General features: G+C 71.6%; 96 protein-coding genes and 6 pseudogenes (2 of these 102 cut by a window edge). 38 read left to right on the top strand and 64 right to left on the bottom strand.

The genetic code is table 11. The features are described 5' to 3' along the window. From ASC56_RS27120 to ASC56_RS27080, 9 genes are all read right to left on the bottom strand, one after another. A protein-coding gene (locus tag ASC56_RS27120; RefSeq protein ID WP_055494185.1) for a helix-turn-helix domain-containing protein crosses the window boundary here: on the bottom strand, positions 1-465 show its 5' portion. Its footprint begins 108 nt before the window's first position; the window shows 465 of its 573 coding nt (coding positions 1-465); it begins with the start codon at positions 463-465; its stop codon lies beyond the left edge, outside the window. Positions 466-557: 92 nt separating this feature from the next. Then, positions 558-1,463, bottom strand: coding sequence for a LysR family transcriptional regulator (locus tag ASC56_RS27115; RefSeq protein ID WP_055494184.1), 906 nt, complete (start codon positions 1,461-1,463; stop codon positions 558-560). 30 nt (positions 1,464-1,493) lie between these two features. Further along, positions 1,494-2,687: a glycine C-acetyltransferase gene (locus tag ASC56_RS27110; protein WP_055494183.1), complete on the bottom strand. Its 1,194-nt coding sequence runs from the start codon at positions 2,685-2,687 to the stop codon at positions 1,494-1,496. 73 nt (positions 2,688-2,760) lie between these two features. Beyond that, entirely contained in the window at positions 2,761-3,789 is a 1,029-nt protein-coding gene (gene tdh / locus ASC56_RS27105; RefSeq protein ID WP_055494182.1) for an L-threonine 3-dehydrogenase, read from the bottom strand. Positions 3,790-3,932: 143 nt separating this feature from the next. After that, entirely contained in the window at positions 3,933-4,496 is a 564-nt protein-coding gene (locus tag ASC56_RS27100; protein WP_055494181.1) for a GAF domain-containing protein, read from the bottom strand. Further along, positions 4,493-5,092, bottom strand: coding sequence for an ATP/GTP-binding protein (locus ASC56_RS27095; protein ID WP_055494180.1), 600 nt, complete (start codon positions 5,090-5,092; stop codon positions 4,493-4,495). Before ASC56_RS27095 ends, ASC56_RS27100 begins: the two co-directional genes overlap by 4 nt. After that, positions 5,070-5,447, bottom strand: a complete 378-nt coding sequence (locus ASC56_RS27090) for a DUF742 domain-containing protein (protein ID WP_055494179.1) — start codon at positions 5,445-5,447, stop codon at positions 5,070-5,072. The genes ASC56_RS27095 and ASC56_RS27090 overlap by 23 nt, the downstream gene beginning before the upstream one ends. A 2-nt stretch (positions 5,448-5,449) precedes the next feature. Further along, complete coding sequence (locus ASC56_RS27085; protein ID WP_055494178.1) at positions 5,450-5,884, bottom strand: roadblock/LC7 domain-containing protein; 435 nt, start codon at positions 5,882-5,884, stop codon at positions 5,450-5,452. A 70-nt stretch (positions 5,885-5,954) separates the two neighbouring features. Then, positions 5,955-7,979 carry an ATP-binding protein gene (locus ASC56_RS27080; RefSeq protein WP_055494177.1) on the bottom strand — a complete coding sequence of 675 codons (2,025 nt, stop codon included), beginning with the start codon at positions 7,977-7,979 and terminating at the stop codon, positions 5,955-5,957. 518 nt (positions 7,980-8,497) lie between these two features. Here ASC56_RS27080 and ASC56_RS39990 point away from each other — a divergent pair. Continuing rightward, a pseudogene (locus ASC56_RS39990) lies at positions 8,498-8,650 on the top strand (alcohol dehydrogenase); the annotation flags it as partial. Positions 8,651-8,734: 84 nt separating this feature from the next. Here the strand turns inward: ASC56_RS39990 and ASC56_RS27075 are convergent. Beyond that, complete coding sequence (locus ASC56_RS27075; RefSeq protein WP_055494176.1) at positions 8,735-9,928, bottom strand: MBL fold metallo-hydrolase; 1,194 nt, start codon at positions 9,926-9,928, stop codon at positions 8,735-8,737. A gap of 212 nt (positions 9,929-10,140) precedes the next feature. Between ASC56_RS27075 and ASC56_RS27070 the strand changes: the two are divergent. Together ASC56_RS27070 and ASC56_RS27065 are read left to right on the top strand one after the other, a co-directional pair. After that, a pseudogene (locus tag ASC56_RS27070) lies at positions 10,141-10,650 on the top strand (glutamate dehydrogenase); the annotation flags it as partial. A gap of 14 nt (positions 10,651-10,664) precedes the next feature. Next, positions 10,665-11,285: a TetR/AcrR family transcriptional regulator gene (locus ASC56_RS27065; protein WP_199836077.1), complete on the top strand. Its 621-nt coding sequence runs from the start codon at positions 10,665-10,667 to the stop codon at positions 11,283-11,285. Positions 11,286-11,366: 81 nt separating this feature from the next. Here the strand turns inward: ASC56_RS27065 and ASC56_RS27060 are convergent, their stop codons facing one another. Next, positions 11,367-12,152, bottom strand: coding sequence for an SGNH/GDSL hydrolase family protein (locus tag ASC56_RS27060; protein ID WP_055494174.1), 786 nt, complete (start codon positions 12,150-12,152; stop codon positions 11,367-11,369). Between the two features lie 250 nt (positions 12,153-12,402). Beyond that, on the bottom strand, positions 12,403-14,520 hold the full coding sequence (locus ASC56_RS27055; RefSeq protein ID WP_055494173.1) for an alpha-galactosidase: 2,118 nt from the start codon (positions 14,518-14,520) through the stop codon (positions 12,403-12,405). Between the two features lie 194 nt (positions 14,521-14,714). Here ASC56_RS27055 and ASC56_RS27050 point away from each other — a divergent pair, with 194 nt between their 5' ends. Continuing rightward, positions 14,715-15,512, top strand: a complete 798-nt coding sequence (locus ASC56_RS27050; protein ID WP_055494172.1) for a tyrosine-protein phosphatase — start codon at positions 14,715-14,717, stop codon at positions 15,510-15,512. Between the two features lie 36 nt (positions 15,513-15,548). Here the strand turns inward: ASC56_RS27050 and ASC56_RS27045 are convergent, their stop codons facing one another. The 20 genes from ASC56_RS27045 to ASC56_RS26955 form a co-directional block, all read right to left on the bottom strand. After that, positions 15,549-15,659: a DUF6126 family protein gene (locus ASC56_RS27045; RefSeq protein WP_055494273.1), complete on the bottom strand. Its 111-nt coding sequence runs from the start codon at positions 15,657-15,659 to the stop codon at positions 15,549-15,551. 35 nt (positions 15,660-15,694) lie between these two features. Further along, positions 15,695-16,318 (bottom strand): helix-turn-helix domain-containing protein, encoded by a 624-nt coding sequence (locus ASC56_RS27040; RefSeq protein WP_055494171.1) that lies wholly within the window; start codon positions 16,316-16,318, stop codon positions 15,695-15,697. Between the two features lie 66 nt (positions 16,319-16,384). Next, a complete protein-coding gene (locus ASC56_RS27035) occupies positions 16,385-17,782 on the bottom strand; it encodes an aspartate aminotransferase family protein (RefSeq protein WP_055494170.1) in 1,398 nt (465 codons plus the stop codon). Further along, entirely contained in the window at positions 17,779-19,689 is a 1,911-nt protein-coding gene (gene dxs, locus ASC56_RS27030) for a 1-deoxy-D-xylulose-5-phosphate synthase (protein ID WP_055494169.1), read from the bottom strand. Before dxs ends, ASC56_RS27035 begins: the two co-directional genes overlap by 4 nt. Before the next feature lie 29 nt (positions 19,690-19,718). Continuing rightward, positions 19,719-20,876: a flavodoxin-dependent (E)-4-hydroxy-3-methylbut-2-enyl-diphosphate synthase gene (gene ispG, locus ASC56_RS27025; RefSeq protein ID WP_055494168.1), complete on the bottom strand. Its 1,158-nt coding sequence runs from the start codon at positions 20,874-20,876 to the stop codon at positions 19,719-19,721. Between the two features lie 4 nt (positions 20,877-20,880). After that, positions 20,881-21,921, bottom strand: a complete 1,041-nt coding sequence (gene hpnH, locus ASC56_RS27020) for an adenosyl-hopene transferase HpnH (RefSeq protein WP_055494167.1) — start codon at positions 21,919-21,921, stop codon at positions 20,881-20,883. A gap of 5 nt (positions 21,922-21,926) precedes the next feature. Continuing rightward, entirely contained in the window at positions 21,927-22,568 is a 642-nt protein-coding gene (locus ASC56_RS27015) for a 1-hydroxy-2-methyl-2-butenyl 4-diphosphate reductase (RefSeq protein WP_055494166.1), read from the bottom strand. After that, entirely contained in the window at positions 22,565-24,568 is a 2,004-nt protein-coding gene (gene shc / locus ASC56_RS27010; protein ID WP_055494165.1) for a squalene--hopene cyclase, read from the bottom strand. The genes ASC56_RS27015 and shc overlap by 4 nt, the downstream gene beginning before the upstream one ends. A gap of 154 nt (positions 24,569-24,722) precedes the next feature. Next, positions 24,723-25,853 carry a polyprenyl synthetase family protein gene (locus tag ASC56_RS27005; RefSeq protein WP_079102716.1) on the bottom strand — a complete coding sequence of 377 codons (1,131 nt, stop codon included), beginning with the start codon at positions 25,851-25,853 and terminating at the stop codon, positions 24,723-24,725. Beyond that, positions 25,850-27,277, bottom strand: coding sequence for a hydroxysqualene dehydroxylase HpnE (gene hpnE, locus ASC56_RS27000; protein ID WP_055494163.1), 1,428 nt, complete (start codon positions 27,275-27,277; stop codon positions 25,850-25,852). The genes ASC56_RS27005 and hpnE overlap by 4 nt, the downstream gene beginning before the upstream one ends. Then, the gene (locus ASC56_RS43185; RefSeq protein WP_371330297.1) at positions 27,274-27,414 is read right to left on the bottom strand and encodes a DUF6380 family protein; all 141 of its coding nucleotides are present in this window, start codon (positions 27,412-27,414) and stop codon (positions 27,274-27,276) included. The genes hpnE and ASC56_RS43185 overlap by 4 nt, the downstream gene beginning before the upstream one ends. Further along, positions 27,414-28,364, bottom strand: coding sequence for a presqualene diphosphate synthase HpnD (gene hpnD / locus ASC56_RS26995; protein ID WP_055494162.1), 951 nt, complete (start codon positions 28,362-28,364; stop codon positions 27,414-27,416). The genes ASC56_RS43185 and hpnD overlap by 1 nt, the downstream gene beginning before the upstream one ends. Next, positions 28,361-29,293: a squalene synthase HpnC gene (hpnC, locus tag ASC56_RS26990; RefSeq protein ID WP_371330296.1), complete on the bottom strand. Its 933-nt coding sequence runs from the start codon at positions 29,291-29,293 to the stop codon at positions 28,361-28,363. Before hpnC ends, hpnD begins: the two co-directional genes overlap by 4 nt. A 330-nt stretch (positions 29,294-29,623) precedes the next feature. Then, a complete protein-coding gene (locus ASC56_RS26985; protein WP_055494161.1) occupies positions 29,624-30,412 on the bottom strand; it encodes an ABC transporter ATP-binding protein in 789 nt (262 codons plus the stop codon). Continuing rightward, entirely contained in the window at positions 30,405-31,334 is a 930-nt protein-coding gene (locus ASC56_RS26980) for an ABC transporter permease (protein ID WP_055494160.1), read from the bottom strand. The genes ASC56_RS26985 and ASC56_RS26980 overlap by 8 nt, the downstream gene beginning before the upstream one ends. Positions 31,335-31,437: 103 nt before the next feature. After that, a complete protein-coding gene (locus tag ASC56_RS26975; protein WP_055494159.1) occupies positions 31,438-32,322 on the bottom strand; it encodes a glycosyltransferase family 2 protein in 885 nt (294 codons plus the stop codon). Further along, positions 32,319-33,098 (bottom strand): CDP-alcohol phosphatidyltransferase family protein, encoded by a 780-nt coding sequence (locus tag ASC56_RS26970; protein ID WP_079102734.1) that lies wholly within the window; start codon positions 33,096-33,098, stop codon positions 32,319-32,321. Before ASC56_RS26970 ends, ASC56_RS26975 begins: the two co-directional genes overlap by 4 nt. Further along, positions 33,076-34,137, bottom strand: coding sequence for an iron-containing alcohol dehydrogenase family protein (locus tag ASC56_RS26965; RefSeq protein ID WP_055494157.1), 1,062 nt, complete (start codon positions 34,135-34,137; stop codon positions 33,076-33,078). Before ASC56_RS26965 ends, ASC56_RS26970 begins: the two co-directional genes overlap by 23 nt. Beyond that, positions 34,125-34,877, bottom strand: coding sequence for a sugar phosphate nucleotidyltransferase (locus tag ASC56_RS26960; protein WP_055494156.1), 753 nt, complete (start codon positions 34,875-34,877; stop codon positions 34,125-34,127). The genes ASC56_RS26965 and ASC56_RS26960 overlap by 13 nt, the downstream gene beginning before the upstream one ends. Then, positions 34,874-36,715, bottom strand: a complete 1,842-nt coding sequence (locus tag ASC56_RS26955) for a DUF5941 domain-containing protein (RefSeq protein ID WP_055494155.1) — start codon at positions 36,713-36,715, stop codon at positions 34,874-34,876. Before ASC56_RS26955 ends, ASC56_RS26960 begins: the two co-directional genes overlap by 4 nt. 276 nt (positions 36,716-36,991) lie before the next feature. Between ASC56_RS26955 and galE the strand changes: the two genes are divergently transcribed. Continuing rightward, a complete protein-coding gene (gene galE, locus ASC56_RS26950; RefSeq protein ID WP_055494154.1) occupies positions 36,992-37,972 on the top strand; it encodes a UDP-glucose 4-epimerase GalE in 981 nt (326 codons plus the stop codon). Between the two features lie 328 nt (positions 37,973-38,300). After that, entirely contained in the window at positions 38,301-38,894 is a 594-nt protein-coding gene (idi, locus tag ASC56_RS26945; protein WP_055494153.1) for an isopentenyl-diphosphate Delta-isomerase, read from the top strand. 83 nt (positions 38,895-38,977) lie between these two features. Here the strand turns inward: idi and ASC56_RS26940 are convergent, their stop codons facing one another. Further along, positions 38,978-39,487, bottom strand: a complete 510-nt coding sequence (locus ASC56_RS26940; RefSeq protein ID WP_079102733.1) for an ATP-binding protein — start codon at positions 39,485-39,487, stop codon at positions 38,978-38,980. 270 nt (positions 39,488-39,757) lie between these two features. Here ASC56_RS26940 and ASC56_RS26935 point away from each other — a divergent pair, with 270 nt between their 5' ends. The 3 genes from ASC56_RS26935 (at position 39,758) to ASC56_RS26925 (ending at position 44,192) form a co-directional block, all read left to right on the top strand. Beyond that, positions 39,758-40,507, top strand: a complete 750-nt coding sequence (locus ASC56_RS26935) for an enoyl-CoA hydratase/isomerase family protein (protein WP_055494151.1) — start codon at positions 39,758-39,760, stop codon at positions 40,505-40,507. A 116-nt stretch (positions 40,508-40,623) separates the two neighbouring features. After that, positions 40,624-41,490: a hypothetical protein gene (locus tag ASC56_RS26930; RefSeq protein ID WP_055494150.1), complete on the top strand. Its 867-nt coding sequence runs from the start codon at positions 40,624-40,626 to the stop codon at positions 41,488-41,490. A 338-nt stretch (positions 41,491-41,828) separates the two neighbouring features. Then, complete coding sequence (locus ASC56_RS26925) at positions 41,829-44,192, top strand: Tex family protein (RefSeq protein ID WP_055494149.1); 2,364 nt, start codon at positions 41,829-41,831, stop codon at positions 44,190-44,192. 207 nt (positions 44,193-44,399) lie between these two features. Here the strand turns inward: ASC56_RS26925 and ASC56_RS26920 are convergent, their stop codons facing one another. Both ASC56_RS26920 and ASC56_RS26915 read right to left on the bottom strand, forming a co-directional pair. Next, positions 44,400-46,040, bottom strand: coding sequence for an ABC-F family ATP-binding cassette domain-containing protein (locus ASC56_RS26920; protein ID WP_055494148.1), 1,641 nt, complete (start codon positions 46,038-46,040; stop codon positions 44,400-44,402). A 104-nt stretch (positions 46,041-46,144) separates the two neighbouring features. Next, positions 46,145-47,164: a hypothetical protein gene (locus ASC56_RS26915; protein ID WP_055494147.1), complete on the bottom strand. Its 1,020-nt coding sequence runs from the start codon at positions 47,162-47,164 to the stop codon at positions 46,145-46,147. Between the two features lie 90 nt (positions 47,165-47,254). On the opposite strand from ASC56_RS26915, the gene ASC56_RS26910 reads away from it, so the two are divergent. Continuing rightward, positions 47,255-48,193, top strand: coding sequence for an FAD-dependent oxidoreductase (locus ASC56_RS26910; protein WP_055494146.1), 939 nt, complete (start codon positions 47,255-47,257; stop codon positions 48,191-48,193). A gap of 89 nt (positions 48,194-48,282) precedes the next feature. Here the strand turns inward: ASC56_RS26910 and ASC56_RS26905 are convergent, their stop codons facing one another. Next, positions 48,283-50,241, bottom strand: coding sequence for a Xaa-Pro dipeptidyl-peptidase (locus tag ASC56_RS26905; RefSeq protein WP_055494145.1), 1,959 nt, complete (start codon positions 50,239-50,241; stop codon positions 48,283-48,285). A 218-nt stretch (positions 50,242-50,459) separates the two neighbouring features. On the opposite strand from ASC56_RS26905, the gene ASC56_RS26900 reads away from it, so the two are divergent. Then, positions 50,460-51,953, top strand: coding sequence for a M1 family metallopeptidase (locus tag ASC56_RS26900; RefSeq protein WP_055494144.1), 1,494 nt, complete (start codon positions 50,460-50,462; stop codon positions 51,951-51,953). 193 nt (positions 51,954-52,146) lie between these two features. Here the strand turns inward: ASC56_RS26900 and ASC56_RS26895 are convergent, their stop codons facing one another. Then, the gene (locus tag ASC56_RS26895; RefSeq protein WP_055494143.1) at positions 52,147-53,613 is read right to left on the bottom strand and encodes an amino acid permease; all 1,467 of its coding nucleotides are present in this window, start codon (positions 53,611-53,613) and stop codon (positions 52,147-52,149) included. 275 nt (positions 53,614-53,888) lie between these two features. On the opposite strand from ASC56_RS26895, the gene ASC56_RS26890 reads away from it, so the two are divergent. Then, on the top strand, positions 53,889-54,632 hold the full coding sequence (locus tag ASC56_RS26890) for a MerR family transcriptional regulator (protein WP_055494271.1): 744 nt from the start codon (positions 53,889-53,891) through the stop codon (positions 54,630-54,632). A 56-nt stretch (positions 54,633-54,688) separates the two neighbouring features. On the opposite strand, the gene ASC56_RS26885 is transcribed toward ASC56_RS26890, so the two are convergent. From ASC56_RS26885 to ASC56_RS26875, 3 genes are all read right to left on the bottom strand, one after another. Next, positions 54,689-56,869 (bottom strand): 3-hydroxyacyl-CoA dehydrogenase NAD-binding domain-containing protein, encoded by a 2,181-nt coding sequence (locus tag ASC56_RS26885; RefSeq protein WP_055494142.1) that lies wholly within the window; start codon positions 56,867-56,869, stop codon positions 54,689-54,691. Between the two features lie 31 nt (positions 56,870-56,900). Next, on the bottom strand, positions 56,901-58,115 hold the full coding sequence (locus ASC56_RS26880) for an acetyl-CoA C-acetyltransferase (protein ID WP_055494141.1): 1,215 nt from the start codon (positions 58,113-58,115) through the stop codon (positions 56,901-56,903). A gap of 128 nt (positions 58,116-58,243) precedes the next feature. Next, entirely contained in the window at positions 58,244-59,380 is a 1,137-nt protein-coding gene (locus ASC56_RS26875; RefSeq protein WP_055494140.1) for a CaiB/BaiF CoA-transferase family protein, read from the bottom strand. Between the two features lie 207 nt (positions 59,381-59,587). Here ASC56_RS26875 and ASC56_RS26870 point away from each other — a divergent pair, with 207 nt between their 5' ends. Next, complete coding sequence (locus ASC56_RS26870) at positions 59,588-60,763, top strand: trans-acting enoyl reductase family protein (RefSeq protein WP_055494139.1); 1,176 nt, start codon at positions 59,588-59,590, stop codon at positions 60,761-60,763. Between the two features lie 49 nt (positions 60,764-60,812). Here the strand turns inward: ASC56_RS26870 and mmpA are convergent, their stop codons facing one another. The 4 genes from mmpA to ASC56_RS26855 all read right to left on the bottom strand — a co-directional run bounded on the left by mmpA (position 60,813) and on the right by ASC56_RS26855 (position 63,242). Continuing rightward, positions 60,813-60,959, bottom strand: a complete 147-nt coding sequence (gene mmpA / locus ASC56_RS41290) for a morphogenic membrane protein MmpA (protein WP_199836076.1) — start codon at positions 60,957-60,959, stop codon at positions 60,813-60,815. Positions 60,960-61,023: 64 nt separating this feature from the next. Next, complete coding sequence (locus ASC56_RS26865; protein WP_055494138.1) at positions 61,024-61,737, bottom strand: endonuclease V; 714 nt, start codon at positions 61,735-61,737, stop codon at positions 61,024-61,026. A 34-nt stretch (positions 61,738-61,771) separates the two neighbouring features. Beyond that, positions 61,772-62,098 (bottom strand): hypothetical protein, encoded by a 327-nt coding sequence (locus ASC56_RS26860; protein ID WP_055494137.1) that lies wholly within the window; start codon positions 62,096-62,098, stop codon positions 61,772-61,774. A gap of 64 nt (positions 62,099-62,162) precedes the next feature. Further along, positions 62,163-63,242, bottom strand: coding sequence for a YCF48-related protein (locus ASC56_RS26855; RefSeq protein ID WP_079102732.1), 1,080 nt, complete (start codon positions 63,240-63,242; stop codon positions 62,163-62,165). 283 nt (positions 63,243-63,525) lie between these two features. On the opposite strand from ASC56_RS26855, the gene ASC56_RS26850 reads away from it, so the two are divergent. Beyond that, on the top strand, positions 63,526-63,942 hold the full coding sequence (locus ASC56_RS26850) for an SsgA family sporulation/cell division regulator (protein WP_055494136.1): 417 nt from the start codon (positions 63,526-63,528) through the stop codon (positions 63,940-63,942). A 215-nt stretch (positions 63,943-64,157) separates the two neighbouring features. Here ASC56_RS26850 and ASC56_RS43180 read toward each other — a convergent pair. After that, positions 64,158-64,235, bottom strand: a pseudogene (locus ASC56_RS43180) (hypothetical protein); the annotation flags it as partial. Positions 64,236-64,326: 91 nt separating this feature from the next. Next, positions 64,327-65,001 carry a GPP34 family phosphoprotein gene (locus ASC56_RS26845; RefSeq protein WP_055494135.1) on the bottom strand — a complete coding sequence of 225 codons (675 nt, stop codon included), beginning with the start codon at positions 64,999-65,001 and terminating at the stop codon, positions 64,327-64,329. A 350-nt stretch (positions 65,002-65,351) separates the two neighbouring features. On the opposite strand from ASC56_RS26845, the gene ASC56_RS26840 reads away from it, so the two are divergent. From ASC56_RS26840 to ASC56_RS26830, 3 genes are all read left to right on the top strand, one after another. Further along, positions 65,352-66,980 carry an ABC-F family ATP-binding cassette domain-containing protein gene (locus tag ASC56_RS26840; RefSeq protein WP_055494134.1) on the top strand — a complete coding sequence of 543 codons (1,629 nt, stop codon included), beginning with the start codon at positions 65,352-65,354 and terminating at the stop codon, positions 66,978-66,980. A 320-nt stretch (positions 66,981-67,300) separates the two neighbouring features. Continuing rightward, positions 67,301-68,077, top strand: a complete 777-nt coding sequence (gene ddaH, locus ASC56_RS26835; RefSeq protein WP_055494133.1) for a dimethylargininase — start codon at positions 67,301-67,303, stop codon at positions 68,075-68,077. A 239-nt stretch (positions 68,078-68,316) separates the two neighbouring features. After that, a complete protein-coding gene (locus tag ASC56_RS26830; RefSeq protein ID WP_055494132.1) occupies positions 68,317-69,306 on the top strand; it encodes an acyl-ACP desaturase in 990 nt (329 codons plus the stop codon). Between the two features lie 375 nt (positions 69,307-69,681). Here ASC56_RS26830 and ASC56_RS26825 read toward each other — a convergent pair whose 3' ends face one another. Both ASC56_RS26825 and ASC56_RS26820 read right to left on the bottom strand, forming a co-directional pair. Next, a complete protein-coding gene (locus ASC56_RS26825; protein WP_055494131.1) occupies positions 69,682-69,897 on the bottom strand; it encodes a hypothetical protein in 216 nt (71 codons plus the stop codon). A 204-nt stretch (positions 69,898-70,101) separates the two neighbouring features. Continuing rightward, on the bottom strand, positions 70,102-70,353 hold the full coding sequence (locus ASC56_RS26820) for a WhiB family transcriptional regulator (RefSeq protein WP_055494130.1): 252 nt from the start codon (positions 70,351-70,353) through the stop codon (positions 70,102-70,104). A gap of 270 nt (positions 70,354-70,623) precedes the next feature. Between ASC56_RS26820 and ASC56_RS26815 the strand changes: the two genes are divergently transcribed. Together ASC56_RS26815 and ASC56_RS26810 are read left to right on the top strand one after the other, a co-directional pair. Further along, positions 70,624-71,421 carry a VOC family protein gene (locus tag ASC56_RS26815; RefSeq protein WP_055494129.1) on the top strand — a complete coding sequence of 266 codons (798 nt, stop codon included), beginning with the start codon at positions 70,624-70,626 and terminating at the stop codon, positions 71,419-71,421. Positions 71,422-71,680: 259 nt separating this feature from the next. Then, the gene (locus tag ASC56_RS26810) at positions 71,681-72,901 is read left to right on the top strand and encodes a glycoside hydrolase family 64 protein (RefSeq protein WP_055494128.1); all 1,221 of its coding nucleotides are present in this window, start codon (positions 71,681-71,683) and stop codon (positions 72,899-72,901) included. 19 nt (positions 72,902-72,920) lie between these two features. On the opposite strand, the gene ASC56_RS26805 is transcribed toward ASC56_RS26810, so the two are convergent. The 3 genes from ASC56_RS26805 to ligD all read right to left on the bottom strand — a co-directional run bounded on the left by ASC56_RS26805 (position 72,921) and on the right by ligD (position 76,333). Then, positions 72,921-73,976: a LacI family DNA-binding transcriptional regulator gene (locus tag ASC56_RS26805; RefSeq protein WP_055494127.1), complete on the bottom strand. Its 1,056-nt coding sequence runs from the start codon at positions 73,974-73,976 to the stop codon at positions 72,921-72,923. Between the two features lie 230 nt (positions 73,977-74,206). Next, the gene (locus ASC56_RS26800; RefSeq protein WP_055494126.1) at positions 74,207-75,163 is read right to left on the bottom strand and encodes a multicopper oxidase domain-containing protein; all 957 of its coding nucleotides are present in this window, start codon (positions 75,161-75,163) and stop codon (positions 74,207-74,209) included. A 141-nt stretch (positions 75,164-75,304) separates the two neighbouring features. Next, the gene (ligD, locus tag ASC56_RS26795) at positions 75,305-76,333 is read right to left on the bottom strand and encodes a non-homologous end-joining DNA ligase (RefSeq protein ID WP_055494125.1); all 1,029 of its coding nucleotides are present in this window, start codon (positions 76,331-76,333) and stop codon (positions 75,305-75,307) included. A gap of 533 nt (positions 76,334-76,866) precedes the next feature. Between ligD and ASC56_RS26790 the strand changes: the two genes are divergently transcribed. From ASC56_RS26790 to ASC56_RS26780, 3 genes and pseudogenes are all read left to right on the top strand, one after another. Then, positions 76,867-78,027, top strand: coding sequence for a glutathione-independent formaldehyde dehydrogenase (locus ASC56_RS26790; RefSeq protein WP_055494124.1), 1,161 nt, complete (start codon positions 76,867-76,869; stop codon positions 78,025-78,027). A 131-nt stretch (positions 78,028-78,158) separates the two neighbouring features. Then, complete coding sequence (locus ASC56_RS26785; protein WP_055494123.1) at positions 78,159-79,229, top strand: ATP-dependent DNA ligase; 1,071 nt, start codon at positions 78,159-78,161, stop codon at positions 79,227-79,229. 45 nt (positions 79,230-79,274) lie between these two features. After that, positions 79,275-79,559 (top strand): annotated as a pseudogene (locus tag ASC56_RS26780) (DUF3048 C-terminal domain-containing protein); the annotation flags it as partial. 15 nt (positions 79,560-79,574) lie between these two features. Here ASC56_RS26780 and ASC56_RS26775 read toward each other — a convergent pair. The 3 genes from ASC56_RS26775 to ASC56_RS26765 form a co-directional block, all read right to left on the bottom strand. Beyond that, on the bottom strand, positions 79,575-79,907 hold the full coding sequence (locus ASC56_RS26775; RefSeq protein WP_055494121.1) for a hypothetical protein: 333 nt from the start codon (positions 79,905-79,907) through the stop codon (positions 79,575-79,577). A gap of 123 nt (positions 79,908-80,030) precedes the next feature. Next, positions 80,031-80,789, bottom strand: a complete 759-nt coding sequence (locus tag ASC56_RS26770) for an IclR family transcriptional regulator (RefSeq protein ID WP_055494120.1) — start codon at positions 80,787-80,789, stop codon at positions 80,031-80,033. 115 nt (positions 80,790-80,904) lie between these two features. After that, the gene (locus tag ASC56_RS26765) at positions 80,905-81,372 is read right to left on the bottom strand and encodes a MarR family winged helix-turn-helix transcriptional regulator (RefSeq protein WP_055494119.1); all 468 of its coding nucleotides are present in this window, start codon (positions 81,370-81,372) and stop codon (positions 80,905-80,907) included. Between the two features lie 210 nt (positions 81,373-81,582). Between ASC56_RS26765 and ASC56_RS26760 the strand changes: the two genes are divergently transcribed. The 8 genes from ASC56_RS26760 to ASC56_RS26725 all read left to right on the top strand — a co-directional run bounded on the left by ASC56_RS26760 (position 81,583) and on the right by ASC56_RS26725 (position 88,884). Then, a complete protein-coding gene (locus ASC56_RS26760; RefSeq protein WP_055494118.1) occupies positions 81,583-82,338 on the top strand; it encodes a CoA transferase subunit A in 756 nt (251 codons plus the stop codon). Next, a complete protein-coding gene (locus ASC56_RS26755) occupies positions 82,338-82,982 on the top strand; it encodes a CoA transferase subunit B (protein WP_055494117.1) in 645 nt (214 codons plus the stop codon). The genes ASC56_RS26760 and ASC56_RS26755 overlap by 1 nt, the downstream gene beginning before the upstream one ends. Beyond that, positions 82,979-84,181: a thiolase family protein gene (locus ASC56_RS26750; protein WP_055494116.1), complete on the top strand. Its 1,203-nt coding sequence runs from the start codon at positions 82,979-82,981 to the stop codon at positions 84,179-84,181. Before ASC56_RS26755 ends, ASC56_RS26750 begins: the two co-directional genes overlap by 4 nt. A 9-nt stretch (positions 84,182-84,190) precedes the next feature. Beyond that, positions 84,191-84,964, top strand: a complete 774-nt coding sequence (gene pcaH / locus ASC56_RS26745; protein ID WP_055494115.1) for a protocatechuate 3,4-dioxygenase subunit beta — start codon at positions 84,191-84,193, stop codon at positions 84,962-84,964. Positions 84,965-84,970: 6 nt separating this feature from the next. After that, positions 84,971-85,576, top strand: coding sequence for a protocatechuate 3,4-dioxygenase subunit alpha (gene pcaG, locus ASC56_RS26740; protein ID WP_055494114.1), 606 nt, complete (start codon positions 84,971-84,973; stop codon positions 85,574-85,576). After that, positions 85,573-86,904, top strand: coding sequence for a 3-carboxy-cis,cis-muconate cycloisomerase (gene pcaB, locus ASC56_RS26735; protein ID WP_055494113.1), 1,332 nt, complete (start codon positions 85,573-85,575; stop codon positions 86,902-86,904). The genes pcaG and pcaB overlap by 4 nt, the downstream gene beginning before the upstream one ends. A gap of 8 nt (positions 86,905-86,912) precedes the next feature. Continuing rightward, entirely contained in the window at positions 86,913-88,028 is a 1,116-nt protein-coding gene (pcaD, locus tag ASC56_RS26730) for a 3-oxoadipate enol-lactonase (RefSeq protein WP_371330302.1), read from the top strand. 64 nt (positions 88,029-88,092) lie between these two features. Next, positions 88,093-88,884 carry an SDR family NAD(P)-dependent oxidoreductase gene (locus ASC56_RS26725; protein WP_055494111.1) on the top strand — a complete coding sequence of 264 codons (792 nt, stop codon included), beginning with the start codon at positions 88,093-88,095 and terminating at the stop codon, positions 88,882-88,884. A gap of 6 nt (positions 88,885-88,890) precedes the next feature. Here ASC56_RS26725 and ASC56_RS26720 read toward each other — a convergent pair whose 3' ends face one another. Beyond that, entirely contained in the window at positions 88,891-91,515 is a 2,625-nt protein-coding gene (locus ASC56_RS26720) for an AAA family ATPase (RefSeq protein WP_055494110.1), read from the bottom strand. 352 nt (positions 91,516-91,867) lie between these two features. Between ASC56_RS26720 and ASC56_RS26715 the strand changes: the two genes are divergently transcribed. Continuing rightward, positions 91,868-92,914 carry a DUF2510 domain-containing protein gene (locus ASC56_RS26715; protein WP_055494109.1) on the top strand — a complete coding sequence of 349 codons (1,047 nt, stop codon included), beginning with the start codon at positions 91,868-91,870 and terminating at the stop codon, positions 92,912-92,914. A gap of 188 nt (positions 92,915-93,102) precedes the next feature. Here ASC56_RS26715 and ASC56_RS26710 read toward each other — a convergent pair whose 3' ends face one another. Then, positions 93,103-93,717: a TetR/AcrR family transcriptional regulator gene (locus ASC56_RS26710; RefSeq protein WP_055494108.1), complete on the bottom strand. Its 615-nt coding sequence runs from the start codon at positions 93,715-93,717 to the stop codon at positions 93,103-93,105. Positions 93,718-93,921: 204 nt separating this feature from the next. On the opposite strand from ASC56_RS26710, the gene ASC56_RS26705 reads away from it, so the two are divergent. Together ASC56_RS26705 and ASC56_RS26700 are read left to right on the top strand one after the other, a co-directional pair. Then, complete coding sequence (locus tag ASC56_RS26705) at positions 93,922-94,803, top strand: phosphatase PAP2 family protein (protein WP_079102713.1); 882 nt, start codon at positions 93,922-93,924, stop codon at positions 94,801-94,803. After that, the gene (locus tag ASC56_RS26700; RefSeq protein ID WP_055494107.1) at positions 94,800-95,750 is read left to right on the top strand and encodes a DMT family transporter; all 951 of its coding nucleotides are present in this window, start codon (positions 94,800-94,802) and stop codon (positions 95,748-95,750) included. The genes ASC56_RS26705 and ASC56_RS26700 overlap by 4 nt, the downstream gene beginning before the upstream one ends. Before the next feature lie 105 nt (positions 95,751-95,855). Here ASC56_RS26700 and ASC56_RS26695 read toward each other — a convergent pair whose 3' ends face one another. Together ASC56_RS26695 and ASC56_RS26690 are read right to left on the bottom strand one after the other, a co-directional pair. Then, the gene (locus tag ASC56_RS26695) at positions 95,856-96,722 is read right to left on the bottom strand and encodes a phospholipid scramblase-related protein (RefSeq protein ID WP_055494106.1); all 867 of its coding nucleotides are present in this window, start codon (positions 96,720-96,722) and stop codon (positions 95,856-95,858) included. A gap of 51 nt (positions 96,723-96,773) precedes the next feature. After that, positions 96,774-98,825 carry a phosphocholine-specific phospholipase C gene (locus ASC56_RS26690; RefSeq protein ID WP_055494105.1) on the bottom strand — a complete coding sequence of 684 codons (2,052 nt, stop codon included), beginning with the start codon at positions 98,823-98,825 and terminating at the stop codon, positions 96,774-96,776. A gap of 29 nt (positions 98,826-98,854) precedes the next feature. Between ASC56_RS26690 and ASC56_RS43175 the strand changes: the two are divergent. From ASC56_RS43175 to ASC56_RS26675, 5 genes and pseudogenes are all read left to right on the top strand, one after another. Then, positions 98,855-99,538 (top strand): annotated as a pseudogene (locus tag ASC56_RS43175) (PAS domain S-box protein); the annotation flags it as partial. A 21-nt stretch (positions 99,539-99,559) separates the two neighbouring features. Next, positions 99,560-99,964: pseudogene (locus ASC56_RS43170) on the top strand (PAS domain-containing protein); the annotation flags it as partial. Then, on the top strand, positions 99,959-101,689 hold the full coding sequence (locus ASC56_RS26685; RefSeq protein ID WP_371330301.1) for a SpoIIE family protein phosphatase: 1,731 nt from the start codon (positions 99,959-99,961) through the stop codon (positions 101,687-101,689). The pseudogene ASC56_RS43170 and the gene ASC56_RS26685, both read left to right, overlap by 6 nt. A gap of 428 nt (positions 101,690-102,117) precedes the next feature. Beyond that, positions 102,118-106,044: a Pls/PosA family non-ribosomal peptide synthetase gene (locus tag ASC56_RS26680; protein WP_055494103.1), complete on the top strand. Its 3,927-nt coding sequence runs from the start codon at positions 102,118-102,120 to the stop codon at positions 106,042-106,044. Next, the gene (locus tag ASC56_RS26675) at positions 106,041-107,465 is read left to right on the top strand and encodes a M1 family metallopeptidase (RefSeq protein ID WP_055494102.1); all 1,425 of its coding nucleotides are present in this window, start codon (positions 106,041-106,043) and stop codon (positions 107,463-107,465) included. Before ASC56_RS26680 ends, ASC56_RS26675 begins: the two co-directional genes overlap by 4 nt. 180 nt (positions 107,466-107,645) lie before the next feature. Here the strand turns inward: ASC56_RS26675 and ASC56_RS26670 are convergent, their stop codons facing one another. From ASC56_RS26670 to ASC56_RS26645, 6 genes are all read right to left on the bottom strand, one after another. Beyond that, positions 107,646-109,823, bottom strand: coding sequence for a discoidin domain-containing protein (locus ASC56_RS26670; protein WP_055494101.1), 2,178 nt, complete (start codon positions 109,821-109,823; stop codon positions 107,646-107,648). Positions 109,824-109,869: 46 nt separating this feature from the next. Continuing rightward, entirely contained in the window at positions 109,870-111,459 is a 1,590-nt protein-coding gene (locus ASC56_RS26665) for an alpha-amylase family glycosyl hydrolase (protein WP_055494100.1), read from the bottom strand. Positions 111,460-111,493: 34 nt separating this feature from the next. Then, positions 111,494-112,372: a carbohydrate ABC transporter permease gene (locus tag ASC56_RS26660; protein ID WP_055494099.1), complete on the bottom strand. Its 879-nt coding sequence runs from the start codon at positions 112,370-112,372 to the stop codon at positions 111,494-111,496. Beyond that, a complete protein-coding gene (locus ASC56_RS26655) occupies positions 112,369-113,322 on the bottom strand; it encodes a carbohydrate ABC transporter permease (protein WP_055494269.1) in 954 nt (317 codons plus the stop codon). The genes ASC56_RS26660 and ASC56_RS26655 overlap by 4 nt, the downstream gene beginning before the upstream one ends. A gap of 26 nt (positions 113,323-113,348) precedes the next feature. Beyond that, complete coding sequence (locus tag ASC56_RS26650) at positions 113,349-114,689, bottom strand: ABC transporter substrate-binding protein (protein WP_055494098.1); 1,341 nt, start codon at positions 114,687-114,689, stop codon at positions 113,349-113,351. Between the two features lie 111 nt (positions 114,690-114,800). Then, positions 114,801-115,343: the 3' portion of a LacI family DNA-binding transcriptional regulator gene (locus ASC56_RS26645; protein ID WP_199836075.1), read on the bottom strand. 453 nt of this gene lie beyond the right edge of the window; only the last 543 of its 996 coding nucleotides appear in the window; its start codon lies off the right edge, out of view — the gene reads right to left on this strand; its stop codon occupies positions 114,801-114,803.

The raw sequence follows: 115,343 nt of genomic DNA, 5'->3' as shown, positions 1-115,343 counted from the left end.
GTGCTCGACGTCCCGTGCGGTCACCTCCAGCGCGCCGTCGAGGACCCAGATGTGCTGTTCGAGTCCGGGTACGGGCGGCCGGTCGTAGGCGATGTCGGCGCCCGCGGCGAGCCGCCCCTCGACGAGTTCGCCGCGCAGCCCGGGGTGCGGAGGGGACACCGACCGGCGTACGAAGCCGGAGGCCGCGTCCTCCCACACCGTCTGGTCGGCGGCGCGCACGACCTGGGCGGGCTCGGCCTCGACCTCGCTCAGCAGCTGGGACATCGTGCGGCCATAGACACCGCACAGCCGGTTCAGCATCGAGGCCGTGGGACTGATCTCGGCCCGCTCGGCCCGGGACAGGGTCGACCGGCTCACCCCGCTGCGCTCCGCCAGGTCCCCCAGGGACCAGCCGCGCTCTGCCCGCAGCTCGGCCAGCCGCGCGGCGAGACGGACGTCGACGGGATCCGTCACATCGCTTCCCATATTCGGGACTCTATCCCATATCCGGGACAGGCAGGTGGAGTCCGGCCCGAACCCAACCGGTGCGGATCCAGGCGCCTGAGACGCGGTGCCCGTCAGTTCACCGCGGCCGCCTCCGCCAGCGCGTCCAGCACGGGGCGTATCAGCGGGTGCTCCTCCGCGCCACGGCGCACGGCCGCGAACACCCGGCGGGTGGGGGCGGCCCCGTCCACCGGGCGCACGACCACGCCCGTGAGATCCATGCCGCCCAGGGCGGAGCGCGGCACCAGGGCCACACCCGCGTCGGCCGAGGCGAGCGCGACGACCGCGCGGAAGTCGTCCGAGGAGTGTTCGAGAGCGGGATGGAATCCAGCGTGCTCGCAGGCCAGGACGACCACGTCATGGCACGGGTTGCCGGGGTAGGGGCCGATCCACGGGTCCTTGGCCAGCTCGGCGAGCGGGACCTCGGCCGCGTCGGCCAGCCGGTGGGTGACCGGCACGACCGCGTCGAAGGGCTCGGCGTACAGCGGGATGTGGGTGAGCCGGGGGTCGTCCGCCCCGGGCGCGCCCCGGTACTCGACGGCGACCGCCACGTCGACCTGCCGGTCGAGGACCATCGGCAGGCTGGCGTCGCCCTCGGCGTCCCGCACCCGCATCCGGATGCCGGGCGCGGTGCGCGCCAGCCGGGACAGCGCGGGGGCGACGACCTGCCCGATGCCGGTGGCGAAGGAGGCGAGCGTCACCGTGCCCCCGGAACCGGCGCCGTACGCCGCCAGCTCGGCCTCGGCCCGCTCCAGTTGGGCGAGGACCGCGTTGGTGTGGCTGAGCAGGATCTCGCCGGCCGGGGTCAGCCGTACGCCCTTGGCGCCGCGCTCGACGAGCCGGTGGCCGGTCTCCTGTTCCAACGCGGTGAGCTGCTGGGACACCGCGGAGGGGGTGAGATAGAGCGCGGCGGCAGCGGCCGTCACGGTGCGGTGGTCGGCCACCGCACGGAGGATGTGGAGCCGCCGCGCTTCGATCATGCGGACGATTATCGCAATATGCCCGGGCGGTCAGGCGTCCAGTTCCGCCCGCGCCGCCACGAACGCGTCCACCGCGCGGTTCACGTCCTCCGTCGAGTGCGCCGCGGACAGCTGGACGCGGATCCGGGCCTGCCCCTGCGGAACCACCGGGTAGGAGAAGCCGATGACATAGACGCCGCGCTCCAGCAGCAGCTCGGCCATGCGGCCCGCCTTCGCCGCGTCACCGATCATGACCGGGGCGATGGCGTGGTCGCCGGGCAGGACGTCGAAGCCCTCCTCGGTCATACGGCGCCGGAACAGAGCGGTGTTCGCCGCCAGCCTCTCGCGCAGGTCGCCCGCAGACTCCAGCAGGTCGAGCACCTTGAGGGAGGCCGCCGCGATCACCGGGGCCAGCGTGTTCGAGAAGAGATACGGCCGCGAGCGCTGACGCAGCAGGGCCACGATCTCGGCGCGCGCGGCGACGTAACCGCCCGAGGCGCCGCCGAGTGCCTTGCCGAGGGTGCCGGTGATGATGTCGACGCGGTCCATGACGCCGTGCAGCTCGGGGGTGCCGCGGCCACCGGGGCCGACGAAGCCGACGGCGTGCGAGTCGTCGACCATGACCATGGCGCCGTGGCGGTCGGCGAGGTCGCAGATCTCGCGCAGCGGGGCCACGTACCCGTCCATGGAGAAGACGCCGTCGGTGACGATCAGCTTGCGGCGAGCGCCCGCGGCCTCCTTCAACTGCCGCTCCAGATCGACGAGATCGCGGTTGGCGTAGCGGAAGCGGCGGCCCTTGGACAGGCGGATGCCGTCGATGATCGAGGCGTGGTTGAGGGCGTCGGAGATGACGGCGTCCTCGGGGCCGAGGAGGGTCTCGAAGACTCCGCCGTTGGCGTCGAAGCAGGAGGAGTACAGGATCGTGTCCTCCTGCCCGAGGAACGCGGACAGCCGCGACTCCAGCTCCTTGTGCACCTCCTGCGTACCGCAGATGAAGCGCACGGACGCCATGCCGTAGCCCCAGCGGTCCAGGGCCTCGTGGGCGGCGGCGAGCACCTCGGGGTGGTCGGCGAGGCCGAGATAGTTGTTGGCGCAGAAGTTGAGCACCTCGCCGGGGCGGCCGCCCGCGGTGACGCGCACGGTCGCGGACTGCGGGCTGCCGATCACCCGCTCGGGCTTGTGCAGCCCGGCGGCACGGATCTCGTCGAGGGTGGCGCGGAGGTCGTCGCGCACGGAGTCGAACACAGGGAAGCTCCTTGGGGATGCGATGGGCGAGTGGGTCGAAGGGGCGCGCCCCGGAGGCGAACCCGGCCGAAGATCAAGCGGTCCAGTCCAGGAGGACCTTGCCGCCCTTGCCGCTCGCCGCGTCCGCGAAGGCCGCCTCGTGGTCGCGGTAGTCGTACCGGCCGGTGATCACGGGCGCGAGGTCGAGCCCGCCCTCCAGCAGGACCGACATGGCGTACCAGGTCTCGAACATCTCGCGGCCGTAGATGCCCTTGACGGTGATCATGGAGGTGACGATCCGGGCCCAGTCCACGGGGAACTCCTGGGACGGCAGACCGAGCATGGCGATCCGGCCACCGTGCGTCATGTTGGCGATCATGTCGCGCATCGCCTCGGGGCGGCCGGACATCTCCAGGCCGATGTCGAAGCCCTCGCGCAGACCGAGTCGGCGCTGTCCGTCGGCGATGGTGGCCTCGGCGACGTTGAGCGCGAGGCTCACCCCGATCTTGCGGGCGAGTTCGAGGCGTTCCTCGCTGACGTCGGTGATGACGACGTTGCGGGCGCCGGCGTGCCGGACCACGGCGGCGGCCATGAGTCCGATCGGTCCGGCACCGGTGATCAGGACGTCCTCGCCGACCAGTGGGAAGGACAGGGCCGTGTGCACCGCGTTGCCGAACGGGTCGAAGATCGCGGCGACGTCGAGGTCGACCGGGACGCGGTGCACCCACACGTTCGACGCGGGAAGCGCCACGTACTCGGCGAAGGCCCCGTCGCGCCCTACGCCGAGCCCGACCGTCGCCCGGCACAGATGGCGGCGCCCGGCCAGACAGTTGCGGCACTTCCCGCACACCAGGTGGCCCTCGCCGCTGACCCGGTCACCGGCCTCGATGTCCGTGACATCCCGGCCGGTCGCCACTACCTCGCCGACGAACTCGTGCCCGACCACCAGCGGCGTGCGGATGGCCTGCTGGGCCCAGCCGTCCCAGGCCCGGATGTGCAGGTCCGTGCCGCAGATCCCGGTCCTGAGGACCTTGATCAGTACGTCACCGGGGCCGACCTCCGGCTCCGGGACGTCCGTGAGCCGAAGCCCCGGTTCCGCCTTCTCTTTGACCAGCGCCTTCAATGCGACGGCTCCTGTGGATGAGACCCGGGGGCATGCCGAAGGAGCCCGTACCGGGGAAGAGGGGTGTGAAGTCCCTCAGAAATCTGCCGTATCGCGCACCCCTGGTCCATCGAGGATTTCTTAAGCGCGCTCGCAGCTGTCCTTCACGCCCGCAGTCCCGGCTCTCTGCGCTCGATCCGCTCGGCCAGCTCCGCGGCCAGCGCCTTGATGGTCTCCAGGCCCTCCCGGCCCCAGGCGCGCGGCTGCACATCGGCGGCGCAGACCGTGCCGAGGGCGATGCCCGTGCGGTCCACGAGCGGGGCGCCCAGGTAGGAGCGGATGCCGAGTTCGTCGACGACGGGATTCCCGGCGAACCGCGGATAGTCGCGGACGTCCTCCAGGACGAGCGCCTTGCGCCGGACGACCACGTGCGGGCAGAAGCCGTACTCACGGCCCAGGTGGCGGACCGGTTCGCGGTCAGGGCCGTCCGGGCGGCCCACGGCGGTGCGCGGGTGGTCGCCGGGCTCGTGGAGTCCCGCGAAGAACTGCCGTTGCTCGTCGATGAAGTTGACCATCGCGTACGGCACCGAGGCGAGCCCCGCGAGTCGGGTGGCGAAGGCGTCGAACTCCGGTTCCGCGCGCTCCCCGAGGCCGAGCAGTCGCAGCCTGCCGACGCGCGCGGGGGCGTCCCGGTCCTCGGGAGTCAGCAGCAGTCGGCTCCGGGTCATGTGCGGGCCCCCGGGCCCGGAGCGGGTGCCTGCGCATGTGCGATGAGGTGGCGTACGAGTGTGAGGAGCGTCTGCACGCCGGAGCTGGAGATCCGGGCGTCACAGCGCACGACGGGGACCTCCGGAGCCAGGTCGAGGGCGGCGCGCACCTCCTCGGGGTCGTAGCGGTGGGAGCCGTCGAACTCGTTGATCGCGACGACGAACCGGAGGCCGCGCTGTTCGAAGAAGTCGACGGCGGCGAAGCAGTCCTCCAGACGGCGGGTGTCGGCGAGGATCACTGCGCCGAGCGCGCCTTCGGACAGCTCGTCCCACATGAACCAGAAGCGTTCCTGACCGGGGGTGCCGAACAGATACAGCACGTGCTGCGCGTCGAGGGTGATGCGGCCGAAGTCCATCGCCACGGTCGTCTCGACCTTGTTCTCGATCCCTTCGAGGCTGTCGGTCGCGGCTCCGACCGTGGTGAGCAGCTCCTCCGTACTCAGCGGCGCGATCTCGCTCACCGCGCCCACGAAGGTCGTCTTGCCCACTCCGAACCCTCCCGCCACCAGGATCTTCAATGCGGCGGGGAAGGGATCAGAGCTGTCGTCGTAGTCCATCGAGCACTGCCTCCAGAAGCGACCGGTCAGTGGGGGTGTGGTGGAACGCGGGGAGCTTGGTGGTGAGCGCCCCGCAGTCGACGAGGTCGGACAGCAGCACCTTGGTCACCGTCACCGCCGCCGGCAGCTTCAGATGGGCGGCGACCTCGGCGACCGGGACGGGCGCGCGGCACAGGTCCAGCGCCTGGGCGTGCTCGGGGCCGAGGCAGCCGAGGGGCGTGGCGCCGGTGGCCATCACCTGTGACGGGAGATCGAGCGCGGTGGTCGGCCGGGTCCGGCCGTTGCTGACCGTGTAGGGACGCACCAGCCGTCCGGCCGCGTCGTCGAGCCAGGGGCCGTCGTCGGCCGCGGTCACGCTCAAGGCCGCATCGCCGTGGGATGGACGGCCGGCCGGCGGGGCGCGGTCTCCAGATACGGCCGCACGCTCTTGACGAGCATCGCCATCTCATAGCCGAGGACCGCGGCATCGGCGTCGCGGCCGGCGAGGACGGCGAGGCAGGTGCCGGAGCCGGCGGTGGTGACGAACAGGAGTGTGGAGTCGAGTTCGACGACGACCTGCCGGACATCGCCGCCGTCCCCGAAGCGGACGCCCGCGCTGCGGCCGAGCGAGTAGAGGCCGGAGGCCAGGGCGGCCATGTGGTCGGCGCTGTCCGGGTCGAGGCCGTGGACGGACTTCACCAGTCCGTCGCAGGAGAGGAGGACCGCGCTGCTGGCGTGGGGGACACGCTGCAGAAGGCCGCTCATCAGCCAGTCCAGATCGGAGACATGGGAGGTCGGCGCTTCGCTCGCCATGGTGGATCGACTCCTTGGGGTACGCAGGTCTGCGGGAGCGAGTGGGGCGGGGGTGGTCATCCGGGGGCGGTCATCCGTCCGGCGCACTCCCGTCCTGACGGGCGGTCAGGTCGTGGTCTGCCGCGTACGGGGCGCGTGCCCCCGCTATGCGCGCCGGGTCCATGGGCGGTACGCCGAGGGAGGGCGCCGATGCGTCACCGGTGGGCGCCGTGTCGGGGAGCGGGGCGGCGAGGGGCAGGTCCGGGCAGGGCGTGACGGCCCCCGGGTGGGGAACTCCTTCGGAGTGGCCGGACCCCGACCGCTGCCGCGTCTCCTGCTGCGTCTCGTGCTGCATCTGCTGCTGTGTCTCGGCGAGACGGATTCCCCGCTGGAACGCGGCCATCAGGCCCGGGTCATGGCCGACGTGCTGGTCGGTGTCCCGGCGGACGGACGGGGTGCGGCCGCCGCGGAGCTGGGGTGCGATGTGCTCCTGGGCGCGACGGCGGGGCAGTTGGGGCTTGCCCATCGTGCCGCGCACGGGACCGCCCAGCGGTGCCGGTGCCCTGCCCGCGTTGTCGGTGACGGGGGGCCGGTCACCGGGGCGGACACCGGGCAGGGCCTGGGCCGGGTTGGGCCGTGGGGTGTCGGCGTCGCGCACGGGCAGCGGGGACCGGACGTGGTCGGCCGGGATCCGGTCGCGCTGCGGCAGGCCCGGCCCGGGAGGCACGGGGTGCCCGGACGCGGCGGGTGACGCGTCGCGGGGCCGGGTGGCCCCCGGCATCCGGGCCTGGGCGTGGGTGCCGCCAAGGGCCGCTCCCGGCAAGCCGGCTGTGCCGGACGTGCCAAGCGGCCCGCTGCTCCCGTCCGTCCCCTGCGGCACCACCGGCGTCATGGTGTCGGCCGTGCCGGGCGCCGGCCCGAGGAGCCCCCGCGGCACCACGAGCACCGCCTGGACACCGCCGTAGATGTTGGTCCCCAGCCGAACGGGGATGCCGTGCCGACGGGCGAGCTGGGAGACCACGAACAGGCCGATGCGGCCGTCCGCCAACAGACCGGCGACGTTGACCTGGTCCGGGTCGTCGAGCAGTGCGTTCACCTTGTTCTGCTCGGTGGGAGGCATGCCGAGTCCGCGGTCCTCGACCTCGACGGCGAGCCCCGAGGTGACGAGGCACGCGCGCACCAGTACCGGGGTGTGCGGCGCCGAGAACACCGTGGCGTTCTCGACGAGTTCGGCCAGCAGGTGGATGACGTCGGCGACGGCGTGCCCACGCAGGGTGCCGTCGATCGGCAGCACGAGCCTGACCCGCGCGTACTGCTCGACCTCGGCGATCGCGGAGCGCAGCACCTCGGTCATGGGCACCGGGTTGCTCCACTGGCGGCGTGAGACGGCGCCGCCCAGCACGGCGAGGTTCTCCGCATGGCGCCGGATGCGGGTGGCGAGGTGGTCGACGTGGAAGAGGCCCTTGAGCAGGTCGGGGTCCTCGATCTCGTTCTCCAGCTCGTCGAGGATGGAGATCTCCCGATGCACGAGCGACTGAAGGCGCCGGGCGAGGTCGACGAACACCTCCAGCTTCTGCTCGCTGTCGGCGTGGCCGGAGAGCTGCGCGGCCTGGACGACCGCAGCGACGGCGCCGTCCTGGGCACGCGACAGCTCGGCGGCGAGCAGCTCGAAGTCGTCGGCGTCCGCGGCGGGTCTGCCGCGCGGTCTGCGCGCGGGCGGCTCCTCGCCGCGACGCAACGACGCCACGAGGTCGCGCAGGTCGGCCTCGCCGCGGGCGCTGATGTGGCGCAGCGCGTCGAGCCGTTCGCTCACGGATCGGGCGGCGCGCTCGGCGGCCACGGCGGCCATCACGATGCCGACGAGGGTCACTCCCAGGGCGCCCGCGAGCACGGCCCAGAGCACGAGGCTGGGGCGGGCGCCGGTGGAGCGGACGGTGAAGAGCACGGCGGCGCAGGCGCCGAGGGCGACCGCGAGGGGCGGCAGGACCGCCAGGCGCAGCAGCTGGGGCCGTAGGGAGGTCTCGGGCGGTGAGGGGAGGGGGCGGGCGACCGGTCTCCCGTGCCGTCCGCCCTCACGGCGGTCAGCGCGGGCGGCCGGTGCGCGAAGGTGAGACATCGGTGTCCTCGTACTGGGGGCGTCAGGGGCGTGGGGGCTCCCGCGGGTCTGCGACGCGACTCGGGCATGCGCCATCGCGGCGCCGGGCACGAGAACCGAAGAATTCGGCTCTGCGTCACTCGACCGCCACTCAGAGTAGTCGCCATTGAGGCAGGTGCGGTGGGCTGTTGACGAAGTCCTACGGAGAGCTTCCCGCCCTGGTGTGACGCCTCGTACGACAGACCGATAACCGTCCCAGGAATACGTTCCCGACCGCCATCCAACCGGTCGGAGCTGGTCAGAAGCGGTCGCGAGCGGAGGGCGAGGGCCGGGGAGTACTCCCCTCCTCGGGCCTCGCCGCCGCCGGGACATCAACCGCGGATCGGCCGGCGGGGACCATCTGCGGCCCCCCGGGCCCGCGGCACCCCCTCCGGAAGGGTCACCCGCAGTGTCGACGGCGACGCCTCGGTGCGCGGCGGGCCGTTCGAGATCGCCGAGCGTGAGGTGCCCGAGCCGGGCCCCGGCCATGTACGGATTGCACGGCGCAGGATGTGCAGGACATCATGGCGTTCGGCGCCCTGCACGGGATCCGCCCGATGGTCGAGACCATGCCGCTGGACCGTGCCGCCGAGGCCTGTCAGAGGATGCTCTCGGGCGCCGCCCGCTTCCGGATGGTGCTCACCATGCGCTGACTGACCCGCCCTCGAACGGTCCCCCGGGCGGGCGGGCCCCCGACGACCTCAGCCGCTGCGGCACCACCGGCGCCCGGCGCGGCATCAGCGCTCGCCCGCGAGGTCCAGATCGCGCCGGGCGGGCGGTACGCTCTCCGGTCGCGCCTCCGGGCGGCGCCACGGGTGTGCGATGGGCGCGGACACCGCTCGCCACCAGGGATCCACGGGGATCTCCCCGGAAGGTTCGAAAGGCTCCCCGGGCCGGGGAAGCGCCACCGCCTGGCCGGCCTCCTCGGCGGCGTCCTTCGTCCACTCACCGGGCTCCGCCCAGGGATGCGGGGCAAGGTTGAAGGTGGCCCAGTGGATCGGCAGCAGCACGCCGTGCGGCTGCCCGCCCTGCAGGTCGAGGTGGGCACGCGTGCCTTCCTCGGGAGTCATGTGGATGTCCGGCCAGAACTCCGAGTAGGCACCGATCTGGATCATCGTGGCATCGAAGGGGCCGTGTTCCGCGCCGATGCCCTTGAAGCCCTCGAAGTAGCCGGTGTCGCCGCTGTGGTAGATCCGGTGCTCGTCGCCGGCCACGGACCACGACGCCCACAGCGTGTGCTGTCCGTTGCGCAGGCCGCGGCCGCAGAAGTGGCGGGCGGGTGTCGCGGTCAGGGTGATGCCGCCGACCTTCGTGGACTCGTGCCAGTCCAGCTCGCGCAGCCGGTCCGAGGGGACACCCCAGTGTTCCAGGTGGGCGCCGACTCCGAGCGGTATCGCGAACACGGTGTCCGTGCCGGCCAGGGCCTTGATGGTGGGCAGGTCGAGGTGGTCGTAGTGGTCGTGGGAGATCACCACGACGTCGACCGGGCCGAGCGCGGCCGCCGGCAGGGGCACCGGGTGCAGCCGCTTGGGGCCGACGAAGTCGAAGGGGGAGCAGCGCTCGCCCCACACCGGATCGAACAGCACCCGGTGTCCGTCGATCTCGGCGAGCACGCTGGAGTGCCCCATCCAGGTCAGCCGCAGCCCGCTCACCGGAGGCTTGGCCAGGTCGGCGTACGTCGTCGGGTGCACCGGCACCGTGCCGGCCGGGGCGCGGCGGACCCGGGCCTCCTTACGGAAGAAGACCTTCGCCAGCTCCAGCGCGGACCCGCCCGACGGGCGGGTCCTGGTGCCCTCGGGGTTCACGAAGGCACCGTCCGCGAAGTGCGGCGATCTGCGGATGCGCGCCAAGCGCTCGCCACTCGGGTCCGCGCCGAAGGCGGCGGGCTGCAGCGCGCGGAGCCCGGAGCGCAGGGAACGGAAACCGGTCACGGGACCTCCAGTGAATGGTGCGGGCCTCCCATTATGGTCGGCCCTCCGACAGCGCCGGGTCGGCTGTGTCACAGCGCGATGTCCCGGCACACGGCGCGATGCGGGGCCCGGATGTCACATCCCCCGGGGCGCCGGTCCGTCGTACCGGTCGAGGGCGCCCGCTCGGAGCGCCCGCACCGGTTCGACGACCGGAGGTGCCGCCTGGCCCGTGTCTGGTCAACGCCGATGGGCTCGATGTCGAGTCGCTGCTCGCCGCGCGTGACGTGTACGGGACGGTGGACCGCTCCGCGCGGCGCCCCGCCGACCGCGAACTGCCGGGCGCTGCCCGGCTGTCGGCCGAGGCCGAGGTGCTGGTGCCGGCGGCGGTCTCGTACGCCGTCGACACCGGCAACCAGGGGCGGATCGGCGCTCGATGGATCGTCGAGGCGGCCGACATGCCCGCGCGGCCCGCGGCGGAGGAACTCCTCGCCGCTCGCGGGGTGACCGTGCTGCCGGACGTGGTGGTCAACTCCGGGACGAAGGCCTGGTGGTGGACGCTGTTCGGCGACGTACGAGCGGACGCGGAGGAGGCGCTCACGCACACGCGGCGCGCGATGCGGGCCCTGGTCGGCCGCGTGCTGGACCGGGCGGAGGCCGACGGTAGGAGTGCGCGGGCCGCCGCGCACGCGCTCGTGGCCGACGGACTGCCCGCGATCGCGGAGCGGTACGGCTGGTACCGGTGACGTAGGGTTGCCGCGTGACGAGGGTGCGGTTGAGCGTGGCCCAGCGACGTGAGGAACTGCTGCGGGCCGCCGTCGGGCAGATCGAGGCGCGGGGCGTGGCGGCGGTGCGGATCGCCGACGTGGCGTCGGCACTCGGGGTGAGCAACGCGCTGGTGCTGTACCACTTCTCGACCAAGGAGAAGCTGGTCGCGGAGGCGTTCGCCTACGCCGCCGAGGACGATCTGGCGCATCTGCGCAAGCTGCTCGGCCGTCGTACGTCGGCGCTGCGCCGGCTGCGGGCCGCGGTGCGCTGGTACGCGCCGACCGGGCAGGCCAAGGGCTGGCGGCTGTGGATCGAGGGCTGGGCGTCGGCGCTGCGCGAGCCCGCGCTGCGGGAGGTCACCCGGGACCTCGACCGGCAGTGGAAGGCCGCGATCACCGAGGTCGTCGCGGAGGGAGTGGCCGCGGGCGAGTTCCGCTGCCCCGACCCCGCGGGGACCGCGCTGCGGCTGACCGCGCTGCTCGACGGACTCGCCGTACAGATGACGGCGTACGAGGGCACGGTGTCACGGGCGCGTGCGCAGGAATGGGTCGACGAGACACTCGCGCGCGAACTCGGCCTGGAACGCGAGGCGTTGACCACGACGAGGGGCTGACCGCCCACGCGCCCGGACACCGGGGGCCCGGGCGCACCGCCCGGGCCGCACTCGATGGGCCGGTCTCCACGGGCGGACCGGTCAGACCGCCTGGGTGATCCGCATCTTGATGTCGTCCGGTGACAGGGTGCCCTTCGCCACGACACGGTCGCCGGAGGACTCGCCGCGCAACCGGCGCCCGATCCACGGGACCAGGTGCTCGCGGGCCCAGTGGATGTCATCGCGCCGCACTTCGAGCGTGCCGCGCGGCGGCAGCGGCGGCCATGGCTGGTCCGGATCGGCCGGCACCTCGATGCCGAGCACCTGGCCGGCCCGCAGAGCCACCCGGGTGTGCCCCTCGGGCGAGAGGTGGAGACGGTCGTCGTCCCAGGCGCGCCGGTCCTGGATGGTCTTCAGCGACCACAGGTCCAGGACCGGGCAGCCGTGCCGGTCGGCGATCGCCCGGACGTGCCCGTTGTAGGTGGCGATCTTGCCGCGCAGATGCCTGAGCACGGGTACGCCACGGGTGTCGAAGCCGGTGGTCACCATGACGGTGCCGACAGCGGAGGTGAGGTCGGCGACGGCGCGCTCGAAGCGCTCGGCGACCTCGTCGGGGTCGGTGCCGGGCCGGATGATGTCGTTGCCGCCCGCGGAGAACGAGACCAGGTCCGGGCCGAGTTCGATGGCCTTGGGGACCTGGTCCGCGACGATCTGGTCGAGCAGTCTGCCGCGCACGGCGAGGTTCGTGTAGTTGAAGTCGCCCTCGGGACGCCGGTCGGCGAGGAGCACCGCGAACCGGTCGGCCCAGCCGACGAACCGCCCATCGGGGCCGGGGTCGCCGACGCCCTCGGTGAAGCTGTCCCCCACCGCCACGTACGACCCGATCACTGATCTGCTGTCATTCTTCGAATCGTGTGCCACATCGGCCCATGATTCCCCTTGGGATGTGAGCTACGCGACCGTAGGAAGGGGTTGACGGGCGGTGAGATAGACCACTCGCCGAATCTGGGGTGTTCTGGAATATCCCTCCGAACAGGGGTGTTGGGAGCCGCCGGACCCGGAACCCGGCCATCCCGGAAGTCCGGTCCCCGGCCTTCACCGTTGCAGGTCCGGGCGCCCGCCGCTGCGGTCGGAGCTCTCAGACACGTCGTAGCCGGATGACCGTCGCGTCGAAGTCACCGCGCAGCCCGGTCCGCAGCCCGTGATGCAACAGCAGCGCACCCCGGTGCACTTCGCCTGTTTCACGCCATTCATACGTCGCCGCCGGGTCGAGGCCGCGCAACCGCAGCGGAGCGACCGGCTCTCCGTGGTGCTGCGCCTGGAGCCAGGCGAGGACGACCGTCTCGTCGCCGAGGACGTACTGGACCGCGCTCAGTCCGCCCGTGGGGGGCCGCAGCCGGTACAGATCGCCGCGCTGGACGACGGGGCGGATCTCCTTGTAGAGACCGACCCAGTCCCGGGCCTCGGCCAGCTCCCCCTCGGTCCACTCCGCGAGGTCGCCGCCGACGCCGAGCACCCCGGCCATGGCGCTCACGAACCGGAACCGCAGCGAGCTGGCCCGCCCGTTGAGTTGGGTGTTCGGGCTGTCGGTCACCCAGGCGGCCATGACCCGGGCCGGATGGATCTGGCTGAAGCCGTGCTGGATGGCGAGCCGGTCGAGCGGATCGGTGTTGTCGGACGTCCACACCTGGTCCGTACGGCTCATGACGCCGAGGTCGATCCGGCCGCCGCCGCCCGAGCAGGACTCGAAGGCGACATCGGGGTGCGCGGCCCGCAGGCGGTCCAACAGGGTGTACAGCGCGCGGACATGGTCGACCCACATCCTCTGCGGATAGGGCTCGCCGGGCCAGCCGGCGTCGGTGAAGCAGCGGTTGAAGTCCCACTTCACATAGTCGATCGGGGCACTGGAGAGCAGTGCGTCGAGCTGCTCCCAGAGGTACTCCTGGACGTCCTCGCGCGCGAGGTTGAGCACGAGCTGATTGCGGAACTCCGTCCGCCTCCGCCCTGACTGGTACTGCACCCAGTCGGGGTGCGCGCGATACAGGTCGCTGTCCGGATTGACCATCTCGGGCTCCACCCAGATGCCGAACCGCATCCCGAGTGAGTGGACGTAGTCGGCGAGCGGCTTGAGGCCCGAGGGGAACCGGTCGGGGTTGGGCCGCCAGTCGCCGAGGCCGGCCCGGTCGCTCGTCCGAGCGCCGAACCAGCCGTCGTCGACCACGAACAGCTCGACACCGATCGCCGCCGCCCGCCGCGCGAGCGCCGCCTGCTGTTCCTCCGAGATGTCGAACTCGGTGGCCTCCCACGAGTTGTACAGCACGGGCCGGTCCCGGTCCGCGTCCGGGATGACGTACGCCCGCTGGTAGGCGTGCCAGGCGCGGCTCGCACCGCCGAAACCGCCGTCGCTCCACAGCCCGGCGAAGACGGGGCTGGTGAAGGTCTCCCCCGCCGCCAGGCGCAGCAGGCCGGAGTCGTCGTATCCGGCCCCACCGGTGATCTGGACGCGGGCGTCGGGGAGCTGTGCCACCGCGATCCGCCAGGAGCCCGACCAGGCGAGCGCGCAGCCGTAGACCTCGCCGCGCTCCTCCGTCGCGTCCGTGTCGAGGGCGACCCACGGCAGATGCTGGTGCCCGGTGTGGCCGCGCCGACTGCCGATGATCTTCTCCCCGTACGTCAAGGCCGACCGTACGAGCCGGGACTCGGCGGCCCAGCGGCCGTGCAGCTGCGACAGCCGCCAGCCCTCGCGCTCGGGCAGGGTCCAGGTCGCCGAGTCGGCGCGGAGGAGCTCGACGGTGGCCGGGCCCTCGTTGGCGAGGGTCACCCAGCGCTCGACGACATCGCCACGCATCCGGTAGTGGAGGGTGATCAGGAGCCCGGCGTCGGTGAACCGCAGCCGCAGGTGCTCGTCGTCGGCGTCATCGGTGTCGTCGGTGTCGTCGGTGTCGTCGGTGTCGTCCGTCTCGTACCCCGCGAAGGCCCATTCGGTGCCGCGGCGCTCCTCGGTGCGCACGGACAGGGCGGGGCGTACGAAGCGGGGGCCGCCCTCGACCGGGTACTCCTCATGGCCGTCGAGCGGGGACTCGAAGGGCCGGTACCGGGGTGCCGGCAGGGCGGCGAGGGCCTCGGCGTCGGCGAGGTCGATGCGCGGGCCCCAGTGCAGATGCAGCAGCTCGCCGCCCTCGGTGACACGCAGGGCGTAACTGCTCGTGGGCCCCGACAGCAGCCAGGTACGTCCGTCCTCGCCGATCTCCAACATCAAGCCCCCACGGATCCGAACAGGTGCGATCAGGCACCAACATCATCGGGGGTGGGGTGCCTCGGGGGCAACGTCTTCCCCCCCAGGTTCAGCGCTGCGTGCGGTCTTCGATGATTGCCTGATGAACCGATGTCGTATCGTCAATGCCCGGCCCGTCGGCGAGCAGCGCCGGCGGACGGATGGGAGGAGCCCTCGTGACGCAGCAGGTCCCGTCGATAGAGCCCGAGCTGACCGGCGTGCGCAACTTCCGTGACGTGGGCGGGCTGCCGACCGTGGACGGACGGCGGGTGCGGCACGGAGTGCTCTTCCGCAGCGGTCATCTCGCGCACGCGACGGAGGGGGACGCGGCGTTCCTCGCCTCCCTCGGCCTGCACACGATCTTCGACTTCCGCAACGCGGCGGACAAGAAGCTGGAGGGTCCGGACGTCGAGCTGCCGGGCGTGCGCAACGTCAACCTGCCGCTGACCGACCCGGCCGACGGCGCCGAGTTCTGGAAGATGGTCCGCGACGGCGATCTCGAGCAGCTGCGCACGATCCTCGCCGACGGCAGGGCCGCCAACCGGATGATCATGTCGTACCGCTCCATCGTCAAGGAGCGCACGACCGAGCACTCCCAGGTGCTGCACGCGCTGGCCGAGGACAGCGTGCCCGCGCTGATGCACTGCGCGGCGGGCAAGGACCGCGCGGGCCTGTCGATCGCGGTGACGCTGCTGGCCCTCGGGGTGGAGCGCGAGGCGATCGTCGCGGACTACCTGGAGTCGAACGCCAAGCACCGCCGGTACAAGGTGCACCGCAACGGTTCGTCGGCGGACGCGTACTCGCCCGAGGTGATGGAGCTCCTCAGTCCCCTGTTCGAGGCGCGCGCGGAGTATCTGGCGGCGGCGATCGAGACGGTCGAGGAGACCTGGGGCGGCGTCGACGCATATCTGGAGCGGGGTCTCGGGATCACTCCGGCAGCACGGGAGCGGCTGCGCGAGCGGCTGGTGGACTGAGCCGGAACCGCTCGCGGCCTGCGGACCGTGCCGCCGCTACTTCGCGCCCAGCTCGAACAGCAGGTAGATGAAGCCGGCGAAGAGGTGGCCGACCGCGATGTAGATGATCAGGCGGACCCACAGGCCGCGGGGGAACTTCTCCTCCATCGACCTGCGCTGGGGCTGGGTGTCCGGATGTTCGGTCATGGCGTTTCTCCAGGGGTGGGTCCGAGGCAGAGCGTCGCGGTCGGGCTCTGCAGCAGGGTGTGGACGAAGAGCAGCTCGGTCCCGTTGTGATCGGCGGCCGCGAGGCGGTGCGGGGTCAGCGAGTCGAAGTGCGCGCTGTCCCCCGGCTCCAGCACCTGGGTGGTGTCACCGAGGCGCAACCGCAGCCGTCCCTTCAGCACATACAGCCATTCCTCGCCGGGGTGGACGCGCACGATGTCGCCCTGGGCGCCGTACGGCACATGGACGCGCAGGGCCTGCATCCCGCGGCCCGGCGCACCGGCCTGCCAGTACGTCCAGCCGCCCGCCCGGGTCGGCTCCATGTCGGCGGCGCGCACCACCGCGTCCCGGTCGGCGACGGTCTCGCCGAGCAGTTCGGACACCGTCGTACCGTAGATACGGGCGAGCGCGAGCAGCATCGGCAGCGAGGGCTGACGCTGCCCGGTCTCCAGCCGGGAGAGGTGCGCGGGCGAGAGCCCCGCGGCACGGGCCGCCACCTCCAGGGTGAGCGAGGCGCGCCGCCGCAGGGCTCGCAGCTGCGGTGCGACGGCGGGCAGGTTCTCGGCCGGTCCGGTCTCGGTCCCGGTCTCGGGAGAGCTCATGACTCCATTGAGCCGCAGGCTTGCCTTTGAGGCAAATTCATTGCCTCAGAGGCAAAGCTCCTGAGGCTACCGGTTCGCCACCGCCTGCTTGATCAGCGTCTTCCCGAACTCCCACACCAGCCCGCCACCGTGCGCGTCGTCCATGACCGCGGTGAAGGCATCCACGAAGCGGTCGACGTCCTGCTCACCGATGATCAGCGGCGGAATCAGCTTGATCACCTCCAGGTGGTCACCGGAGACCTGGGTGAGGATCCGATGCCGTTGCAGCAGCGGGACGACGACCATCTGCGCGAACAGACCCTTGCGGGCCGCCTGGAGCATGGTCCACCGTCCGCGCAGCTTCAGGGAGGTCGGCCGGCCGAACTCAATGCCGATCATCAGGCCCCGGCCACGTACGTCGCTGAGCATCTCGTACTTGTCGATCAGCGCCGTCAGCCGGGACTTCAGCTGCTCCCCGACGGCGCGCGCGTTCGCGACGATCTGCTCGTTCTCCATCACGGAGAGGGTGGCGAGCCCGGCCGCCATCGCCTGCGCGTTGGACCCGAAGCTCGCCGAGTGCACGAGCACCCGGTCCATGGACGAGTAGACCTTCTTGAAGATCCACTCCTTGCCCAGGGTGGCGCCGACCGGCACATAGCCGCCGGAGAGCGCCTTCGCCACGCAGACCAGATCCGGTTCCACGCCGCTCTCGTGCTGGTGGGCGTAGAAGTCCCCGGTGCGGCCGAGGCCGGTCTGCACCTCGTCCGCGATCAGCAACGCCTTGTGCCGGCGCAGCAGCTCCTGGGCGGCGTGCAGATAGCCCGGCGGGGCCTCGTGGACACCCTTGCCCTGGATCGGCTCGACGACGAGTGCCGCCACGTCTCCCTTCTTCAGCTCCCGGGCCAGGGCGTCGAGATCGCCGAGCGGGACCGCCGTGTCGGGCAGCAGGGGGGCGAAGCCGTCACGGAACCCGGACTCGCCGTTCACGGACAGCGAGCCGGTGGTCAGCCCGTGGAAGGCGTGGGTGCAGTACAGGATCCGCGGTCTGCCGGTGGCGTACCGGGCGAACTTCAGCGCGGTCTCGACCGCCTCCGTCCCACTGTTGCCGAAGAACACCCGGTCCAGATGGGGGCTGTGGGCGAGCAGCCGCTCCGCCAGCAGCCCGGGCAGCGGCTGGCAGTCGAAGCGGGTGAGATCGGCGAGCTGTGCGTCCAGGACGTCGTGCAGCGCCTTGCGGACCACGGGGTGGTGGCGGCCCAGCCCCATCACCCCGAACCCGGCGAGCATGTCCAGATAGTCGTTGCCGTCCGCGTCCCAGAAGTGGGCGCCCTCGGCCCGCTCGTAGACCTTGTCGAAGCCGATGGTGTGGAGCATGCGCGGGAGCTGGTGGTTGAGGTACCTGGAGTGCAGCTCGTAGCGCTCGGCCCCGCGCTCGGCCAGGAGCGCGCCGAGGTCGAACTCCCCGTTCCCGGAAGGACTGGTCATTCCTGCTTCTCCTTGGCGGCCTCGTCGTTCGACAGCGCGTCCCGGGCGGCCAGGCAGGCGCTGATCCGTCCCGCCACCTCGACGGGGGTGAGGCCGATGTCGGCGAGCACCTCACTCCGCTTGGCGTGCGCGAGGAACTGCTCCGGGATCCCCAACCGCCGTACGGGTACGTCGACGTCGGCATCGCCGAGCGCCAGCGCGACCGCGGAGCCGACTCCGGCGGATCGGCTGTTGTCCTCGACGACCGCGACCAGCCGGTGCTCGGCGGCCAGCCCCGGCAGCGAGGGGTCGACGGGCTTGACCCAGCGCGGGTCGACGACCGTGCAGCCGATGCCACGCGCCTCCAGCAGCTCGGCGGCCTGGAGGCAGACGGGTGCCATGACTCCGACGGCGACGAGGAGCACCTCGGGCCGGTCGGCGCGGTGCAGCACGTCCAGGCCGCCCACCCGGTCCACCGCCGGGATCACCGGGCCCACCGACTCCTTCGGGAACCGGACCAGGGTCGGCGCGTCGTCGACCGCGACCGCTTCCCGCAGCTGCGCCCGCAACTGGTCGGCGTCGCGTGGCGCGGCGATCCTGAGGCCCGGCACGACCTGCAGCACCGACATGTCCCACATGCCGTTGTGCGACGCGCCGTCGACGCCCGTGACCCCCGCCCGGTCAAGGACGAACGTGACGCCGCAGCGGTGCAGGGCCACGTCCATGAGGAGCTGGTCGAAGGCGCGGTTGAGGAAGGTCGCGTAGACGGCGACCACCGGGTGCAGTCCGCCGGTCGCGAGGCCGGCCGCGGAGACCGCCGCGTGCTGCTCCGCTATCCCGACGTCCCACACCCGGTCCGGGAACCGCTCCGCGAACCGGGTGAGGCCCACGGGGTGCAGCATGGCCGCCGTGATCGCCACGACGTCCTCGCGCTCCTCGCCGATCCGCACGATCTCGTCGCCGAAGACGGAGGTCCACGACGGACTGTCGGCCGGCACCAGGGGCTCGCAGGTGAGCGGGTCCATCACACCGACGGTGTGGAAGTGGTCCTCCTCGTGGGCGAGCGCGGGCTCGTAGCCGCGGCCCTTCTCGGTGAGGCAGTGGATCAGCACCGGGCCGTGGAAGCGCTTGGCGCGGCGCAGCGCCGACTCGACGGCCCGGATGTCGTGTCCGTCGATCGGGCCGACGTACTTCAGGCCCAGGTCCTCGAACAGACCCTGCGGCGCGAACGCGTCCTTGAAGCCCTTCTTCGCTCCGTGCAGGGCCTCGTAGAGGGTGTTGCCGATGACGGGTGTGCGCTGCAGCACCTCCTTGCCCCAGGCCAGGACCTTCTCGTAGCCGTCCGTCGTGCGCAGGGTGGCGAGGTGGTTGGCGAGGCCGCCGATGGTGGGCGCGTACGAGCGTTCGTTGTCGTTGACGACGATGATCAGTGGGCGGTCCTTGGCGGCGGCGATGTTGTTGAGCGCCTCCCACGCCATCCCGCCGGTCAGCGCGCCGTCGCCGATGACGGCGACCACATGGCCCTTCTCCCCCTGCACCTGGCGGGCCTTGGCGAGCCCGTCGGCCCAGCCGAGCGCGGTGGACGCATGGCTGTTCTCGATGACGTCGTGCTCGGACTCCTCGCGCGACGGATAGCCGGACAGGCCCCCCTTGCCGCGCAGCTTCGAGAAGTCCTGACGCCCGGTGAGCAGCTTGTGGACATAGCTCTGGTGACCGGTGTCCCACAGGATGCGGTCGACCGGTGACTCGAAGGCCCGGTGGAGTGCGATGGAGAGCTCCACCACCCCCAGATTGGGCCCCAGATGACCGCCGGTCCTGGCGACCGCGTGGACCAGGAACTCCCTGATCTCCTCGGCCAGTTGACGTAGCTGCACCTGGGACAGCGCCTTGAGGTCGCGCGGTCCCCGGATGTTCTCCAGAATGGTCACGTCGGGTGCCCCCTGTCGGTCCGTGCTGTTCAGCTCACGGTGACGGCCGGTTCTCCGGACCCGACGCCGTCCCTCTCCATCTGCTCGGCGATCTTCATCGCCTCCTCGATGAGGGTCTCCACGATCTTCGACTCGGGCACGGTCTTGATGACCTCGCCCCTGACGAAGATCTGCCCCTTGCCGTTGCCGGAGGCGACCCCCAGGTCCGCCTCCCGCGCCTCCCCCGGACCGTTGACCACGCAGCCCATGACGGCGACCCGCAGGGGCACCTCCATGCCGGAGAGACCGGCCGTGACCTCGTCGGCCAGCCTGTAGACGTCGACCTGGGCGCGCCCGCACGACGGGCACGAGACGATCTCCAGGCGCCGCTGCCGAAGGCCCAGGGACTCCAGGATCTGGATGCCGACCTTGACCTCCTCGACGGGGGGCGCGGAGAGCGACACACGGATCGTGTCACCGATGCCCTCCGACAGCAGCGCGCCGAAGGCCACGGCCGACTTGATCGTGCCCTGGAAGGCGGGTCCGGCCTCCGTGACGCCCAGGTGCAGCGGATAGTCGCACTTCTCGGCCAGCTGGCGGTAGGCGTTGACCATCACGACCGGGTCGTTGTGCTTGACCGAGATCTTGATGTCCCGGAAGTCGTGCTCCTCGAACAGCGACGCCTCCCACAGCGCCGACTCCACGAGCGCCTCGGGCGTCGCCCGGCCGTACTTCTTCAGGAGCCGTCCGTCCAGCGAGCCGGCGTTCACCCCGATCCGGATCGGGGTGCCGTGGTCCTTGGCGGCCCGCGCGATCTCCTTGACCTTGTCGTCGAACTGCTTGATGTTGCCGGGATTCACCCGGACGGCCGCACACCCCGCCTCGATCGCCGCGAAGACGTACTTGGGCTGGAAGTGGATGTCCGCGATCACGGGGATCTGCGACTTGCGCGCGATCGTGGCGAGGGCGTCCGCGTCGTCCTGCGTGGGGCAGGCGACGCGGACGATCTGGCAGCCGGCCGCGGTGAGTTCGGCGATCTGCTGCAAGGTGGCGCCGATGTCCGACGTACGGGTCGTCGTCATCGACTGCACCGACACCGGGGCCCCGCCCCCGACCGCCACCGGCCCGACGTGGATCTGCCGCGCGACGCGCCGCGCGGCGATCGGCCGGACCGGTACCTCGGGGACGCCCAAGGGAACGGCGGTCATGGCGTCACCCGTTGCTTCCGGAGTTCGCCGAGTTCCCCGAGACGGTCTCGCGCATGGCCCGCAGGGACTCCTTGAGGGAGCCCATGGTGGCCATGACGGCGGTGGGCTCGTAGCCGCAGTGCGCCATGCAGTTGGCGCAGCGCGGGTCCTTGCCGCGGCCGTACTTGTCCCAGTCGGTCTTCTCGATCAGCTCCCGGTACGTCGGCACGTACCCGTCGCTCATCAGATAGCAGGGCCGCTGCCAGCCGAAGAGCGAGTAGTTCGGGATCGCCCAGGCCGTGCACGGGAAATCGACCTTGCCCTCCAGGAAGTCCAGGAAGAGGGGCGAGTGGTTGAGCCGCCAGCGGCGGCGGTTGCCGCCCGCGAAGGCCTTCTTGAACAGCTCGCGGGTCTGCTCCACTCCCAGGAAGTGCTCCTGGTCGGGCGCCTTCTCGTAGGCGTAGGCGGGCGAGATCATCATCTCGTCGACCTTCAGGTCGTCATTGAGGAAGTTGAGCACCTCGATGACGGTCTGCGGGGTGTCCGTGTTGAAGAAGGTCGAGTTGGTGGTGACCCGGAAGCCGCGCCGCTTGGCCTCCTTGATCGCCTCCACGGCCTCGTCGAACACCCCCTCCTTCGCCACGGACTCGTCGTGCCGCTCACGCAGGCCGTCGATGTGCACGGCGAACGCGAAGTACGGCGACGGCGTGAAGTCGTCCATCTTCTTGCGCAGCAGCATGGCGTTGGTGCACAGGAAGACGTACTTCCCGCGCGCCACCAACTGCCGTACGATCTCGTCGATCTGCGGATGCATCAGCGGCTCGCCGCCGGCGATCGACACCATCGGCGCACCGGACTCCAGAACCGCTCCCACGGCCTGCGCCACCGGCATGCGCTGCTTGAGCACTCCCGCCGGGTGCTGGATCTTGCCGCAGCCCTCACACTTCAGGTTGCAGGCGAAGAGGGGTTCCAGCTCGACGATGAGCGGAAACTTGTCCCGCCTGCGCAACTTCTGTTCGAAGAGATACGTCGCCACCTTGATGGTCTGGCGCAGCGGCATGGCCATCTGGGTCACCTCCTGGGGAGCAGCAAGGAACGGTGCCATTCGAAGAAAGCTGGAAGGACGGCACGTAGGACACGGAAGGCTGATATTCCACCGCGCAAGGTGCCGATTCGGACGAGTTCATGTTCTGGAGCGTCCACGACCACCCGGACGGCCGCAACCGGGCGCTCGCCGGTACGCATGGCGCTGTGGAGGGTGGCCGCGGATTCCATGTCGACCGCGATGGCGCCGGTCGCGCGCAGTTCGGACCGCTCCTGACCACGGACGACATGGTCGGAGCCGGTGAGCGGTCCGGTGTGGACGGCGCGCCCCCGGACGGCGCGCTGGAGGGCCTTGACGAGCAGGTCGGTGTCCGTGCACGGGGTGGTGCCGCGCGGGTCCCGGGTCTCCTCGGCGACGACCAGGTCACCGGGGTGCATCCCGGGTGCGAGCCCCGCGCAGAAGCCCGTGGCGAGGACGGCCGCCCCGGCGAGGCCGGGGTCGGTGAGCGCCCGGGTGAGCGAGCGTTCGGCCGCCCGGGGCCCCATACCCGTACGGAGTACGATGAGGGGCCCCTCGGCGCCGCTGCGGTCGCCGCTGCGCAGGGCGAGGCGCTCGATGCCGAGCGCGCAGGCGATCACCAGCGGGGCCTGGTCGGGCTGTCTGCTCATCGGCTCGCCTTGGCCCCGGCGAACGGCTCGCCGTGCACATAGCGGCCGAGCGCGGTGAGCGGGAATACCTGCCGGTAGAGGTGGTAGTTGATGGAGAAGTCCCAGGGGAAGCCGGTGCCGGTGAAGTACGGCTCGTCCCAGGAGCCGTCCTCGTTCTGGGTCCGGGCGAGGAACTCGACGCCGCCCTCAACGGCCTTGGACTCGCTCTCCCCCGCGGCCAGCAGTGCGAGCAGCGCCCAGGCCGTCTGGGAGGCGGTGGAGGCGCCCCGGCCGCTCCACTCCTTGACGTACCGGTAGGAGCGCAGGTCCTCGCCCCAGCCGCCGTCGTCGTTCTGTACGCGCTCCAGCCAGGATACGGCCCGGCGGATCGCCGGGTGCGCACCGGGGATTCCCGCCGCGACCAGCGCGGGCACCACCGAGCCCGTGCCGTACACGTAGTTGACGCCCCAGCGCCCGAACCACGAGCCGTCGGGTTCCTGTTCGGCCAGCAGCCACTCGATGCCCCGGCGGGTGCGCGGGTCGTGGGAGAGGCCCTCGACCGCGAGCATCTCCACGACGTGCGCGGTGACGTCGGCGGACGGCGGGTCGATGACCTCGCCGAAGTCGCAGAACGGCAGCCGGTTGGGGAACGGGCTGGTGTTGTCGACGTCGAAGGCGCCCCAGGCGCCGTTCTTGGACTGCATGCCGAGGTTCCAGCGCACCCCGCGCCCGATGGCCTGCTCGACCCGGTCCGGGTCGTGGTGCTTGACGCGGCGCAGCGCGAGGACGACCTCGGCGGTGTCGTCGATGTCGGGGTAGTTGTCGTTGTGGAACTCGAAGGCCCAGCCGCCCGGCGGAAGCCCGGGACGTCTGACGGACCAGTCGCCGGGCCGGACGATCTGCTCGCCCAGCATCCAGTCCGCGGCCTTCACCAGCTGCGGGTGGTCGGCGGGCACGCCCGCGTCGGCGAGCGCGATGGTCGCGAGGCAGGTGTCCCACACCGGGGACTGACAGGCCTCGATCATGCGGGCACCGTCCTCACGCCATACGGCGAAACGGTCCAGCGAGGCGATCCCCTCGCGCATCACGGGGTGCTGGAGGTCGTAGCCGAGCAGGTGCAGGGCGATGATCGAGTAGACCGCGGGCGGCTGGATGCCGCCCCAGCAGCCGTCGTTCTCCTGCCGTTCGATGATCCAGCGGGCGGCGGTGTGCATCGCCGCCGTGCGCAGCCGGCGCGGGGCGACCTTGCGGAACTGGTGCAGGGCCTTGTCGAGCCGCTGGAAGACGCCGTCCCAACTCACCATGGGGGCCGGGTCCTTGGCCGGGTTGGGGTCGCTCGCGTCGGTGTGCAGTTCGTCGAGCGGGAACGGCGCGGGGCGCACCGGGCGCTTGGCCGAGACGATGGTCAGCGGCACGATGGTCTGCCGCGCCCAGCACCCGAAGTCGTAGATGTTCAGCGGCACCCACTTCGGGAAGTAGATGAGCTCCGGCGGCAGTTCCGGCAGGTCCTCCCATTTCCACCAGCCGAACAGGGCGAGCCAGATCCGGGTGAAGACGCGGGAGGCGGCGATGCCGCCCTGCTCGCGGACCCACGCGGACGCCTTCGCCATGTGCGGCTCGTCCGGCGCGTCGCCGGCCAGACGCAGGGCGACGTACGCCTCGATGGTGGCGGACAGTTCGCCGGGGCCGCCGTAGAAGGTCGTCCAGGTGCCGTCCTCGCGCTGCTCGCCGCGGATGAACAGGGCGGCGGCGCGGGTGGTCTTCTCGTCGCGGATGCCCAGGAACTGACGGAGCAGCAGATCCTCGGCGTCCATCGTGACGTTCGTCTCGAGGTCGCCCTTCCACCAGCCCTGGGCGTCCTGCCGGGACAGCAGGAAGTCCCTGGCGCGCCGTATGGCGCGCTCGGCGGCGTCTCGAGGGCCGACCGTCCCGGCCGCCTCCGGGAGCGGTGCGCTGGTTTCGCTGGCCGAGGCGGCTCGGGGTGGCAGGGCCCCGGTGCTTCCGTCGGTCGTCGCTGTCATGGCTTCCCCTTCGTGCAGTCGTGCGAGTCGTGCTGCTGTGGGTCCGCCGTCGGCCGGTGCGTGTCCGCGTGGGGAGTTCCCCTGCTCAGGCGAAGCCGAGAGCTTGGGGCGGCACCGGTCGGCGACTACGCGAGGTGTATGCGAGCGATGGCGATCATCTCTTTCGTACGACGACGAAGTCGGCGAGCGCCGTGAACTGCGCGCGCACCCGTGGGGGCATCGGGACGGAGTCCAGGGCTTCGACGGCGATCGTGTGCTGGCGACGCGCCTCCTGGGCGGTCCACTCGCGGCCGCCCGCCTCCTCGATGAGCGCGGCCCGCGCGGCGAACTCCTCCTCGGAGAAGTTCTCGAAGTCGCTGCTCTTGGCGTCCTCGGCGAGGATCTCGCCCAGCCGCTCGGAAGCGGGTCCGCCCGCCGCCAGCGCGGTCACGACCGGCAGGGACTTCTTGCGCTGACGCAGATCGCTCCAGGTCTGCTTGCCGGTGGCCTCCGGGTCGCCCCAGATGCCGAGGAGGTCGTCGACGGCCTGGAAGGCCAGGCCGAGGTGATAGCCGTACCTCTCCAGGGTGTCGGCGGTGCGGTCGTCCGCGCCGCCCAGGACCGCGCCGATGGAGGAGGCGCAGGCGAGCAGGGCGCCGGTCTTGTTCCCCTCCATCTCCAGGCACTCCGCGACGCTGACGCGTTCCCGGTGCTCGTAGGAGATGTCCTGGGCCTGACCGTCGATGAGGGCGCGCGTGGCGGTGGTCAGGCGCCGGGCGGCGCGTCCGGCCTCGACGGTGCCGAGCTCCAGCAGGACCTCGTTGGCCAGCGCGAACAGGGCGTCACCGACGAGGATGGCCTGCGCGGGCCCGTGCACCTTCCAGACCGTGTCGCGGTGACGACGCTGTTCGTCGCCGTCCATGAGGTCGTCGTGCAGCAGGGAGAAGTTGTGCACCAGCTCCACCGCGACCGCGCCGGGCACGCCGACCTCGGGATCCCGGCCCGCGGCCTGCGCGGAGAGCAGGGCCAGCGCGGGGCGCACGGCCTTGCCGCCGTCGCCGTCCGCGGGGTTGCCCTGAGCGTCGATCCAGCCGAAGTGGTAGGCGGCGACGGTGTCCATGGGCGGCGCCAGGCGGTCGACGGCCGCCCGCAGTACCGGGGTGGCCAGGGTGCGGCCGCGCTCCAGAAGCGCGGACACGTCCACCGCGTCGGCAGCCGTCTCGGCCGGGGGCACAGTGGGCACAGTCTCTCCTCTTGTTGCGATACCGGGGGTGCGGGGGCCTGTTCGGTGCGGATCGACGCTCATGCCGCCTCCTCGAAGAGGTCGGGGAGGTGGGCGCCGGACCGGCCCAGGGCGCTCAGCGCGGCGCCCGCCGCACCGACACCACTGCGGACCGCACTCTCCATGGTCGCGGGCCACCCGGTGGCGGTCCACGCTCCGGCCAGGTAGAGGCCGGGGGCCTTGGTGCGGGCGCCGGGCCGCAGCCGCCCGACGCCGGGGGTGGGGGCGAACGTCGCCGTGCGCTCCCGGGTCACGAAGAAGTCCTTCACCCCGGCGCCGCGGGCGCCGGGCAACAGCCGCTCCAGCTCCGGCAGATAGCGCTCGCGGAGCACGGCGACGGGTTCGTCGATCTCGTCCTGGGCGGCCGACTGCGACAGCGCGAGGTACTGGCCCTCGCGCAGCCCGGAGGCCTCGGTGCGGTCGAAGACCCACTGCACCGGGGAGCCCAGTGCGGCGAAGAAGGGCCGCCCGAGCACCCTGCGGTCGTACACGACATGGACGTTGAGGATCGGAGCGGTACCGATCCGAAGCAACCGCCCGGGCGCGTCGAGGGCCCCGGCGGGCAGCAGATCGTGGGCCTCGCGCTGGGGTACGGCGAGGACGACCGCGTCGGCCTCGATGCGCTCGCCGGGAACCTGAACGCTCCAGCTTCCGTTTCCGTTGGGGGAGATGGAGGTGACGCGAGTACGGATCTCGGTGCGGACGCCCGCGGAGTCGAGCGCCTTGCGGGCCAGCCGGTCGTGCAGTTCGCCCAGGGGTACGCGGGCCCAGCCGATGTCGGCCGCGCCCGGGTCGGACAGCAGACCCGTCTTGAACACCATCGCGGCGAGCCCGAGCGAAGCGTCGCCGGCCACCGCGTTGAGGGTGGCGACCCCGACCAGGTCCCACAGTGCCTCGACGGCACGCGCCGACTGACCGTGTGCGGCCAGCCAGCTGCCGAAGTCCTGCGTATCGAGCGCGGGATCCGTGAGGTCCAGTGCTCGGAGCGCCAGTGCGGCACGCCCGACTCGGGCGCGTTCGGCGAGTGAGAGATGCGGGTAGGTGGCCAGGCTGCGCCCGAGATGCAGGGGTACGGGCAGGGCGTCGCGCCGAAGTCTGCCGAGCCGTCGTCCCGGACTGCCGTTGGCATCGAGAACGGGCACGTCGAGACGATCCTGCAAGGGTGCGAGCGAGGCTCCGTCGATGCGATCGAGGAACCAACGGTACGCGGTGCAGCAGCGCAGATAGACATGCTGGCCGTTGTCGACGGTCAGCTCGCCCCGGTGGAAGGAGAAGGCGAGCCCGCCCAGGCGCGGGCGCCCCTCCAGCAGGGTGACGCGCACCCCGGCGTCGGCGAGCGCCAGTGCGGCCGTGATCCCGGCGAGCCCCGCGCCGACCACCACGGCGGACGTCCCGGGTCGGCCCGGGGTGTCCGCGGCCGGGCCCTCCGGCTGAGTGCCGTCGCTCATGGTGCGTCCTCCCCTGCCGGTCCGCCGTCGTGTGTGAACGATGCACGGCGCGCCGTCGCAGTCAGGGACGCCGCGCCGCACCGGAGGGTTGCCTGCCGCTTTTCGCCGATGGAGTCACCTTGGACCGGATTGTCCATCAGGCACGCCTCCTGACGGTCCGCCGGGACACGTTCCGGGCGTCGAGACCCGAGAGGCCGCGCACGGCGACGTACGCCTTCTCCCGGCCCGGCAGCGAGACCCGGCCGCGCAGCACCGCCTCCGGCTCGCGCTCGATGCGGTCCAGGAGCCGGCGGTAGATGCCCGCCATGGCTGCGACGCAGGCGCCGCTGCGCCGGTCGAGCATGGGCAGCAGCCGGTAGCCCTCGGCGAAGAGGGCACGGGCCCGACGCACTTCGAAGTGCACGAGGCCCGGGAAGTCGGAGCCCTCGGGCGGGGTGGGCCCGTGGAACCCGGCCGAGCAGCCGAACTTGGCGAGGTCGTCGCCGGGCAGATAGACACGGCCACCCTCGGCGTCCTCGCGGATGTCCCGGAGGATGTTGGTGAGTTGCAGTGCGAGCCCGAGCGTGTCGGCGTACTCCGGCGCGCGCTCGGCGCCGCGCGCCCCCGGTTCCGTGCCGAACACGCCGAGCGAGAGCCGTCCGATGGCCCCCGCCACACAGCGGCAGTAGACCTTCAGATCGTCCCAGGTCTCATAGGTCTCACCGTGCACGTCCATGAGGACGCCGTCGATGAGCTCGTCGAGGCCGCTGAGCGGGATCGGGAAGTGCCGGGCGGCATGGGCGAGGGCCACCGCGACCGGGTCGGTGTCGTCCTCGGCCACCTCTTGGCCCCGGACGCGGGCGAGCACCGCCCGGGTCTCCTCCAGCCTGGCCGTCTTGACGTCGGCGGTCAGCGCGCCGTCGCCGATGTCGTCGACCCGCCGGGAGAACGCGTAGAGCGCCGACATCGCACGGCGCTTGGGCGTCGGCAGGAGTCTGATGCCGTACGCGAAATTACGGGCCTGCTGCCCGGTCACGGCCTCGCAGTAGCTGTACGCGGCGAGTACCGGTGGGGACACGCGCTGTTCCGACTCCACGGTCCGGATCACCCCTCTCCTCGCAGAGTCACGCCCACCTCGCGCAGCAACCGGAGCTTGCCGGGCTTGAGGGGGCCGGGAAGTACGTCGTATTCGGCGGCGGCGATCGCGTGGACCGCCGCCCTCCCTCCCGCCACGAAGCCCGCGAGCAGCAGCCTCAGCCTGCCGTGGACGCTACCCACGAGGGGGGCGCCTTCATTCAGGAGATCGCGGGCGCGTTGTGCTTCGTACGCAACCAGCGCGCGCACCGATGCGCCTGCTGTGTGCGTGGCGAGATCCGTCTCCTGGACATGAAAGCGCTTCATGTCCTCGGCGGGCAGATAGATGCGGTCGCGGCCGAGGTCCTCGGCGACGTCCTGGAGGTGCTCGACGATCTGCAGCGCCGTACAGATGGCGTCGGAGCGGCGGATGCGCTCGGGGGTGGCGGTACCGGTGACGGCCAGGACGAGACGGCCGACCGGGTTGGCGGACAGCTCGCAGTACGCGAGAAGGTCGTCGTACGTCTCGTACCGCTTGACGAGCTGGTCCTGACGGTTGGCCGCGATCAGACCGAGGAACGGCTCGCGGGTGAGGCCGGCGCGCCGGACCGTCGGCTGCAGACGGCGCAGGAGGGGGTGACGGGGCGTCGAGTCGAAGACCCGGTGCAGGTCGGCCTCGAAGGCGTCCAGGAGGAGCAGCCGGTCCTCGGCCTCCTTGGCCGACACGCCGAGGGCGCGGGCGTCGGCGCCGCCGGGGGCGAGGTCGCCGTCGCCGATGTCGTCGACCAGCCGGGCGAAGCCGTAGACCGCCATCAGATCGGCACGCCAGACCCTGGGCAGGAAGAACGGCGCCACGGGGAAGTTCTCGTCCGCGGCCTTGTCGAGGGTGCCACGCTCCGGGTCGCCGGTGCGGGCCGTCCCGGCTTGGGTCACCGCTCGCCACCCGACGCGGAGACGGCACATGCCTCGCGGAGCTGGAGACTTTCCGTAGCCATTGCCGTCACATCTCCCGTTCTACACCGCCGACCCAATACATCCTATTTCGGACACGCCGCTCGACTGTCCGCGCAGCGCGGCAGGTGTGGGGGTGTAGGGCATTATCGCCCCACTTGCCGCGAATCAGCACCGGTACAGCTTACGTTGTACAACGCAGCGAGCTTCCGCGGGGTGTCCTGCGCATCACAACAACACACCGATTGGCGTCAAGATTCCTAAGACCAAACAGAGTTGGCCTTTCCTTTGCAGACGCCGGGCCCCGCCGGACGGTCCGGCGGGGCCCCGGGCGGGAACGGGCTACTTGCCCGTGAACTTCTCGTACTCCTTGAGGACCTCTTCGGTCGGACCGTCCATCCGCAGCTCGCCGCGCTCCAGCCACAGGACGCGGTCGCAGGTGTCCCGGATCGACTTGTTGTTGTGACTGACCAGAAACACCGTGCCGGCGTGCTTGCGCAGCTCCCTGATGCGGTCCTCGGACCGCTTCTGGAAGGCGCGGTCACCGGTGGCGAGCGCCTCGTCGATCATCAGGACGTCGTGGTCCTTGGCCGCCGCGATGGAGAACCGCAGCCGCGCCGCCATGCCCGAGGAGTACGTGCGCATCGGCAGCGTGATGAAGTCGCCCTTCTCGTTGATGCCGGAGAAGTCGACGATCTCCTGGTAGCGCTCCTTGATCTGCTCGCGGGACATGCCCATCGCGAGGCCGCCCAGGATGACGTTGCGCTCGCCCGTGAGGTCGTTCATCAGGGCCGCGTTCACGCCGAGCAGTGAGGGCTGGCCGTCGGTGTAGACCTTGCCCTTCTCGGCGGGCAGCAGGCCCGCGATGGCACGCAGCAGCGTGGACTTGCCCGAGCCGTTGGAGCCGATCAGCCCGATGGCCTCGCCGCGGTAGGCGACGAACGAGACGCCCCTGACCGCGTGCACCTTGCGCACGCCCCGTGCGGCGTCGTCGGAGCCTCGCCCGAGCATGCGGCTGAGGGCGGCGGTCGCGCTGCCCTTGCCGCTCTTGGCGCCGTTGACCCGGTAGACGATGTGCAGCTCGTCCGCGACGACGGTGGGCACGCCGGCCCCGGTGTTCTGCTCAGCCACGGCCGTACCGCTCCTCCGCCTTCCAGAAGTACACGAACCCGCCCGCGAACACGACGACGGCCCAGAACAGCGCGATGGCCCAGACATGCGGCGGCAGGTTCGAGGCGCCGTAGTGCTCGATGAGAGCGAAGCGCATGAGGTCCATGTAGATGGCGGCCGGGTTCACCTGCAACGCGCGGATGACCCACTCGGGGCGACCGACGAGCATGTTGTGGATGGAGAACATGACGCCGGACACGTACATCCAGGTGCGCAGGATGAACGGCATCAGCTGGGCGAGGTCCGGGGTCCTGGCGCCCATCCGTGCCACGATCAGCGCGAGACCGGTGTTGAAGAGGAACTGCAGTACCAGGGCCGGGATGATCAGCAGCCAGGTCAGGCTCGGATAGCTGCCGAAGCCCACCGCCACGGCGAACAGCACGATCATCGAGAAGAGCAGCTGCTGGAGCTGCTGCAGCGCGAACGAGATGGGCAGTGAGGCGCGCGGGAAGTGCAGGGCGCGCACCAGGCCCAGGTTGCCGGAGATCGCGCGGACGCCCGCCATGATCGAGCTCTGGGTGAAGGTGAAGACGAAGACGCCGGTCACCAGGAACGGGATGTACGTGCCGTGCGGCATGCCCCGGCTGGCCTTGAGGATCAGCCCGAAGATGAAGTAGTACACCAGCGCGTTCAGCAGCGGGGTGGCGACCTGCCACACCTGGCCGAGCTTGGCCTGACTGTACTGGGCGGTGAGCTTCGCCTGCGAGAAGGCCAGGATGAAGTGACGACGTCCCCACAGCTGGCGGACGTACTCGACGAGACCGGGCCGGGCACCGCTGACCGAGAGCCCGTACTTGGCGGCCAGCTCGGCCGGGGTCAGCCCGTCATCGGACGGCGGTCGGGCGCTCACGGCGACGCCGGCGTCATGCGTTGTCTCACTCACGGGTCGGAATACTCTCCGTCTTCGGGATGCGCGGCCTGCTCGGGGACGGGCGAGAGCCGGTTCGTGGGTCCCGCCCGCGTGGTGCTCCCGACTGTCGAGCTTCTCAGATGACCGGAGGCCGGCCCAGTCGGGTCAGCCGCCACACGGTACGCCACTTCATGGGGCGCCGGGGACCGCACGGAGTCGTCCAGCCTTCCCTGAACCCGCCGAACCACGCCTTCAGGGCGGCCCCCGAGGGGCGGCGCAGCAGCGTCAGGAGCATCCAGACGCCCAGGTAGACCGGGACGAGGAGGGCGGGGAGGTTGCGGCGGGCCAGCCAGACCCGGTTGCGGGCGACCATGCGGTGGTAGACCGCGTGCCGGGAAGGGGCGGTCGTGGGGTGGTACAGCACCATGTCCGACCGGTAGTCGATCATCCAGCCGGCGTCCAGCGCCCGCCACGCCAGGTCGGTCTCCTCATGGGCGTAGAAGAACTCGTCCGGCAGGCCGCCGACCTCGGCGAAGACCTTCGTACGGACGGCGTTGGCGCCGCCCAGGAAGGTGGTGACCCGGGAGGAGCGCATCGGGTCGGAGGCGCGCAGCCGCGGCACATGGCGGCGCTGGGTCTCGCCGGTGGCGGGGTCGGCGATACGGAAGCTGATGATGCCGAGGTCCGGGTCGGCGGCGAACGCGCGGCGGCACAGCTCGGCGGTGTCGGCGCGGGCGAGGAGGCCGTCGTCGTCCAGGAAGAGGAGGATGTCGACGTCGGTGCCGCCGGGCCCGAAGGCCTCGACGCCGACGTTGCGCCCGCCTGGGATGCCGAGGTTCTCGGGCAGTTCCACCGTGCGCACGCCGTCGGGTACGTCGGGGACGGGCGAACCGTTGCCGACCACGACCACCTCGACTCGGTCGCCGTCCTGCTTGGCGACCGAGTCGAGGAGGGCACGCAGTTCGGCGGGGCGGTTGCCCATGGTGATGACGACCGCCCCGACCGTGAGGGCGCCGCTCACCTCAGCCTGCTGGAGGCCAGGATGGACACCAGGTGGAGGGCCGTCTGCAACAGGGCGATGCCGGCCAGCACAGCGACGCCGAGCCGGGAGAAGAACAGGTCGCCCCGGACCGCGTCCAGGATCGCCAGGACCAGGATCAGCAGGGACGCCTCGATTCCGAGGACGAGCCGGTGGAACTTCAGGGCCGCGGCGGCTCTGCGGGCCAGCGCCATGCCGGAGGAGCGCGGCTCGGACGCCGCCTCCTTGACCGGCGGCAGCCCGGCCTGGTGACGGGCGACACCCACGAGATCGGTCTCGGCCTTGATCAGGACGGCGCCGAGGGCGGCGAGGGTGCCGAGGAAGGCCCACAGCCAGTCGATCCGCCCGGGGCCCCACAGGTCCGCGGCGCGCAGGCCGAAGCCGACCAGGACCGCGGCGTCGCACAGGTAGGCGCCGACCCGGTCGAGATACACCCCGGCGAGCGAGTACTGCTTCTTCCAGCGGGCGATCTCACCGTCCACGCAGTCCAGGAGCAGGTAGAGCTGGACCATCACCACGCCGAGCACCGCGCCCGCCACACCCGGCACCAGCAGGGCCGGGGCGGCCAGGACGCCGAAGACGGTCATCAGGTAGGTCAGCTGGTTGGGCGTGATCCGGGTGTTCACCAGGTAGCGGTCCACCCGCAGCGAGATCTCCCGCATGTAGAGGCGTCCCGCCCAGTGCTCCCCGCTGCGCCGGTCCTTCACCCCTGCGGGGTGAACGACGGGGCGGAGTTCAGCTACCGATGGCCTTGACATAGTCGGCGTATGCGTCCTTGATCTGGTGGGTCTTCAGGTCGAGGTGTTCGAGGATCGTGTAGCGGCCGGGCCGGGTCTGCGGTGCGAACTCCACGGCCTGGACGAACTCGTCCACCGTGAAGCCGATCTCCTCCGGCAGCACGGGCAGCCCGTGCCGGCGCAGCACCTGGGCGATGTACGCCGACTCCTCGTGCGCGCCGCGCAGATACATCGCGAAGGCGGCGCCCAGACCGCACTGCTCGCCATGGGCGGCCGCGCGCCTGGGGAACAGCAGGTCGAAGGCGTGGTTGATCTCGTGGCACGCGCCGGAGGACGGGCGGGAGTCGCCCGACACCGACATGGCGATACCGCTGAGGACCAGCGCCTCGGCCAGCACCTGGAGGAAGGCGTTGTCGCCGATGCCGCCGGGGTGGCGCAGCACCGCCTCACCGGCCTGCCGGGCCATCGCCGCGGCGAGGCCGTCGATCTTCTCGCCCTTCACGCGGTTGGCCAGCTCCCAGTCCGCGATCGCGGAGATGTTGGAGACGGCGTCGCCGATACCCGCGCGCACGAAGCGCGCGGGGGCCTCGCGGATGACGTCCAGGTCGATGACGACCGCGATCGGGTTCGGCACGCCGTACGAGCCACGGCCGGCGTCGTTGTCGAGGGTCGCGACCGGCGAGCACAGGCCGTCGTGCGCGAGGTTCGTGGGCACGGCGACCAGCGGCAGCCCGACGCGCGCCGCGGCGAACTTCGCGCAGTCGATGATCTTGCCGCCGCCCAGGCCCACGAGCGCGTCGTAGTGTCCGGCCCTCATGTCGCCGGCCAGCCGGACCGCGTCGTCCAGCGTGCCGCCGCCGACCTCGTACCAGGTGGCGCCGGGCAGGCTGGGGGCGAGCCGCTCGCGCAGCCGGGCGCCCGAGCCGCCGCTCACCGCGACGGCCAGCTTGCCCGAGTGCGAGATGCGCTCGTCCGCGAGCACGTACGCCAGGTCGTCGATGGCACCCGGGCGGATGTCGACGACGACCGGCGAGGGGATGAGCCTCGTCAGTACCGGCACGCGATCTCCCGTCCCCGGGCGAGGTCGTCGTGGTTGTCGATCTCGACCCACTGGACGTCGCCGATCGGCGCCACGTCGATCTTGAAACCGCGGTTGACGAGCTCCTGGTAGCCGTGCTCGTAGAACTGCTGCGGGTCGGTCTCCCACACCGTCTTCAGGGCGTCGGCCAGGTCCGCGGCGGCCTCGCCCTCGATGAGGGTGACGCCGATGTACTCGCCGGTCGCCTCCGACGGCTCCATGAGCTTGGTGATCTTCTGGACACCCTTGCCGGGGTCCACGACGACCTTCATCTCCTCGTCGGCGAGGTTCTTCACGGTGTCGAGGGCGAGGATGATCTTCTTGCCGTCGCCGCGCGCGGCGAGCAGCGTCTTCTCGACGGAGACCGGGTGGACGGTGTCGCCGTTGGCGAGGATCACGCCGTCCTTGAGGGCGTCACGGCCGCACCACAGGGAGTAGGCGTTGTTCCACTCCTCGGCCTTGTCGTTGTCGATGAGGGTGAGCTGGAGGCCGTACTTCTGCTCGAGCGCCGCCTTGCGCTCGTAGACGGCCTCCTTGCGGTAGCCCACGATGATCGCGGCCTCGGTCAGGCCGATCTCGGCGAAGTTGCCGAGGGTGAGGTCCAGGACCGTCAGGCTGTCCTCCATGCCCGCGGGCCCCACCGGCACCAGAGCCTTGGGCAGGGTGTCGGTGTAGGGGCGCAGACGCCGTCCGGCGCCGGCCGCCAGCACGAGGCCGATCATGCAGGTTCTCCTTCATCGTGTACGGCGGGCGCGCCACCCTGGTGGGCGGCCACCCAGAAGCGGATGCTCTCGGCGAGCACCACGAGGGCCACGTATCCGGCGAGGACCGTGAGCGCGACCTTGAACTGTCCCGCGGTGAGCACCGCGGCCAGGACCGAGACCAGCAGCGTCCGGCCTTCGTGCCCCCCGACGGCGCGCACCAGCCAGTGCGGCGGCGCGCCGGCGTCGCCGCGGATGCGGTACACCGTGTCGTAGTGATGGTAGGCGACCGCCGCCACCAGCCCGAAAGCCGCCGGAAGCACTCCGTTCACCCCGGATTGGGCGGCGAGCACCAGCACGGTGCTGTATTCGGCGGCCCGGAAGAAGGGCGGGACAAGCCAGTCCAGGGCTCCTTCGAGAGGGCGGGCGACGGCGATGGCGGAGGCCACCGCGTAGCCGACGGCGCACAGGACGGTCCCCCAGCCGGCGCCCCACAGCAGGGCCGAGCCGACGACGAGGACGGCGCCCGCGAGGGCGACATAGGGGGCCGTGCGGCGGAAGGTACCGCGGGCGGCGCGCCGCAGCAGCTCGACGAGGGGCCCGCTGTCCGCGAGGTCGGCCAGGGCCTGAGCGGCGCGGTCGCTTCGCTGGGCCTTGCGGGTCAGCGAACGCAGTACGCGGCCCGCGGTCGTGTAGGTCGCGGCGAAGGCACAGCCGATGAGCAGCGCGCAGAAGGTGATGCGCGGGGTGGTGGCCGCGGTCAGGACGGCGATCATCGCCCAGCGCTCACCGATCGGCAGGACGATCATCCGGCGCACCCAGACCGTCCAGCCGACGCTGTCGAGGCGGTCCGAGAGGGCCGCGGTGGGGCTGGTGTTCGCGGTCGCGGCGGGATCCCCTGCGTTCGCCTCGTTGAAGGCGAAGTCGACCACGTGCCGGCAGGTCTGCAGGACCATCGCGCCGAGGGCCAGGGCCCAGACGTCGTCACCACCACGGGCCGCGCCGAGGGCGAGGCCCGCGTAGTAGGCGTACTCCTTGGCACGGTCGAAGGTGGCGTCGAGCCAGGCGCCGAGCGTGGAGTACTGCAGCGAGTAGCGGGCGAGCTGCCCGTCGGTGCAGTCCAGGACGAAGGAGACGAGCAGCAGGACGCCCGCCGCGACGAAACCGGCGCGGGTGCCCGTGGCCGCGCAGCCCGCCGCCGTCAGGGCGGTGAGCAGCGAGGCGGTGGTGACCTGGTTGGGCGTGAGGCCGCGGTGGGCGCACCAGCGGGCGATGTAGCGCGAGTACGGGCTGATGAAGTGCGTGGTGAAGAACCCGTCACGAGCCTTGACGGCGCTGCGCAGGCGCACGGCCTCGTCGTCGACGGCGGCGACCGCCTGGCGGGCCTCGTTGCGGGCCTGGGGGTCGGTGGGGACGGCGGCGACCAGCGTGCCGAGTTCGGGGCGGTGCACCGGGACGCCGTCGGCGTCGAGGGCGGCGGTCACGCGCTCGGCGAGCGTGCCGGTCTCGACGGCGGAGGCGGCGCCCCCTTCCGGCCCGGGGGAGCCCGCGCCGGCCGCCGAGCTCTCGCGGGCGAGGGCGCGGGTGAGTGCCCGGCGGGCGGCGGGCTGGGCGGTGACGGCGCCGGGCACGGCGGCGGCCGGGAAGCGGGGGTCGGTCAGGCCGAGGCGCAGCGCGTGCAGATGGCCCACGAAGCGGGCGTCGACGACCGCGACCCGCTGGTTCTCGGGCACGGCGGCGAGGAGTGTCTCGGCGTCACCGGCGTCGGTGGCGACCCGCACGTCGAAGCCGAGCGACCGCAGATCGCCCTCGAGCGACGATCCGGGGACCGGCTGACCGGTGAGGATGGCGGTCGACAGACGAACTCACTCCCTGGGGCCCGACGCTACGGGCGTCGGACATATGTGTGGTGTGGGGCGCCCGGGGCAGGGGCCGAGCGGCATGTCGGCAGAGGTTATCGGATGCCTGGAAGCCGGTGTTCACCGGCCGTTCATGGGCTGATCAACCCGGTCGGCATGGCCGCCGCCGCGATCATCATCGGGGATCGGAGGGGTACGCCACAAACCGCGCGCCCAGATCCACCCATTCACGACATCACGGCCCGCTTTCAGGGCACGGGCATAGGGTTCGGTCCCATGACATGGCTGATCACCGGCGGGGCCGGATACATCGGGGCACACGTGGCACGGGCGATGGGCGCGGCAGATGAGCGCGTGGTCGTCCTGGACGACCTCTCGGCCGGGGTGCCGGGCCGGCTCCCGGAGAGCATTCCGCTGGTGCGGGGCTCCGCGCTGGACGGGGACCTGCTGAAGCGGGTCCTCGCGGAGCACGCGGTGACCGGTGTGGTCCACCTGGCCGCGCGCAAGCAGGTCGGTGAGTCCGTCGCCCAGCCGACGCGCTACTACCAGGAGAACGTGGGCGGTCTTGCCACGCTGCTGGACGCGGTCGCGGAGGCGGGGATCGAGCGGTTCCTGTTCTCCTCGTCCGCGGCCGTCTACGGCAACCCCGATGTGGACCTCATCACGGAGGACACGCCCTGTGCCCCGATGAGCCCGTACGGCGAGACGAAGCTCACGGGCGAGTGGCTGGTGCGGGCGGCGGGCCGGGCGCACGGCATCGCGACCGTGTGTCTGCGCTACTTCAACGTGGCCGGCGCGGCCGGGCCCGAGCTGGCCGACACGGGCATCTTCAACATCGTGCCGATGGTCTTCGACCGGCTGACCCGTGGCGAGGCGCCGCGGATCTTCGGCGACGACTATCCGACACCGGACGGCACCTGTGTCCGCGACTACATCCACGTCGCCGACCTCGCGGACGCGCACCTCGCGGCGGTCCGGCGGCTGGCCGGGGGCGCGACGGGTGACCTCACCGTCAACATCGGCCGCGGTGAAGGCGTCTCGGTCCGTGATCTCGTCTCCCTCATCGCCGAGGTGACCGGCGACACCACGCCCGCGGTCGTCGAGCCGCGCCGCCCCGGTGACGCGCCCCGTGCCGTCGCGTCGGCCGCGCTGGCCGAGCGGGAGCTGGGCTGGCGGGCCCGGAGGGGCGTGCGCGAGATGGTGGAGTCGGCCTGGCGGGGCTGGCAGCTGCACCACCCGGAGGCGATCCACGGCTGACCGGGCGGCACGGCCGTCCGACCGACCGCCGTGCCCGGCGCTCGGAGGCGGCACGCCCCGGCGGACGGCTATGACACGCGCGTGTGACGTACAGCGGTGCGTACCGGCGGCCCTGGGCGCGCCCGGCCGTGCGGAGTGCGTCCCGGGCGGTTCCCCGTCGGTGGCAGCGGGCACGATCAGGTATCCGGCCGCTCCCGGCGTCCGCTCCGTGCGGGCCGTACGACCCGTCCGGACCGCCGGGCAGGGACATGCGGGGAGTCACGAAGTGCCGGGAGTGCCGGATTCGTACGGCAGACTTGGGCCTGGACAACCGATGCGAAGGATGGGTATGCCGATCACACCTGCCACCGCGACGCACCGTTCGTCGAACGGCACCGCCGAAGCCATCTTGCTCGAACTGGTCGACGAGAACGGCACCACGATCGGCACGGCGGAGAAGCTCGCCGCCCATCAGCCGCCGGGACAGTTGCACCGGGCGTTCTCGGTGTTCCTCTTCGACGAGCGGGGCCGGCTGCTGCTCCAGCAGCGGGCGCTGGGCAAGTACCACTCCCCCGGTGTCTGGTCGAACTCCTGCTGCGGCCACCCGTACCCGGGCGAGGCGCCGTTCGCGGCGGCGGCCCGGCGGACGTACGAGGAGCTGGGGGTCTCCCCGTCGCTGCTCGCCGAGGCGGGCACGGTCCGCTACAACCACCCGGACCCGGGCTCGGGCCTGGTGGAGCAGGAGTTCAACCACCTCTTCGTCGGTCTTGTGCAGTCCCCCGTGCGCCCGGACCCCCAGGAGGTCGGGGCGACGGTCTTCGTGACCGCCGAGGAGCTGGCCGATCGGCATGCCAAGGACACGTTCTCGTCGTGGTTCATGACGGTCCTGGACGCGGCGCGCCCGGCGATCAGAGAACTGACGGGTCCGTCCGCGGGCTGGTGACCCACAGGCCCGTCCGGCACGAGCGGCCGGGCGGACCCGCACGATCCGTGCGGCTTCCGCGCGCACGTGATCCTTTCCCGCACTCAGATGGTCCGGGCGGGCTTGAGCGGCAGGGCGGCCCAGATCACCTTTCCGCCGCTCGCCGTGTGCTCGACGTCGCACACCCCGCCCGACTCCCGGGTGATCTCGCGGACCAGGAGCAGCCCCCGGCCACCGGTGCGGCCGTGGTCGGCCTCCAGTGCGCTCGGGCGGTAGGGGTGCTCGTCCTCCACCGACACCCGCACCCACTCGGGGCCGACGGCGACCTCCACGGCGAGCAACGGCGACAGCAGCGCCGCGTGCCGGACCGCGTTGGTGACCAGCTCGGACACGATCAGCAGCAGCGCGTGCACGGTGTCGTCCGAGGCGGGCACGCCCTGGCGGCCGAGCAGGTCACGGACGGCGTGCCGCGCTTGCGGCACCGAGGCGTCCACGGCGGCGGCGGTGAACCGCCAGACGCCCTCGTACGGCAGCGGTCCCGGTGCTCTGAGGCCCTCCGGAACGTTCCCTCCGCGTTCAGGGCGCGGGCCAGACCCTCGCCCTCGGTTCTCCATCGTCCGGTCGCCACCCTCACGCTCGATTGTCACCACACGTCGAGTGTTGGGAATGCACTGGTCCGTCCCGAATGACTGAGCACAAGTCAGCTGGTATCGACGAGATCTGACCGTTGGCGCATGGCACGGTCAGTTGTGTGACCGCTCCTGTGCCCATTGCGGCGGCTTGGGAACTCTTCGGGTTGTACGGTTCGGCGCCCGGCTCGCTCCGTGGCGCCGCCGGGTCCCTTCTTGATCGTGCGTTCGAGCAGTGCCGATAGCATCCGGCGTATGGAGCCGCAGCTGCTGCACCGCGTCACCGACGGGGTCGCGACCGTCGTCATCCACCACCCCGCCAAGCGGAACGCCATGACCGCCGGCATGTGGGAGGCGCTGCCGCCGCTGCTCGACGGGCTCGCCGCCGATCCGGCGGTCCGGGCCCTGGTCCTCACCGGCGAGGGCGGTACGTTCTGCGCGGGCGCCGACATCTCCACCCTGCGGGGCTCACCGGAGAGGGCCCAGACCCTGGCCGTGCTGGCCGAGGAGGCACTGGCCGCGTTCCCGAAGCCGACCCTGGCGGCGATCCGCGGCCACTGTGTGGGCGGCGGGTCGCAGCTCGCGGCGGCCTGCGATCTGCGGTTCGCGGAGGAGGGCGCGCTGTTCGGGGTGACGCCGGCCAGACTGGGGATCGTCTATCCGGCATCCTCCACCCGTCGGCTGGTGTCGCTGGTGGGCCCCGGTACAGCCAAGCACCTGTTGTTCTCGGGGGAGTTGATCGACGTTGGCCGCGCCCTGCGGACGGGACTGCTCGACGAGGTGCTGCCCGAGGGTGAACTCGGCAAGCGCGTCGCGGAGTTCACCCGGACACTGGTCTCCCGCTCGCAGCTGACGCAGGCCGCGGCCAAGGAGTTCGCGAACGGGCGCACGGACCGGGACGCGTACTGGGCCGAGCAGGCGCGCGGCAGCGGCGACACCGCGGAGGGCGTCGCCGCGTTCCTGGAGCGCAGACAGCCCCGGTTCACCTGGACAACGTCAGGGTGAAGCGGCTCGTGGAGCGGAACTCCTCGACGAGGTGCCGTGACGATGCGGTAGGTCCCGGGACGGCGGGTCTCGGCGCCCCCGTTTCCCGCGTACCAACTAGTCGGTAACCTGCCGGTATGACGACTCCCCTGCCCGAGCGCGCCGGGCGGCGCTGCCACAACCTGATCAATCCGCTGCACTCGACGCACTACTTCTCACCCGATCTGGGACGGGAGCTGACCGCCCTGGGCGTCACCGACCAGAGGGCCGCCTACCTCGCGGTGCGGGCCGCCGCGATGGGGCCGGTGGGCGCGGGCGTGGTGACGGCGACGTTCTACAACTTCCGGCCCGAGCTGGTGGCGCGGCACGTGCCCGCCGTCTGGGAGACGGCCTCCCCGGACGTGGTGCTCGCGGCACGCGCGCGTGCCGTCGGCGCGACGCTGCGACGGCTGCTCGGTGAGGAGGTGCTCGCCTCCAAGGAGATGGCCGAGGCGGCGGAGCTCGCGCTGCGCGCCACGGAAGCGTGCACCCGGCACGCGCGCCCCCTGTACGCCGCGCACGCCGACCTCCCCGTGCCCGACGAGCCCCATCTGGCGTTGTGGCACGCGGCCACGCTGCTGCGCGAGCACCGGGGCGACGGCCATCTCACGGTGCTGCTGGGCGCGGACCTCGGCCCGGTGGAGGCGCTGGTGACACATACGGCGACCGGCAAGGGCATGGCCCCGAAGTGGACCCTCGCCACCCGCGGGTGGAGCAGGGAGGACTGGGACACGGCGGCCGGGCGGCTGCGCGATCGCGGAGTGCTCGACGCGGACGGCGAGTTGACCGAGACGGGTGTCGCGCTGCGCAGGGAGATCGAGACGGAGACCGACCGTCTCGACCGGGCTCCGTACGAGCACCTCGGCGCCCCCGGTGTCGAGCGGCTGACGGAGCTGGCGGGCGAGCTGCTGACCAGGGCCCTCGCCGCCGGCGCCTTCCCCGCGGACATGATCGGGAAGGGCTGACGCAACCGCCCCCGCCCTGTCCGACACGCCGGGACGGGGAGAGGGGAAGCCTGTGCACCCGTGCCGTCGCGCACGTGCTGCGGCGGATCGGCGGTGCCCTCGACACGGTGGCACCGATACGGGGGCACCGCTGCCGTTCCGGGCTCCGGCCCCGCTGTTCGGCGGGGCTCCGGCCGCCCCGCGGCACGGCGCCCGCCGGGCCTGAGGCGGGGCCCGTTCGCTGGGCGGCTGGGTCGGGAGAGCGCCCCGCGCCCCCGGATCGCCGCCCTGATCCCCCGTTGTCGGTGCGACCTGCCACAATTGCCGCGCAACCTCAGTGGAGAAGGCGGTACGGGATCGTGACGACACCCCTCGTAGGGTCCATCGAAGGCAGGATCGCCGAGGAGCTCGGCGTACGGGAGCGGCAGGTGAAGGCCGCGGTCGAGCTGCTGGACGGCGGTTCGACGGTGCCCTTCATCGCCCGCTACCGCAAGGAAGCGACCGAGATGCTCGACGACGCGCAGCTGCGCACGCTCGAGGAGCGGCTGCGCTATCTGCGGGAACTGGAGGAGCGGCGCTCGGCGATCCTGGAGTCGGTGCGCGAGCAGGGCAAGCTCACCGAGGAGCTGGAGGCCCAGATCCGGGGCGCCGAGACCAAGGCGCGCCTGGAGGACGTCTACCTGCCGTTCAAGCCGAAGCGGCGCACGAAGGCGCAGATCGCGCGCGAGGCCGGGCTGGAGCCGTTGGCCGAGGGCCTGCTCGGCGACCCGACGGTCGAACCGCTCGCCGCGGCCGCCGCCTTCGTCGACGCCGACAAGGGCGTAGCCGATCTGCAGGCCGCGCTCGACGGCGCGCGGGCGATCCTCACCGAGCGGTTCTCCGAGGACGCCGACCTGATCGGCGAGCTGCGCGAGCGGATGTGGGTGCGCGGGCGCCTGGCCGCCAAGGTGCGGGAGGGCAAGGAGGAGGCGGGCGCCAAGTTCGCCGACTACTTCGACTTCGCCGAGCCGTTCACCGAGCTGCCCTCGCACCGTGTCCTCGCCATGCTGCGCGGCGAGAAGGAGGAGGTCCTCGACCTCGTCCTGGAGCCGGAGGAGCCGACGGACGGACCCTCGTCGTACGAGGGGATCGTGGCGCACCGCTTCGGGATCGCCGACCGCGGCCGCCCCGCCGACAAGTGGCTGACGGACACGGTCAGGTGGGCCTGGCGGACGCGCATCCTCGTGCACCTCGGCATCGACCTGCGGCTGCGGCTGCGTACGGCCGCCGAGGACGAGGCGGTCGCGGTCTTCGCGGCGAACCTGCGGGACCTGCTGCTCGCCGCCCCGGCCGGCACGCGCGCGACGCTGGGCCTGGACCCCGGGTTCCGTACGGGCGTGAAGGTGGCCGTGGTGGACGCGACCGGCAAGGTGGTGGCCACGGACGTCATCCACCCGCACGTCCCGGCGAACAAGTGGGACGAGGCGATCGCCAAGCTCGCCCGGCTCGCGCGGCAGCACGCGGTCGAGCTGATCGCGATCGGCAACGGCACGGCGTCCCGCGAGACCGACAAGCTCGCCGGTGAACTGATCACCAGGCACCCGGAGTTGAATCTCACCAAGGTGATGGTGTCCGAGGCGGGCGCGTCGGTCTACTCGGCCTCGGCGTTCGCCTCCCAGGAGCTGCCGGACATGGACGTCTCGCTGCGTGGCGCGGTCTCCATCGCCCGACGCCTGCAGGACCCGCTCGCCGAGCTGGTGAAGATCGACCCGAAGTCCATCGGCGTCGGCCAGTACCAGCACGACCTGTCCGAGGTGAAGCTGTCGCGCTCGCTGGACGCGGTGGTCGAGGACTGTGTGAACGGCGTGGGCGTGGACGTCAACACGGCGTCGGCTCCGCTGCTCGCCCGCGTCTCCGGCATCTCCTCCGGACTCGCGGAGAACATCGTGTCGCACCGCGACGCCAACGGCCCGTTCAGTTCGCGCTCGCAGCTGAAGAACGTGGCGCGGCTCGGACCCAAGGCATACGAGCAGTGCGCGGGCTTCCTGCGGATCCGGGGCGGTGACGATCCGCTGGACGCCTCCAGCGTGCACCCGGAGGCGTATCCGGTGGTCCGGCGCATGGTGAAGACCGCGGGCCGGGAAGTGGCCTCGTTGATCGGCAACACGGCGGTGCTGCGGTCGCTGAAGCCGGCCGAGTTCGTGGACGAGACGTTCGGTCTGCCGACCGTGACCGACATCCTGAAGGAGCTGGAGAAGCCGGGGCGCGACCCCCGGCCCGCGTTCAAGACGGCCACCTTCAAGGAGGGCGTCGAGAAGATCTCCGACCTGTCGTCCGGGATGATCCTGGAAGGTGTCGTCACGAACGTCGCCGCCTTCGGTGCCTTCGTGGACGTCGGCGTCCACCAGGACGGACTCGTGCACGTCTCGGCGATGTCGAAGACCTTCGTCAAGGACCCGCGGGACGTGGTGAAGCCGGGCGACATCGTCAAGGTGAAGGTGCTGGACGTCGACATCCCGCGCAAGCGCATCTCGCTGACGCTGCGGCTGGAGGACGAGGCCGCTCAGCAGGGTCCCCAGGGCGGGGGCGGCGGGCGCCAGCAGCGTGGTGGGCGTCCCCCGCAGCAGCGCCAGGGCCGCGGTGGTGACCGCGGCTCGCGGCAGGCTCCTCCCCCGGCCAACAGCGCGATGGCCGACGCCCTGCGCCGCGCGGGTCTGCTCGACCCGAAGCCCGGCCGCCGCTGACACATCCGGGTCGGGCCCTCCGCGCGAAAGGGAGGGCCCGGCCCTAGTGCTGTGGCCGGAAAGGTTTGCCGGGAAGCTCGCGGCGTCCGGTGCGGTGCATCGCAAGGCGGAGCGTCGCCCGCGTACTGGATGTACTCGGGCGATGCGACAACGCGGCGAGGTGCCGTGCCGGGCGTCGCGCGCCGGTGAACCTTTCCGGTCGCAGCACTAGCGCTCCGTCACCTTGCCGTCCGACACCTCCAGTCGGCGTGTCACCCGTACCGCGTCCAGCATCCGGCGGTCGTGGGTGACCAGGAGCAGTGTGCCCTCGTAGCTGTCGAGGGCCGATTCCAGCTGCTCGATGGCCGGCAGGTCGAGGTGGTTGGTCGGCTCGTCCAGGACCAGCAGGTTCACGCCCCTGCCCTGGAGCAGCGCCAGGGCGGCCCGGGTGCGCTCGCCCGGGGAGAGGGTCCCCGCCGTGCGCAGGACGTGGTCCGCCTTCAGGCCGAACTTGGCGAGCAGTGTGCGGATGTCGGCCGGTTCCAGGTCCGGGACCGCCGCGCTGAACGCGTCCAGCAGGGGCTGGGATCCGTGGAAGAGCCCGCGGGCCTGGTCGACCTCGCCGACCAGGACGCCCGAGCCCAGGGTGGCATGGCCCGCGTCCAGGGGGACACGGCCCAGCAACGCGCCGAGCAGCGTCGACTTGCCGGCGCCGTTCGCGCCCGTCACCGCCACCCGGTCCGCCCAGTCGATCTGCAGGGAGACCGGGCCGAAGGTGAAGTCGCCGCGCCGTACCTCCGCGTCCCGGAGCGTGGCGACCACCGCGCCCGAGCGCGGGGCCGCCGCGATCTCCATGCGCAGCTCCCACTCCTTGCGGGGCTCCTCGACGACCTCCAGGCGCTCGATCATGCGCTGGGTCTGGCGGGCCTTGGCGGCCTGCTTCTCGCTGGCCTCGCTGCGGAACTTGCGGCCGATCTTGTCGTTGTCGTTGCCCGCCTTGCGCCGCGCGTTCTTGACGCCCTTGTCCATCCAGGCGCGTTGCATCTGCGCCCGTCCCTGGAGGGCGGCCTTCTTGTCGGCGTACTCCTCGTACTCGTCGCGGGCGTGCCGCCGGTCCCTCTCGCGCTCCTCCAGGTAGGCCTCGTATCCGCCGCCGTAGAGGTTGATCTGCCGCTGCGCCAGGTCGAGTTCGAGGACCTTGGTGACCGTGCGGGTGAGGAACTCGCGGTCGTGGCTGACGACCACCGTCCCGGCTCGCAGCCCGCTCACGAAGCGCTCCAGCCGCTCCAGGCCGTCCAGGTCCAGGTCGTTCGTCGGCTCGTCGAGCAGGAAGACGTCGTAGCGGGACAGCAGCAGTGAAGCGAGGCCCGCGCGGGCCGCCTGGCCTCCGGACAGGGACGTCATCGGCTGGTCGAGGCCGACACCGAGGCCGAGGGAGTCGGCGACCTCCTCGGCGCGCTCGTCGAGGTCCGCGCCGCCGAGGCCGAGCCAGCGCTCCAGGCTCGCCGCGTACGCGTCGTCGGCACCGGGCGTACCGTCGACGAGTCCCTGCGTGGCCTCGTCCATCACCCGCTGGGCCTCGGCCACGCCCGTGCGGCGCGCCAGGAACTCGCGCACCGTCTCGCCCGGCCGCCGGTCCGGCTCCTGCGGCAGATGGCCGACGGTCGCGGTCGGCGGGGACAGGCGCAGCTCGCCCTGCTCCGGAGCGAGCAATCCGGCGAGCATCCTCAGCAGGGTGGACTTGCCGGCTCCGTTGGCACCGACGAGCCCGATCACGTCACCAGGCGCGAGGACGAGGTCAAGCCCGGAGAAGAGGGACCGGTCGCCGTGCCCGGCGGCGAGGTTCTTGGCGACGAGGGTGGCAGTCATCAGACCGCCGATCCTAACCAGCCCACCCCCACCGGCCCAACGTGCGAGGGCACCGGCTGCCCGGCGGACACCGGCCGGACCCTCCCGGGGCCCGGGTCACCCGTTCAGCGCGCGACCGCCGCCACCAGCACGCTCCCCGAGGTCCTGGCCACCACGTAGGACTCCCCCTTCGCCGTCCCGGCGCCGAGGGCGATGCGATGACGGCCCGGTTCGAGGACGCCGTCGAAGGCCTCGTGGGTGTGGACGCGGTGCAGACGGTCCCTGCGGTACGTGGTGACGCGGACCCGGCACATGGAGGTGACCTCGATCTCCGCCGCGCCCTCGGCGGCTGCCAGGTGGGTGAGCCGGCGCCGCTCCACCGGATCGCGCTCCAGGGCGTGTTCGATCTGCGCGACGAGGAGGGGGACGATCGGGGCGAGGCCGTCGACGTACGCCGCCTCGGCCCCGGCCCGCTCGAACGATCCTCGTACGGCGGCACGTTCCCGCTCGCCGACCGCCTGCCCGAAGGCCACCGCGCCGTAGGTGCGCAGCTCGTCCGCGGACACGTCGGTGACCTCGTGGGCGATGTCCGCGCCGATGCCCATGCCGCGCAGTGCGGCGGCGAGCCGCGCGAGGACGGCGACGCGCGGGCCGATCAGCAGGACCCGGCGCCGCTCGGCGGAGCCGCCGTCGAGCAGCGTGCCCAGTGCGCGGCGGTACTCGTCACCGCGGAACCGGAACGGCCCTATCCCGTGGTAGCCGTTCAGCTCCAGATCCACCCGTTCCTCGGTCTGCCAGGCGAAGTCCCGCCAGACGTAGTCCTCACCGTCCCGCTCGATGACCGCGGTGACGGCTCCGCATGCCAGGTCCTCGCACTCGGGGCAGCCGTAGATGACATGGCGGCCGCCCTCCAGCGGGGCGTCGGCCTCCAGCAGGAGGCCACGCACCTGGGCGGTGAAGATCGCGGGCGGTACGTCGGAGGCGAGCGGCGAGACGGCGTCCAGGTCGGAGAGCCGGAACAGCAGCGGGCGGCCGTCGACGAGGAAGTCCACGAAGTCCCGGTGCACCTGGTAGTCGCCGTTGGCGAGGACGCCGCCGGCACGCATCGCCGGTGCCAGATCGAAGGTCGCGTACTCGGCAGACATGCTGCGAGTATCCCCACACTGGGAGTGATGTGAGCACGGCAGCGCACATTCCGCTAGCGTCCCGGCGTGAAGCGAGATCAGAGCGGTGATGTGATCGTGGTGGGCGGCGGCGTCATCGGGCTGACGACGGCGATCGTCCTCGCGGAGAGCGGCCATCGGGTGCGGGTGTGGACGCGGGAGCCCGCCGAGCGGACCACCTCGCAGGTCGCGGGCGCACTGTGGTGGCCGTACCGAATAGCGCCCGAGCCCCTGGTGGGCACCTGGGCCCTCGAGTCGCTCGTCGTGTACGAGGAGCTGGCGGCACGGCCCGAGGAGACGGGCGTACGCCTGGTCGAGGGTGTACACGGCGAGACGCCGCTGGACGGGCTGGGGCCGTGGGCCGCCGACGTCAAGGGCCTTCGGGTGGCGACGGACGCCGAGTACGCCGGGACCGGTCTGTGGGCGCGGCTCCCCCTCATCGACATGTCGACTCATCTGCCCTGGCTGCGCGGACGGTTGCTGCGGGCCGGCGGGCGGGTCGAGGAACGGACGGTGGTGGATCTGGCGGAGCCGGCCGCCGAGGCGCCCGTGGTGGTCAACTGCACGGGCCTGGGCGCTCGTGAACTCGTTCCGGACCCGCTGGTGCGACCGGTGCGCGGGCAGCTCGTGGTGGTGGAGAACCCCGGCATCACCACCTGGCTGACATCGGTGGACCACTCGGCCGAGGCGAGCACGTACTTCTTCCCGCAGCCCGGTGGGCTGATCCTGGGCGGTACCGCCGAAGAGGACTGCTGGTCGCCGACGCCCGATCCGCGCACGGCCGAGGAGATCGTGGCACGGTGTGCGGCGCTGCGGCCGGAGATCGCGGGGGCTCGGATCCTCGGGCACCGGGTGGGGCTGCGGCCGGCCCGGGAGGCCGTCCGGCTCGAACGGGCGCCGCTGCCCGGCGGCGTGGTGGTCGTGCACAACTACGGGCACGGCGGGGCGGGCGTCACGGTGGCATGGGGATGTGCGCGCGAGGCGGCCGGGCTGGCGCGCCCGGCCGCCTGAGAGCTCCGAACAGAATGGGAGTCCGGCTGCCATTCTGTTCGGAGCTCTGAGGGCCCGTCAGTGTGCGGCGTCCGGCCGGGGCCGCGCCGTCACCGGCCGCCTCCCGGAACGCGTCGGACGGTGTGCGGGGTCCGCACGCCGTCCGGCCTGGCGTCCGCGGAGGCGGCGGAGGCGGAGGCGGCGCCGGAGGTGGCGCATGCGAAGGCGGCTGCCCCACCGACGAACGGCAGCCGGGCCGCCGTACGGGACAGGTCCACGGTCAGCGTGGGGGTGCCGGCCGGAGGGTCGATGAGGTCCTTGTCGGTACCCGCGACGATCAGCGCGAGCCGATGGCCCTTGGGGACGACGTGGTCGGTGGCGGCCAGGTCGAGCGTGATCGTGTAGGCCGTGCCCGGGGTGAGCGGGACGCCCTTCCGGTCCGAGGCGTAGTGCCCGAGGTCGGCCCAGCCGCGGCTGAAGACCGTGGACGCGACATCGGTCCTCTTCGCCTGGGTGACCTTGAAGCAGGCGCTGTCGCCGGTCGTGCTCGCGCCCCAGCAGGTGCGGTCGGTGAGCGTGGTGATGCCCTCGCCGGAGTCGGCGTAGTCGCGGATGGTGTCGGGGCCAAGGTCGGCCAGGACGGCGGAGAGGTGGGCCGTGGAGGTGGTCGGCGTGACGGTGACGGTCACCGTGGAGGAGCCGGACACCCTCAGGTCCTTCGTCAGCGGCCGTGTGATGAACCCGGCCTTGCTCGTGGTGGACTCGTCGATGTGCGCGGCCCAGTCGGTCTCGCTCAGCTTGGGGTCGTCGGTGAAGGTCTCGGTGCCGATGCCCGCGCGCAGCCCGAGTGTGCCCACGCCGGCCCGGGGGCCCTGGCCCGGACGAAGCGTCGTCGTGGCCGTGGGCCGGGGCGGCCAGACCGTGGAGGTGACCCACTGGTCGGGGTGGCGCTCGATGTCGGCCATCGGCTCGCGGTCGACGCCGTTGTCGTAGCCGAGGAGTTCGTGGTCGAACCAGCGGTGCAGGGTGTCCACCCACGCCGCGCGCCGGAAGTCGAAGGGGTCGACGTGCCCGGTCTGCGAGAGCCAGATCTTGCGCTTGACGCCGTGCTTGGCCAGCGCGTTCCACCACTGGCCGAAGTGCTTGGTGCGCACGTTGAGGTCCTGCATGCCGTGCACGAGGAAGACGCTCGCCCGGACCTTGCCCGCGTCCTTCACGTAGTCGCGTTCGGTCCACAGCGATGTCCGGTCGCCGGTGCGCGGCGCCCCGTCGACGAGCTTCTTCTGTACAGCGGCGCACCTGGCACGGGCGTCGGCGCTGTCGACGTAGTTCGAGAGCCAGTCGGGCCCGGAGTCGTAGAGCGGGGCTCCCTTGGCGAAGTAGTAGTCGTACCAGGAGGAGATGGCGCTGATCGGCACGACGGTCTTCAGGCCCTTGACACCGGTGGCGGCGACGCCGTTGGCGATGGTGCCGTCCCAGCTCTTGCCGATCATGCCGGTGCTGCCGTTGGTCCAGGTCGCGCGGGCGAGGGTGGTGCCGGTGCGGGTGGTGTATCCCTTGGCTCGTCCGTTCAGCCAGTCGACCACCGCTGTGGCCGACTGGATGTCGGAGCGGCCGCCGACGTCCACGCAACCGTCGGAGCGATTGGTTCCGGCCAGGTCGACGCCGACGAATGCGTAGCCGCGCGGCACGAAGTAGTTGTCGTAGAAGAGCGGCATCTGGACGACGTGGCCCGTGGCGTCGTACGTCTTCTTCTGGCTTTCGTTGCCGCGCCCGCAGCAGGAGTAGTACGGGCTGGCATCCATGATCACGGGGATCTTGCGGCCCTGCGCGGCGGGTTCGCGCGGTCGGACGATGTCGACGGCGACGCGGTCGGTCTTCCCGTCGCCGTCGCCGTCCAGGCCGGTGTCCACCCACACGGATTCGCGAATGGCGTTCTCGTACGAGTAGATGGGCCGGCTCTCCCTCGGTACCGCGTGGGCGGCCGCCGGGGTGAGGAACGCGGCCAGCAGGGCGGCGGTGGCCGCCGTCGCGAGCGATCTCCAGGTGAAGGGCGTGCGTCTTGGCATGCGCGGGACGGTACAGGGGTCAACTCCCGTACAGAAGAGGGCAGCTGACACAGACGCGGGGCGAACGGGACGACATGGTCCGCAATGCGCCGTGGGACGGATTCGCTCATGACGGCCGGATGGCGATCGTGTGACAGCGGGTGCCATGGACACGTCCAGGGTCACCGGGACTGAATAGGCTCCGAACAGACCTCCTGCCCCTACGACTTGGAGCTCTCGTGCACCGCAGACTCATCGCCCCGGGCGCGCTGGCGGCGGCTTCCCTGTTGCTGGCGATCCCGGCATCGGCTGCCGACTACGGGCCCGGCGCCCCGGGTATCGGCGACCCCTACTACCCGTACTACGGCAACGGCGGCTACGACGTCTCCCACTACGACCTGCGGCTGAAGTACCAGCCGAGGACGGACGAGTTGGAGGGCACGGCGACCATCCTGGCCACCACCACGCAGGACCTGTCCCGCTTCGATCTGGACTTTCTGCTGGATGTGAGCGAGGTGCGGGTGAACGGCGCGAAGGCGGCGTTCACCACCTCCGGTCAGCACGAACTGGAGATCACCCCGGCCACCCCGCTGCCGAAGGGCACGCCGGTGACCGTAGTGGTCCGCTACAGCGGGGTGCCGTCCACGAAGAGCGCGTACGGCTTCGACAGCTGGCACCGCACCCCGGACGGCGCTGTCGCGGCCGACGAGCCCGAGGCGGCCTGGTGGTGGTTCCCGAGCAACGACCACCCGCTCGACAAGGCGACGTACGACGTGTCGGTGGCCGTGCCGGACGGCACCCAGGCCATCTCCAACGGCACGCTGCAGTCGACGAGTTCGAAGCTCGGCTGGACCCGCTACAACTGGCGGTCCAACAAGCCGCAGGCGACCTATCTCGCCACGCTCGCGATCGGGAAGTTCGACATCACCACCGGGAAGACGTCGGACGGCGTACCGGTCGTCAACGCCTACAGCAAGGACCTCGGCGACAACGACGGGGCCGCGCGGGTGAGCGTGGAGCGGACCGGGGAGATCGTCGACTGGCTGACCGGCTACTTCGGGCCGTACCCGTTCAGCTCGGTCGGCGGGTACGTCCCGAACACGACCACCGGGTACGCCCTGGAGACGCAGACCCGCGTCTACTACAGCCCCAAGCAGTTCGCGAACGGGTCGAACACATCCGTCGTCGTGCACGAGCTGGCGCACCAGTGGTACGGCGACGACGTGTCGCTCAAGGGCTGGAAGGACATCTGGATCAACGAGGGCTTCGCGCGGTACGCGCAGTGGCTGTGGTCGGAGCACGAGGGCGAGGGCACCACGCAGGAGCTGGCGGACTACGTCTACGCCTCGCATCCGGCCGACGACGCGTTCTGGACGGTCAAGCCCGGCGATCCGGGCCCTGACCACCAGTTCGACATCGCGGTCTACGACCGGGGCGCGCTCGCCGTCCAGGCGCTGCGCAACGCGGTCGGCGACGACGCGTTCTTCGCCATCCTGAAGGGCTGGCCGAAGGATCACGCGTACGGCAACGCCTCGGTCGCGGACTTCCAGAGGTACGCGGAGCAGGTGTCCGGGAAGCCGCTGGCCGCGCTCTTCGACACCTGGCTGCTGACGCCGTCGAAGCCGGCCGCGCCCGCGGCGCGCACCGCCTCCATCGCCAGGACTTCGGCCGCTCCGGTCCGGCCGAAGTCCTGGAAGAAGATCGAGGCGGCGAACGACGTGCACTCCGGCTGATCAGCCGCGCTCTGCCGGAGCCCGGACCGGCTCGCCCATGATCCGGCCCGCCAGGTCCGAGGCCGAACTCCGCGGCTACCCGCGGAGTTCGGCCTCGGCCATGACACGGTCGGTCTCGATGCGGGCTCAGGCCTCGGCGGTCACGGCGCCTACGCCACCGTGGGCGCTGGCCACGGCAGTGGCCCGCGGGCCGCTACTTCGTGAAGTCCGTCAGCTCCTGGTCGGCGGTCCTCGCGTTGCGGCGGAGGAGTGCGAACCAGCCGCCGACGAGCAGGACGGCGATCAGCGGAATGAGCAGCAGCGTCTTGCGGCCGACCTCGGGGTCGTTCCACATGAGGCCGAGCACGGCCACCAGGAAGGCGATGGTGGCGATCTCGGTCACCGGGCTGCCGGGCAGCCGGAAGGACGGCCGGGTGACCAGTCCCGCCCTGGCGCGGCGGACGAAGATCAGGTGGCAGATCATGATGATCACCCAGGTGCTGACGATGCCGAGCGAGGCCACGTTCAGCACGATCTCGAAGGCCTGGCTCGGCACCAGGTAGTTCAGGCCGACGCCGAGCACGCACACCGAGCACGTGAGCAGGATGCCGCCGTAGGGGACCTGGCTGCGGTTCATGCGCGCCGTGAACTTCGGCGCCGAGCCCGCCATCGCCATGGAGCGCAGGATGCGGCCCGTGGAGTAGAGGCCGGAGTTCAGCGAGGACATCGCGGCGGTCAGGACGACCAGGTTCATCACGTCGCCCGCCGCCGGGACACCGATCTTCGAGAGCACGGTGACGAAGGGGCTCTCGCCCGCGGAGTACACCGAGCCCGGCAGCAGCAGCGCGAGGAGGACCACCGAGCCGACGTAGAAGAGACCGACGCGCCACATGATCGAGTTCACCGCGCGCGGGACGACCTTCTCCGGCTCGGCCGTCTCGCCCGCGGCGACACCGACGAGCTCCAGGGCTGCGTACGCGAAGATCACGCCCTGCATGACGAGGACCACGGGCATCAGGCCGTGCGGGAAGACGCCGCCGTGGTCCGTGATCACGCTCAGGCCGGGCTTCCCGCCGTCCACGTGGTGCTGGGTGGCCAGCAGGAAGATGCCGATGAACATGAAGCCCACCAGCGTGGCGACCTTGATGATCGCGAACCAGAACTCCATCTCGCCGAAGATCTTCACCGAGATCAGGTTCACGGCCAGGACGACCGCGAGGGCGATCAGGGCCAGCACCCACTGCGGGATGGAGGTGAAGAAGCTCCAGTAGTGCGTGTAGAGCGCGATCGCGGTGATGTCGGCGATACCGGTCGTCGACCAGTTCAGGAAGTACATCCAGCCGGCGACGTAGGCGCCCTTCTCGCCGAGGAACTCGCGCGCGTACGACACGAAGGACCCGGACGACGGCCGGTACAGGACCAGCTCGCCGAGGGCACGGACGACGAAGAAGGCGAAGACGCCGCAGACCAGGTAGGCCAGCGCGAGGGCGGGGCCCGCGTTGTGCAGCCGGCCTCCGGCACCGAGGAAGAGGCCGGTGCCGATCGCCCCGCCGATCGCGATCATGTTGACGTGGCGGGCCTTGAGGTCCTTGCTGTAACCGGCGTCGCCCGCGTCCGCGGGCGTCTGGGTCGCACCGGTACGGGATGCAACCGCTGCCGAGTTCACGGCGTCCTTGCTCACGGGTGGATCTACTCTCTGGTGAGCCCGGCACACGGGGCGCGCGGGGACCGGATGTGTGCTGGCCCGGGCCACCCCTGATGTGGCACAGACCAAGGTGCCACCCTCCCCCAGGGTTCGTCCGATATGCGATGGCGGACGTCACATAGCGGTACTTCTCACATGTTCTCCACGAGATCATCGGCCGCTGGTCACAAGATCATGGGCCGTGCGCCATGTGCTCGTGGGAGACCGCCCGGAGGTTTCACAGCGTTGGTGTGACAGCGATACTGCTGCGCATGGGGACCGAGACCGAAGGGCCGACGCTCACCGTCGACGAGCTGGCCGCGCATGCGGGCGTCACGGTCCGCACCGTCCGCTTCTACAGCGCCAAGGGGTTGCTTCCGCCGCCCGTGATCGGCCCGCGGCGCGTGGGCCACTACGGGCCGGAGCACCTGGCCCGGCTGGCGCTCATCGAGGAGCTGCAGCGCCAGGGCATGACGCTCGCCGCGATCGAGCGCCATCTGCAGCAGCTGCCGGCGGACCTCAGCGCCCGGGACCTCGCCATCCACCGGGCCGTCGTGGCCTCCTGGGCACCGGACGCGGTGGAGACGATGACGCGCGCGGAGCTGGAACGGCGCGTGGGCAGGCCCCTCGGCGAGGAGGATCTGGAGCGGCTCGCGGCGATGAAGGTGGCCGTGCCGCACGACGGGGCGTACCGCGTGGACCCGGGCCTGCTCCGGCTCGGCGTACAGCTCCTCGACGTGCCCCTCGGGGAGGAGACGATCCTCGCCGCCCGCGGTGTGCTCATCGAGCATTCACGCGCGGCGGCGCGCGAGCTGTCGCGGCTGCTGCGCGAGGCCGTGTCCGAGCGCGACTCCACGGCCGTGAAGTCCCTGTCCGCGCATATGCACCCGCTGGTGATCGAGGCCCTGCTCACCACCTTCCAGCGCTCCCTCAAGGAGGAGCTGCGCGCGTGGCTCCCGGACGCACGGCCCGGCCAGGGCTCTGAGGGCGCACGCCCCGGACACGGCTCCTCCTGACCCGGCAGGTACCCGCAGGGTCGCCCACGCTCCCTGCGGGTACCTCCGGGATCGCCTCAGCGCGCGTCGGTGAACCGCTCGCCCTTCTCCGCCTTCTCCACCAGGAGCGCGGGCGGCGTGAAGCGCTCGCCGTACCGCTCGGCGAGCTCCCGCGCCCGGGCCACGAAGCCGGCCACGCCGTCCTCGTAACCGTTGATGTACTGCAGGACGCCGCCTGTCCAGCCGGGGAAGCCGATGCCGAAGATCGAGCCGATGTTGGCGTCGGCGACGGACGTCAGCACGCCCTCCTCCAGGAGCCGGACGGTGTCCAGCGCCTCGGAGAAGAGCATGCGCTCCTGCATGTCCTCGAACGGGATCGTGTGGCCCGGCTCCGTGAAGTGCTCGCGCAGGCCCGGCCACAGCCGACCGCGCCTGCCGTCCTCGCCGTACTCGTAGAAGCCGGCCCCGCCGCTGCGTCCGGTGCGGCCGAACTCGTCGATCATGCGGTCGATGACGGCCTCGGCCGGATGCGGGGTCCAGGTGCCGCCCGCCTCCTCGACGGCCCGCTTCGACTCGTTGCGGATCTTGCGCGGCAGGGTGAGCGTCAGCTCGTCCATCAGGGACAGCACCTTGGCCGGGTAGCCCGCCTGCGCGGCCGCCTGCTCGACGGACGCGGGCTCGATGCCCTCCCCGACCATCGCGACGCCCTCGTTGATGAAGTGGCCGATGACCCGGGAGGTGAAGAAGCCGCGCGAGTCGTTGACCACGATCGGCGTCTTGTTGATCTGCCGGACCAGGTCGAAGGCGCGTGCCAGCGCCTCGTCGCCGGTCCGCTTCCCCTTGATGATCTCGACGAGCGGCATCTTGTCGACGGGCGAGAAGAAGTGCAGTCCGATGAAGTCGGCCTGCCGCTCCACGCCCTCGGCGAGCACGGTGATGGGCAGTGTCGAGGTGTTGGAGCACAGCAGCGCGTCGGGCTCGACGACGTGCTCGATCTCCTGGAACACCTTGTGCTTGAGCGCCGGGTCCTCGAACACGGCCTCGATGACGGCGTCGCAGCCCGCCAGGTCCGCGGCCTCGGCGGTGGGGGTGATGCGGGCGAGCAGCGCGTCCGCCTTCTCCCTGGTCGTACGCCCCTTGGCGACGGCCTTGCCGCACAGCTTCTCGGAGTAGCCCTTGCCCTTGACGGCGGCTTCCGGGGAGACGTCCTTGAGGACGACCTCGATGCCCGCGCGGGCGCATGCGTACGCGATGCCCGCGCCCATCATCCCGGCGCCCAGAACGGCGACCTTGCGGACCTGGCGGGGCTCGATGCCCTGGGGGCGGTTGGCGCCCGAGTTGACGGCCTGCAGGTCGAAGAAGAACGCCTGGATCATGTTCTTCGCCGTCTGCCCGGTGACCAGCTCGGTGAAGTAGCGGGCCTCGATGGTCAGGGCGGTCTCGAAATCGACCTGCGAGCCCTCGACGGCGGCCGCGAGGATGTTGCGCGGGGCGGGGTAGGGAGCGCCGTTCAGCTGCTTCTTCAGGTTGGCCGGGAAGGCGGGCAGGTTGGCGGCGAACTTCGGGTTGGCCGGCGTACCGCCCGGGATCTTGTAGCCCGGCCTGTCCCAGGGCTGCTGGGACTCGGGGTGGGCGTCGATGAAGGCGCGGGCCTTGTCCAGCATCTCCTCGCGGGTGCCGGCCACATCGTGGACCAGACCGTTCTCCAGGGCGCGCCGGGGCGAGTACTGGGTGCCCTGCAGCAGCACCTTCAGCAGGGCGTCGGCGATGCCCATCAGCCGTACGGTGCGGGTGACGCCGCCGCCCGCCGGGAGCAGGCCGAGCGTGACCTCCGGCAGGCCGATCTTGGAGCCGGGGGCGTCGAGGGCGATGCGGTGGTGGGAGGCGAGTGCGATCTCGTAGCCGCCGCCCAGGGCCGCTCCGTTGATGGCGGCGACGACCGGCTTGCCGAGGGTCTCGATACGGCGCAGGGAGTTCTTGATCGCCGTACCGGTCTCGAACGCCTGCTGGGCGTCCTGCGGGCCGGCCTTCATCATGTCCTTGAGGTCACCGCCCGCGAAGAAGGTCTTCTTGGCGGAGGTGTAGATGATTCCGCGGATGGAGTCCTTCTCGGCCTCGGCGCGTTCGGCGATCGCCGCGATCGACTCCTTGAACGCCTGGTTCATGGTGTTCGCGGACTGGTTGGGGTCGTCGAGGACGAGCGTGACGACGCCGGTTTCGTCCTGCTCCCAGCGGATGGTGGTGGACTCAGTGCTCATCAGGGTGCTCCGTAGGATCCGTTGGGGAAGGTCAGACGCGCTCGACGACGGTGGCGATGCCCATGCCGCCGCCCACGCACAGCGTGGCCAGCCCGTACCGCTTGTCCTGCCGCTCCAGCTCGTCCACCAGCGTGCCGAGGATCATCGCGCCGGTCGCGCCGAGCGGGTGGCCCAGGGCGATGGCGCCGCCGTTGACGTTGACCTTGTCCAGTGACAGTCCCATGTCCCTGGCGAAGCGCAGCACGACCGCGGCGAACGCCTCGTTGATCTCCACCAGGTCGATGTCGTCGATCGTCAGCCCGGCCTTGGCGAGCGCCTTGCGGGTGGCGGGCGCGGGTCCGGTCAGCATGATCGTCGGCTCGGAGCCGGACACCGCCGCCGAGACGATCCGGGCCCGGGGACGCAGCCCGTTCCGTTCGCCGGCCTCCTTGGAACCGATGGCGACCAGCGCCGCGCCGTCCACGATGCCGGAGGAGTTGCCGGCGTGGTGGACGTGGTCGATCTGCTCGATCCAGTGGTACTTCTGCAGGGCCACCGCGTCGAAGCCGCCGAGTTCGCCGATGTCCGCGAACGACGGCTTGAGCTTGGCGAGCGAGTCGGCGGTCGTGCCGGGCCGCATGTGCTCGTCCTGGTCCAGGACGACGAGCCCGCTGCGGTCCTTCACGGGCACCACGGACCTGTCGAAGCGGCCGTCCTTCCAGGCGGCCGCGGCCCGCTCCTGGGACAGCGCCGCGTATTCGTCGACGTCCCGCCGGGAGAAGCCCTCGATCGTGGCGATGAGGTCGGCGCCGATGCCCTGCGGCACGAAGTTGACGGTCATGTTGGTCATCGGGTCGGCGAACCAGGCGCCGCCGTCCGAGGCCATCGGGACCCGCGACATCGACTCGACGCCGCCCGCGAGCACCAGGTCCTCCCACCCCGAACGGACCTTCGCGGCGGCCAGGTTCACGGCTTCGAGGCCGGACGCACAGAAGCGGTTCTCCTGGACGCCGGCCACGGTGTCGGGCAGCCCGGCGGCGATCGCGGCGATACGCGCGATGTCGGAGCCCTGGTCACCGACCGGGCTCACGACGCCCAGGACGACGTCGTCGATCGCTGCCGGGTCGAGGTCCGGGAACCGCCGCCGCATCTCGTGGATGAGTCCGACCACCAGGTCGATGGGCTTGGTGCCGTGCAGGGCGCCGGACGCCTTGCCGCGTCCGCGCGGGGTGCGGATCGCGTCGTACACGTACGCTTCGGTGCTCACTGGTAAGCCTTTCGGGGAGGGTCAGCCGGGCCGGGAACGACCGATGGTCTCGGTGGTTGCCCGTGGGTGGTCCGAATGGGGCCGCGTGCCGGGGGCCGGGCCGTGGTCGAGGGGGATCGAGGGGTCCATCAGCCGCCCTCCTCCAGGAGCCGGGGCACCCCCCAGTCGCGCGCGACCTCCTCGGTGTCGGCACCGGGCTGTGCGGGTCCGCCGTGTACCGCCGTATGGGTGACCGAGAAGCGGGGCGCGGGGGCAGGCTGGGTGATCCCGCCGTGGTCGGTGAAGGTGCCCCGGGCGGCGAGGTGGGGGTGTGCCGGGGCCTCGCGGAGGGAGAGGACGGGGGCCACACAGGCGTCGGAGCCCTCGAAGAGCGCGGTCCACTCGTCGCGTGTGCGGGTCTTGAAACGGGCCACGACCGCCTCCCGCAGCTCGCCCCAGCGGGCGATGTCCTCGCGGGCCGGTGCCAGGTTCCCGATGCCGAGCAGATCCATGAACTCCTCGTAGAACTGCCGCTCGAGGGCGCCCACCGCCATGTACTGGCCGTCGGCCGTCTCGTACGTGCCGTAGAAGGGGCAGCCGCCGTCGAAGAGGTTGGCGCCCCGGCGGTCCTGCCAGCGTCCTGCGGCGAGCATGCCGTGGATCATCGAGGTCAGATGGGCGGCGCCGTCGACGATCGCCGCGTCCACGACCTGCCCGGTGCCCGTCTCGCGCGCGTGGTGGAGGGCGGCCAGGACGCCGACGACCAGGTACAGCGAGCCGCCCGCGTAGTCACCGACGAGGTTGGCGGGGATGGCGGGTGGCGCGTCCGCCTGGCCGATCATGCCGAGGGTGCCGGTGAGCGCGATGTACGCGATGTCGTGCCCGGCGCGCTGGGCGAGCGGGCCCTCCTGGCCCCAGCCGGTCATCCGGCCGTAGACGAGCCGGGGGTTGCGGGTGTGGCAGGTCCCGGGGCCGACGCCGAGGCGTTCGGCCACGCCCGGGCGGTAGCCCTCGATGAGGATGTCGGCGCGTTCGACCAGGTCCAGGAGGCGGGCCGGACCGTCCTCGGCCTTCAGGTCGACGATCACCGAGCGCTTGTTGCGGTTGGTGACGTCGTACTCGGGATTGATCGCGAGCCCCGGTCCGTTCGGACGGTCCACACGGACGACGTCGGCGCCGAGGTCGGCAAGGAGCATCGCGGCGAACGGGCCGGGCCCTATGCCCGCCAGCTCGACGACGCGCACGCCGGCGAGGGGGCCGCGCCCCGGCGTCCTTGCCACTGCCATCAAGCCCCCAGCTCTGTGACATCACTGATGTGACACCAGTGATGTTAAGAACGTGTTGCAGTCCGGGCAATACCCGCACGAGCAAGCGCTTAGTCAAATTTCGGACGTCCAGCGGCGCCGTTCCGCCGACCGCCCGACCTCCTCGTACGACCGCTCGTACCTCACGCTAGCCTCAGCCACCGACAAGGGCGCGGGCAGAGAGGTGTCATGAGCAGGCAGACGGCGGATCGCGCATACGACATCGTGCTGTTCGGAGCCACCGGCTTCGTGGGCACGCTCACCGCGGAATACCTCGCCGCGCGTGCGCCCCAGGGGCTGCGCTGGGCGGTCGCGGGACGGAGCGCCGGGAAGCTGGAGCGACTGCGGGAACGTCTCGCCGGCACTTCCGCGCCCGCGGTACTCCAGGCGGATGTATCGGATCCCGAGTCGCTGCGCGAACTCGCCGGGCACGCGCGCGTGCTGGCCACGACGGTCGGCCCCTATCTGGAGTACGGCGAGGAACTGGTGGCGGCCTGCGCCGACGCGGGCACGGACTACCTCGACCTGTCCGGCGAGACGGAGTTCGTCGACCTCATGTACGTGCGGCACGACGCACGCGCGCGGGAGACGGGGGCGCGCCTGGTGCACGCCTGCGGCTTCGACTCGGTTCCGCACGACCTGGGGGCGTACTTCACCGTGCGGCAGCTCCCCGAGGGCGTGCCGCTGACGGTCGACGGCTACGTCCGCGCGCAGGGCATGATCTCGGGCGGGACCTTCGCCTCCGCGCTCGGCCAGATGGCGCGCGGGCCGCGGCTGCTGGCCGCGGCCCGGGACCGCGGCCGCCACGAGCCGCGGCTGCTGGGGCGACGCGCGCAGGCGCCGCTCGGCGCCCCGCGGTTCGCCAAGGAGGTCGGGGCGTGGGCCCTGCCGCTGCCCACCATCGACGCGCAGGTGGTGCGCCGGTCGGCGCGCGCCCTGGAGCGGTACGGACCCGACTTCCGCTACCGGCACTACGCGGCGGTCGAAACCCTGCCGTTCGCCCTGGGCGGGGTCGCGGCGGTCGGCGCGTTGATCGCGGCCGCCCAGGTGCCGCCCGCACGGCGGTGGCTGTCGGGCCGGATCAGCCCCGGGCAGGGGCCGAGCGCCGAGAAGCGGGCGAAGAGCTGGTTCTCGGTGCGGTTCGTGGGCGAGGGCGGCGGTCGGCGCGTCTTCACCGAGGTCACGGGCGGCGACCCGGGCTACGGGGAGACGGCGAAGATCTTCGCCGAGTCGGCCCTGAGCCTCGCCCTGGACGACCTGCCCCGCACGTCCGGCCAGGTCACCACGGTGGAGGCGATGGGCGACGCCCTCATCGACCGCCTCCGCGCGGCGGGCATCGACTTCCGGGTGGCGGCACTGCGGTAGCCGTCCCGGATCTGACGGCAACGGTCCGGGGCCACCCCTGGACCCGGCTCTACAGCGGCCACCCGAGGACGGTGTAGATCATCCCGCCGATCCAGGCGAGCCCGGCGACCAGGGCGAGCAGGAGGGCGGCCGTCACGGTGCGTTCGACGGGCTGGGCGGAGTGGCCGGTGGGCTTGGGGGAACGGTGTGTCGTCATGGGCCCAGCCTGCCGAGCAGGATGATGCCGTACATCCGTACGGGTACTCAGTTCCCGTACTCGGTCAGTGCGGCGTGCCCGCCCGGCCTGGGCCCAGGGCCTCCTTCAGGGCCTGTCGGCACAGGGCGTCGGCGCGCCGAGTGGACTCGGGGATGCGGTACTCGGGGGTGAGCGCGAGGGTGTGGGCGCAGGCGCTGGCCAGGTCGACCCGGTGTCCCACGGAGACGAACACCGGCTTCACGCCCGCCTGTGTGCGCAGGGCCCGGCCGACCTCGTCGGCGCCTGCGAGGAGCGGGCTCGTGCTGCCGCGCTCGGCGCCCGGCTCCTCGTAGGTGAAGGTGAAGGGGTTCTTGGCCACACCGATCGTGGGCAGCCCCGTGAGGACGCCGAGGTGGCCGGCGAGCCCGAAGCGGCGCGGGTGGGCGAGGCCGTAGCCGTCGCAGACCACCACGCCGGGGTCGCGGCCCAGTGCGTCCAGGGCGGCCAGGACCGTGGGGATCTCACGGAAGGCGAGCAGGCCGGGCACATACGGGAAGGAGACCTCGCCGATCGCGGTGGCCTCGGCGAGCACGGCGAGCGTGGCGGCGTCCAGGACGACGGCCGCCGCCGCGACCACGCCGCGCTCGTCGTCGTAGGCGACGTCGACCCCGGTGACGGGGCCCCGGCCGGGCGGGGGCCCCGGCTCGTCGAGGATCAGCCGCCCGCGCAACTCGTCCTGCACGGCGAGGGCTTCTTCTTCGGTCGCGGGCCAGCCCGCGGGAATGGGTACGGTCGTCATGGTGGTGACGAGCGTACGACCCCGCGGGCTGCCGTCACCTCTTGCCCAGCGCGCGCTGCAGCTCCCCCTTGTTCATGTCCGAACGGCCGCGGATGTTGCGCCGCTTCGCCTCCTCGTACAGCTGGTCGTACGTGGGTCCCTGGGAGCCGCCGCCCGAGCGCTGTCCGCCGCGCTTGCCGGACGACATGTCCTGGGTGGACGTACGGCTCGCGGTCCTGGACTCGCCGGAGCGGGCGCGCTCCTTGTTGACGGTCCGTGCCGCGATCTCCTTGGCGCGCTGCGGGCTCTCACCGCGGTCGCGCGCGCTCTCCTCGATGTGTTCGTACTGACGCTCCCGCTTGGGGCTGGAGCCGCGTGGCATGACGGGTCACTTCCTTCCGGGGTGAGGGTCGTTGACGAGTACCCGTTTTCGCCCGGGATCACCGTCAGGGTTCCAGGCGCGCCACCCGCCCCTTCTCACCCGAGGCCCAGCAGCCGAGGTCCGGGGCGCAGTCCACGGTGTCGTACGAGCCGTTGTCGAGGGTCTGCCAGGTGCGGCCGCCGTCCGTGGTGAGGTCGGTGCCGGTCGGGCCGACGGCGAGTGCGGCGACGCGGCTGTGCGGGAGCCAGGTGACACCGGAGCGGTAGGCGGGCGGGGGCTTCGCGGCGGGCGTCCACGTGTGGCCGCCGTCCCGGGTCACCGCCGCCGCCCGCGGGGACGGCCGGTCGGCGCGGTAGTCTCCGCCGACCGCGAGACCGTGCGTCCGGTCCCGGAAGGCGAGCGCGAAGACACCGCGCGCCGGATCGCCCGCCGGAACGGGCGTGTCGGCGGCCGTCCAGGTCAGCCCGCGGTCGGCGGAGTGCAGCACGCGCGCGCGTGCGCCGCCGCCCGTGGCGAGCCAGACGTCGTGCGGCCCCGAGGCCACCAGGCACTGGCCACTGGCCGCGAACCCGGCCTCGCCGTCCTGGGCCGCGGGCATCCCGGCGCTGGGCAGCACCGTCCAGGAGCGGCCGCCGTCGCTGGTGGACAGGACGCGGAACCTTCCGTCGACCGGGTCGCTCACGGCGAGGCCGTGACGGCGGTCGAAGAAGGTGAGGCAGTCGTAGAAGGCCTTGGCGTCGGTGTTCCGGAACGCCTCCGTCCAGGTCGCGCCCCCGTCGTCGGTGCGCAACACCCGGGAGGCCTGGCCCTCGCCGATGGCAAGGACCACCGCGTGCCGGGCGTCTAACGCCTCCACGTCACGGAACTCCAGGTCCGCGGAGGCCGCCGGGGAGACGTTCCGCCAGTGCGCGCCGCCGTCGGTGGTACGCAGTACGGTCCCCTTGGATCCGGCCAGCCAGGCGGTGTCCCGGCTGACCGCCGAGAGGCCGCGGAAGCGTACGTCCGTGCCGCTGTCCTGGAGCTGCCAGTGCGGTACCGGCCGCTGCGCCCGGTGCGCCTGCGCGGGCGCAGCCGACAGCGCGGCGAGCGCCACCGCGCACAGTCCCACGGCCAGCGTCCGGCCCGTACGTCTCGTGTTCCCCATGCCCGTCATGGCGCGCGAAGCTAGCCCACTCCCCCGGTGCCGTCCAGATGCCCCCGCCCGGAACCGCACGCCCGTACCCGGTGTCCTCTCAGATGTCCTCTCAGGTGTCCCGAAGACCGCGGGACGCAGCAATGGATCTCTCCTGGGATGGCCTCGGTGGCATGGACCCGGTGACAGAGGTCACTCGCAATTCATGTGCACGGAATGGCCGATTCCATCGTCTCTTCAAGTGCCGTGCCTCATCCGCCCGAAGTCCGTTCAGCCGTCACAAGGGAGCCAGGCGTTGTCCACCGTCATCGAGCAGCCCGTGGAGGCCCGTCTCGTCGCCGCCGCGCCGCGGATGCCGAGCATTCCGGCCACGCTCCACTACGACCGGCGCGACCCGTTCGCCGTTCGCATGACCTTCCCCGCGCCGGCCACCCTGGAAGGCGTCGAGGTGTGCTGGACCTTCGCCCGCGAGCTCCTCACGGCCGGCCTGGAAGGCCCCGAGGGCCACGGTGACGTCCGGGTACGGCCGTACGGCTACGACCGCACCGTCCTGGAGTTCCACGCCCCGGAGGGCACCGCCGTGGTGCACGTCCACTCCAGCGAGGTCCGGCGCTTCCTGCAGCGGACCACGGAACTGGTGCCGGTCGGCGGGGAGCATCTCCAGGTGGACCTGGACCACGACCTGGCGGAGCTGATGCGCGACGCGTGCTGAACGCGCCCCAGGGGCGACCGTTCGGCAGCCGGACCTCCCCTCGAAGGGACTGACGACGGCCACCCGCACGGTGTTGAGCTCCCCGTGGTCGAGCCGGTCGGCCAGTGCCCCGTACGTCCCCTCGTCCAGCAGTTCCCGCGCGGCGCGGCGGACCAGCCGTGAACGGCCCGCGCGATGCCCGACCCGACGGCGATCCGGGCGACACCGAGGGAGGCCGGGGCGCCGACGGTGGGCGCACCGGGGCCGGCCATCACGTTCAGCGGACCCTCGATGCCCTCCGCGAGCGCCTTCACGGTCACCGGGTCGACGACTGCGGGCACGAAGCGACGGCCACCGCGCCGGCCTCCTCGACGAGCCGGGCACTGGCCGGGCTCCAGGCGTTCGTCAGGTGCCCGCGCCCATCGTCGACGCGGCCGTGACCGCCGTGACCATCGCCGTGCGCACCTCGTGGACGACCCTCTTCAGCGCGGGGGCGGCGGCGCCGCTGCGATCGGTCAGCGCCTGGATGCGCTCCTTGTGGCGCTTGCGGTCCGCCGCGGTCACCACGGTGCGCAGTTCGGCCGCGGCGGCCAGGGCCACGAGGGCCGCGTCGCGGTCGGAGACCTCCGTGACGGGTACCGGGCCCACGAGCACCTGGCGCGCCCGCCGCTGCAGTGTCTCCACCACCTGGACGCCCTCCAGCTCGTACTCGAGGGAAGGGAAGAGCCCGAGCACCCTCTTCCTGCCGGCGCGCAGCAGACCGTCGGCGGCGAGTTGGGCGCGGACGGCGTCGAGGGTGACGCCGGCGTGCAGGGTCACCCAGGTCTTCCAGGGGCGGGGCCGGGACTCCTCGACGAGTTCCAGGAGGCCGTCGAGAGCGAGGTCGCGGGTGCGGGCGTCGAGGTCCGCCGGGGTGGCGATGCCGTCCACGTCGCTGAGCAGTCCTCGCTGCGCCAGCTCGGTGAGGGCCCCTGCCCGCACCAGGTGGGCGAGCTGGGTCTCCCCGGTGAGTCTGAGCCTGGTGGTGTCCCAGGCCAGCAGATAGAGCCGGGCGGGCAGCGAAGTGGAACCGTCGGGCACGGGGCCTCCTTGCGCACGGTAGGACAGGTGCGGCACCGGCCTGCGGGCGGTCGCGGGATCGGGCAGCGGTCAAGTACCCCGCACCTCCGCGTTAATTCGTTGACACCGCCCAACCCCTCTCTTACGGTGTACAGCGGTCTTGTTGCCGTCGATCGGAGAAGGACGTTGCTCGTCTGAGGTCCTGAGACACCGCGTCACACAGCGCTGTCCGCGTCTGTGTGCGTCGCGTGCGACCTCGGCGTACGAGCCGTCCTCCGATGCGGGACTCTCTCCCTGTTCACGGACCCTCGTCCCGGTGCGGTGTCTCACACGTGTCGCCCCCACCCGTCCCGAGCACCCGTGAGGCCCGTATGTCACAGACCCCTTCCATCACCTGTACGTCCCTGTCCTTCTCCTGGCCCGACGGCACCCGCGTCTTCGACGACCTTCAGGTCGCGTTCGGTTCGGGCAGGACCGGGCTCATCGGTGCCAACGGATCGGGGAAGTCCACCCTGTTGAAGCTGATCGCCGGTGAACTCGCTCCGTCCGGCGGCACCGTACGCGTCGCCGGCGAGATCGGATACCTGCCGCAGAACGTCACCCTCGACACCGCCCTGCGGGTCGACGAGGCGCTCGGCATCGCGGCGAAGCGCGTCGCTCTGCACGCCATCGAGGCGGGCGACGTGGCCGAGGAGCACTTCACGGCCGTCGGCGACGACTGGGACGTGGAGGAGCGCGCCGAGGCGATGCTCGGCGAACTCGGGCTCGGCCGGATCGGGCTCGACCGCACCATCGGCGAGGTCTCCGGCGGCGAGTCCGTCCTGCTGCGGCTGGCCGCGCTGCTGCTGCGCCGTCCGGACGTACTGCTGCTCGACGAGCCCACCAACAACCTCGATCTGTACGCGCGCCGGCGCCTGTACGCGGCCGTGGAGGCATGGTCGGGAGTCATGGTCGTGGTCAGCCACGACCGAGAACTGCTGGATCTGGTCGACCAGATCGCGGATCTGCGCTCCGGGGAGATCACCTGGTTCGGCGGCAACTTCACGGCGTACGAGGAGGCGCTGGCCGTCGAGCAGGAGGCGGCGGAACGCATGGTGCGCGTCGCCGAGGCCGACCTCCGCAAGCAGAAGCGCGAACTGGCCGACGCCCAGGTCAAGTTGGCCCGCCGCAAGCGGTACGGCCAGAAGATGTGGGACACCAAGCGCGAACCGAAGATCGTCATGGGTGCGCGCAAGCGGGCGGCGCAGGAGTCCGCCGGCAAGCATCGCATCATGCACGAGGAGAAGCTCGCCGAGGCGAGGGAGCGGCTCGACGAGGCGGTCGAGGCGGTGCGGGACGACGACGAGATCCGCGTCGACCTGCCGTACACGGCGGTGCCGCCGGGGCGGTCCGTGCTGACCCTGCGGGACCTGGAACTGGCCTGCGGCGCCCGCGTGGCGGGCGGCCTCGACCTGCACGGTCCGGAGCGGATCGCGCTGATCGGACGCAACGGGGCGGGCAAGACCACACTGCTGCGCACGATCGCCGGTGAGCTGCAGCCGGTGTCGGGCGAGGCGACGGCGCACGTGCCGCTGCGTTTCCTGCCACAGCGGCTGGACGTCCTCGACGACGGGCTGACGGTCGCCGAGAACGTGGCCCGGTTCGCCCCCGGCGCCACCAACAACCGGATCCGGGCGCGCCTGGCCCGCTTCCTGTTCCGTGGCGCGCGGGCCGACCAGCGGGCCGGGACCCTGTCGGGCGGCGAGCGCTTCCGCGCCACGCTGGCGGCGCTGATGCTCGCCGAGCCCGCGCCGCAGCTGCTGATGCTCGACGAGCCGACGAACAACCTCGACATGGCGAGCGTCCGGCAGCTCACCACGGCACTGGAGTCCTACGAGGGCGCGCTGATCGTGGCGGGCCACGACGTGCCGTTCCTGGACTCGATCGGGGTCACACGCTGGCTTCTGCTCGACGGAGAGCTCAGGGAGACCACACCGGAGGACCTCGGGTTCCCGGCCTAGGGGCGCTTCTGACGGATCTCCGTGGGACAGGGAGCGGCGTCCGGTGCGGGCTCTCGGCATGCCGCGCGGAAGTCCTCGTAGCGGCGCGACGTGGGCTCTCGCGCGATGCGGCGAGCGGCGGCACCTCCCGGCCGAAGGCTGGGGGCGCGCGCCGGACGCCGCGACGCCGCGGAGATCCGTCAGAAGCGTCCTCGCTCGGTCGCACGTCGTGGCCCGTCCGGCGCACCGGGCGGGCCACGGCCGTCACCCGGGGCTTTGTCCCCGTGGTCCGGCCCTGCATGATGGCGGGCGACACCCTCAGCCGAGACGGAGTTGCGCACGTGCCCAGCAAGAAGGCCCTCATCCGCCGCCCGAGCCCCCGTCTGGCCGAGGGGCTGGTCACGCACATCGAGCGGGAGAAGGTGGACGTCGATCTCGCGGTCGAGCAGTGGCAGGCGTATGCGGAGGCGTTGCGTACGCACGGCTGGGAGACGGTCGAGGTGGACCCGGCCGACGACTGTCCGGACTCGGTGTTCGTCGAGGACACCGTGGTGATGTACAGGAACGTGGCGCTGATCGCCCGGCCCGGCGCCGAGTCCCGGCGCGGGGAGACCCCGGGCGTCGAGGAGGCCGTGGCCCGGCTCGGCTGTTCGGTGAACTGGATCTGGGAGCCGGGCACCCTCGACGGCGGCGACATCCTGAAGATCGACGACACGATCTACGTCGGCCGCAGCGGACGCACGAACAGGGCCGCCGTCCAGCAGCTGCGCGCGGTCTTCGAACCACTGGGCGCCCGTGTGGTCTTCGTACCGGTCACCCGGGTCCTGCATCTGAAGTCGGCCGTCACCGCGCTGCCCGACGGCACGGTCATCGGCCATGTGCCGCTGGTGGACAAGCCGGCACTGTTCCCGCGCTTTCTGCCGGTGCCGGAGGAGTCGGGCTCGCACGTCGTGCTGCTCGGCGGCGGCAAGCTGCTCATGGCGGCCAGCGCCCCGAAGACGGCGGAGCTGCTCGCCGACCTCGGACACGAACCGGTCCTGGTGGACATCAGCGAGTTCGAGAAGCTCGAGGGCTGTGTGACATGTCTCTCGGTGCGCATGCGGGAGCTGTATGACTGACCGGCTGTACGGACCGTCCGCGCGGCCTCGTGGACCATTGGGGACCGGGGTCTTCGTCATCCCCGGCGACGGATGCGAGCCGCTTCTGACGACCCGTGAGGACACCGGCTGAGCAGCCCTCTTTACAGCACACTTAACCTACGGCTTCGTAACCTACGGCCTCGTAGCCTACGATCCCGTAGGTTCCGGCACCGCTCGCCGGTCCGCGCGCTGTACCTCGCCGTCTCCCTGGAGTTCTCGTGACGATCACTTCCCCCCACCTCGGCAGCCCCTCCGTCTGGACCGACGCCCGGCTGCTCCACGCACTGGAAGAAGTCGTCGAGACCGAGCTGAACCGGCATCTGAAGATCGCCAAGGACTGGATGCCGCACGAGTACGTGCCCTGGGGCGACGGCCGCAACTTCCCCGGCTTGTTCGAGGACGGCGTGGCCTGGGACAAGGAGCAGTCCAAGGTCACCGAGATCGGCCGGATCGCGCTGGTCGTGAACCTGCTGACGGAGGACAACCTCCCCAGCTACCACCATGAGATCGCCACGCTCTTCGGCCGCGACGGCGCCTGGGGCACCTGGGTGCACCGGTGGACCGCCGAGGAGGGCCGGCACGGCATCGTGATGCGCGACTATCTGCTCGCGTCGCGCGCGGTCGACCCCGACAAGCTTGAACGATTCCGCATGGCGCACATGAGCGAGGGCTTCGAGTCGGACAACCGGCACTCGATGCTGCACTCCGTCGCGTACGTGGCCTTCCAGGAGCTGGCCACCCGCATCTCGCACCGCAACACCGGCCACCAGTCCGGCGACCCGGTCTGCGACCGGATGCTGGCGCGCATCGCCACCGACGAGAACCTCCACATGGTCTTCTACCGGAACCTGCTGAAGGCCGCGTTCGAGATCGCGCCCGACCTGACCATGCAGGCGGTCCGGGATGTCGTGGTGAACTTCCGCATGCCCGGCCACGGCATCCCCGGCTTCGAGCGGGCCGCCGCCCAGATGGCGATCGGCGAGGTCTACAACCTGCGCATCCACCACGACGACGTGCTGCAGCCGGTGCTGCGCTTCCTGAAGATCATGGAGATCGACGGTCTGGGCCCGGAGGGGCTCCGGGCCCAGGAGGAACTGGGCCTGTTCATGGGCGGGCTGGACGCCGAGGCCACGAAGTTCGACGAGAAGCTGGCGGCCCGCAGGGCGCGGATGGCGGCACGGGACGGGGCGCAGCCGGCGCGGGCCTGACGGGCGCCGCCCACGGCACCGGCATGAGGCTGCTTCACCGGCATGGGCGCGCGCGGTCGTTGTGCCTGTCGGCGGCGGTGCGGGCGTACTGATCGGCCTGGGGCGGACCGGCGCACGGGCCCGCACAGGCTCGGCGGCGATCGCCGCGCGCTCCGTCGGCCGGGGCCGTACAGGACGCCCGTACGGGTCGTGTCGGGCCTGTGCCGGGAGCCGCCGATCCCCGGACCCTGTGCCGGGAGCCGCGCCCCCGGACCGCGCCCGCGCCGAGGCCGGGGCCGGGGCCGGCGCACCGCACGTCGAGAGGCCGTCGGGCAGCCACGCGGACACGCCGACGCCGCCGCGCACCCGGCCCGTCGCGCGACGGTGCCGTGTCTCCTACGCGGCCTCGTAGTGGTGCGGATCCGCGCCGCGCCACTTCACCCACGACGGATCGTCGAGCAGGTCCTCGGCGTCGGGCAGTCCGGCCCTGCCGAGGAACTCGATCACGTCCTCGTCGGAGAACGCCATCCCCAGGATCTCCCCGCGCGCGGTCACCCGACGACCGCCCGTGCCCGACGGTGGATGAACGATGACAGGAGCCCGTCCGGACATGTCTCCAGCATCGTCCCGCACGCCTGGTGGCGCATCCGGACGCACGGGACCCACCACGACCCGCCCTCGTACCCGCTCAGGTACCGGACACGGGTGACGCCGGCGGCACCCGGCCATGTCCGCAAGACGCCTTGTCGACACATCGATGCCGTCCACGACCGGCCTTGACGCGGGCCCAGCGCCGGTGAAGGGGTCCGCCGCCCCTCATCGGCCTCCCTCCGTCCGCCGCAGATGCAGGCGCTCCTTCTCGGACAGCCCGCCCCAGACCCCGAACCGCTCGTCGTTGTCGAGCGCGTATTCGAGACATGCCGAGCGGCTCTCGCACAGCCCGCAGATACGCTTCGCCTCCCGCACCGAGCTTCCCGGCTCGGGGAAGAAGAAGTCGGTCCCCGTCTGCGCGCACAGCGCCTGCTCCTGCCAGGCGATGTCGGACGCAGTCATCGCTTCGATGTGCATGGGCGAGATGGTGCCGGGCGGCGAAAAACGTTCGATCAACGCGTCATCAACGGCGGGCCCGACAGCGCGGCCCTTGATGTCGTGCGGCCCTTGATGATGGGGCCGCCGGGCGTGGCCACGCACGGCGGCGCGCGGTGGAGTCCGGCACGAGCCCGGACTCCACGGCCGACGGCCGTCACTCGGGCCCATCGCGTCACACCGGCGGCGTGTGTCAGTGAGCGATGCAAGACTCGGCAATGCAGGCAACGGGAAACCTCGAAGGGGGCAGTCATGCTCACCACCCGTTTCGTCAACGGCGCACCCAACTGGCTGGATGTCGGTACGCCCGACATCGACGGCGCCATCGCCTTCTACGGCGGTCTCTTCGGCTGGCAGTTCCGGTCGGCGGGCCCCGACGCCGGGGGCTACGGCTTCTTCCAGCTCTCCGGCAAGACCGTCGCGGGTGGTATGCAGACCGCCCCCGAGCAGGGATCGCCGTCCTGGACCATCTACTTCCAGAGCCCCGACGCGGAGGCCACCGCCAAGGCGGCCGAACAGGCCGGCGGCGGGGTGCTCATGCGACCCATGGACGTCATGGGCGAGGGCCACATGGCCCTCCTCGCCGATCCGGCCGGAGCGTCCTTCGGCATCTGGCAGCCCGGCCGGACCAAGGGCCTGGAGGTAGCCGGTGACCCCGGCTCGCTGTGCTGGGTCGAGTTGCACACCGCGGACATCGCCCGCGCCGCCGCGTTCTACCACCAGGTGCTCGGATGGGAGACGCAGGGCGTGCCCTTCCCCGGCGGCACCTACACCTGCATCAACCCCGAAGGCGCGGGCGAGGACGCCATGTTCGGCGGACTCGTCCCGCTCGCCGACGATCCCGCGGACGAGGGGTCCGGCGCATACTGGCTGCCGTACTTCGAGGTCACGGACACGGACGCCACGGTGAGCAAGGCACAGGACCTCGGCGGCACGGTCCGGGTGCCCGCGACGGACATCGAAGGGGTGGGCCGCATCGCCCGCCTCGCCGACCCGTACGGAGCACGGTTCGCGGTGATCAAGAGCGCACAGCAGCCGCCGCAGAGCTGACGCGACCGAGGCGGTCCAAGGGCGCGGGGCCGGGTTCAGTCCCGGCACCCCGCGCCCTTCCTCGTCCTTGACGCCTCCTTCCCGCCCCCGGAGCGCAGACATCCCCTGTCATCACTTCTTGAAGGCAGAGTGATTTCGAGAGCGCTCTCAGTCATAACCCTTGACGCCTCAACCTTCCCTGGGAACAGTGGAATCACCGCAGGGACGCACCCCCCACGCCTGCGTCCCTGCGCTCCCCCCACACCCCAGGAGACTCCTCGTGATATCGCGCCGAGTGTTTCTGACCGCTGCCGCCGCGGCCGCCACCTCCCCCGCCTGGGCCACCGCCCTGAGCCCAGGCACCGCCCAGGCGGCCCCCGCCACCTGCGAACTCGCCCTGCGCAATGCCTCGTTGCCGGGCACCGTCCGGGCGTACGTCACCGGACGCGAGCAGTCGACGGGTGTCTTGATGCTGCTGCGAGCCGACGGCAGCGTCTACCGACCCGGCACACCCTCCGCGCCACAGACGCCGCTGCCGGTCGACTGTGCCATTCCGCTGGGCCCCGCGGGTTCCTCGCCCAGGGTACTGACGCTGCCTCAGATGTACGGCGCGCGAATCTACTTCGTCCGCGACGACACCCTCGACTTCTTCCTGAACCCGGGCCCGGCCCTGGTCGAGCCGGCGTTCGCCACATCCGCGGATCCCAATTACGGGAAGACATGGTCGTTCTGCGAGTTCACCTTCAACTCAAGCCAGTTGTACGCGAACATCAGCTATGTCGACCTGGTCACCGCGCTTCCGATCGGTCTGACCCTGGAGGGCGACACCACACACACGGTGGCACCGCTCCCCGACGGCGCGGTGGACCGGATCGCCTCGGACCTGACGGCCCAGGCCGCCAGGGACGGACAGCCCTGGGACCGACTAGTGGTCCACGGCTCAGGCGGGAAGGTCCTGCGGGTCGTCTCCCCGCAGAACGTGATGGCGCCGTACTTCGACCAGCCCGACAGGATGCCGTTCCGTGACCTGTGGACCGCCTATGTCGACCAGGTCTGGGAGAAGTACCGGGGAACCGATCTGCGGATCGATCTCCAGGGCGGCCGGGGCGTGTTCACCGGCCGGGTCAACGGTGACACGCTCACCTTCACCGGCGGCCACACCTTCCCCAGGCCCACCTCGAAGGACGTCTTCACCTGCAACCACGGCCCGTTCGCGAACAACCCGGGCGACCCCGACGACAAGAAGGGCCTGCTCGCCCGTCTCGCCGCCGGCTTCAACCGCTCGCTCATGCTCACCCACCCCGCCCAGCCGAACGGCCTGACCAGCGCCGACTACTACCAGGGCGACGTGACCAACCACTGGGCGCGGATCGTGCACGCGAACTCTCCCATCGGGTACGCCTTCCCCTACGACGACGTATGCCCGGACGGCCAGCCGGACGTGTCCGGAGCGGCGTACGACGGAAACCCGAGGCGCTTCACGGTGACGGTCGGTTCCTGACCCGCCCGCGCCGCACCCGCTACGCGGAATCGCGCCGCACCAACGTCGTCGGCAGCACCACGCTGGACAGCCTGTCCCCCACACCGGGCGCCTCGTCCTCATCCGGCCCCGCGCCCCGCCGGTCGACGGCGCGCAGCAGCAGCCGGGCCATCAACCTTCCCATCTCCTCGATGTCCTGACGGACCGTCGTCAGGGAAGGGTCGGTCTGCTCGGCGACCGGCAGCATGTCGTCGAAACCGATGACGGCGACGTCGTCGGGCACCCGGCGGCCCTGCGCGCGCAGCACCCGCAGGGCGCCGGAGGCGGTCAGGTCGTTGGCGGCGAACACCGCGTCCAGATCCGGACAGCGCTCCAGCAGCACCCGCATCGCTCGTTCGCCGCCGCCCGGGGTGAAGTCACCTTCGGCGATGAGACGCGGGTCGACATCGACCATGACGTCCCGGAACCCGTCGAGCCGGTCCACGGCGGACGTCTGGTCGAGGGGACCGGTGATGTGCGCGACGCGGCGGCGGCCGAGACCCATGAGATGGCGTACGGCCTCGCGTGCCCCGCCGCGGTTGTCGCTGTCGACGTAGACGGCGTTGCGCGTGCCGTCACTCCAGCCCGGCCGCCCGCCGAACACCGTGGGCATCCTGGCGCGCTGCACCAGTTCCGGCAGCGGGTCGTCGAGGTGCAGCGAGAAGACGAGCGCGCCATCGACATGGCCTCCGGCGAGATAGCGGCCGACCCGGGCGTGGTCGGCGCGCCCCTCCGTCAGCAGCAGCACGAGCTGGGAGTCATGGAGCGTCAGCTCCTTGCTGATGCCGCGCAGTTGAAGGGCGAAGAAGGGGTCGGCGAAGACCCGGGTCTCGGGTTCGGCGATCACGACGGCGACCGCGTCGTGCCGCTTGGTCACCAGACTGCGCGCGGCCTGGTTCGGCACATAGCCGAGTTCCTCCACGGCTCGGCGCACCCGCTCCACGAGGGGCTCACGCACGCCGTCACCCCCGTTGACGACCCGGGAGACGGTGGCCCGCGAGACACCGGCCCGGGCAGCCACGGCCTCCAGTGTGGGACGTGGCGCGGTCTCGGTCACTTCGGGGCTCCTCCTCGGCGGCTGCCGATCAGGATAGCCCGCGTCGTCCATCGTCCTGAGAGCGCTCACGGCCGTGTGACGCCGGGTGCGCGCGCCCGGTCCGGCGCGTATCGCGACCCGCACCTCGCCCGCGGGCAGCGGAGGACCAAGAGCTCCGAACAAGATGGGCTCCCGGCTCGCGGCGCCTGGCACGCACGCTCGCTGATCGGACTCCCCTTTGGTTCGGAGCTCTAATGCCGGTGCGGCTCGTGTGCGGGAATGGTTCCGTCCGGTCGCTTCACGAGGAACCAGCCGGCCATTCCCCGGTCGGCGTGGCGCTGCACATGGCAGTGGTACATCCACGCCCCCGCACCGCCGGACTCACCCGCGATCACCTGGAAGCCGAAGGAGTCGCCCGGACCCACGATCCTGTTGTCGATCACCGGGCTGGGGTCGTGGGCACCGGTGACGAGTCCCGTGCGGTTGTCCGCCCAGCGGTGACCGTGCAGATGGAACGTGTGGTACTCATTGCCGTGCGTGATCATCACGAACTCGACACGGTCCCCGACCGTCGCCTCGAAGTCCGGTCCGGCGTGCCCCAGCTGATTGTTGATCTTCATGTCGTTGAACACGACCGTGATGGTCCTGTCGGGGAGGATGTCGCCCGCGCGGCGTACGACCACCGGCCCGTACAGACCCCTGCGGACGCCGCCCGTGCCGTGTTCCGTGCCGATGACATGGTCGTGGTAGTGCCAGTAGCCCGCGCTGCCCTCCCGCCAGGTGCCGTCCGCGCGCAGGGCGGGAGCGTGGGTGCGCCAGGTGTACAGGCGCGTGCCGCCCGGCTTCACGGCGCTCCTGGTCACCCTCGTCCCGTCGTTGGCGATGTCGTAGTCCAGACCGTGCACATGCAGGCCGGCCGCGACGTCCAGGGTGTTCACCAGCTCGACGTGCAGGGTGTCGCCCTCGATGAGCTCGATCAGGGGGCCCGGAATGGTCGCCTTCCCCCTCGCGAGGCCGTAGCCCGTTCGTCCGCCGGGGAGCCTCTCGGCGTACAGCCTGAGATGTCTGACCCGGCCGCCGGCGGGCGCTCTTCTCACCCGTCCTCCGACCGCTCCGGCGGCATCCGCGGCCTCCGGAGCCTGGGACAACGATGTCGCGACGGCCGCACCGCCCACCAGCATCCGTCGGTTGAAGCTGCGTCTGTCCATGCCGGCTTCCCCATCCTGTACGGAACTCACGGAGACGAGCCGCTCGAACGAACAAGAGGGACGGTAGCGGCATGAAGGGATTTTAAGCCCACCACCGGTCAATTTCGTTGTATTTCGATCGCATCACGGGCGAAGTGACTCCTAGGAACCGTTCGGCTTCCTCTCGCGTCGGGCGCGGCTCGGCTGCACCCGCTTCGGTTCGCCCGGCATCTTCGGGTACTCCGGCGGATAGGGCAGATCGCCGAGGCCGTGGTCGTGTTCGTCGCGCCGGGCGAGTTCGAGGAGCGGCTCGAGGGAGAAGGCGTGGTCGTCCATGTCCGCGTGGACGTCACCCAGTTCGGCGAACCGGCGGGGCATGGTCGCCAGATCGAAGTCGCGGGGCACCGCGACCCCGACCTCCTCCCAGCGCAGCGGCGCGGACACGGGGGCGTGCGGCTGCGGGCGTACGGAGTAGGCGGAGGCGACGGTGCGGTCGCGGGCGGTCTGGTTGTAGTCGACGAAGATCTTCTCGCCCCGCTCCTCCTTCCACCAGGCGGTGGTCACGTGCTCGGGCATCCGGCGCTCCAGTTCCCGCCCGACGGCGATCGCGGCGCGCCGCACCTGGGTGAAGGTCCAGCTGGGTTGGATGGGGACGAAGACGTGCAGTCCCCGGCCGCCGGAGGTCTTGGGCCAGCCGCGCAGCCCGCCGAACTCGTCGAGTACGGCGCGCAGTTCATGGGCGGCGCGCACCGCGTCGGCGTAGTCGGTGCCGGGCTGTGGGTCGAGGTCGATACGGAGTTCGTCGGGGTGGTCGACGTCGTCACGGCGCACCGGCCACGGGTGGAAGGTGAGCGTGCCGTACTGCGCGGCCCAGACGACGGCGGCGACCTCGGTCGGGGACATCTCGTCGGCGCTGCGACCGCTCGGGAAGGTGATGTGGGCGGTGGGGATCCAGTCGGGCATGTTCTTGGGCGCCCGCTTCTGGAAGAAGGACTCGCCGGTCACGCCCTCCGGATAGCGCTCCAGGGTGGTGGGCCGGTTGTGCAGGGCGCGCAGGATGCCGGGGCCGACGGCCAGGTAGTACCGCGCCAGGTCCAGCTTGGTGAAGCCGCGCTCGGGGAAGAAGACCCTGTCGGGGCTGGACAGCCGTACCGTCCTGCCCTCCACCTCCAGCTCCACCGCAGCGCCCATGCGAGCCACGGTAGGCGCCCGGGCCGGACCTCGCACACGGGCGGATCGCCCGTGCCACAGGACCGGAGCAGGCCTCCCCTCCGGCCGGGCGGAGGTGGCCCTTGGCACCACGCCCGGCCACACCACGCCCGGCCACACCACGCCCGGCCACACCACGCCCGGCCACACCACGCCCGGCCACACCACGCCCGGCCACACCACGCCCGGCCACACCTCGCACGGCCGCTGCGGCGGGCCGCAGCGCGCCCCTGTTTTGCGGTGGCGGCCGATGGGGACTCGGAGGAAGCCCCGTCGCGGCGCCCGGTCTTCTGTCGGCGGTCGGCGGTTCCCTCGCATCCGAACCGCGTGAACGGCCCTCAGAGCTCCGAACAATATGGGCGCCCGGCTCGCGGCGCCTGGCACGCACGCTCGCTGCGCTGCCGGAGCCTTCCGCGGACTGTCCTGGCGCGGGGATTTCGAGAACAGGCGCCCAGCCCCCATCTGACCGCCGTGCCGCAGTATCCCCCCATGCGGCCGGCTCCAAAGGAGTGATCATGAAGGCAGCCGTATACGAAGGACCGCGGACGATAGAGGTGGAGAACGTTCCGGACGCACGGATCGAGCATCCCTGCGACATCATCGTCAAGATCACCACGACCAACATCTGCGGCTCCGACCTGCACATGTACGAAGGACGTACCTCGATGGAGCCCGGCCGCACCCTGGGGCACGAGAACTTCGGACAGGTCGTCGAAGTGGGGTCGGCGGTCAGCAAGGTCAAGGTCGGCGACTGGGTGGTTCTGCCGTTCAACATCGCCTGCGGCTTCTGCAAGCAGTGCGAGCGGGGCTTCACCAATTACTGCCTCACCATGCAGCCCGTGCCGTCGCTGGCCGGAGCCGCCTTCGGATTCGCCGACATGGGCCCCTACCAGGGCGGTCAGGCGGAGTTCCTGCGCGTTCCGTACGGCGACTTCAACGCGCTGCGCCTGGGTGAGGACGCCCCGGAGCGCCAGACCGACTACGTGATGCTCGCCGACATCTTCCCCACCGGCTACCACGCCACAGAGATGGCCGGGGTCAAGCCCGGCGACCAGACGATCATCTTCGGAGCCGGCCCGGTCGGCCTGATGGCGGCGTACTCCGCCATCCTCCGTGGCGCCAGCCGCGTCTGGGTCGCCGACCACCAGCCGGACCGGCTGCGCCTTGCCGAGCGGATCGGTGCGATCCCGATCAACATGGCCGAGCAGAACCCGGCGGAGGTCGTCAAGGAGTCCACCCTCGGCCTCGGCGCCGACAACGGCTGTGAGTGCGTCGGCTACCAGGCGCACGACGCCCAGGGACACGAGGACGCCAGCATCACCCTCAACGGCCTGATCGACTCGGTCAGGTTCACGGGTGAGATCGGCGTGGTGGGCCTGTTCCTGCCCGAGGACCCGGGCGGCGCCGAAGCGCAGAACGAGCTGGAGGCACAGGGCAAGATACCGATCGACTTCGGCCTGATGTGGTTCAAGGGGCAGAGGATGGGCACCGGGCAGGCGCCGGTGAAGAGGTACAACCGCCTCCTGCGGGACCTGATCGCCGGCGGCAAGGCCAAGCCGAGCTTCGTCGTCTCCCACGAACTGCCCCTGGACGAGGCCCCCACCGGCTACGAGCACTTCGACGCGCGGGACGAGGGCTGGACCAAGGTCGTGCTGCATCCCAACGGCCGGCGCTGAGGGCACCCGGCGGCCGCAGTCCCTCAGCCGTCTCCGCGGGTGGGTGAGGGACTGCGCTCGCCACGCCCTGACCTGGGCTTCACCGGCGCACTCGACAGGCGGGCCCCTGGTACGGCTCATAGAGTCGAGCCATGGATCTGCCGGTGATGCCACCCGTGAAGCCCATGCTCGCCAAGTCCGTGGCGACGATCCCGCCGGACATGCAGTACGAGGCCAAGTGGGACGGCTTCCGGGCCATCGTCTTCCGCGACGGCGACGAGGTGGAGCTGGGCAGCCGTACGGGCAAGCCGCTGACCAGGTACTTCCCCGAGCTGGTCGAGGCACTGCGGGAGCGGCTGCCGCAGCGGTGCGTGGTGGACGGCGAGATCGTGATCGCGCGGGAGGGGCACCTGGACTTCGACGCGCTGACGGAGCGGATCCATCCCGCCGACTCACGGGTACGGATGCTCGCGGAGAAGACCCCGGCATCGTTCGTGACATTCGATCTGCTGGCGCTGGACGACGAGTCGCTGCTCGACGTCCCCCTGGGCGACCGGCGCGCCCGGCTGGAGCGGGCCCTGTCCGGGGTGACGCCGCCGGTGCATCTCGCGCCGGCGACGACGGACCGAGCGGTGGCCGAGCGGTGGTTCGAACAGTACGAGGGCGCGGGCCTGGACGGGGTCATCGCCAAGCCGCTCTCGGGGCGCTACCGCCCCGACGAACGCGTGATGTACAAGATCAAGCACGAGCGCACGGCGGACGTCGTGGTCGCGGGCTACCGCTTCCACAAGAGCGGCCCGGTCGTGGGGTCGCTGCTGCTCGGGCTGCACGACGACCAGGGCGCGCTGCAGCACGTGGGGGTGTCCGCCGCGTTTCCCATGAAGCGGCGCGCGGAGCTGGTTCAGGAGCTGGAGCCGCTGCGGATGGACGACGTGGCGGGGCATCCCTGGGCGGCCTGGTCGGACGAGGTGGCGCACGAGACGGCCCGGCTGCCGGGCGCTCCGAGCCGCTGGTCGGGCAGGAAGGACCTGTCCTGGGTCCCGCTGCGGCCCGAGCGGGTGGCGGAGGTGGCGTACGACCACATGGAGAACGGGGTGCGCTTCCGGCACACCGCGCGCTTCCTCCGCTGGCGCCCCGACCGCACCCCCGAGAGCTGCACATACGCACAGTTGGAGGAACCGGTGCGCTACGACCTCTCGGAGATCCTCGGCACCCCGGACTGACATCCCCACCTGCGCGGATCGTCGCCCACCGCGGCCGTGCGGCGCGGGACCGCGACGGTGACGGCGGACGGCGCGCGGGTGGCTCCGGCGACGGTGGTCGTGCAGTACGTACGGGTCCGCACGTCCCGGTTCCACGACGGCCGCGGCAACAACTCGCCGTACTCGGAGACGGTGGGCTCGGGAAAGGCCCGCGTGCTGCGCGACGGCCGGGTGTTCGACGTCGCCTGGCGGCGGGCGTCCGCGGCGCAGGGCACGGAGTTCACGACGGCGGACGGCAGGCCTATGACCTTCGCGCAGGGACAGGTGTGGATCGTGCTCGCGAAGGCGTGAGCCCCGGGAAGGGGTCTATGCCCGGCGGCCCAGTCGGCGCGCGATCGCGGTGCCGGCGTCCTGGCGGGCGGCGGCGAGGGCCTGTTCGGCCTCCTCGGGCGAGCCGAACCCCAGGGCCGCCGCGATCGCCTCCCAGGCGACGCCACCCACGAGCAGTGCCTCCACGGCTGCCCCGACGGCGACCACCGTCTCGCTGCGGGCCCGATCGAGCTCGGCGAGCGTACACAGCAGGTCGGGTGCCGTCGCGGCGCTCGTGAGTCCGCCCTGCGCCGCGTGCCGCGCCTGATCGGCGGTGACCCACCAGTCCGCGGCGGTGTGCGGGGAACGGGTGACGAGGGTCCGGTCCACGGTGGTGCCGCCTTCCTTAGCGGGTACGCATATCGGGCGCTGCTGAGGCCCTCAGTCTAGGCCGCTGATCCGATGAGTGGTGCATCTGGTCCGCTGAACGGATCACCCCGACCTGGCGGGCGCTCACCCCTCGAACGGCAGCCCCGCCGCCGCCAGCTCCCGCGCCGCCGCGCTCAGCCCTTCCGCGAAGCGCCGTACGCGTTCCTCGGTGAACCGGGTGCTGGGCCCTCCGAAGGACAGGGCCGCCGCCACCGCGCCGCCGCGTCCCCGTACCGGCACGGCCACCGCCGACAGGCCCTCCTCACGCTCGCCATGGCTCGTGGCGTATCCCTGGGCCCGCGCCTCCTCGATCCAGGCGTGCAGCGTCCCCAGGTGGGCGGTGCCGTACGGCGAGGTCTCCGCGACGCGAAGCAGCAGGGCCTCCGGCGCGTCGAGCAGCAGCACCTTGGCCACGCCGCCCGCCCACAGCGGCAGTTCGTCCCCGACCCGGACGACGTGGCGCAGCGTCTGCGGCCCCTCCTGCTGGGCGATGCAGACGCGCTGGGTGTCGCGGCGCACATACAGATGCACCGTCTCCTTGTGCTCGGCGGCCAGCTCCCGCAAGACCGTCGCGGCCGCGGGCGGCAGCCGCCAGGCCTGTTCGGCGAGGCGGGACCAGCGCAGCAGGGCGGGACCCGCGATGTAGCGGCCGTGTTCGTCGAGCCAGAGCAGCCCGTTGAGCCGGAGGGTTCCCAGCAGGCGCAGCACGGTGGTCTTGGGCAGGCGGGACGCGGCGACGATCTCGCGGACGGCCAGCGCGGGGCGGCTCTCGTCGAAGAGTCCCAGGATGTCGATCGCCCGCTGGACGGTTCTCATGCCCGCGGGTCCGGCCTCGGCTGCCATCGCTGATCCTCTCGACTCAGGACCGCACCGCGGCCCTGCCGGCGTCCCTGCACCTGCACGCTACTCCGGGCAGGTCCGCTGGGCGGACCCTCGGCGCAGCTCGCCGGGCTGCGGATCAGGCCTTGGTCCCCGCGACGGGCGCCGCCGGGTTGCGCAGCCCCTCGGCGGCCTCCGAGACACGCCGGATGAGGTCGAAGAAGGTGCTCTGCTCCTCGGCGGAGAGCGGGGCCAGGAAGACCTGGTTCATCCGGGCCGTGCGCACCGTGAGCTTGCGGTGCGCACGCAGGCCCTCGTCCGTGAGGCGCAGCAGGAACCGACGGCCGTCCTGCGGATCGCGGACCTTGCCGAGCAGACCGCGGCGGCTGAGCCGGCTGATCACCTCGGCGATGGTGGAACGGTCAAGGCCCACCCGCTCCCCCACGGTGCGCTGGTCCAGCCCCGGCTCCGCGACGAGCGCGTTGAGGACCGCGAACTGCGGCGAGGTGATCTCCTCGGAGACCATCGTGTTCCACAGCAGGTAGTGCGCCTGCTGCAGCCGCCGGGCCAGGTGCCCGGGATGGGTGGAGAGGTCCACCGCGGCCATGTGCGCTCCCGTAATCGTTTCGTTGGTGTACTGAACGATACCCGTCGATGACCGAGCCGCCCGCCGGTGACGTACCCCGCCAACAGAGCGGTCTCTCCAGGTATTGACGCTTCAACGTCGACAGTGGCAGCGTGAGTGCAACCTCATGAAGAATACTCAGTGCCCTGACTAATTGGGATCGGGACGCTTGGCAGAGAGGGGGCTTCACGGATGGACAAGGTGGTCGCCACGGCCCTGGAGGCGGTGGCCGATGTGCCGGACGGCGCGTCGTTGGCGGTGGGCGGGTTCGGGCTCAGTGGTGTGCCGAACGTGCTGATCCGGGCGCTGTACGAGCGGGGGGTGGGCGGGCTGCGTGTCGTGTCGAACAACTGCGGGGCGATGGAGTCGGGGCTGGCCGTCCTGCTTGCCGCCGGGCGGATCGCCCGGGTGACCGGTTCCTACGTCGGGGCGAACAAGGAGTTCGCGCGGCAGTACCTGGCCGGGGAGCTGGAGGTGGAGCTGATCCCGCAGGGCACGCTGGCCGAGCGGCTGCGCGCGGGCGGGGCGGGGATCCCGGCGTTCTACACCCCGGCGGGTGTGGGCACGCAGGTCGCCGAGGGCGGGCTGCCGTGGCGCTACGACGGCTCGGGAGGGGTCTCGCTGGCCTCGCCGCCCAAGGAGGTGCGGGAGTTCGACGGGGTGGAGTACGTGCTGGAGCGGGGCATCCGCACCGGCTTCGCGCTGGTACGGGCCGCCAAGGGCGACCGGCACGGCAACCTCGTCTTCAACAAGTCCTCCCGCAACTTCAACCCCCTCGCCGCGATGGCGGGCAAGGTCACCATCGCCGAGGTCGAGGAACTCGTCGAGCCCGGCGGGATCGACCCGGACGCGGTGCACCTGCCGGGCATCTTCGTCCAGCGCATCGTCGCCCTCACGCCCGAGCAGGCGGCGGACAAGAGCATCGAGCAGCGGACGGTGAGTTCCTGATGGGCTGGACACGCGAGCAGATGGCCGCCCGCGCCGCACGCGAGCTCAGGGACGGCCAGTACGTCAATCTCGGCATCGGTCTGCCGACACTGATCCCCAACCACCTGCCCGACGGCGTGGAAGTCGTCCTGGAGTCGGAGAACGGCATCCTCGGCACCGGACCGTACCCGACCGAGGACCAGGTCGACCCCGACCTGATCAACGCCGGGAAGGAGACGGTGACCGTCCTGCCGGGGGCTTCGTTCTTCGACTCGGCACTGTCGTTCTCGATGATCCGCGGTGGGCACATCGATGTCGCCGTGCTGGGTGCCATGCAGGTCTCCGAGACGGGTGACCTCGCCAACTGGGCGATCCCCGGCAAGCTGATCACGGGGATCGGCGGGGCGATGGACCTGGTGCACGGCGCGCGCACCGTCATCGTCGTCATGACGCACACCGCCAAGGACGGCACCCCGAAGATCCTCCCCGAGTGCGCCCTCCCGCTGACCGGCAAGGCCTGTGTGAACCGCGTCATCACCGACCTCGGTGTGCTGGATGTGACCGACGACGGGCTCGTCCTGGTGGAGTGCGCGCCCGGCATCGACGTGGAGGAGATCGTCGCCAAGACCGACGCCAAGCTGACCGTCGCGGGGGGCCTGAAGTGAGGAACGTCTACATCGTCGACGCGGTCCGCACGCCGATCGGGCGCTACAACGGGGGTCTCGCCTCCGTCCGCCCGGACGACCTGGCCGCGCATGCCATCCGCGAACTCCTCGCCCGTAGCCCGCAGTTGGACCCGTCCCGGATCGAGGACGTGTACCTCGGGAACGCCAACGGCGCAGGCGAGGAGAATCGCAATGTCGGCCGCATGGCCGCGCTGCTCTCCGGCCTGCCGACCTCCGTGCCGGGGGTGACCGTCAACCGGCTGTGCGCCTCGGGCCTGGAGGCGGTGATCCAGGCCGCCCGCGCCATCGCCGTGGGCGACGCCTCGATCGCCGTGGCGGGCGGGGTGGAGTCCATGACCCGCGCCCCCTATGTCCTGCCCAAGTCGGACAAGCCGTTCCCGGCCGCCCACACCGAGCTGTACTCCACCACGCTGGGCTGGCGCATGGTCAACCCGAAGATGGCCCCCGAGTGGACCATTCCGCTGGGCGAGTCCGCCGAACTCATCGCCGACAAGCACAAGATCGGCCGCGAGCAGCAGGACGAGTTCGCCCTCCACAGCCACCGCAAGGCCGCCCGGGCGCAGGCCGAGGGCCTGTTCGACGCCGAGCTCGCGCCCATGACCGTTCCCCGGCCCAAGGGCGACCCCACCGTGTTCGCCGCCGACGAGTGCATACGGCCGGACGCCTCCCCGGATGCCATGGCGAAGCTCAGGCCGTCCTTCCGTCCGGGGAACGGCACGGTGACGGCGGGCAACGCGTCCCCGCTCAACGACGGCGCGGCGGCCCTGCTGCTGGTCGACGAGGAGGGCCTGAAGGCCACCGGGCGCGAGCCGCTGGCGCGGGTGGGCGCCACGGGCGTGTCGGCGATCGACCCCCAGTACTTCGGCCTGGCCCCCGTCGAAGCGGTCAACCGGGCCCTGGCCAAGGCGGGCAGAACCTTCGGCGACCTCGACGTCCTGGAACTGAACGAGGCCTTCGCCGCCCAGGTCCTGGGCTGTCTCGCGGAGTGGCCCGAGTTCGACCCGGCCGTCCTCAACCCCCAGGGCGGCGCGATCGCCCTCGGCCATCCCCTCGGCGCCTCCGGAGCCCGCCTCGCCGGCACCGTCGCCCACCAACTCGCCCGCCGCGGCTCCGGCACCGGCATCGCCACCCTGTGCATCGGCGTGGGCCAGGGCCTCGCCCTTGTCCTGGAACGGTAGGAACCCCCCATGGCTCTCACTCAGCACGACATCGACCGGGAGATCGCGGCCGAGCACGCCGCCTACGAGAAGCGGGTCGCCGACGGCGCGCCCGTCGAGCACCACCCGCGCCGCGACTACGCCCCGTACCGCTCCTCCGTGCTGCGCCACCCCAAGCAGCCGCCGATCACGATCGACGTCAGCAAGGACCCGGAGCTGGTGGAGCTGTCCTCCCCGGCCTTCGGCGAACGCGACATCACCGAGATCGACAACGACCTCACCAAGCACCACCGGGGCGAGCCGGTCGGGGAGCGGATCACCGTCTCCGGCCGCCTCCTCGACGGCGACGGGCGCCCGGTACGCGGTCAACTCGTCGAGATCTGGCAGGCGAACTCGGCCGGCCGGTACGCGCACCAGCGGGAGCAGCACGACGCCCCTCTCGACCCGAACTTCACAGGCGTCGGCCGCACCCTCACGGACGACGACGGCTGCTACCGCTTCACCACCGTTCAGCCGGGTCCCTATCCCTGGCGCAACCACGTGGGCGCCTGGCGCCCGGCCCACATCCACTTCTCGGTCTTCGGCACGGCGTTCACCCAGCGGCTGGTGACGCAGATGTACTTCCCGAACGACCCGCTCTTCCCGTACGACCCGATCCTGCAGTCCGTGACGGACGACGCCGCCCGGCAGCGGCTGGTCGCGACGTACGACCACAGCCTGTCGGTGCCGGAGTTCTCGCTCGGCTACCACTGGGACATCGTGCTCGACGGCCCGAACGCCACCTGGATCGAGGAAGGACGCTGACCTGCCATGACCAAGATCGACACGAGCAGGCCGGAGAGCGTGCTGCCCACTCCCTCCCACACGGTCGGGCCCTTCTACGGATACGCGCTCCCGTTCCCGGGAGGCGGTGACATCGCTCCCGTCGGCCACCCGGAGACGATCACCGTCCAGGGATACGTCCTCGACGGCGAGGGCGGTCCGCTGCCGGACGCCTTGGTGGAGCTGTGGGGCCCGGACCCGGACGGCCGGCTGCCACGGGTGGACGGCTCGATCCGGCGGGATCCGGCGACCGGCGGCCATCTGGGCCGCAACGGGGTGGAGTTCACGGGCTGGGGCCGCATCCAGACGGACTCCAACGGACACTGGTACGCCCGTACGCTGCGGCCCGGCGCGCGCGGGCGCAGCGCCCCGTACCTGGGCGTCTGCGTCTTCGCGCGGGGCCTGCTCATGCACCTGTTCACCCGGATCTACCTGCCGGGCGACGACGCGGCGCTGGCCGCGGACCCGCTGCTCGCCCAGGTGGACGAGGAGCGCCGCGACACGCTGATCGCCGTGGCCGAGGGCAACGGCACGTACCGTTTCGACATCCGCCTTCAGGGCGAAGGCGAGACGGTCTTCCTGGAGTTCCGGTGACATCGCTTCCGTACGACACCGGCCTGCTCGCCCCCGGGTGGGCCGGCTCCCCCGTCGCGTCGGCGACGGGTGACACCGCGTATCTGCGGGCGCTGCTCGACGCGGAGGCCGCCCTGACCCGCGCCCAGGCCTCGCTGGGACTGGCCCCGGCGGCGGCGGCGACGGCGGTGACCTCGGCCGCCGAATCCGATCGCTTCGACCCGCGGGACATCGCCGTTCGGGCCCGCGGCGGCGGCAATCCGGTGATCCCGCTCGTCGCCGATCTGACGCAGGCGGTGGGCGCGGAGTACGGTCCCTACGTCCACCAGGGCGCGACCAGCCAGGACATCCTGGACACCGCGACGATGCTGGTGGCCGTGCGCACCCTGGACCTGGTCCTGGCCGACCTGGAGCGTACGCAGCGGGCGCTGGCCCAGCTCGCCGGGCAGCACCGGGACACCGTGATGCCCGGGCGGACCCTGACCCAGCACGCGGTACCGACGACCTTCGGGCTGAAGGCCGCGGGCTGGCGTTCGCTGGTGCTGGACGCCCGGGACCGGCTGCGCTCCGCGCGCGACCGGCTGCCCGCTCAACTGGGCGGTGCGGCGGGCACGTCGGCCGCGTTCATCGCGTACGGCGCGGACGACCCGCAGGCGCTCACGGCCGCGTACGCGGGTGAACTCGGTTTGGCCGTACCGGAGTTGCCCTGGCACACGCTGCGCACCCCGATCGCGGACCTCGCCGGCGCGCTCGCCTTCACGGCGGGAGCGCTGGGCAAGGTCGCCACGGATGTGCTGACCCTGTCCCGCACCGAGATCGCCGAGGTCGCCGAGGGTGCGGGGGGCGGCTCCTCGGCGATGCCGCACAAGGCGAACCCCGTACGGGCCACGCTGATCGCGGCGGCCTCCCGGCGGGCGCCGCAGCTCGCGGCCACACTGTACGGATCGCTGGCCGCCGAGGACGAACGGCCCGCCGGGGCCTGGCACGCCGAGTGGGAGCCGCTGCGCGATCTGCTGCGTCTGGCCGGCGGCGCCGCGCGGGACGCCGTGGAACTGGCCGAGGGACTGACGGTGAAGGCGGACGCCATGTGCGAACACCTCGCGCTCACCCACGGGTTGATCGTCTCCGAGCGGCTGGCCGCGGAACTGGCACCCGTGCTGGGCCGGGCCCGCGCCAAGGAAGTCCTCACCGAGGCCGCCCGGCGCACCCACGCGGAGGGCCGCTCCCTCGCCGAAGTCCTCTCCGAAGAACCTGAGTTGAAGAACCTCGACCTGGACGACCTGGTCGACCCGGCCCGTTACACCGGCGCCGCCGGAGCCCTGACCGACCGTGCCTTGGAGCGCTCGTGACCGACAAGATGCCGCACCACCGCATCGAGGGCCCCGCCACCGCGCCCCCGCTGCTCCTCGGGCCCTCGCTGGGCACCTCGTACGCCCTGTGGGACAAGATCGCGCCCGAGTTGTCCGTCACCCACCGGGTGATCCGCTGGGATCTGCCCGGCCACGGCGGCTCGGCCCCGGACCTCATCCGGCCGGGCGCGACGGTCGCCGATCTCGCGGAACTGGTGCTGGCTCTCGCGGACTCGCTGGGCGTCGACCGGTTCGCGTACGCCGGGGTGTCGCTCGGCGGCGCGGTGGGTCTGCACCTCGCCGTGCACCACCCCGAGCGGGTCTCGGCGCTGGCCGTCATCTGCTCGTCCGCGCACTTCAACGGGTCGAAGCCGTGGGAGGAGCGGGCCGAGCGGGTCCGCCGTGAGGGTCTGGACCCACTCGTGGAGAGCGCGGACTCCCGCTGGTTCACGCCCGGGTTCACCGTGCCGCGGCTCGTCCAGGACCATCGGGACGCGGACCCTGGCGCGTACGCCGCCTGCTGCGACGCGCTCGCCGCGTTCGACATCCGGGGCCGTCTGGCGTCGATCACCGCGCCCACGCTGCTGATCGCGGGCCGCGAGGATCCGGCCACACCGCCCGCGCACCTGCGGGAGATCGCGGACGCGGTCTCCGGCTCCACGCTGGTCGAGCTCCCGGGTGCCTCGCATCTGGCACCCGCCCTGTGCCCCACGGCCGTCCTGACCGCGCTGCGGGCACACTTCGCGGGAGTGCCGGGGCGCGGTATGGAGGTGCGCCGCGAGGTCCTCGGCGATGCGCACGTGGACCGGGCGCAGGCGCGCCAGACCCCCTTCACCGCCCGCTTCCAGGACTTCATCTCCCGCTACGCCTGGGGGGAGATCTGGGCCGACCCGACGCTCTCCCACCGGGAGCGCAGCATGATCACGCTCACGGCGCTGGTCGCGCACGGCCACTACGACGAGCTCGCCATGCACGTCCGGGCGGCCCGACGCAACGGGCTGACGCCCGAGGAGATCGGCGCGGTACTGCTGCAGACGGCGGTCTACTGCGGTGTGCCGGCGGCGAACTCGGCGTTCGCGGTGGCGCAGCGGGTGCTCGCGGAGGAGGACGGCGCCGGAGGGTGACCCTGCTGGTCGTAGCCTCAGCCGTACCCCCCTCCCGCCTCCGCCCCATGCCTAGGGTGGAGGCATGTCCACTGTTCTGATCACCGGTGCCACCTCCGGTCTCGGCCGGTACGTCGCCTTCGAACTGGTCCGCTCCGGACACGTCGTGCTCGCCCACGGGCGCGACCCGGGCCGCACCGAGCGGCTCGTCGCGGAGCTGCGCACCGAGGGCGAGGCACAGGGCTTCGTGGCCGACCTGGCCTCCCTGGCGCAGGTGCGGCGGCTCGGCGAGGAGGTGGCCGCCGCGCACCCCGAGCTGGACGTCCTCATCAACAACGCGGGCGTGGGTGGCGGTCCGCGCGGCTCCGGCCGCGAGGTCAGCGCCGACGGGCACGAACTGCGGCTCGCGGTCAACTACCTGGCGCCGGTCGCGCTCACCCGCGCGCTGCTGCCGGCGCTGCGGTCGAGCACCGCCGCCCGGATCGTCAACGTCGGCTCGGCCGGCCAGGAGCCCCTGGACTTCGACGACCCGGAGCTGACCCGCGGCTACAGCGGTGTCTCGGCCTACTGCCGCAGCAAGTTCGCCCTGGCGGCCCACACGTTCATGCTGGCCGAGGAGTTGCAGGGCAGCGGTGTGTCGGTGAACGTCCTGCACCCCGCGACCTATATGGACACCGCGATGGTTCGCGAGGGCGGCATCACCCCGTGGAACTCGGTCGCGGACGGCGCGCCGGGCGTGCTGGCCCTGGCGACCCAGGACGTGGGCAGCGGAGGCTACTTCGACGGCACCCGTCCGGCACGGGCGCACGAGCGGGCGTACGACCGGGAGGTGCACAAGCGCCTGGAGGCGGTCACCGGTCAACTGCTGGCGCTGTAGCGGCCGTCAGCGAAGTCCCCTGCCGTGGTCCAGCACCTCCTGGGCCTGAGCCGCCAGCCCGTCGGCCCCGCACGACCGCGCCAATGTCAGACCCCGCTTGAGCTCGGCCACCGACCGTGTGGCGATCCCGTACTCGACGCGGGCCGCGGCGTGCTCATAGGCGCAGGGCGAGGACTCCAGGTACGTGACCGCCTGGGCGTGGAGCGCGGTGGCGCGCTGGCCCGTCTCCAGGGCGGCGGCGACGCGGAGTGCCTCCCCGACCGCCGTGTCCGTGCCGATGAGCTCGGCCTGCCGGCGGGCGGTCGTGGCCAGTTCGGCGGCGCAGCGGGGATCGTCGGTGGCCAGTGCGCGGGCGAGGTCACCCGCCCAGGGTGCCAGCACGGTGTGGTGGCCGCGTCCGGCGGACGCCTTCTGCGCGGCCTCCAGTTCGTTCACGCCCTCCTCGTACCGGCCGACGGCGAGCAGCAGCCGGCCGCGTACCGAGCGGGTGTCGGGCAGCACGATCGTGGACGGGTACGGCGGTGCAAAGCCGTATCGCTCGGCGATCGACCAGGCCTCCTCGACATGCCCGCGGGCGAGCAGGGTGTCGACGAGTCCGCAGGTCGCGGACCAGTACAGGGGCAGTCCGCGGCCGACGCGCTCGGCGAGGCGCAGTGACTCGCGCAGGGAGGTCTCGGCATCCCTGAGCCGGCCCCGCCTGCGGTGGGCCAGGCCGACATACGCGTGGGCCAGGGCGAGGTGGCCGCCGCTCCAGCCGGCGGACTCGTAGGCCCGCAGGCCCTCGGTGAACAGGCTCTCGGCCCGGTCGAGGCGGTCCGTGTAGGCGTACGCGCTGCCGAGCATCAGCAGCAGTTCGATGCCCCACTCGGTGTCGGTCCAGCCGAGCCCGGGTGCGAGGCGGCCGTTGACCAGGGCGCGGTCGCACAGTTCCACGACCTCCTCGGCGTTCTCGCCGTGGGTCATCGCGTCGAAGCCGCGCAGGATGAGCAGCGCGCGCTCGGAGTTGTCCCGTCCGGTGCAGGTGGCGGCGAGTTCGGCCAGCTCACGGGAGCGGATCGGGGAGTCCTCCGCTGCGGCGTGGATGCCCTCCCACATGTAGTGCACGGCCTGCAGGCGCATACGGGAGGGGCCGGGCGCGAGGCGGGCCGCCTCCTCGTCGACGGTGCGCACGGCCTGGTCCAGCTGGTCGTTGTGCAGCAGGGCCTGGGAGAGCCGGTAGACGGCGTCCACTCGGTCGTCGCCCTGGAGACCCGGCATGGCGAGGGCCGCCTGGAGGTAGCCGACGGTGGTGGCGGGTGAGGTCAGCAGCGTGGCGCAGCCGAGCTCGTAGAGCACATACGGGTGGACCTCGGGCAGTGGCGGCTCCAGCAGGGCCCGCTCCAGACAGCGTCGGGCCGCTTCGGGGGCGCCGACGGCGAGGTGTTCGCGCGCGGCCTCACGCATCTGCTCGACGAGTTCCTCGTCGTCGTCGGGGTGGACTTCGAGGAGGTGGCGGGAGGCGGCCGCGGCGCCGAGGCCGGAGTCGGTGACGACCTGTGCGGCGATGCCGTGCATCGCGGTGCGCAGGCCGTCCGGGATCGAGCGGTAGACGGCGGTGGCGATCAGCGGGTGCACGAACTCCAGCTCCCCGTCGTCCCCCTGGTGGCTCGCCCGGTCGGGCTCGGTGAGGATACGGGCCACGCTGAGGAGTTCGGCGCAGCGCGCCGCCTCCTCGCGGCGCAGGGTGGCGAGCCGGGCCACCAGGTCCACGGTGATGCCGGTGCCGAGGATGGCCGCGGCCCAGGCGAACCGGGTGGCCTCTATGCCGAGGCCTTCGAGGCGGGCGACGAGGCCGTGGCCGCGAGCCGATCGGTTCAGGGCGCGCAGTTCGGCGGCCGACGCCTCGACCGGTTCGAGCTGGCTGTCCTGGACCTTGGCGAGGAGTTCGACGGTCTCGTACGGGTTGCCCGCGGTGACGGCCCACACCTCGCGGCAGAACGCGGCGTCGGCGTGGGCGCCGATGGTGGCCCGGGTGAGTCCGGCGGTCGCCGTGGGGGTGAGCTCGCTGAGGGTGCTGATCGGGCGGCGGGCGGCCACGACGAGCACACGCAGATCGTCGAGGCGCTCGCAGAAGGCGGCCAGCCAGTGCAGGGTCTCCTGGTCGGCCCAGTGCGCGTCGTCGATGAGCAGGACCAGCGGCCACTCCCGTTTGGCGAACCGGGAGACGGCCACCACCAGGCCGTCGCACACGCCCTGGGGGTCGGCCTGTCGCTCGCCGGGCTCCGTGATCCCGAGGGCGGGGCCCGCGACCTCGTACCAGTCGCCCAGGTACTCCCGGGCCTCCTCCGGCATCAGCGAGACCAGCGCGGGCTGGAGCAGCTGCCGTACGACGTTGAAGGGGACGGACGTGACGGTCTCGCCGCCGCGTGCCGACCAGACCGTGCAGCCGCGCCGCTGCGCGATACGGCGTGTCTCGCCGAGCAGCGCGGTCTTGCCGATGCCGGCCTCCCCGCTGAACACGAGCAGGCTCCCGGACGCCGAGGACGAGGAGTCGGCGCACAGGGCGTCGACCGCCTCGGTGACGACGGTGAGCTCCGCGTCGCGTTCCCACAGGGAAGCCGAGGCGGCCGAGCAGGGCCGTACCTCCGTCATCCCGGTACCTCCCCAGGTCGCCCAAACGACGTACGGACACCGAGCCTAGTCCTCCCCGTGCTCCGGTGGAGGCGGGTCGGGGCACCTGTTGCCGTGACGGGTGACACGCGGTGCCCCGGGGCGACGGCACATGCCGCTCACCTGCGCCCATGTGCGTCACGGCCCGTCAAATCCCTTGTAAAGGAAGCTGATTCCTGGTCACGTCGCGGTGGTCGCCGTGAGCGGCGGTGTCGGGAGCGGGGGTTCACCCCTCCGGGTGGCCGCGGCGCGGCCGAGGGAGTCGGCGCACATGTGTGCGCCTTCGCGCCGCCGCTCTCATCCCTCTTTCACGCATGCCTCATACGGTGGGTCCATGACGCAGGTGACACCTCCCGGGTGGTACCCCGACCCCGGGCAGACAAGTGACGGGCCCGCCACCGAGCGCTGGTGGGACGGCAAGGCATGGACGGACCGGACCCGGCCCGCGGACCCGGCCGCCGCGTGGGGCCCGCCGGCGCAGCCGCCGATGACCGACGCACATCCTGGCGAGCCGTACGCCGGCGTCCCGTACCCCGGTGCACACCCCGCCCCCGCCGGGCGGGGTGTGCGCACCGCGACAGCCGTGGCGGCGGCGGTCCTCGTCCTCGCCGGGATAGGCGGCGGTGTCTACGCGCTCTCCGCGCACGACAGCCGGAACGGGAACTCCGCGGGCGCCCAGGGGCCGGGCGGCCAGGGCGGTTTCGGCGGCCAGGAGGGCCAGGGCGGCCAAGGGGGCCAGGGCGCACCCTTCGGTGGCCAGGGCGGTCCCGGCGGTTCCGGTGGGTCGGGCGGCTCGGGCGGCCGGAGCCCCGCGCCCGGGCAGTCCGGGCGGCCGGGGACCGAGGCCGGGTACGCCACCGATCTGAACAACGGCATCAGCATCCCCGTGCCCGACGGCTGGACCGGTGGGACCAGCCTCGACGGTGGGGCGGCGATCGAGTCGAAGGACCAGTACAAGTGCCCCGGTGACACCTCGAAGACCTGCAACACCGGTGGGGCGTACTCGGCCTCGGCCCGGGCCCAGGGGCTGACGGCCACCACCGCGGAGGCTGCGGCCAAGGAGGACATAGCCAAGAACGCCACGGAGTCGTACGGCGGCGCCTCCTACGGCGGGATCACCTCCCACCAGGTGCTGGCCTCCAAGTCGGTGAGCGTGGCGGGGCGGCAGGGCTACCTGGTCCGCTGGAAGGCGATCACCAGCAAGGGCGCCGACGGCTATGTCGAGTCGCTGGTCTTCCCTTCGCCCGCCGACTCCCGGCAGCTCGTCGTGGTCCGCTTCGGCATCGATGTCGGCTCGAACGCGCCCAAGCCGTCCGTGCTCGACCGGATCGCCGAGGGCATCAAGGCGGCGTCGGCGAGCGGCAATGGGCAGAACGTCTGAGAGCTCCGAACAGAATGGGCGCCCGGCTCACGGCGTCTGGCACCACACGCGTGGGCACTGTGCGGCCGGGCGGGGCTCCCCTCCGCTCCAGAGGAACCCCGCCCGACCGGGGGTGCGCGCCGCCCCCGTCCCCACGGTGCGGCGCGAGCAGGCCGACGTCCGGTCATCCCACGGACGGGGCCTGGGTCTCAGGTCAGTCCGAGTGCGGGCAGCACCGCGGCCTCGACGAAGCGTGCGAGGTACTCCTCATCCGCGTACCGCCCCTCCAGGATGGGGCGCACGCGCAGCACGCCGAGCAGCTGTGCGGGCAGGAACTCCAGCGCCGGGTGGCCGGCGGGCACCTCCCCCCGCTCGACCCCGCGCCGGACGATCTCCTGCAGGGCCCTGATCTCGGGCTCGACGAGGGCTTCGCGCAGCGCCTGCGCGAGCTCCTTGTCCTGCATCACAGCGTGACCGAGGGCCTGGAGCAGCTTGGTGTCACGGCCGGACCACTCGGCCGCGGCCCGCGCCACGGCGCGCAGATCCCCGGCGAGCGAACCGGTGTCGACGCCCGCGAACCGCACGCAGCGGTCGGATCTGAGGGCGGCGGCCACGAACTGGGGCTTCGTCTTCCACTGCCGGTACAGCGTCGACTTGCTGCACCGCGTGCTGGCGGCGACGCCCTCCATGGTGACCGCCTCGTAGCCGCATTCGCGGATCTGGTCGAGGACGGCGTCGAAGAACTCCTGTTCGCGCTCGGGCGTGAGCTTGGAGCGGCGCGAGGCTACGGCCGTCTCCGGCGCGTCCGCTGCCTGCGACGTCATGGCATGGCTCCTCGGTCGTGGTCGCGGCTGGGTGGGCCGCTCCACCCAGTATATCGATACGCCAGTGTACCGGTACGAGGGCGTATCGGTACACTGGCGTATCGATGAGCCTTGGACAGGACCCACTCGTCTGTCGAGTGGACCCTGTCCTGGGCTCACCACGCACCACCCCAACGCACATACCGTCAGCAAGGGGGCCGGGGGATGGAATCCCGCGCCGAGCCTGAGAGTGAGGGGGCGGCCGCCATACGCCGGCCGCCCCTCGTCCGTGAACTCCTGCTGGTCGCGGGGCTCTTCCTCGTGTACAAGTTCGGTCGGCAACTGGCGAACGGCCACACCGCCGAGGCCCTGGGCAACGCGCACCGCGTCTGGGGCTGGGAACGCTCCCTGCGTCTGCCGGGCGAGGGCGCCGTGCAGTCCGCACTGCTGCACGGCGACGCCCTCGTCCGCGCCGCGAACCTCTACTACGTGGCCGTCCACTTCACGGCGACCGCGGCCTTCCTGGTCTGGCTGTACCTGCGGCGGCCGGCCCACTATGTGTGGGCCCGCCGGGTCCTCGCCCTGGTCACCGGGGCGGCGCTGGCGCTGCACCTCACGTTTCCGCTCGCCCCGCCGCGGATGCTGGACGTGGCGCACCTGGTGGACACCGGGCAGGTGTACGGGCCGACGGTGTACGGTGCCCGGCCCGAGACCGACTCGATGGCGAACCAGTTCGCCGCCATGCCATCGCTGCACTTCGGCTGGGCACTGATGATCGCGATCGGTCTGATCGTCGCGACCCGGTCCCGCCTGCGGTGGCTGTGGCTGCTGCATCCCCTGCTGACCCTGGTCGTGATCGTCGGCACCGCGAACCACTACTGGCTGGACGCGATCGTGGCGGTTGTCCTGCTCGGCGTCGCGTCGGCGGTGGTCCGCGCGCCGTCGCCGGTATCGCGCCCGGGGTCCACGGCGGTGCCACGCACGGTGCCGTCACCGAGGTTCCCCGAGCCCACGACGGTCACCCAAGACACCTCGGGCGCGCCGGGCACGGCGGCCGGCACACCGACGACGGCCGACGGTCCCGGACTGGTGGGGGCGGGCCGATGAGCGCCACCGTCCTCGCCGTCGTCCTGTCCCTGTTCTCCGCCGTCGCGTACGCGGCCGCCGCCGTGGCCCAGGAGCGGCTCGCCGCCCGGACCTCCGGCACCGGTGTGCTGCGGCTGCTCACGCGTGGCGCCTGGTGGTGGTCGGTGGTGCTGAACGCCTCCGCGGCGCTGCTGCACGTCGCCGCGCTCAAGTTCGGCCCGCTGACGCTGGTCCAGCCGCTCGGCGCGCTCACCCTGGTCGCCGCGGTGCCGCTGGGGGCGCGGGCGGCGGGACGCCGGGTTAGCGCCGTGGAGTGGCGGGGCACGGCCCTCACCCTGGTCGGTCTGGCCGCGCTGCTGGTGACGGCGTCCGGGCCCGAACCCGACGACGCGCTGAGCCTGCCGCAGGCGCTGGCCGTGGCCGGCACGACGGCCGTCCTGATCGGCACGCTCTCCCTCCCCCGGCCTCGGCTTCGCTCGACCGGAGGGACTCCCTCGGGCGCCCGCCCCGGGCTGCGGCACGCCACCGCCTCCGGCTTCGCGTCCGGTGTCGCCTCGGCGCTCACGCAGACGGTGACCGTGGCGGCCACGGACCGTTCGGAGCCGGTGCTCAGCGCGCAGGTGGCCGTGGTGGCCCTGCTGGTCGCGGTGTTCGCGACGGGTGGCCTGCTGCTGTCGCAGGCCGCGTACCGCGACGGCCTCGGCGCACCGCTCGCGGTCGTGACCCTCACCAACCCGGTCGCGGCGGCGGTGATCGGCCTCTGCCTCCTGGGCGAACGCCTCCAGGGCGGCGCGGCGGGCCTGCTGCTCGCCGCGGCGGGGGCGGGCCTGGCGTCATGGGGCGTGGTGACCCTGTCGCGTGCGGTCCCGGCACCGGCCGACACCCCTCGTCCCGAGCCGGACTACGAGCGCTCGCTGCCGTCCCAGCAGCCGAAGCCCGCGGCGGCGGAGCATCTCACCGCGCTGTGAACGACGTCACGCCACGGTGAACGAAGGGCGGCCGACGTACGGACACGCGTCGGCCGCTCCTGCCACCCTCCGGACCGGCCGAGGTCCGGTATCCCTGCCGAAGCGTCAGCCGAGGCCCCGGGAGTCCTGCTTGAGCGCCGTGTCCACGGTCAGCGCCGTGGCCACGACCAGGCTCCGCAGCGGCTCGGGCAGCTGGTAGTGGATCTGCAGCACGTAGTTGTCCGCGGTCGTGAACATCGTCTTCGCCAGTCCCTCCCAGGTCTTCGTGATCCGGGCGACCTCGTTGTCGGCGTGGTCGACGATCGCGAAGTTCCAGGCGCGCCAGTTCTCCGCCTTGATCGCACCGACCTGCCGGCCGTCCGCGTTCATCGCGAAGTGGATCTTCCCGATCATGTTCTGCTGGACGATCTCGCCCACGGCCTGACCGTCCGGACGCTCCACGACCACCCGCGACTTGAAGATCTTGGCGGGCCGGGTCAGCATCAGCTGCGGCTGCCCGTGGGCGTCGCGGATCTCCAGTCTGTGCGTCATGTACTGGTCCACGCTGGAGACGAAGCGCATCGCCTTCTTCAGCGCGCTCTGCCCGATCTCCGTCACCGAGCCGAGCTGGTTGCCGTTCTGGTCGAAGACGGTGTACTCGTTCGTCAGCTCGATCAGTTTGGCCTTCTGATTGACGACCAGCACCGGTTCGGTGAACAGGGTGCCGCCGCCGGGGCCGCTCGCGGCGACCCCGGCCTGCTGCTGCACCTGGCGCTGGACACGCGGGTCGGGAGCCGCGGCCTGCTGACCGTACGCCTGCTGCGACTGCTGCTGCACCGGCGGCGCCTGCTGCGGCACCTGTGCGGCGGCCTGGCCCGACTGGTCCGCGTGGGTGTGCTCGGTCCACCGCGCGCCGTCCCAGTAGCGGAGCGTCCGGGGCGCGCCGTGCGGATCCGGGTACCAGCCTGCAGGTGTGTTCGACTGTGTGGTCACCGAGGCACACTACCCCCAGCGCCCCCGGTGACCCATCGGCCTTGGCGTGCCCTACTGCGTGACGATCGCGGGGTCGCTCACACCCGGCTTCCCGTTCTCGACGTGCCCGGCGAAGCGGCGCAGGAACGACGGGTCGGCGTCGGACGTCACGGTGAGGTCGTACCAGCGCCTGCTCGCGCTCAGGTCGAAGCTGTGCCGCACGGTGGCACCGGACCGTACCGTGACGGTCGTGGCGTGCCCGCCATGCCCGCTGGTGACCTTGAGCTTCACCGTGCCGGAGCCCTTGTTGGTGAAGGTCAGCTCGACGTCGTCGCCGGCGTGCCGCGCGACGACCTCGGGTCCGGCCTGCTTGCCGCGCCCCTTGAAGACACGCAGGAAGCCGTTCGGGCCGTGCACGGTCAGATCGTGCGATCCGTTGGAGTAGGCCGAGTTCCAGGTGTCCGACACGGTCTTGCCCGCCTCGGTGGTGTAGCTCCACGGGCCGTCGGTGCGGTTGCCGGACGTGACGAGGAAGGCGGCACCGGAGTGCCTGCCGGAGGCGAAGGTGAGCGTGAGGGTCCCGGCCGCGGTGTTCGCCGAACCGTCCACCATCGGCGCGTACTTGAGCGGGCGCGAGGGCCGCAGACCACGCTCCTGCTTGGGCAGGGCCGGGTGAGCGGGCGGGGTCGGAACGTAGTCGGGGTGGCGGTTGTGGTCCGGCGGCTGGTAGCCGTCGGTGCTCGGCAGGGAGACCGGCTTGGCGTCCTTGCGGGAGAAGTCGAACGCGGACGTCAGGTCACCGCAGATCGCGCGCCGCCAGGGCGAGATGTTGGGTTCCTGGACACCGAAGCGGCGCTCCATGAACCGGATGATCGACGTGTGGTCGAGGGTCTCGGAGCAGACGAATCCGCCCTTGCTCCAGGGCGAGACGACGAGCATCGGCACGCGCTGCCCGAGCCCGTAGGGGCCGGCCGGGTGGCTGCCGTCGCCCTTGAAGAGGTCGGGACCGGCGTCGACCGTGGACTTGCCCTGGGCGGCGGAGGCCGGCGGGAACGGCGGGACGAGGTGGTCGAAGAAGCCGTCGTTCTCGTCGTACGTGATGAACAGAGCCGTCTTCGCCCACACCTCGGGGTCGGAGGTGAGCGCGTCGAGGACCTGGGAGACGTACCAGGCGCCGTAGTTGGCGGGCCAGTTGGGGTGCTCGGTGAAGGCCTCGGGGGCGACGACCCAGGATATCTGCGGCAGCTTGCCGGACTTCACGTCGGCCTTGAGCTGGTCGAAGAAGCCCTCGCCCTTGCGGGCGTCGGTGCCGGTGCGGGCCTTGTCGTAGAGGGGGTCGCCCGGTCCCGCGTTCTGGTACTGCTTGAAGTAGAGCAGCGAGTTGTCGCCGTAGTTGCCGCGGTAGGCGTCCTGGATCCAGCCCCAGGAGTGCGCCGCGTCCAGCCCGTCGCCGACGTCCTGGTAGATCTTCCAGGAGACCCCGGCCTTCTCCAGGCGCTCGGGGTAGGTCGTCCAGCTGTAGCCCGCCTCGTCGTTGCCGAGGACCGGGCCGCCGCCCTTGCCGTCGTTGCCCGTGTACCCGGTCCACATGTAGTAGCGGTTCGGGTCGGTGGAGCCGATGAACGAGCAGTGGTACGCGTCGCAGATGGTGAAGGCGTCGGCGAGCGCGTAGTGGAACGGTATGTCCTTGCGCGTGAGGTACGCCATCGTCGTCGAGGACTTGGACGGCACCCACTTGTCGTACTTGCCCCCGTTGACGGCGGCGTGCCCGTCGTTCCAGCCGTGCGGGAGGTCCTGGATGAACGCCAGGCCCAGGTCGTCGGCGTCGGGACGGAAGGGCAGGATCTCCTTCGTCCCGTCGGACTGGTGCCACACCGGCTTGCCGTTCTGGAGGGTGACCGGGTGCGGGTCGCCGAAGCCGCGGACGCCTCTCAGGGTGCCGAAGTAGTGGTCGAATGAACGGTTCTCCTGCATCAGGACGACGATGTGCTCGACGTCCTCGACGGTGCCGGAGCGGTGGTGCGCGGGAAGGGCCGCGGCACGCTCGATGCTGCTGGAGAGCGCGGTGAACGCGGCGGTGCCGCCCGCGAGCTGGAGGAAACGGCGCCGATTCACATGAGGCATGAAGGGGTGACCTCTTGTCCTGACGGGGCATGTGTCGCCCGATGATGAGGGAACCTGCGCGAAGGGAGTGTTCCAGGAGCACCAAACGTCAGGAAAGGGTGCGGTGGCCCCGAAGTGAAAGTCGCCGGTACGGCAGATGCGGCGCGGAGCAGGACCTCCCCAAGTCATCGCGCCTGGTCGGATACGGGGCGGCGGCGCGCGGGGAACGCGTTCCGTCACGGATCCCGTTTCCCGCGGTGGGGGCCGCGCGCGGAACCGTTCCAGCGTCGCCGCCCGGCCGTGAGCAGCGGTTGAGATTGCATGACCGCAGGAGCAGCCTGGACACCAGTGCGGTGGATGGCCGATCACTGACTCCACGCGGTACCGACCCCGGACGACAGACGAGGACAGTGGACATGGCGAAGGGGTCCGCGATCCCGGAGGGGCCTCACTCGACGCGCCGGGAGCCGGCGGCGGAGGCCGCGGCCGTGGTGGGTCCGCGGGGCGTGGTGATCGCGCTGAGCACGGGCGCCGGCCGACTCCTGGGGTACGAGCCCGCCGAGGTGGTGGGCCGGAAGGCGACCGATCTGCTGGCCGGGCCCCTGCCGGAGGCCGTGCGGCGCGACTGCGCGGGGCGGGAGAGCTGGAGCGGCCGTGTCACCGTATGTCATCGGGACGGTCACACCCTGTCGTTGACGCTCCAGGCCCACCCCCTGCACAGCACGGCCGGGGACACGTACTGGTCCCTCACGGCCGTGGCTCCCCGGCCACCCGGCACCGCCCCCGCGGAGGACCGCGGCGAACCGGATGCCGCGCTGCTCAAGCAATGGGCGCTGGACCAGCTTCCGCTGCCCATGGCCCTGTACGACCGCAGGGGGGTGAGGCTGGAGGTCAACGCCGCCATGGGGCGGGAGACGGGACGGCCGGCCCATGAACTCCTCGGCTGGCCCATCGGAGAGTCCGGGTCCGGGGACACCCTGCAGGGCCTGCCGCGCATCAGCGAGGCCGTGAGCGAAGTGCTGCGCACCGGCAACGCGGTGACGTTCGAGGCGCACTCGCCCGGCTCCCACGGTCCCGGCCCGCGCGTCTGGCTGATGTCGCTGTACCCCGTGCGCGACACCGCCGGGCAGATCTGCGGATTGTCGGCGGCCGCCGTGGACACCACCGAGCAGTTCCGTGCCCGGCAGCGCCTGGCCGTCCTCACGGAGGCGGGGCTGCGGATCGGCACCACCCTCGACCTCAGCCGGACAGCCGATGAGCTGGCGGCGGTCAGCACGGACCACTTCGCCGACTTCGCCGTGGTGGATCTGCTCGACAGCGTCCTCAGGGACGAGGAGACGGTCGCCGACCCGCACAGCCTCCTGGTCTTCCGTCGCACGGCCCAGCGCTCCGTCCTGCCGGGGTGCCCCGAGTCGGTGGTCCCGCTCGGAGGGACCTACACCTATCCGGAGGACTCCCCGCCCGGGCACGCCCTCGCCGCCGGCCGGGGCGCCCTGCACCGGGCCAAGGACATCCTGCAGTGGTGGGAGACGAGCTCGCCCGAGCGCACCGGCAGCCTCCGCACCTACGGGATCCACTCGCTCATGGCGGTGCCGCTGCGGGCACGCGGGGTGACTCTGGGGCTGGCGCTCTTCTTCCGCCACCGCAACCCGGCCCCCTTCGAGGAGGACGACCTGCTGCTCGCCGAAGAGCTCGGCGCCCGCGCGGCGGTGCTCGTGGACAACGCCCGCCGCTACGGCCGGGAACACGCCACCGCGCTCGCCCTGCAGCGCAGCATCCTCCCGCACCCCGCCCTGCACCACCCCGCCGTGGAGATCGCCTCCCGGTATCTGCCCTCCCACGCCGGTGCCGGCGTCGGTGGTGACTGGTTCGACGTCATCCCCCTGTCGGGTGCCAGGGTGGCACTCGTGGTGGGCGACGTGGTCGGTCACGGTATCCGGGCGTCCGCCACCATGGGGCGGCTCAGCACGGCCGTACGCACCCTGGCCGACGTGGACCTGGCTCCCGACGAGCTGCTCACCCATCTCGACGACCTCGTCCTGCGCCTCGACCGCAAGGAGCCGGCGGACGGCGCCGACCACCCCGGCCACAGCCCGGGAGAGGTCGGCGCCTCTTGCCTGTACGCGGTGTACGACCCCGTGTCCCGTCGCTGCGCCATGGCCCGGGCCGGCCACCCCCAGCCGGCACTGGCGACGCCCGACGGCGAGGTCCGCCTCCTGGACGTGCCGGCCGGGCCGCCGCTCGGCCTGGGTGGTCTGCCGTTCGAGGTCGGGGAGTTCGATCTCCCCGAGGGCAGCGTTCTGGCCCTGTACACCGACGGGCTGATCGAATCCCCGGCACGCGACGCGGACGAGGCCTGCGACCTGCTGTGTGCCGCCCTCGCCGACCCTCCCCGCCCGCTGGAGGAGACGTGTGAACGGGTGCTGCGCGATCTGCTCCCCGAAGCCCGCACGGACGACGTGGCCCTCCTCCTGACCCGGACCCGGGCCCTGGGCGCCGATCGCGTCGTCACCTGGGAGCTGCCCGCCGAGCCGTCCGTCGTCGCCCTGGCCCGCGAACTCGTCTGCGAGCGTCTTGCCGCCTGGCATCTGGAAGAGGCCGCCTTCGTCACCGAGCTCGTGGTCAGCGAGCTCGTCACCAACGCCCTGCGCTACGGCTCGCCGCCGGTCCACCTCCGGCTGATCCGTGACACGGCCCTGATCTGTGAGATCAGCGACGCCAGCAGCACGGCCCCGCATCTGCGGCGTGCCCGTCTCTCCGACGAAGGCGGCCGGGGCCTCCTCATCGTCGCCCAGCTCTCCGAGCGCTGGGGCAGCCGCCACACCCGCTCCGGAAAGACCATCTGGGCCGAACTGGCCCTCACGCCCAATGAACCAACGGCATGATGAGCACGCTCAAAGAGTGTGGCTCCGCCTATGGGCGCAACGTCCCCTCGTTCGCCTCCACTTGACGACACGGAAAGCGGTTCACCACGACCCGCCCGATGAACTCAAACCATTCTCTGGTCAATTCCTTGCCGAAATCGCAGAGTACAGGAAGTATCGACGTCAGCCACCCGAGCTGGCCGAACGTAGTGTTTGCGCATCACCAATTTTCTCCCATGAGCTGGTTTGGAATCGGGCGGTCCACCCTTTGAAATAGGGATCTTCACCCGACTGCCCCGCGTTCGATTCCACTAACTTGCGAGGAGATGGTGAACCTCGCCGCATGACGTGGCATCTGTTGGACCGTCAAGGGTTTCGCGCCCGCCGGTACCAAATTCAGAGGCACGTCATTGTCTTCGCCCGCGCTTGAGCCGCCTTCCGAGCCGTCCGTGTCGCCTGGCGACCGGGCTCTGTTCCGCACCGGGGAAGCCCCTTCACCGCGCACCCTGATCGACATACTGGAGGCCACCGCCACGGCACACCCGCACGCGCCCGCTCTGGACACAGGCCTGGAGGTGCTCTCCTACCACGATCTGTGTGCCGAGGTCGTCCAACGCGCCCAGCGGCTCGCCGACCACGGGATCGGCCCCGGCGACCGGGTGGGCGTCCGGGTGCCGTCGGGTACCGCGGAGCTGTATCTGTCGATCCTCGCGGTGCTGCGCTGCGGAGCCGCCTATGTGCCGGTCGACGCCGACGATCCCGACGAGCGGGCCGCCACCGTCTTCCACGAGGCCCGGGTCTGCGCCGTCCTCGGGCCGTATCCGCAGCCCGAGAAGCTCACGGTGCCGTCCGGGGCGACCGCGGCGGGCCGTCGGACGCCCGCTCCCGACGACGACGCATGGATCATCTTCACGTCCGGTTCGACCGGTGCCCCCAAGGGCGTCGCCGTCACCCACCGGTCCGCCGCGGCCTTCGTCGACGCCGAAGCACGTCTGTTCCTGCAGGAGCGGCCGCTGGGTCCGGGGGACCGGGTGCTCGCCGGACTGTCTGTCGCCTTCGACGCCTCCTGCGAGGAGATGTGGCTGGCGTGGCGGCACGGCGCCTGCCTCGTCCCGGCCGAGCGCTCGCTGGTGCGGGCCGGCCATGACCTCGGCGCCTGGCTTCTCGAACGTGACGTGACCGTCGTCTCCACCGTGCCCACGTTGCTGGCGATGTGGCCCGAGGAGGCGCTGCGACGGGTACGGCTGCTGATCCTGGGCGGAGAGGCGTGCCCTCCGGGGCTCGTCGACCGGTTCGCCGGGCCCGGGAGGGAGATGTGGAACACCTACGGGCCGACCGAGACCACGGTCGTGGCCTGCGCCGCCCGCCTGGAACCGGGTCGAGTTGTCCGTATCGGGCTGCCGCTGGCCGGCTGGCAGCTGGCGGTGGTCGACGAGGCCGGGCAGCCGGTGGCGTACGGGGAGGAAGGCGAGCTGGTCATCGCAGGGGCCGGCACCGCGCGCTACCTCGACCCCGTCAAGGACGCGGAACGCTTCCGGCCCTGCCCCGCGCTGGACTCGCCGCGCGCCTACCGCTCGGGCGATCTGGTGCGCGCGGATGCCGAGGGCCTGGTGTTCGTCGGGCGCGCCGACGACCAGGTCAAGCTCGGCGGCCGGCGCGTCGAGCTCGGGGAGATCGACGCGGCCCTCCTCGCCCTGCCGGGGGTGCGCGGTGCGGCGGCGGCCGTGCAGACCACGGTGGCCGACACCCAGGTGCTGGTGGGCTATGTGGTGCCGGAGCTGTCCGCCGACGGCCGGTCGGCCTTCCAGTCGGACAAGGCCAGGGCCCTGCTGACGGAGCGCTTGCCCGGACAGCTGGTGCCCGTCCTGGTCGAGGTGGCGGACCTGCCCACCCGTGCCTCCGGCAAGGTCGACCGCAAGGCCCTGCCCTGGCCGGTGTCCCTCCCCGACGACGGCGACCCGGACTGCCCGGCGCCCCGGCTGCAGGGGACGGCCGCCCGGCTGGCGGACGTGTGGGAGCAGTTGCTCGGCCGCCGTCCCGGCCCGGACAGCGACTTCGTGGCCCTCGGCGGCACCAGCCTGACCGCCGCCCGTATGGCCTCGGTGCTGAGGGAGCACTATCCGGGCCTGTCCGTCGCCGACCTCTACCGTCATTCCGTGCTGCACCGCATGGCCGAGCATCTCGACTCCCTGGCCGGGACCACGGGCGAGGTACGTCCCCCACGGCCGGTACCGAGGCGGACCGGCGTCGTCCAGTTCCTTGTTCAACTGGCCGCTCACGGAATCGCGGGACTGCGCGGCCTGGTCGTACTGGCGGCGGCGGACAACGTCCTCGGCTGGGCCGCCCCGCTCGCCTGGACGCCGCACACCTCATGGTTGCTGGTCCTCGCTGGCTGGGTGGTGCTGTTCAGCGCGCCGCTGCGCTGCGTGATCGGGGCGGGCCTGGCCCGCACGCTGGCCGGTTCCCTCACTCCCGGCGCCCATCCGCGGGGCGGCAGCACCCATCTGCGGCTGTGGAGCGCCGAACGCGCGGTGGCCGTCTTCGGCGTTCCGTCGCTGCTCGGCACGCCGTGGGCCGCCCTGTACGCCCGGCTGCTGGGCTGCACCACCGGCCGTGACGTCCGGTTGCACGCCATGCCCCCGGTGACGGGGCTGGCCGAGCTGGGCGACGGGTGCAGCGTCGAGCCCGAGGCGGACATCTCGGGCTGGTGGCTCGACGGCGACACGCTGCACATCGGGAGCGTCACCATCGGCGCCGGTGCGCGCGTGGGCCACCGCGCCATGCTGCTGCCGGGCGCCGTCGTGGGCCGCGATGCGGAACTGACGGCCGGAAGCTGCCTGGACGGCCGGATCCCGGACGGCCACAGCTGGACCGGGTCCCCCGCCCGGCCGGCCGAGCAGGCCGAACGGATCGCGGCCGAGGGCTGGCCGGCGCCGCCGACCGTACGCCGGCGCCGTTGGCATCTCGCCTACGCGCTCTCCCTCGCCGCACTGCCGCTGCTGCCGGCGCTGGCGGCCGCACCGGCTCTGTTCACCATGTACCTGCTGGTGCGCCATGTGTCGACGCTGTCGGCCGCGGCGCTGCCCCTGCTGACCGCCGCACCACTGTTCGCGGTGCTGTCGACGACGTGCTGGATGCTGATCGTCGCGCTCACCGTGCGGCTTCTGAGCCGGTCGATCAAGCCGGGGCTGTATCGTGCGGACGGCGGAGTGGCCTGGCGGGCATGGCTGGTGACCCGGCTGCTCGACGGCGCGCGGAGCAGTCTGTTCCCCCTCTATGCCAGCCTGGCCACACCGCACTGGCTGCGTCTGCTGGGCGCACGCGTCGGCCGTGGCGCCGAGATCTCGACCGTGCTGCCCCTGCCCTCCCTGCTGCACGTGGAGGACGGGGCGTTCCTCGCCGACGACACGCTCGTCGCGCCGTTCGAGCTGCGCGGCGGCTGGATGAGGCTGGGGCAAGTGCGCATCGGTACGCGCGCGTTCGTCGGCAACTCCGGCATCGTGGGCGCCGGCCGGGAGGTCGCCGACCGCGGCCTGGTGGGCGTGCTGTCCGACGCACCGGCACAGGGCAGGCCCGGCATGTCGTGGATCGGGCGGCCCGCGATGCCCTTGCCCCGGGTGCCGGGCAACACCGACCCGGCGCGCACGTTCGCCCCGCCCCGGCGGCTGGTGGCGGCGCGCGCGGCCGTGGAGGTGTGCCGCCTGCTGCCGGTGACGCTCGGCGTGGTGCTGGCCGAGTGCGTACTGCTGGGCGAGCAGGACGCCCTGAACCGGGGCGGCCTGCCCCTGGCGGCGCTCGTCGGCGCTCCGCTGCTGCTGGCGGCGGGCGTGGCGGCCTGTCTGACGGCCACCGGTGCCAAGTGGCTCCTGGTGGGCCGGTTCCGGCCGGGCGAGCGCCCGCTGTGGTCGTCGTTCGTGTGGCGCAACGAACTGTTCGACACGTTCGTGGAGTCCCTGGCCGTGCCATGGGCGGTGCGGTCCTTCCTGGGGACGCCGGCACTCAACTGGTGGCTGCGAAGCCTCGGTACCCGCATCGGACGCGGGGTGTGGTGCGACAGCTACTGGCTGCCGGAGACCGATCTCATCACCCTCGGCGACGCGGTCAGCGTCAACCGCGGCTGCGTACTGCAGACGCACCTGTTCCACGACCGCATCATGCGGATGGACACCGTGCACCTGGCCGCGGGGGCCTCCCTGGGACCGCACAGCATCACCCTGCCCGGTACCGCGATCGGCACCGGCACATCGATCGGCGCGTCCTCGCTCGTGATGCGGGGAGAGACCGTGCCCGACGCAACGCGCTGGGCCGGCAACCCCATCGCGGGCGCGCCCGCAGCCCGCCCCGCCACCCCGCTCGCCGGGGGTGAAGCGGCATGACGCGGTGCACCCGGCGTGCACTGATCCGGGGCGCCGCGCTCGTTCCGCTCGCGGCAACGGCCGCGGACCAGATGCTGAGGTCGGCCGATCGCTACTTCGCAAGCCATGGATCGTACGATCACCACACCGTCTCCTACGACCTGCGTCTGGCCTACGACCCGTCCAGCGGCATGCTGGACGGCCGGGCACGCATCCGTGCGGTGGCCGACCGGCCACTGCGACGGGTGGAGCTTGATCTCGCCCGGCTGACGGTGCACACCGCCCGGGTCGACGGGGTCGGGGTCCACGTCAGGCAGAGGCAGCACAAGCTGTTCCTGACGACCCCGCGCCTGCTGGCGGCGGGTACGCCCTTCACCGTGGAGGTCGGCTACGGTGGCCGGCCGGAACCCGTGCACACGCCGTTCGGCTCCATCGGCTGGGACCGCACCGGCGACGAGCACAACGGAACGCTGGTGGCGGCCCAGCCACTCGGCGCCCCCTCCTGGTTCCCGTGCAACGACCGCCCGGACGACAAGGCCGAGTTCACCTTCCGGGTGACCGTGCCCGACGGCCACCACGCCCTCGCCAACGGAACACTGCGGGAGCGGCGCGGCAACGGATCCACCGAGTGCTGGACGTACCACCACCCCGGCCCCATGTCCCCCTACCTCGCCGCCGTGTACACCGGCCGATTCAGCCACGACAGCTGGCAGGCCCGGGACAGCGCGACCGGCCGGATCGTCACCGGGCGCAACTCCTACCCCACCTCCCTTGCGGAGCAGGCGCGTTACGATCTGGCGCGCCAGCCGCAGATGCTCGGCGCGTTCACCGGCTGGTTCGGCCCGTACCCCTTCGAGTCCTACGGCGCGGTGGTCGTGGACGCGGAACTGGACGAGCCCGTGGAGAACCAGACGCTGTCCGTCTTCGGCAGCAACCACATCGACGGCGCGCGGGGCTGGGAGACGCTCGTCGCCCATGAACTCGCCCACCAGTGGTTCGGCAACAGCGTGAGCCTGCGGGACTGGCGGGACATCTGGCTCAACGAGGGCTTCGCCACCTACTGCGAGTGGCTCTGGTCCGAGCACATCGGCGAGGACACGGCCGACATGATCGCCCGGGAGGAGTGGGGCTACCTCGAAGGGAACGCGCAGGACCTGCGGATCGCCGACCCCGGTGAGCGCCGTATCTTCGACGACCGCATCTACACCCGCGGCGCGTGCGCGCTCCATGCGCTGCGTCTCACGATGGGCGACGACCGCTTCTTCGCCATGATGCGCGCCTGGCACGACGAGCACCGTGGTGCCAGTGCCGGCACCGCCGCCTTCCTCGCCCACGCCGAGCGGTACGCGCCCCGCACGGCCGAGCCTTTGCTGCGCGCCTGGCTGTACGAGAAGACCTTGCCGTCACTGCCCCACGCCCGGCCCGAGAGTGAAGAGGCCTGAGCTCTTCCTTCTGGGACGGGCAGGCTCCGGGGTGCCGCGTCAAGGGCTCGTCGGCCCTGGAGTGGGCGCCGAGTTCGAGGGGGTGCCGGCCCCGGATCGCCCCGCGCTCCGCCGGACCGCGGACCCGTGTGACCCATGGGCACGGACAGATCAGGGCGGCGCAGCGCGGGGCGGCGAGGGTCATGGCGTCAGATACGCCTCCACCTCACTGAACTGGCCTGCCGGCCAGCCGGTGTTGGCGCTGACCGTCAGCCGCAGGTGGCGCAGGCTGGTGCCGCTGGGCAGGGAGACGGTCGCCGTGTTGCCGGTCGCCGGGTCGAAGCGGTACCCCTGCGAGCCGACCAGTGTCGCGTAGTTCGAGCCGCCGCTGCTGCCCAGCACGGTGATGGTCTGGGTGCGCGCCCCCCAGGCCGAGGACGGTGGCAGCTTCAGCACCAGCCGGCGCACGGCCTGCGCCGAACCGAGATCGACCGTCAGCGACTGCGGGAAGGCGTTGTTGGTGGACTCCCAGTAGCTGCCCGCGTCGCCGTCGACCGCCTTGCAGGGCGTGTAGACGTCCTGCGAGCCGGTCGCGGTGGCCGGGCGGCCCTTGGCGAGGTTGCGGTTCGGATCGGGGGCCGGGTTGCCCTGGCCCGGCTGCGGCCAGGTCGAGCAGTCCGACCAGGTGCTGTTCCAGCCGGAGTTGCCGCCGCCGTCGGTGACCGTGAAGGCGCCGGAGCCGGCCGGGTAGGGGCAGTTGTAGATGCCCGCCGAGCCCACGCCGGTTGCCTGGACGTTGCTGAACTTCGCCGAGCCCGGTGTCTCGGCCTGGACCACGACGGTGCCGGTGTTGGTGACCTGCGCACCGCTGACGGTGACGTTGTTCGTGGGATAGCCGTGGCCGCCGCCGGAGACGAACTCGAAGGCGCTGTAGGGGCTGTCGGTGATGGTGGTGCTGCTGATGTTGACGGTGGCGTTGATGGCGCTGTCGTAGGAGTCGACCCGCAGGGCGCCCATCGGGTGGTTCCAGTTGGGGTTCATCGCCCCGGTGCGCACCAGTGTGTTGCCGTCGACCGTGATCGTGCCGGCCAGCGGGTAGAAGGGGTCCAGGAACTTCTGGTTGGAGATCGCGATGCCGCTGCCGAGGGCGTTGGTGTCCGAGATCAGGTTGTTCCTGACCGCGATGTCGGTGCCGCCGTAGATCGCGATGCCGTTGGCGAGGTTCGGCTGCGAGATGGTGTTGTTCTCGAAGCTGCTGTTGGTGTCCGGGGAGTGCAGCGACCACATGGCGAGGGCGTCGTCGCCCTGGTTGCGCAGGAAGTTGTTGCGGACGCGGACGCCGTGCGCGGTGCCGTTGAGGTTGAGGCCGTCGGCGGTGGTGTCGAGGATCCGGTTGTTCTCGACGACGAGATTGTCGTTGTTGCCCATCAGCCACAGGCCGACCTTCATGTGCTGGATCCACATGCCGGAGACGGTGGAGTTCGGGCCGAGCGAGCCGTTGACGAAGTTGTCGGGGTTGGAGTCGACGCGCTCGGTGACCTCGCCGATGACGGCGAAGTCCTTGATGTGGACGTTGCCGGAGGAGCTGGACTGGTCGATGAAGCGCGAGGTGTGCACGACCGAGTACCAGTTGCCGGCGCCCTGGATGGTGACGTTCTGGACGCCGTTCAGCGAGGACGTCAGCCGGTAGTCGCCCGGCGGGATCCAGACCACTCCCCCTTGGGCGGCGGCGATGGCGTCCCGGAAGGCCTGGGTGGAGTCACCCTGGCCGCTGGGGTCGGCGCCCTTGGAGGTGACGGACACCGACCCGGCGGGCTGGGTGGCTGCCGCGGCGACCTGCTCGAAGTCGGCGACGTCCACGGTGACCTGGACGTTCGTCGCCACGAAGGCGATCTTGTCGCCGGCCTGGACGTTCCGGCCCAGCAGCAGGCGCGCGTCGTCGAAGAAGTGGTGGGTCTTCGCGCCGGGGATCCAGCCGGTGTTGATGTAGGAGTACTTGGAGGTGACGGCCAGGGTCGTCGCGAGCCTGGTGCCGTTGACGTACACGTCGAGGGAGCCGGACTGGCCGTCGGGGACGCTGTAGGAGAGGTTCACGGCGTTGGCCGCGCGGGGCACGGTGAACTCGACGCGCTGGCCGGCGCTCAGCCGTACGGCCTGGCGTCCGGACGCCTCCGAGGCGAGGGTGCCCTGGGTGTAGTCGGGGCCGATCCTCGTGCCGGTGGTGCCGGCGGACTCGGCCTCGACCGAGGTGAAGGGCAGGGTGGCCCCGGGGGCCGCGTGCGCGGTGGGGGCCAGGGTGACGAGCATGCCGGCCGTCAGGGCGACGGTCGCGCCGATGGCGGGCATGCGCCGGACGGATCTGAACCTGGTGCTGTGCATGTGCTGATCCCTTCCTGGTGGGGGTTCGGGGACAGCGGATGCGGCCTCAGCCGCGGAGCCAGGCCGCCGTGTCCCTCGGCAGCCGCCCCTGGGGGTCCAGCGGGCCGCTGCTGAGCAGCAGTGCGGAGTGCACGGGCAGGTCGACGGGCGTGCCGGCCAGGTTGACCATGCACATCGCGCCCTCCGCGCGGGTGAAGGCAAGGACGCCGTCCGGGGCGGCCAGCCAGGTGAGCGGGCCGTCACCGAAGGCGGGCCGGAGCCGTAGCGCCCGGCGGTAGAGGGAGAGCATCGAGCGCGGGTCGGCGGCCTGGACGTCGGCGGCGTACGCGGACCATCCGACGGGCTGCGGCAGCCAGGGCTCGGACTGCGACCCGAAGCCCGCGTACGGCGCGTCGGCCGTCCAGGGCAGCGGCACCCGGCAGCCGTCCCGCCCCGGGTCGACGCCGTGCGAGCGGAAGTGCATCGGGTCCTGGATGCGGTGCGGCGGCAGCTCCACCTCGGGCAGACCCAGTTCCTCACCCTGGTAGACGTAGACGGACCCCGGCAGAGCGAGCGAGAGCAGGGCCGCGGCCCGGGCTCGGCGGGTGCCGAGGGCGAGGTCGGTGGGGGTGCCGAAGGCCTTGGTGGCGAAGTCGAAAGCGGTGTCCGCGCGGCCGTACCGGGTGACCGTGCGGGTCACGTCGTGGTTGCACAGCACCCAGGTCGCGGGCGCGCCGACGGGCGCGTGCTCGGCGAGGGTCTCGTCGATCGCCGTACGCAGCCGGGCCGCGTCCCAGGGGCAGGTGAGGAAGGCGAAGTTGAAGGCGGTGTGCAGCTCGTCGGGGCGCAGATAGCGGGCGAAGCGTTCGCTGTCGGGGAGCCAGACCTCGCCGACGAAGACTCCGCCGTACTCGTCGGCGATCGCGCGCCAGGAGCGGTAGACGTCGTGGAGTTCGTCGCGGTCGACGTACGGATGCGGGTCGCGCCCCTCGACGAAGTCCGGCAGGTCCGGGTCCTTGGCGAGCAGGGCCGCGGAGTCGATGCGCACGCCCGCCACGCCGCGGTCGAACCAGAACCGCAGGACGTCCTCGTGTTCCTGGCGGACCACCGGGTGGGACCAGTCGAGGTCGGGCTGTTCGGGGGCGAACAGATGCAGGTACCACTCGCCGTCGTCGAGCCGTGACCAGGCGGGGCCCCCGAACTGGGACTGCCAGTCGTTCGGCGGCAGTTCCCCGTGCGGCCCGCGGCCCGGGCGGATGTGGAACAGTGCGCGCTCGGGGCCGCCCGCGCGGGCGGCGCGGAACCACGGGTGCTGGTCGGAGACATGGTTGGGGACGATGTCGACGATCGTGCGGATGCCCGACTCCCGTGCCTCCGCGATGAGCTTCTCGGCCTCCGCGAGGGTGCCGAAGGCGGGGTCTATGGCGCGGTAGTCGGCGACGTCGTAGCCGCCGTCCTTCAGCGGCGACAGGTACCAGGGGTTGAACCAGAGGGCGTCCACGCCGAGTTCGGCGAGGTAGGGCAGCCTCGCGCGGACGCCCGCGAGGTCGCCGGTGCCGTCGCCGTCGCCGTCCGCGAAGCTGCGGACGTACACCTGGTAGATGACGGCGGTGCGCCACCAGTCGTGCTGTGGGCGGGCAGGGGTGGGCTGTCCCACGGTGCGTTGCCTTTCTGTGAAGGGGGTGGCTGTGTCAGCCCTTCGTGCTGCCTGCGCTGATCCCGGCGATGATGTGCCGCTGGAAGACCAGGAACATCGCGACCATGGGGATGCTGGCGATAACCATCGCGGCGACGAGCACGGTCAGCGGGATGTTCTGCGACAGCTGGACGAGCGCGACGCTGATCGGCTGCTTGTCGGTGTCGGAGAAGACCATCAGCGGCCAGAGGAAGTCCTGCCACACCGCGACCAACGCGAAGATCGAGACGACTCCCAGGACCGGCCGGGACATCGGCAGCACGATCGACCACAGGGTGCGCAGCCGGCCGGCGCCGTCGATCTCGGCGGCCTCCAGGACGTCCCGCGGGATCTGGTCGAAGAACCGCTTGAGGAGATAGAGGTTGAAGGCGTTGGCGACGGCGGGCAGCCAGATGCCGAGCGGGTCGTTGAGCAGGCTGGTGTGGATCAGCGGGAGGTCCGCGACGGTCAGGTACTTCGGTACGACGAGGGCCTGGGCCGGGACCATCAGGGTGGCGAGGATGCCGCCGAGGATCACCCTGCCGAAGACCGGCCGGAGCCTGGAGAGCGAGTAGGCGGCGGCCGTGCACAGGACGAGCTGCAGCAGCCAGGCGCCGGCCGCCTGGACGACCGTGTTCCACAGGTGGGTCGGCAGCTGCATCAGGTCCCATGCGTCGGTGTAGCCGCTGAGGTGCCAGTGGTCCGGAACGAGGGTGGGCGGGGTGCGCACCACTTCGTCCGGTGACTTCATGGCGCCGGTGACCATCCAGTACACGGGGAAGAGGAAGGCGAGCGCGAAGAGCAGGACGACACCCGTGAACACGGTCCAGTAGGCGGCCTTGCCGCGCGGGCGGGACAGGGTGAGCGGCGAGACCAGCGTGCGGGTGCTGCTCATGAGACCTCCCCGGCACTGCGGGTCAGGCGGAGATAGACCGCGGAGAAGGCGCTCAGCAGCACGAGCAGCATCACGCTCAGGGCGCAGGCGCCACCGAAGTCGTTGTAGAGGAAGGCGTACTTGTAGATCAGGTAGAGGACGGTGACGGTCGCGTTCTCCGGACCGCCCCCCGTGATCACGAAGGGTTCGGTGAAGACCTGCATGGTGGCGATGATCTGAAGCAGCATCAGCATCAGGACCACGAACCGGGTCTGCGGGATGGTCACGTGCCGGATGCGCTGGAGCAGGTTCGCGCCGTCGAGCTCGGCCGCCTCGTACAGCTCGCCCGGGATGCCCTGCAGCGCGGCCAGGTAGATGAGGACCGTGCCGCCCATGTTGGCCCAGGTGGCGACGACGACCAGGGAGACCAGGGCCGTGTCGGCGCCGTTGGACCAGTTCGAGGTGGGCAGCTGGAGGAAGCGCAGCGCCTCGTTGGCGAGGCCGGCTCCGGGGTCGTAGAACCACTTCCACAGCAGGGCGCTCACCACCGGCGGGATCATCACCGGCAGATAGACCACGACCCTGAAGAACGCCTTGGCGTGCCGCAGTTCGTTGAGGACGAGCGCCAGCACGAACGGCACGGCGAAGCCGATGAGGAGCGCGAGCAGGGTGAAGGTGAGGGTGTTGCGCCAGGCCGCCGTGAACTCGGGGTCGTGCAGGACCCGGGTGAAGTTGGCGGTGCCGACCCACTCGGGCGGGGAGCCCGGTGTGTACTTCTGGAACGCGATCACGACCGCGCGGATCGCCGGGTACCAGGAGAACAGCGCGAAACAGAGCAGGCCGCCCAGCAGGAAGGCGTACGCGCCGGACTGGTCGGCGAGGCGGCGCCGCCCCCGGCCCCCCGCCGGGGACGGCGCCTGGACGGGACGGACGGCGATCGCCTCGACGGGCCGGGCCGCGGCCTTGGTCATCGGGGTCACCCCGGGGGTCATCGCCGTCAGCCCCGGGCCAGGATGCCGTCGATCTTGCCGGACGCGTCCTTGAGGAGCCGGTCGATGTCGGCGTCCTTCTTGGTGAGGACGGCGGAGACGGCGCTGTCCAGCACGGAGTAGATCTGCTGGGCCTGGGGCGGCTCGATCTTCATCGTCAGCTGCTGGTTGCCGTCGAGGAAGGCCTGGTAGTTCTCGACGGGGACGTTGGCGTTGGCCTTCTTGACCTGCTGGTCCCTGGCGTCGGCGGCGCCGGTGAACAGGCGTGGCTCGGGCAGGCCGACCGGGGCGTTCGCCCTCTTGGCGCGGGCGTAGTCGCCGAGGAAGCCCTTGCCCGGGGTGAGGAACATGTGGTCGATCCACTTCAGGCCGGCCCTGATCTGCGCGGGTGTGGCCTTCTTGTTGAACATGTAGCCGTCGCCGCCGATGAGGGTGCCCTTGCCGCCGGGCATGGGGGCGAGTGCCAGGTCCGTGTAGTTGCCGCCCTTCTCCTTCACCAGGATCGGGATGTTGTCGGGTGCGGAGAGGTACATGCCGAGCTTGCCGGAGCCCATCATCTGCTGGACGTCGTTGATGACGAGGAGCTGCTTGCTGCCCATCGAGTCGTCCGTCCAGCGCATGTCGTGCAGGTTCTGCAGGACGGCGTGGCCCTCGGGGGTGTCGACGGTGGCCTTCTTGCCGTCGGCGCCGACGACGTCGCCGCCCTGTGAGTACATCTCGGCGGTGAAGTGCCAGCCACCCTGGTTCTGGGCGCTGTAGTCGGCGTATCCGACGGTGCCGCCTCCGAGCGCGGCGATCCTCTTGGCGTCGGCACGGACCTCGTCCCAGGTGGCGGGGGGCCTGTTGGGATCGAGTCCCGCCCTCTGGAAGAGCTTGCGGTTGTAGATCAGGCCCATCGAGTAGCCGGTGCGCGGGACGCCGTAGATCTTGCCGTCGACCGTGTAGATGTCGCGCAGCTGCTTCTGGATGGTGTCGTAGCTCTTCAGCTCCTTGATGTAGGGCGTGAGGTCGGCGGCCTGGTGGACGCCGACGACATGCCGGACGTCGGTGAAGTACGTGTAGAACACGTCCTCCATCTGGCCGCCGGCGAGCTTGGCGTCGAAGGTCTTGGGGTCCTCGCAGGGGAACGCGTCATGGGCGACGACGTCGATGCCCGGGTTCTGCTTCTCGAAGGAGGCGATGTCCTGCTCGAAGAAGCCGCGGTCGACCTTGGCGCTCTTGGGAGGCATGCAGTTGACCGTGATGCGCGTTGCGCCGCCGGCGGAGTCGCTGTTCGACCCACAGGCGGTGAGAGCGAGGGAACAGACGCTGAGCGCGACGAAGGTACGGCGGAACCCGGTGCTTCTCATCGGTGGACCCCTTTGGGCAGGAGCGGTGGGCGCCGCACACTCAAGCACCGCCGACATCCTTCCGCAAGATGTCGCGCAGATTCTGTAATTGATTGACAGAAGGATGGATCTCTAGTCGCGCGGCGCTTGCGCGGTGGATCCCCGTACCACCAACTCCGGCTCGAACAGCAGCTCTTCCGCGGGTACGGCGGTGCCGCCGATCTGCGCGTTCAGCAGTTCCACGGCGGCCCGGCCCATGGACTCGATGGGCTGGCGCACGGTGGTCAGCGGAGGCTCGGTGCAGTTCATGAGCGCGGAGTCGTCGTAGCCCACCACCGAGATCTGTGACGGTACGTCAAGTCCCTTGCGGCGGGCCGCCCTCACCGCTCCCAGCCCGAGCGGGTCGCTGGCGCAGACGATACCGGTGACCCCGCGGTCGATGAGCCGGGAGGCCGCGGCGTGACCGCCCTCGATGGAGAAGATGGCGCGTGCCACGAACTCGTCGGGAACGTCGGCCAGGGTCCGGGCCGCCGCGAGCTTCCGCGCCGACGGCACATGGTCGCCGGGCCCGAGCACGAGCCCGATCCGCTCGTGGCCGAGCGAGGCGAGGTGCCGCCACGCCTGCTCCACGGCCACGGCGTCGTCGCAGGAGACGCCCGGGAAGCCGAGGTGCTC

The sequence above is a fragment of the Streptomyces sp. TP-A0356 genome, assembly GCF_001417775.1.
In the GTDB taxonomy this organism is placed as follows: Bacteria; Actinomycetota; Actinomycetes; order Streptomycetales; family Streptomycetaceae; genus Streptomyces.
Note: the sequence above shows the minus strand (reverse complement) of the source record. Positions and strands in the feature narration are given on the sequence as shown.

What these genes read in the sequence shown, in the direction of transcription:
- ASC56_RS27045 (WP_055494273.1), bottom strand. Translation starts at nt 15,659, where the DNA reads ATGGAGGAGAAGTTCCCCCGCGGCCTGTGGGTCCGCCTGATCATCTAC.
- ASC56_RS26935 (WP_055494151.1), top strand. Translation starts at nt 39,758, where the DNA reads ATGGAGCCGCAGCTGCTGCACCGCGTCACCGACGGGGTCGCGACCGTC.
- ASC56_RS27005 (WP_079102716.1), bottom strand. Translation starts at nt 25,853, where the DNA reads ATGAGCGTCGATCCGCACCGAACAGGCCCCCGCACCCCCGGTATCGCA.
- ASC56_RS26890 (WP_055494271.1), top strand. Translation starts at nt 53,889, where the DNA reads ATGGGGACCGAGACCGAAGGGCCGACGCTCACCGTCGACGAGCTGGCC.
- ASC56_RS27035 (WP_055494170.1), bottom strand. Translation starts at nt 17,782, where the DNA reads ATGACCAGTCCTTCCGGGAACGGGGAGTTCGACCTCGGCGCGCTCCTG.
- ASC56_RS26915 (WP_055494147.1), bottom strand. Translation starts at nt 47,164, where the DNA reads ATGTCTGCCGAGTACGCGACCTTCGATCTGGCACCGGCGATGCGTGCC.
- ASC56_RS26815 (WP_055494129.1), top strand. Translation starts at nt 70,624, where the DNA reads ATGCTCACCACCCGTTTCGTCAACGGCGCACCCAACTGGCTGGATGTC.
- ASC56_RS27095 (WP_055494180.1), bottom strand. Translation starts at nt 5,092, where the DNA reads ATGGACTACGACGACAGCTCTGATCCCTTCCCCGCCGCATTGAAGATC.
- ASC56_RS26970 (WP_079102734.1), bottom strand. Translation starts at nt 33,098, where the DNA reads ATGTCAAGGCCATCGGTAGCTGAACTCCGCCCCGTCGTTCACCCCGCA.
- mmpA (WP_199836076.1), bottom strand. Translation starts at nt 60,959, where the DNA reads ATGACGACACACCGTTCCCCCAAGCCCACCGGCCACTCCGCCCAGCCC.
- ASC56_RS26860 (WP_055494137.1), bottom strand. Translation starts at nt 62,098, where the DNA reads ATGCCACGCGGCTCCAGCCCCAAGCGGGAGCGTCAGTACGAACACATC.
- ASC56_RS26855 (WP_079102732.1), bottom strand. Translation starts at nt 63,242, where the DNA reads ATGGGGAACACGAGACGTACGGGCCGGACGCTGGCCGTGGGACTGTGC.
- pcaG (WP_055494114.1), top strand. Translation starts at nt 84,971, where the DNA reads ATGACCAAGATCGACACGAGCAGGCCGGAGAGCGTGCTGCCCACTCCC.
- pcaH (WP_055494115.1), top strand. Translation starts at nt 84,191, where the DNA reads ATGGCTCTCACTCAGCACGACATCGACCGGGAGATCGCGGCCGAGCAC.
- ASC56_RS26960 (WP_055494156.1), bottom strand. Translation starts at nt 34,877, where the DNA reads ATGATCGGCCTCGTGCTGGCGGCCGGCGCCGGACGGCGTCTGCGCCCC.
- ASC56_RS26715 (WP_055494109.1), top strand. Translation starts at nt 91,868, where the DNA reads ATGACGCAGGTGACACCTCCCGGGTGGTACCCCGACCCCGGGCAGACA.
- ASC56_RS26760 (WP_055494118.1), top strand. Translation starts at nt 81,583, where the DNA reads ATGGACAAGGTGGTCGCCACGGCCCTGGAGGCGGTGGCCGATGTGCCG.
- idi (WP_055494153.1), top strand. Translation starts at nt 38,301, where the DNA reads ATGCCGATCACACCTGCCACCGCGACGCACCGTTCGTCGAACGGCACC.
- ASC56_RS27055 (WP_055494173.1), bottom strand. Translation starts at nt 14,520, where the DNA reads ATGTTGGAGATCGGCGAGGACGGACGTACCTGGCTGCTGTCGGGGCCC.
- ASC56_RS26690 (WP_055494105.1), bottom strand. Translation starts at nt 98,825, where the DNA reads ATGCCTCATGTGAATCGGCGCCGTTTCCTCCAGCTCGCGGGCGGCACC.
- ASC56_RS27080 (WP_055494177.1), bottom strand. Translation starts at nt 7,979, where the DNA reads ATGTCTCACCTTCGCGCACCGGCCGCCCGCGCTGACCGCCGTGAGGGC.
- ASC56_RS26770 (WP_055494120.1), bottom strand. Translation starts at nt 80,789, where the DNA reads ATGGCAGCCGAGGCCGGACCCGCGGGCATGAGAACCGTCCAGCGGGCG.
- ASC56_RS26870 (WP_055494139.1), top strand. Translation starts at nt 59,588, where the DNA reads ATGAGCAGGCAGACGGCGGATCGCGCATACGACATCGTGCTGTTCGGA.
- hpnE (WP_055494163.1), bottom strand. Translation starts at nt 27,277, where the DNA reads ATGAGCGACGGCACTCAGCCGGAGGGCCCGGCCGCGGACACCCCGGGC.
- ASC56_RS26820 (WP_055494130.1), bottom strand. Translation starts at nt 70,353, where the DNA reads ATGCACATCGAAGCGATGACTGCGTCCGACATCGCCTGGCAGGAGCAG.
- ASC56_RS26705 (WP_079102713.1), top strand. Translation starts at nt 93,922, where the DNA reads ATGGAATCCCGCGCCGAGCCTGAGAGTGAGGGGGCGGCCGCCATACGC.
- ispG (WP_055494168.1), bottom strand. Translation starts at nt 20,876, where the DNA reads ATGACCGCCGTTCCCTTGGGCGTCCCCGAGGTACCGGTCCGGCCGATC.
- ASC56_RS27115 (WP_055494184.1), bottom strand. Translation starts at nt 1,463, where the DNA reads ATGATCGAAGCGCGGCGGCTCCACATCCTCCGTGCGGTGGCCGACCAC.
- ASC56_RS26700 (WP_055494107.1), top strand. Translation starts at nt 94,800, where the DNA reads ATGAGCGCCACCGTCCTCGCCGTCGTCCTGTCCCTGTTCTCCGCCGTC.
- hpnH (WP_055494167.1), bottom strand. Translation starts at nt 21,921, where the DNA reads ATGGCCATGCCGCTGCGCCAGACCATCAAGGTGGCGACGTATCTCTTC.
- ligD (WP_055494125.1), bottom strand. Translation starts at nt 76,333, where the DNA reads ATGGGCGCTGCGGTGGAGCTGGAGGTGGAGGGCAGGACGGTACGGCTG.
- ASC56_RS43185 (WP_371330297.1), bottom strand. Translation starts at nt 27,414, where the DNA reads ATGGACAATCCGGTCCAAGGTGACTCCATCGGCGAAAAGCGGCAGGCA.
- ASC56_RS26940 (WP_079102733.1), bottom strand. Translation starts at nt 39,487, where the DNA reads ATGGAGAACCGAGGGCGAGGGTCTGGCCCGCGCCCTGAACGCGGAGGG.
- ASC56_RS26755 (WP_055494117.1), top strand. Translation starts at nt 82,338, where the DNA reads ATGGGCTGGACACGCGAGCAGATGGCCGCCCGCGCCGCACGCGAGCTC.
- ASC56_RS26655 (WP_055494269.1), bottom strand. Translation starts at nt 113,322, where the DNA reads ATGACCAAGGCCGCGGCCCGGCCCGTCGAGGCGATCGCCGTCCGTCCC.
- ASC56_RS26710 (WP_055494108.1), bottom strand. Translation starts at nt 93,717, where the DNA reads ATGACGTCGCAGGCAGCGGACGCGCCGGAGACGGCCGTAGCCTCGCGC.
- ASC56_RS26720 (WP_055494110.1), bottom strand. Translation starts at nt 91,515, where the DNA reads ATGACGGAGGTACGGCCCTGCTCGGCCGCCTCGGCTTCCCTGTGGGAA.
- galE (WP_055494154.1), top strand. Translation starts at nt 36,992, where the DNA reads ATGACATGGCTGATCACCGGCGGGGCCGGATACATCGGGGCACACGTG.
- ASC56_RS26840 (WP_055494134.1), top strand. Translation starts at nt 65,352, where the DNA reads ATGTCACAGACCCCTTCCATCACCTGTACGTCCCTGTCCTTCTCCTGG.
- ASC56_RS26675 (WP_055494102.1), top strand. Translation starts at nt 106,041, where the DNA reads ATGACGCGGTGCACCCGGCGTGCACTGATCCGGGGCGCCGCGCTCGTT.
- ASC56_RS26790 (WP_055494124.1), top strand. Translation starts at nt 76,867, where the DNA reads ATGAAGGCAGCCGTATACGAAGGACCGCGGACGATAGAGGTGGAGAAC.
- ASC56_RS26930 (WP_055494150.1), top strand. Translation starts at nt 40,624, where the DNA reads ATGACGACTCCCCTGCCCGAGCGCGCCGGGCGGCGCTGCCACAACCTG.
- ASC56_RS27040 (WP_055494171.1), bottom strand. Translation starts at nt 16,318, where the DNA reads ATGAGCTCTCCCGAGACCGGGACCGAGACCGGACCGGCCGAGAACCTG.
- ASC56_RS26670 (WP_055494101.1), bottom strand. Translation starts at nt 109,823, where the DNA reads ATGCACAGCACCAGGTTCAGATCCGTCCGGCGCATGCCCGCCATCGGC.
- ASC56_RS26825 (WP_055494131.1), bottom strand. Translation starts at nt 69,897, where the DNA reads ATGTCCGGACGGGCTCCTGTCATCGTTCATCCACCGTCGGGCACGGGC.
- ASC56_RS26875 (WP_055494140.1), bottom strand. Translation starts at nt 59,380, where the DNA reads ATGGCAGTGGCAAGGACGCCGGGGCGCGGCCCCCTCGCCGGCGTGCGC.
- ASC56_RS26800 (WP_055494126.1), bottom strand. Translation starts at nt 75,163, where the DNA reads ATGGACAGACGCAGCTTCAACCGACGGATGCTGGTGGGCGGTGCGGCC.
- ASC56_RS27015 (WP_055494166.1), bottom strand. Translation starts at nt 22,568, where the DNA reads ATGAGCAGACAGCCCGACCAGGCCCCGCTGGTGATCGCCTGCGCGCTC.
- shc (WP_055494165.1), bottom strand. Translation starts at nt 24,568, where the DNA reads ATGACAGCGACGACCGACGGAAGCACCGGGGCCCTGCCACCCCGAGCC.
- ASC56_RS26885 (WP_055494142.1), bottom strand. Translation starts at nt 56,869, where the DNA reads ATGAGCACTGAGTCCACCACCATCCGCTGGGAGCAGGACGAAACCGGC.
- ASC56_RS26660 (WP_055494099.1), bottom strand. Translation starts at nt 112,372, where the DNA reads ATGAGCAGCACCCGCACGCTGGTCTCGCCGCTCACCCTGTCCCGCCCG.
- ASC56_RS26920 (WP_055494148.1), bottom strand. Translation starts at nt 46,040, where the DNA reads ATGACTGCCACCCTCGTCGCCAAGAACCTCGCCGCCGGGCACGGCGAC.
- ASC56_RS27100 (WP_055494181.1), bottom strand. Translation starts at nt 4,496, where the DNA reads ATGACCCGGAGCCGACTGCTGCTGACTCCCGAGGACCGGGACGCCCCC.
- pcaD (WP_371330302.1), top strand. Translation starts at nt 86,913, where the DNA reads ATGCCGCACCACCGCATCGAGGGCCCCGCCACCGCGCCCCCGCTGCTC.
- ASC56_RS26865 (WP_055494138.1), bottom strand. Translation starts at nt 61,737, where the DNA reads ATGACGACCGTACCCATTCCCGCGGGCTGGCCCGCGACCGAAGAAGAA.
- ASC56_RS27085 (WP_055494178.1), bottom strand. Translation starts at nt 5,884, where the DNA reads ATGGCGAGCGAAGCGCCGACCTCCCATGTCTCCGATCTGGACTGGCTG.
- ASC56_RS26905 (WP_055494145.1), bottom strand. Translation starts at nt 50,241, where the DNA reads ATGCCAAGACGCACGCCCTTCACCTGGAGATCGCTCGCGACGGCGGCC.
- ASC56_RS26765 (WP_055494119.1), bottom strand. Translation starts at nt 81,372, where the DNA reads ATGGCCGCGGTGGACCTCTCCACCCATCCCGGGCACCTGGCCCGGCGG.
- ASC56_RS26725 (WP_055494111.1), top strand. Translation starts at nt 88,093, where the DNA reads ATGTCCACTGTTCTGATCACCGGTGCCACCTCCGGTCTCGGCCGGTAC.
- ASC56_RS26785 (WP_055494123.1), top strand. Translation starts at nt 78,159, where the DNA reads ATGGATCTGCCGGTGATGCCACCCGTGAAGCCCATGCTCGCCAAGTCC.
- hpnC (WP_371330296.1), bottom strand. Translation starts at nt 29,293, where the DNA reads ATGTGCCGTCTCCGCGTCGGGTGGCGAGCGGTGACCCAAGCCGGGACG.
- ASC56_RS26650 (WP_055494098.1), bottom strand. Translation starts at nt 114,689, where the DNA reads ATGAGAAGCACCGGGTTCCGCCGTACCTTCGTCGCGCTCAGCGTCTGT.